This window comes from Ramlibacter sp., from assembly GCF_050250995.1.
Classification (GTDB): Bacteria; Pseudomonadota; Gammaproteobacteria; order Burkholderiales; family Burkholderiaceae_C; genus Ramlibacter.
Genome location: NZ_JBFWNP010000003.1, coordinates 221729 through 332502, shown reverse-complemented (window position 1 = coordinate 332502; position 110774 = coordinate 221729). Strand labels below are relative to the sequence as shown.

Annotated in this window: 112 protein-coding genes, 2 tRNA genes and 2 pseudogenes (2 of these 116 running past the window's edge); 58 read left to right on the top strand and 58 right to left on the bottom strand. The window is 68.8% G+C overall.

Annotated features, from left to right (window positions below):
* The 5 genes in view from AB7E83_RS05275 to AB7E83_RS05255 are tightly spaced (each overlapping or abutting the next) and all read right to left on the bottom strand, a layout consistent with a single transcriptional unit that may run on beyond the window.
* Positions 1-623, bottom strand: the 5' portion of a protein-coding gene (locus tag AB7E83_RS05275; protein ID WP_428566092.1) for an ABC transporter substrate-binding protein. The gene continues 517 nt to the left of window position 1, outside the view; the window shows 623 of its 1140 coding nt (coding positions 1-623); its start codon is at positions 621-623; the stop codon falls past the left edge of the window.
* Positions 620-1360, bottom strand: coding sequence for an ABC transporter ATP-binding protein (locus AB7E83_RS05270; protein ID WP_428566089.1), 741 nt, complete (start codon positions 1358-1360; stop codon positions 620-622). Before AB7E83_RS05270 ends, AB7E83_RS05275 begins: the two co-directional genes overlap by 4 nt.
* A complete protein-coding gene (locus AB7E83_RS05265) occupies positions 1354-2118 on the bottom strand; it encodes an ABC transporter ATP-binding protein (protein WP_428566086.1) in 765 nt (254 codons plus the stop codon). Before AB7E83_RS05265 ends, AB7E83_RS05270 begins: the two co-directional genes overlap by 7 nt.
* A complete protein-coding gene (locus AB7E83_RS05260; RefSeq protein ID WP_428566083.1) occupies positions 2111-2986 on the bottom strand; it encodes a branched-chain amino acid ABC transporter permease in 876 nt (291 codons plus the stop codon). Before AB7E83_RS05260 ends, AB7E83_RS05265 begins: the two co-directional genes overlap by 8 nt.
* Positions 2983-3876 carry a branched-chain amino acid ABC transporter permease gene (locus AB7E83_RS05255; protein WP_428566080.1) on the bottom strand — a complete coding sequence of 298 codons (894 nt, stop codon included), beginning with the start codon at positions 3874-3876 and terminating at the stop codon, positions 2983-2985. The genes AB7E83_RS05260 and AB7E83_RS05255 overlap by 4 nt, the downstream gene beginning before the upstream one ends.
* 164 nt (positions 3877-4040) lie before the next feature.
* Between AB7E83_RS05255 and AB7E83_RS05250 the strand changes: the two genes are divergently transcribed.
* Together AB7E83_RS05250 and AB7E83_RS05245 are read left to right on the top strand one after the other, a co-directional pair.
* Positions 4041-4835: an IclR family transcriptional regulator gene (locus AB7E83_RS05250; protein WP_428566077.1), complete on the top strand. Its 795-nt coding sequence runs from the start codon at positions 4041-4043 to the stop codon at positions 4833-4835.
* Between the two features lie 52 nt (positions 4836-4887).
* Positions 4888-6009 carry an NAD(P)H-dependent flavin oxidoreductase gene (locus AB7E83_RS05245; protein WP_428566075.1) on the top strand — a complete coding sequence of 374 codons (1122 nt, stop codon included), beginning with the start codon at positions 4888-4890 and terminating at the stop codon, positions 6007-6009.
* A gap of 12 nt (positions 6010-6021) precedes the next feature.
* Here AB7E83_RS05245 and AB7E83_RS05240 read toward each other — a convergent pair whose 3' ends face one another.
* Positions 6022-6429 (bottom strand): VOC family protein, encoded by a 408-nt coding sequence (locus tag AB7E83_RS05240; protein WP_428566072.1) that lies wholly within the window; start codon positions 6427-6429, stop codon positions 6022-6024.
* A gap of 101 nt (positions 6430-6530) precedes the next feature.
* Here AB7E83_RS05240 and AB7E83_RS05235 point away from each other — a divergent pair, with 101 nt between their 5' ends.
* The 3 genes from AB7E83_RS05235 to AB7E83_RS05225 all read left to right on the top strand — a co-directional run bounded on the left by AB7E83_RS05235 (position 6531) and on the right by AB7E83_RS05225 (position 11253).
* Positions 6531-8921 carry a PAS domain-containing protein gene (locus tag AB7E83_RS05235; protein ID WP_428566070.1) on the top strand — a complete coding sequence of 797 codons (2391 nt, stop codon included), beginning with the start codon at positions 6531-6533 and terminating at the stop codon, positions 8919-8921.
* Positions 8922-9047: 126 nt separating this feature from the next.
* Positions 9048-10463 carry an MmgE/PrpD family protein gene (locus AB7E83_RS05230; RefSeq protein WP_428566067.1) on the top strand — a complete coding sequence of 472 codons (1416 nt, stop codon included), beginning with the start codon at positions 9048-9050 and terminating at the stop codon, positions 10461-10463.
* A 31-nt stretch (positions 10464-10494) separates the two neighbouring features.
* Positions 10495-11253, top strand: coding sequence for a hypothetical protein (locus AB7E83_RS05225; RefSeq protein WP_428566064.1), 759 nt, complete (start codon positions 10495-10497; stop codon positions 11251-11253).
* Positions 11254-11344: 91 nt separating this feature from the next.
* Here AB7E83_RS05225 and AB7E83_RS05220 read toward each other — a convergent pair whose 3' ends face one another.
* The 8 genes from AB7E83_RS05220 to AB7E83_RS05185 form a co-directional block, all read right to left on the bottom strand.
* Positions 11345-12514: an extracellular catalytic domain type 1 short-chain-length polyhydroxyalkanoate depolymerase gene (locus AB7E83_RS05220; RefSeq protein WP_428566061.1), complete on the bottom strand. Its 1170-nt coding sequence runs from the start codon at positions 12512-12514 to the stop codon at positions 11345-11347.
* Positions 12515-12616: 102 nt separating this feature from the next.
* Positions 12617-13570, bottom strand: a complete 954-nt coding sequence (locus AB7E83_RS05215) for a LysR substrate-binding domain-containing protein (protein WP_428566058.1) — start codon at positions 13568-13570, stop codon at positions 12617-12619.
* 23 nt (positions 13571-13593) lie between these two features.
* On the bottom strand, positions 13594-14847 hold the full coding sequence (locus AB7E83_RS05210; protein WP_428566054.1) for an MFS transporter: 1254 nt from the start codon (positions 14845-14847) through the stop codon (positions 13594-13596).
* Positions 14844-16070 carry an aromatic ring-hydroxylating dioxygenase subunit alpha gene (locus AB7E83_RS05205; protein ID WP_428566051.1) on the bottom strand — a complete coding sequence of 409 codons (1227 nt, stop codon included), beginning with the start codon at positions 16068-16070 and terminating at the stop codon, positions 14844-14846. Before AB7E83_RS05205 ends, AB7E83_RS05210 begins: the two co-directional genes overlap by 4 nt.
* Positions 16071-16084: 14 nt before the next feature.
* Positions 16085-16582 (bottom strand): aromatic-ring-hydroxylating dioxygenase subunit beta, encoded by a 498-nt coding sequence (locus tag AB7E83_RS05200; RefSeq protein WP_428566170.1) that lies wholly within the window; start codon positions 16580-16582, stop codon positions 16085-16087.
* Between the two features lie 69 nt (positions 16583-16651).
* Positions 16652-17749: a cupin domain-containing protein gene (locus AB7E83_RS05195; RefSeq protein WP_428566048.1), complete on the bottom strand. Its 1098-nt coding sequence runs from the start codon at positions 17747-17749 to the stop codon at positions 16652-16654.
* Between the two features lie 29 nt (positions 17750-17778).
* The gene (locus tag AB7E83_RS05190) at positions 17779-18783 is read right to left on the bottom strand and encodes an ornithine cyclodeaminase family protein (RefSeq protein WP_428566045.1); all 1005 of its coding nucleotides are present in this window, start codon (positions 18781-18783) and stop codon (positions 17779-17781) included.
* Entirely contained in the window at positions 18780-19640 is an 861-nt protein-coding gene (locus tag AB7E83_RS05185; protein WP_428566043.1) for a fumarylacetoacetate hydrolase family protein, read from the bottom strand. The genes AB7E83_RS05190 and AB7E83_RS05185 overlap by 4 nt, the downstream gene beginning before the upstream one ends.
* Positions 19641-19819: 179 nt before the next feature.
* Between AB7E83_RS05185 and AB7E83_RS05180 the strand changes: the two genes are divergently transcribed.
* Genes AB7E83_RS05180 through AB7E83_RS05150 form a run of 7 tightly spaced genes read left to right on the top strand, consistent with a single transcriptional unit; the run spans position 19820 to position 26296 of the window.
* The gene (locus AB7E83_RS05180) at positions 19820-21040 is read left to right on the top strand and encodes an ABC transporter substrate-binding protein (RefSeq protein ID WP_428566041.1); all 1221 of its coding nucleotides are present in this window, start codon (positions 19820-19822) and stop codon (positions 21038-21040) included.
* 52 nt (positions 21041-21092) lie between these two features.
* Positions 21093-21956 (top strand): branched-chain amino acid ABC transporter permease, encoded by an 864-nt coding sequence (locus AB7E83_RS05175; RefSeq protein ID WP_428566038.1) that lies wholly within the window; start codon positions 21093-21095, stop codon positions 21954-21956.
* Positions 21953-22906, top strand: coding sequence for a branched-chain amino acid ABC transporter permease (locus AB7E83_RS05170; protein WP_428566036.1), 954 nt, complete (start codon positions 21953-21955; stop codon positions 22904-22906). Before AB7E83_RS05175 ends, AB7E83_RS05170 begins: the two co-directional genes overlap by 4 nt.
* Positions 22903-23649 (top strand): ABC transporter ATP-binding protein, encoded by a 747-nt coding sequence (locus tag AB7E83_RS05165; protein ID WP_428566168.1) that lies wholly within the window; start codon positions 22903-22905, stop codon positions 23647-23649. The genes AB7E83_RS05170 and AB7E83_RS05165 overlap by 4 nt, the downstream gene beginning before the upstream one ends.
* Complete coding sequence (locus AB7E83_RS05160) at positions 23649-24344, top strand: ABC transporter ATP-binding protein (RefSeq protein ID WP_428566033.1); 696 nt, start codon at positions 23649-23651, stop codon at positions 24342-24344. Before AB7E83_RS05165 ends, AB7E83_RS05160 begins: the two co-directional genes overlap by 1 nt.
* Before the next feature lie 24 nt (positions 24345-24368).
* Positions 24369-25133 carry an SDR family NAD(P)-dependent oxidoreductase gene (locus AB7E83_RS05155; protein ID WP_428566030.1) on the top strand — a complete coding sequence of 255 codons (765 nt, stop codon included), beginning with the start codon at positions 24369-24371 and terminating at the stop codon, positions 25131-25133.
* 17 nt (positions 25134-25150) lie between these two features.
* Positions 25151-26296 (top strand): zinc-binding dehydrogenase, encoded by a 1146-nt coding sequence (locus tag AB7E83_RS05150; protein WP_428566027.1) that lies wholly within the window; start codon positions 25151-25153, stop codon positions 26294-26296.
* Positions 26297-26324: 28 nt separating this feature from the next.
* Here the strand turns inward: AB7E83_RS05150 and AB7E83_RS05145 are convergent, their stop codons facing one another.
* Genes AB7E83_RS05145 through AB7E83_RS05125 form a run of 5 tightly spaced genes read right to left on the bottom strand, consistent with a single transcriptional unit; the run spans position 26325 to position 31005 of the window.
* Entirely contained in the window at positions 26325-27083 is a 759-nt protein-coding gene (locus AB7E83_RS05145) for an ABC transporter permease (protein WP_428566024.1), read from the bottom strand.
* Positions 27070-27879: an ABC transporter permease gene (locus AB7E83_RS05140; RefSeq protein ID WP_428566021.1), complete on the bottom strand. Its 810-nt coding sequence runs from the start codon at positions 27877-27879 to the stop codon at positions 27070-27072. The genes AB7E83_RS05145 and AB7E83_RS05140 overlap by 14 nt, the downstream gene beginning before the upstream one ends.
* Positions 27876-28649 (bottom strand): ABC transporter ATP-binding protein, encoded by a 774-nt coding sequence (locus tag AB7E83_RS05135; RefSeq protein ID WP_428566017.1) that lies wholly within the window; start codon positions 28647-28649, stop codon positions 27876-27878. The genes AB7E83_RS05140 and AB7E83_RS05135 overlap by 4 nt, the downstream gene beginning before the upstream one ends.
* A 29-nt stretch (positions 28650-28678) precedes the next feature.
* A complete protein-coding gene (locus tag AB7E83_RS05130) occupies positions 28679-29662 on the bottom strand; it encodes an ABC transporter substrate-binding protein (RefSeq protein ID WP_428566014.1) in 984 nt (327 codons plus the stop codon).
* A gap of 47 nt (positions 29663-29709) precedes the next feature.
* Positions 29710-31005: a hypothetical protein gene (locus AB7E83_RS05125; protein WP_428566011.1), complete on the bottom strand. Its 1296-nt coding sequence runs from the start codon at positions 31003-31005 to the stop codon at positions 29710-29712.
* A 155-nt stretch (positions 31006-31160) separates the two neighbouring features.
* Between AB7E83_RS05125 and AB7E83_RS05120 the strand changes: the two genes are divergently transcribed.
* Positions 31161-31928 carry a TetR/AcrR family transcriptional regulator gene (locus AB7E83_RS05120; protein ID WP_428566009.1) on the top strand — a complete coding sequence of 256 codons (768 nt, stop codon included), beginning with the start codon at positions 31161-31163 and terminating at the stop codon, positions 31926-31928.
* Between the two features lie 28 nt (positions 31929-31956).
* Here the strand turns inward: AB7E83_RS05120 and AB7E83_RS05115 are convergent, their stop codons facing one another.
* A complete protein-coding gene (locus tag AB7E83_RS05115) occupies positions 31957-33129 on the bottom strand; it encodes a CaiB/BaiF CoA transferase family protein (RefSeq protein WP_428566006.1) in 1173 nt (390 codons plus the stop codon).
* A gap of 106 nt (positions 33130-33235) precedes the next feature.
* Here AB7E83_RS05115 and AB7E83_RS05110 point away from each other — a divergent pair, with 106 nt between their 5' ends.
* Entirely contained in the window at positions 33236-34798 is a 1563-nt protein-coding gene (locus tag AB7E83_RS05110; RefSeq protein ID WP_428566003.1) for an acyl-CoA synthetase, read from the top strand.
* 487 nt (positions 34799-35285) lie between these two features.
* Here AB7E83_RS05110 and AB7E83_RS05105 read toward each other — a convergent pair whose 3' ends face one another.
* Positions 35286-36239 carry a LysR family transcriptional regulator gene (locus AB7E83_RS05105; RefSeq protein ID WP_428566001.1) on the bottom strand — a complete coding sequence of 318 codons (954 nt, stop codon included), beginning with the start codon at positions 36237-36239 and terminating at the stop codon, positions 35286-35288.
* 170 nt (positions 36240-36409) lie between these two features.
* On the opposite strand from AB7E83_RS05105, the gene AB7E83_RS05100 reads away from it, so the two are divergent.
* The 14 genes from AB7E83_RS05100 (at position 36410) to AB7E83_RS05035 (ending at position 50061) form a co-directional block, all read left to right on the top strand.
* Entirely contained in the window at positions 36410-37699 is a 1290-nt protein-coding gene (locus tag AB7E83_RS05100) for a flavin-containing monooxygenase (RefSeq protein ID WP_428565998.1), read from the top strand.
* A gap of 14 nt (positions 37700-37713) precedes the next feature.
* Positions 37714-38148, top strand: a complete 435-nt coding sequence (locus AB7E83_RS05095) for a RidA family protein (RefSeq protein WP_428565995.1) — start codon at positions 37714-37716, stop codon at positions 38146-38148.
* Positions 38145-38822 (top strand): DUF1028 domain-containing protein, encoded by a 678-nt coding sequence (locus AB7E83_RS05090; RefSeq protein ID WP_428565992.1) that lies wholly within the window; start codon positions 38145-38147, stop codon positions 38820-38822. Before AB7E83_RS05095 ends, AB7E83_RS05090 begins: the two co-directional genes overlap by 4 nt.
* The gene (argE, locus tag AB7E83_RS05085) at positions 38815-39996 is read left to right on the top strand and encodes an acetylornithine deacetylase (protein WP_428565990.1); all 1182 of its coding nucleotides are present in this window, start codon (positions 38815-38817) and stop codon (positions 39994-39996) included. Before AB7E83_RS05090 ends, argE begins: the two co-directional genes overlap by 8 nt.
* Positions 39997-40019: 23 nt before the next feature.
* Entirely contained in the window at positions 40020-40994 is a 975-nt protein-coding gene (locus tag AB7E83_RS05080; RefSeq protein WP_428565987.1) for a Bug family tripartite tricarboxylate transporter substrate binding protein, read from the top strand.
* Positions 40995-40996: 2 nt separating this feature from the next.
* Positions 40997-42421: a 3-isopropylmalate dehydratase large subunit gene (locus AB7E83_RS05075; protein ID WP_428565984.1), complete on the top strand. Its 1425-nt coding sequence runs from the start codon at positions 40997-40999 to the stop codon at positions 42419-42421.
* On the top strand, positions 42408-43025 hold the full coding sequence (gene leuD / locus AB7E83_RS05070; RefSeq protein WP_428565981.1) for a 3-isopropylmalate dehydratase small subunit: 618 nt from the start codon (positions 42408-42410) through the stop codon (positions 43023-43025). Before AB7E83_RS05075 ends, leuD begins: the two co-directional genes overlap by 14 nt.
* A gap of 17 nt (positions 43026-43042) precedes the next feature.
* Entirely contained in the window at positions 43043-44389 is a 1347-nt protein-coding gene (locus tag AB7E83_RS05065; RefSeq protein ID WP_428565978.1) for an MmgE/PrpD family protein, read from the top strand.
* 29 nt (positions 44390-44418) lie between these two features.
* Entirely contained in the window at positions 44419-45213 is a 795-nt protein-coding gene (locus AB7E83_RS05060) for a lyase family protein (protein WP_428565976.1), read from the top strand.
* Positions 45162-45938 (top strand): hypothetical protein, encoded by a 777-nt coding sequence (locus AB7E83_RS05055; protein WP_428565973.1) that lies wholly within the window; start codon positions 45162-45164, stop codon positions 45936-45938. Before AB7E83_RS05060 ends, AB7E83_RS05055 begins: the two co-directional genes overlap by 52 nt.
* 102 nt (positions 45939-46040) lie before the next feature.
* Positions 46041-47105, top strand: coding sequence for a TauD/TfdA family dioxygenase (locus AB7E83_RS05050; RefSeq protein ID WP_428565970.1), 1065 nt, complete (start codon positions 46041-46043; stop codon positions 47103-47105).
* Positions 47098-47979, top strand: a complete 882-nt coding sequence (locus AB7E83_RS05045) for a phytanoyl-CoA dioxygenase family protein (RefSeq protein WP_428565967.1) — start codon at positions 47098-47100, stop codon at positions 47977-47979. Before AB7E83_RS05050 ends, AB7E83_RS05045 begins: the two co-directional genes overlap by 8 nt.
* A 23-nt stretch (positions 47980-48002) precedes the next feature.
* Positions 48003-48971, top strand: coding sequence for a Bug family tripartite tricarboxylate transporter substrate binding protein (locus AB7E83_RS05040; RefSeq protein WP_428565965.1), 969 nt, complete (start codon positions 48003-48005; stop codon positions 48969-48971).
* A 127-nt stretch (positions 48972-49098) separates the two neighbouring features.
* Positions 49099-50061 carry a Bug family tripartite tricarboxylate transporter substrate binding protein gene (locus tag AB7E83_RS05035; protein ID WP_428565962.1) on the top strand — a complete coding sequence of 321 codons (963 nt, stop codon included), beginning with the start codon at positions 49099-49101 and terminating at the stop codon, positions 50059-50061.
* Positions 50062-50095: 34 nt separating this feature from the next.
* Here AB7E83_RS05035 and AB7E83_RS05030 read toward each other — a convergent pair whose 3' ends face one another.
* Positions 50096-50473: a response regulator gene (locus tag AB7E83_RS05030; RefSeq protein ID WP_428565960.1), complete on the bottom strand. Its 378-nt coding sequence runs from the start codon at positions 50471-50473 to the stop codon at positions 50096-50098.
* Positions 50474-50597: 124 nt separating this feature from the next.
* On the opposite strand from AB7E83_RS05030, the gene AB7E83_RS05025 reads away from it, so the two are divergent.
* Positions 50598-51734, top strand: a complete 1137-nt coding sequence (locus AB7E83_RS05025; protein ID WP_428565957.1) for a CaiB/BaiF CoA transferase family protein — start codon at positions 50598-50600, stop codon at positions 51732-51734.
* A gap of 22 nt (positions 51735-51756) precedes the next feature.
* On the opposite strand, the gene AB7E83_RS05020 is transcribed toward AB7E83_RS05025, so the two are convergent.
* The 3 genes from AB7E83_RS05020 to AB7E83_RS05010 are packed head-to-tail and all read right to left on the bottom strand — an operon-like array spanning position 51757 to position 55438.
* Positions 51757-52659 carry an HpcH/HpaI aldolase/citrate lyase family protein gene (locus AB7E83_RS05020; protein WP_428565955.1) on the bottom strand — a complete coding sequence of 301 codons (903 nt, stop codon included), beginning with the start codon at positions 52657-52659 and terminating at the stop codon, positions 51757-51759.
* Between the two features lie 21 nt (positions 52660-52680).
* Complete coding sequence (locus AB7E83_RS05015; RefSeq protein ID WP_428565953.1) at positions 52681-54384, bottom strand: thiamine pyrophosphate-dependent enzyme; 1704 nt, start codon at positions 54382-54384, stop codon at positions 52681-52683.
* Between the two features lie 55 nt (positions 54385-54439).
* A complete protein-coding gene (locus AB7E83_RS05010; RefSeq protein WP_428565950.1) occupies positions 54440-55438 on the bottom strand; it encodes a LysR family transcriptional regulator in 999 nt (332 codons plus the stop codon).
* 116 nt (positions 55439-55554) lie between these two features.
* Here AB7E83_RS05010 and AB7E83_RS05005 point away from each other — a divergent pair, with 116 nt between their 5' ends.
* From AB7E83_RS05005 to AB7E83_RS04970, 8 genes and pseudogenes are all read left to right on the top strand, one after another.
* Positions 55555-56523 carry a Bug family tripartite tricarboxylate transporter substrate binding protein gene (locus AB7E83_RS05005; protein ID WP_428565947.1) on the top strand — a complete coding sequence of 323 codons (969 nt, stop codon included), beginning with the start codon at positions 55555-55557 and terminating at the stop codon, positions 56521-56523.
* Between the two features lie 65 nt (positions 56524-56588).
* Positions 56589-57731: a metallophosphoesterase family protein gene (locus tag AB7E83_RS05000; RefSeq protein ID WP_428565946.1), complete on the top strand. Its 1143-nt coding sequence runs from the start codon at positions 56589-56591 to the stop codon at positions 57729-57731.
* A complete protein-coding gene (locus AB7E83_RS04995) occupies positions 57728-60355 on the top strand; it encodes an AAA family ATPase (protein ID WP_428565943.1) in 2628 nt (875 codons plus the stop codon). The genes AB7E83_RS05000 and AB7E83_RS04995 overlap by 4 nt, the downstream gene beginning before the upstream one ends.
* An 87-nt stretch (positions 60356-60442) precedes the next feature.
* A complete protein-coding gene (locus AB7E83_RS04990; RefSeq protein WP_428565940.1) occupies positions 60443-61681 on the top strand; it encodes a Fic family protein in 1239 nt (412 codons plus the stop codon).
* Between the two features lie 123 nt (positions 61682-61804).
* The gene (locus tag AB7E83_RS04985; protein WP_428565937.1) at positions 61805-62608 is read left to right on the top strand and encodes a GntR family transcriptional regulator; all 804 of its coding nucleotides are present in this window, start codon (positions 61805-61807) and stop codon (positions 62606-62608) included.
* A gap of 139 nt (positions 62609-62747) precedes the next feature.
* The gene (locus AB7E83_RS04980; RefSeq protein WP_428565935.1) at positions 62748-63527 is read left to right on the top strand and encodes an enoyl-CoA hydratase/isomerase family protein; all 780 of its coding nucleotides are present in this window, start codon (positions 62748-62750) and stop codon (positions 63525-63527) included.
* Positions 63528-63654: 127 nt separating this feature from the next.
* Positions 63655-64135, top strand: a pseudogene (locus AB7E83_RS04975) (CaiB/BaiF CoA transferase family protein); the annotation flags it as partial.
* 33 nt (positions 64136-64168) lie between these two features.
* Positions 64169-64471, top strand: coding sequence for an enoyl-CoA hydratase-related protein (locus AB7E83_RS04970; RefSeq protein WP_428566165.1), 303 nt, complete (start codon positions 64169-64171; stop codon positions 64469-64471).
* A 140-nt stretch (positions 64472-64611) separates the two neighbouring features.
* Here the strand turns inward: AB7E83_RS04970 and AB7E83_RS04965 are convergent, their stop codons facing one another.
* Positions 64612-65934, bottom strand: coding sequence for a HipA domain-containing protein (locus tag AB7E83_RS04965; RefSeq protein ID WP_428565932.1), 1323 nt, complete (start codon positions 65932-65934; stop codon positions 64612-64614).
* A 256-nt stretch (positions 65935-66190) separates the two neighbouring features.
* Between AB7E83_RS04965 and AB7E83_RS04960 the strand changes: the two genes are divergently transcribed.
* Together AB7E83_RS04960 and AB7E83_RS04955 are read left to right on the top strand one after the other, a co-directional pair.
* Entirely contained in the window at positions 66191-66640 is a 450-nt protein-coding gene (locus AB7E83_RS04960) for a type II toxin-antitoxin system Phd/YefM family antitoxin (RefSeq protein ID WP_428565930.1), read from the top strand.
* Complete coding sequence (locus tag AB7E83_RS04955; protein WP_428565927.1) at positions 66571-67182, top strand: DUF6036 family nucleotidyltransferase; 612 nt, start codon at positions 66571-66573, stop codon at positions 67180-67182. Before AB7E83_RS04960 ends, AB7E83_RS04955 begins: the two co-directional genes overlap by 70 nt.
* 27 nt (positions 67183-67209) lie before the next feature.
* Here AB7E83_RS04955 and AB7E83_RS04950 read toward each other — a convergent pair whose 3' ends face one another.
* Positions 67210-68100, bottom strand: a complete 891-nt coding sequence (locus tag AB7E83_RS04950; protein ID WP_428565924.1) for a transglutaminase-like domain-containing protein — start codon at positions 68098-68100, stop codon at positions 67210-67212.
* A gap of 205 nt (positions 68101-68305) precedes the next feature.
* Between AB7E83_RS04950 and AB7E83_RS04945 the strand changes: the two genes are divergently transcribed.
* The gene (locus AB7E83_RS04945) at positions 68306-68737 is read left to right on the top strand and encodes an RcnB family protein (protein ID WP_428565921.1); all 432 of its coding nucleotides are present in this window, start codon (positions 68306-68308) and stop codon (positions 68735-68737) included.
* On the opposite strand, the gene AB7E83_RS04940 is transcribed toward AB7E83_RS04945, so the two are convergent.
* Together AB7E83_RS04940 and AB7E83_RS04935 are read right to left on the bottom strand one after the other, a co-directional pair.
* Positions 68727-69557 (bottom strand): SDR family NAD(P)-dependent oxidoreductase, encoded by an 831-nt coding sequence (locus AB7E83_RS04940; protein WP_428565918.1) that lies wholly within the window; start codon positions 69555-69557, stop codon positions 68727-68729. The two genes, AB7E83_RS04945 and AB7E83_RS04940, sit on opposite strands and share 11 nt — an antisense overlap.
* Positions 69554-70207, bottom strand: coding sequence for an SDR family NAD(P)-dependent oxidoreductase (locus AB7E83_RS04935; protein ID WP_428565915.1), 654 nt, complete (start codon positions 70205-70207; stop codon positions 69554-69556). Before AB7E83_RS04935 ends, AB7E83_RS04940 begins: the two co-directional genes overlap by 4 nt.
* A 153-nt stretch (positions 70208-70360) precedes the next feature.
* Here AB7E83_RS04935 and AB7E83_RS04930 point away from each other — a divergent pair, with 153 nt between their 5' ends.
* Entirely contained in the window at positions 70361-71035 is a 675-nt protein-coding gene (locus tag AB7E83_RS04930; RefSeq protein WP_428565912.1) for a response regulator, read from the top strand.
* Complete coding sequence (locus tag AB7E83_RS04925; RefSeq protein ID WP_428565910.1) at positions 71032-72420, top strand: ATP-binding protein; 1389 nt, start codon at positions 71032-71034, stop codon at positions 72418-72420. The genes AB7E83_RS04930 and AB7E83_RS04925 overlap by 4 nt, the downstream gene beginning before the upstream one ends.
* Here the strand turns inward: AB7E83_RS04925 and AB7E83_RS04920 are convergent.
* The 7 genes and pseudogenes from AB7E83_RS04920 to AB7E83_RS04890 form a co-directional block, all read right to left on the bottom strand.
* Complete coding sequence (locus AB7E83_RS04920; RefSeq protein ID WP_428565907.1) at positions 72407-73069, bottom strand: hypothetical protein; 663 nt, start codon at positions 73067-73069, stop codon at positions 72407-72409. The genes AB7E83_RS04925 and AB7E83_RS04920 overlap by 14 nt on opposite strands.
* Positions 73059-73895 carry an SDR family oxidoreductase gene (locus AB7E83_RS04915; protein ID WP_428565905.1) on the bottom strand — a complete coding sequence of 279 codons (837 nt, stop codon included), beginning with the start codon at positions 73893-73895 and terminating at the stop codon, positions 73059-73061. Before AB7E83_RS04915 ends, AB7E83_RS04920 begins: the two co-directional genes overlap by 11 nt.
* The gene (locus tag AB7E83_RS04910; protein WP_428566164.1) at positions 73892-74575 is read right to left on the bottom strand and encodes a TenA family transcriptional regulator; all 684 of its coding nucleotides are present in this window, start codon (positions 74573-74575) and stop codon (positions 73892-73894) included. Before AB7E83_RS04910 ends, AB7E83_RS04915 begins: the two co-directional genes overlap by 4 nt.
* A 522-nt stretch (positions 74576-75097) precedes the next feature.
* Positions 75098-76060 (bottom strand): annotated as a pseudogene (locus AB7E83_RS04905) (AMP-binding protein); the annotation flags it as partial.
* Positions 76057-76674, bottom strand: coding sequence for a thermostable hemolysin (locus tag AB7E83_RS04900; RefSeq protein WP_428565903.1), 618 nt, complete (start codon positions 76672-76674; stop codon positions 76057-76059). The pseudogene AB7E83_RS04905 and the gene AB7E83_RS04900, both read right to left, overlap by 4 nt.
* Before the next feature lie 78 nt (positions 76675-76752).
* Entirely contained in the window at positions 76753-77634 is an 882-nt protein-coding gene (locus AB7E83_RS04895; RefSeq protein WP_428565902.1) for a ribose-phosphate diphosphokinase, read from the bottom strand.
* Entirely contained in the window at positions 77634-79124 is a 1491-nt protein-coding gene (locus AB7E83_RS04890; protein WP_428566161.1) for a thymidine phosphorylase family protein, read from the bottom strand. Before AB7E83_RS04890 ends, AB7E83_RS04895 begins: the two co-directional genes overlap by 1 nt.
* Before the next feature lie 306 nt (positions 79125-79430).
* Here AB7E83_RS04890 and AB7E83_RS04885 point away from each other — a divergent pair, with 306 nt between their 5' ends.
* Together AB7E83_RS04885 and AB7E83_RS04880 are read left to right on the top strand one after the other, a co-directional pair.
* The gene (locus AB7E83_RS04885; protein WP_428565901.1) at positions 79431-80759 is read left to right on the top strand and encodes an HAD-IC family P-type ATPase; all 1329 of its coding nucleotides are present in this window, start codon (positions 79431-79433) and stop codon (positions 80757-80759) included.
* Positions 80760-81899: an HAD-IC family P-type ATPase gene (locus tag AB7E83_RS04880; protein WP_428565899.1), complete on the top strand. Its 1140-nt coding sequence runs from the start codon at positions 80760-80762 to the stop codon at positions 81897-81899.
* Between the two features lie 22 nt (positions 81900-81921).
* Here the strand turns inward: AB7E83_RS04880 and AB7E83_RS04875 are convergent, their stop codons facing one another.
* Entirely contained in the window at positions 81922-82278 is a 357-nt protein-coding gene (locus tag AB7E83_RS04875; protein ID WP_428565897.1) for a TraR/DksA family transcriptional regulator, read from the bottom strand.
* Positions 82279-82287: 9 nt separating this feature from the next.
* Positions 82288-82728, bottom strand: a complete 441-nt coding sequence (locus AB7E83_RS04870; RefSeq protein ID WP_428565895.1) for a universal stress protein — start codon at positions 82726-82728, stop codon at positions 82288-82290.
* Positions 82729-82826: 98 nt separating this feature from the next.
* Between AB7E83_RS04870 and AB7E83_RS04865 the strand changes: the two genes are divergently transcribed.
* Complete coding sequence (locus AB7E83_RS04865) at positions 82827-83402, top strand: hypothetical protein (protein WP_428565893.1); 576 nt, start codon at positions 82827-82829, stop codon at positions 83400-83402.
* A gap of 16 nt (positions 83403-83418) precedes the next feature.
* On the opposite strand, the gene AB7E83_RS04860 is transcribed toward AB7E83_RS04865, so the two are convergent.
* Genes AB7E83_RS04860 through AB7E83_RS04850 form a run of 3 tightly spaced genes read right to left on the bottom strand, consistent with a single transcriptional unit; the run spans position 83419 to position 84339 of the window.
* Complete coding sequence (locus AB7E83_RS04860) at positions 83419-83643, bottom strand: hypothetical protein (RefSeq protein ID WP_428565892.1); 225 nt, start codon at positions 83641-83643, stop codon at positions 83419-83421.
* Positions 83640-84011: a phage holin family protein gene (locus tag AB7E83_RS04855; RefSeq protein ID WP_428565890.1), complete on the bottom strand. Its 372-nt coding sequence runs from the start codon at positions 84009-84011 to the stop codon at positions 83640-83642. The genes AB7E83_RS04860 and AB7E83_RS04855 overlap by 4 nt, the downstream gene beginning before the upstream one ends.
* A gap of 1 nt (position 84012) precedes the next feature.
* The gene (locus AB7E83_RS04850) at positions 84013-84339 is read right to left on the bottom strand and encodes a DUF883 family protein (protein ID WP_428565888.1); all 327 of its coding nucleotides are present in this window, start codon (positions 84337-84339) and stop codon (positions 84013-84015) included.
* 222 nt (positions 84340-84561) lie between these two features.
* Between AB7E83_RS04850 and AB7E83_RS04845 the strand changes: the two genes are divergently transcribed.
* The gene (locus tag AB7E83_RS04845) at positions 84562-84780 is read left to right on the top strand and encodes a helix-turn-helix domain-containing protein (RefSeq protein ID WP_428565886.1); all 219 of its coding nucleotides are present in this window, start codon (positions 84562-84564) and stop codon (positions 84778-84780) included.
* A gap of 101 nt (positions 84781-84881) precedes the next feature.
* Here the strand turns inward: AB7E83_RS04845 and AB7E83_RS04840 are convergent.
* Positions 84882-84957, bottom strand: a tRNA-Lys gene (locus AB7E83_RS04840).
* Between the two features lie 25 nt (positions 84958-84982).
* Positions 84983-85058 (bottom strand) — tRNA-Ala (locus AB7E83_RS04835).
* 124 nt (positions 85059-85182) lie between these two features.
* On the opposite strand from AB7E83_RS04835, the gene AB7E83_RS04830 reads away from it, so the two are divergent.
* On the top strand, positions 85183-86592 hold the full coding sequence (locus tag AB7E83_RS04830) for a S41 family peptidase (protein ID WP_428565884.1): 1410 nt from the start codon (positions 85183-85185) through the stop codon (positions 86590-86592).
* Positions 86593-86664: 72 nt separating this feature from the next.
* On the opposite strand, the gene AB7E83_RS04825 is transcribed toward AB7E83_RS04830, so the two are convergent.
* From AB7E83_RS04825 to AB7E83_RS04815, 3 genes are all read right to left on the bottom strand, one after another.
* Complete coding sequence (locus AB7E83_RS04825) at positions 86665-87642, bottom strand: GMP reductase (protein WP_428565883.1); 978 nt, start codon at positions 87640-87642, stop codon at positions 86665-86667.
* 158 nt (positions 87643-87800) lie between these two features.
* Positions 87801-88265, bottom strand: a complete 465-nt coding sequence (locus AB7E83_RS04820; protein WP_428565882.1) for a CesT family type III secretion system chaperone — start codon at positions 88263-88265, stop codon at positions 87801-87803.
* 110 nt (positions 88266-88375) lie between these two features.
* Positions 88376-89131 carry a hypothetical protein gene (locus AB7E83_RS04815; protein ID WP_428565880.1) on the bottom strand — a complete coding sequence of 252 codons (756 nt, stop codon included), beginning with the start codon at positions 89129-89131 and terminating at the stop codon, positions 88376-88378.
* 30 nt (positions 89132-89161) lie between these two features.
* Here AB7E83_RS04815 and AB7E83_RS04810 point away from each other — a divergent pair, with 30 nt between their 5' ends.
* Positions 89162-91558, top strand: coding sequence for a UvrD-helicase domain-containing protein (locus AB7E83_RS04810; RefSeq protein WP_428565879.1), 2397 nt, complete (start codon positions 89162-89164; stop codon positions 91556-91558).
* A gap of 146 nt (positions 91559-91704) precedes the next feature.
* Positions 91705-93243, top strand: coding sequence for a calcium-binding protein (locus AB7E83_RS04805; protein ID WP_428565877.1), 1539 nt, complete (start codon positions 91705-91707; stop codon positions 93241-93243).
* Positions 93244-93306: 63 nt separating this feature from the next.
* Here the strand turns inward: AB7E83_RS04805 and AB7E83_RS04800 are convergent, their stop codons facing one another.
* From AB7E83_RS04800 to AB7E83_RS04785, 4 genes are read right to left on the bottom strand one after another with little or no spacing between them, the layout of a single operon-like run.
* Complete coding sequence (locus tag AB7E83_RS04800; RefSeq protein ID WP_428565875.1) at positions 93307-94077, bottom strand: iron dicitrate transport regulator FecR; 771 nt, start codon at positions 94075-94077, stop codon at positions 93307-93309.
* Positions 94074-94895, bottom strand: coding sequence for a BPSS1780 family membrane protein (locus AB7E83_RS04795; RefSeq protein WP_428565873.1), 822 nt, complete (start codon positions 94893-94895; stop codon positions 94074-94076). The genes AB7E83_RS04800 and AB7E83_RS04795 overlap by 4 nt, the downstream gene beginning before the upstream one ends.
* Before the next feature lie 41 nt (positions 94896-94936).
* Positions 94937-95887, bottom strand: a complete 951-nt coding sequence (locus AB7E83_RS04790; protein WP_428565871.1) for a homoserine kinase — start codon at positions 95885-95887, stop codon at positions 94937-94939.
* Between the two features lie 5 nt (positions 95888-95892).
* Positions 95893-96174 carry a hypothetical protein gene (locus AB7E83_RS04785; RefSeq protein WP_428565869.1) on the bottom strand — a complete coding sequence of 94 codons (282 nt, stop codon included), beginning with the start codon at positions 96172-96174 and terminating at the stop codon, positions 95893-95895.
* A gap of 118 nt (positions 96175-96292) precedes the next feature.
* On the opposite strand from AB7E83_RS04785, the gene polA reads away from it, so the two are divergent.
* Complete coding sequence (gene polA / locus AB7E83_RS04780; RefSeq protein WP_428565868.1) at positions 96293-99109, top strand: DNA polymerase I; 2817 nt, start codon at positions 96293-96295, stop codon at positions 99107-99109.
* A 101-nt stretch (positions 99110-99210) separates the two neighbouring features.
* The gene (locus AB7E83_RS04775) at positions 99211-100908 is read left to right on the top strand and encodes a SulP family inorganic anion transporter (protein ID WP_428565866.1); all 1698 of its coding nucleotides are present in this window, start codon (positions 99211-99213) and stop codon (positions 100906-100908) included.
* A gap of 35 nt (positions 100909-100943) precedes the next feature.
* Here the strand turns inward: AB7E83_RS04775 and AB7E83_RS04770 are convergent, their stop codons facing one another.
* Positions 100944-101186: a 4-oxalocrotonate tautomerase gene (locus AB7E83_RS04770; RefSeq protein ID WP_428565864.1), complete on the bottom strand. Its 243-nt coding sequence runs from the start codon at positions 101184-101186 to the stop codon at positions 100944-100946.
* Positions 101187-101230: 44 nt separating this feature from the next.
* Here AB7E83_RS04770 and AB7E83_RS04765 point away from each other — a divergent pair, with 44 nt between their 5' ends.
* Entirely contained in the window at positions 101231-102088 is an 858-nt protein-coding gene (locus tag AB7E83_RS04765) for a ZIP family metal transporter (RefSeq protein WP_428565862.1), read from the top strand.
* 4 nt (positions 102089-102092) lie between these two features.
* Here the strand turns inward: AB7E83_RS04765 and AB7E83_RS04760 are convergent, their stop codons facing one another.
* The gene (locus tag AB7E83_RS04760; RefSeq protein ID WP_428565860.1) at positions 102093-102479 is read right to left on the bottom strand and encodes a thrombospondin type 3 repeat-containing protein; all 387 of its coding nucleotides are present in this window, start codon (positions 102477-102479) and stop codon (positions 102093-102095) included.
* A gap of 259 nt (positions 102480-102738) precedes the next feature.
* Between AB7E83_RS04760 and AB7E83_RS04755 the strand changes: the two genes are divergently transcribed.
* A complete protein-coding gene (locus tag AB7E83_RS04755) occupies positions 102739-103371 on the top strand; it encodes a DUF4142 domain-containing protein (protein WP_428565858.1) in 633 nt (210 codons plus the stop codon).
* A 34-nt stretch (positions 103372-103405) separates the two neighbouring features.
* Positions 103406-104029: a DUF4142 domain-containing protein gene (locus tag AB7E83_RS04750; protein WP_428565857.1), complete on the top strand. Its 624-nt coding sequence runs from the start codon at positions 103406-103408 to the stop codon at positions 104027-104029.
* Here the strand turns inward: AB7E83_RS04750 and AB7E83_RS04745 are convergent.
* Genes AB7E83_RS04745 through AB7E83_RS04735 form a run of 3 tightly spaced genes read right to left on the bottom strand, consistent with a single transcriptional unit; the run spans position 104007 to position 105075 of the window.
* A complete protein-coding gene (locus tag AB7E83_RS04745; RefSeq protein ID WP_428565856.1) occupies positions 104007-104447 on the bottom strand; it encodes a DUF4019 domain-containing protein in 441 nt (146 codons plus the stop codon). The two genes, AB7E83_RS04750 and AB7E83_RS04745, sit on opposite strands and share 23 nt — an antisense overlap.
* A 59-nt stretch (positions 104448-104506) precedes the next feature.
* Positions 104507-104782, bottom strand: coding sequence for a type II toxin-antitoxin system RelE/ParE family toxin (locus tag AB7E83_RS04740; protein WP_428565854.1), 276 nt, complete (start codon positions 104780-104782; stop codon positions 104507-104509).
* On the bottom strand, positions 104782-105075 hold the full coding sequence (locus AB7E83_RS04735) for a hypothetical protein (RefSeq protein WP_428565853.1): 294 nt from the start codon (positions 105073-105075) through the stop codon (positions 104782-104784). The genes AB7E83_RS04740 and AB7E83_RS04735 overlap by 1 nt, the downstream gene beginning before the upstream one ends.
* Before the next feature lie 63 nt (positions 105076-105138).
* On the opposite strand from AB7E83_RS04735, the gene AB7E83_RS04730 reads away from it, so the two are divergent.
* The 3 genes from AB7E83_RS04730 to AB7E83_RS04720 all read left to right on the top strand — a co-directional run bounded on the left by AB7E83_RS04730 (position 105139) and on the right by AB7E83_RS04720 (position 107511).
* Positions 105139-105867 carry a tyrosine-protein phosphatase gene (locus AB7E83_RS04730; protein WP_428565851.1) on the top strand — a complete coding sequence of 243 codons (729 nt, stop codon included), beginning with the start codon at positions 105139-105141 and terminating at the stop codon, positions 105865-105867.
* Positions 105868-106075: 208 nt separating this feature from the next.
* Positions 106076-106897, top strand: a complete 822-nt coding sequence (locus AB7E83_RS04725; RefSeq protein ID WP_428565850.1) for an alpha/beta hydrolase — start codon at positions 106076-106078, stop codon at positions 106895-106897.
* 176 nt (positions 106898-107073) lie between these two features.
* Positions 107074-107511: a hypothetical protein gene (locus AB7E83_RS04720; protein ID WP_428565848.1), complete on the top strand. Its 438-nt coding sequence runs from the start codon at positions 107074-107076 to the stop codon at positions 107509-107511.
* Positions 107512-107557: 46 nt separating this feature from the next.
* Here AB7E83_RS04720 and AB7E83_RS04715 read toward each other — a convergent pair whose 3' ends face one another.
* The 3 genes from AB7E83_RS04715 to AB7E83_RS04705 are packed head-to-tail and all read right to left on the bottom strand — an operon-like array spanning position 107558 to position 110531.
* Positions 107558-108463 carry a sulfurtransferase gene (locus AB7E83_RS04715; RefSeq protein ID WP_428565846.1) on the bottom strand — a complete coding sequence of 302 codons (906 nt, stop codon included), beginning with the start codon at positions 108461-108463 and terminating at the stop codon, positions 107558-107560.
* Between the two features lies 1 nt (position 108464).
* Positions 108465-109364 carry a DMT family transporter gene (locus AB7E83_RS04710; protein WP_428566159.1) on the bottom strand — a complete coding sequence of 300 codons (900 nt, stop codon included), beginning with the start codon at positions 109362-109364 and terminating at the stop codon, positions 108465-108467.
* A 9-nt stretch (positions 109365-109373) separates the two neighbouring features.
* The gene (locus tag AB7E83_RS04705; protein WP_428565845.1) at positions 109374-110531 is read right to left on the bottom strand and encodes an aromatic ring-hydroxylating oxygenase subunit alpha; all 1158 of its coding nucleotides are present in this window, start codon (positions 110529-110531) and stop codon (positions 109374-109376) included.
* A gap of 141 nt (positions 110532-110672) precedes the next feature.
* On the opposite strand from AB7E83_RS04705, the gene AB7E83_RS04700 reads away from it, so the two are divergent.
* A protein-coding gene (locus tag AB7E83_RS04700) for an exodeoxyribonuclease VII small subunit (RefSeq protein ID WP_428565843.1) crosses the window boundary here: on the top strand, positions 110673-110774 show its 5' portion. It continues 126 nt past the right edge of the window; the window shows 102 of its 228 coding nt (coding positions 1-102); its start codon is at positions 110673-110675; its stop codon lies off the right edge, out of view.

The following is a 110774-nucleotide window of genomic DNA, read 5'->3' as shown; positions in this document are numbered from 1 at the left end:
GATTCACTCGCCTGGATGCCTTCCTCGGCGACGATGGTGCCGCCCTCGGCGCGCACCGCATCGCGCGCGGCGTTCTTGATGGCGGTGTAGCCGTCGCTGCCCTGGTCGAACACGAAGGCGATGCGCTTGATGCCCATCTTGCCGACGGCATGCTTCGCCAGCACGGTCATCGATTCCTTCTGCTGCGGCAGCATCTTGAAGGTCCAGGGGCCGGCGGCGAGGATGTCGTTCGACAGGCCGGCCGCGAACATCGGCACCTTGAGCTCGTTGGCGAGCGCGACCGCGCCCAGCGCCTCGCCGCTCGACGTGGGGCCGAGCACCATCAGCACGCGGTCGCGCCGCGCGAACTGGTTCAGGAGGTTGAGGGACTGCGCCTTGTCGCCGGCGGTGTCGCCTTCGACGATCTTGATGCGCACCGCGCCGAGTTCGCGCTTCGCGTTCGCTTCCTCCAGCGCCATCTTCATCGCGTTCTGGTAGGGCACGCCGCCGAAGGCGTAGGTGCCGGTCAGCGCGTTCATCACGCCGATGGTGACTTCCTGCGCGGCGGCCGGCAGCGCGGCGGCGCTCGCGAGGCACACCGACGCCAATGCGCGGACGATGCCGCGCCGGGTGATCGTTTTCATGTCGAGACTCCTTGGAGGGATGAGGTGGAAGCGCCGCTTGCGCGGCCGAGATAAAGGTCGACGACCGTGGGGTCGGCGGCAAGGTCGGCGGAGGCGCCCGTGCGCACGATGCGGCCGCGTTCGAGCACGGCCGCCTGGCGCGAGGTGCGCAGCGCGAGGCGCGCGTTCTGCTCCACGAGCAGGATGCTCAGGCCGCCGCGATTGAGTTCGACGAGCGCGCGGAACACTTCCTGCACGACGACGGGCGCGAGGCCGAGACTCGGCTCGTCGAGCAGGAGCACGCGCGGGTTGCCCATGAGGGCGCGGCCGATGGCGAGCATCTGCTGCTGGCCGCCCGAGAGCGTGCCGGACAACTGCGCGGCGCGCTCCTTCAGCGTGGGAAAGAGTTCGTGGATGCGCTCGATGGCGCCGGGGCCGCGTGCGCCGGCGGCCTGCTTGCCGAGTTCGAGGTTCTCCGCCACGGTGAGCGGCGCGACGACGCGACGGCCTTCCGGGACCTGGATCAGGCCGGCGCGCGCGCGGGCATGCGCGGGCAGCGACGTGATGTCCTTTCCTTCGAGCAGGATGCGCCCGCTCGATGGCTTCACGAGCCCGCTCAGCGTGTTGAGCAGCGTCGACTTGCCCGCGCCGTTGGAGCCGACGAGCGCGAAGATGTCGCCCGCGCCGACTTCCAGGCTCACGCCGCGCAGCGCCTGGATGCCGTCGTAGGCGACGCTCAGGTCTTCGACTCTCAGCATGCCTCGGCTCCGAGATAGGCATTCACGACGTCCGGGTGGCTGCCGATTTCGGCCGGCGTGCCCTGCGCGATGAGCCGGCCGGAGGCCAGCACGTGGATGTGCTCGCACAGCGACATCACGAAGCGCATGTTGTGTTCGATGAGCAGGATCGCCACGCCCTGCGCCGCCACTTCGCGGAAGATCGCGTCGAGCTCCGAGGCCTCGGTGTCGTTCATGCCGGCCACGGGCTCGTCGAGCAGCAGCACCGAAGGCTGCGCGGCGAGCGCGCGCATCATCTCGATGCGCCGCTGGTGGCCGTACGACACGGTGCCCGCGGGCACCGCGGCGAAAGCGGCCATGCCGAAGCGCTCCAGCATCCCCATGGCCTTGTCGCGCAGGGCCGCCGTTTCGGCGCGCGCCGAGGGCAGGGCGAGGAAGTTCGACAACAGCGACGCGGTCTCGTGACGGTGGAAGCCGGCCATCACGTTCTCGAGCACCGTGCCCTCGGCCATCAGGCGGATGTTCTGGAAGGTCCGGGCCACACCGGCGCGCGCGACCTCGGGCGCTTCGGCCTCGCCGATGTCCACGCCGCCCAGGCGGATGCTGCCCGTCGTGAGCTTGAGGAATCCGGCGATCATGTTGACCACCGTCGTCTTGCCCGCGCCGTTGGGCCCGATCAGGCCCGTGATGCGGCCGGGCGGCACGGTCATGCTGAGGTCGGCCACGGCGGGCAGGCCGCCGAAGTTGCGCGAGACCCCGGAGAGGACGAGTTCAGGCACGCGAGGCCTCCGCGAGTTTCGTGGGGGCCGGCGGCCTGGCGGCGCGGCGGAAGCGCCAGCTATGCGTGACGCCGCGCGGCATGAACATGATGCAGATGCACAGCAGGACGCCCTGCACGACGGTGCGGTAGTCCGCGAACACGCGGAACATCTCGGGCAGCAGGGTGAGAATGGCCGCGCCGATCAGCGGTCCCCACACCGAGCCGGTGCCCCCCAGCACCACCATCGCGAGCACGTTCACGAGCATGTGGAAGCCGAAGAGGCTGGGCTGGATCGTGTAGGAGCTGAGCGCGATGGCGGCGCCCGCCAGCCCGCCGATGCAGCCCGAGAGCAGGAAGGCGATGCGGTGGTACTTCGCGACCTGCACGCCCAGGCTCGCGGCCACGGTCTCGTCCTGCAGGATCACGTTGAACGCGCGGCCGATGCCGTGCGAACAGATCGCATGCAGCAGCAGGATCACCGCGGCGACGAGCACGAGAAGCCAACCGGTGCCGAGCGAGCGCGGGATGCTGTTGATGCCGATCGCGCCATTGGTGAGGGGCGTGGCCGTGAGCGTGAAGGACATCACCACCTGCACGAGCGCGAGCGTGGCGAGCGCCTGGAACACGCCGCGCAGGCGCGACAGCGGCAGCGCGACGATGGCGGAGAGCAGGGTGCCGAGCGCCATGGCGGCGACGACCGCGAGGGCCGGATGCATGCCGGCGTTCTTGACCATCAGCGCCGCCGTGTACGCGCCCACCGCTGCGAACGCGGCCGGCGCGAGCGAGAACACGCCCGCCCGCAGCACGACGAACTGGCTCATGGCGAGCAGGCTGCCGATGAGGATGGCGTCGAGCACCGACGCATAGCTCAGGAGGTAGTCGATCATTGGCGTGCCACCCGCAGTGCGCCGGCGCCGTCGCCGAGCAGGCCCGTGGGGCGCACCACCAGCACGGCGAAGAGGGTCGCGAAGACGATGGCATCGGCGACGCCCGTCGAGACGTAGGCGACGCTCAGCGTCTGCACGATGCCGATCAGCATCGCCGCGACGAGCGTGCCCGAGATGCTGCCGAGGCCGCCGAGGATGATGACGACGAAGGCCCGCAGCAGCAGCGACTCGCCCATCATGAAGTGGACCGAGTTGAAGGCGAGGCCGACGAGCACGCCCGCGATGCCCGCGAGCGCGCCCGACACGAAGAACACCTGGAAATGCACGCCGTTGGGCGCGATGCCGAAGAGCTTGGACGTCTCGCCCGAAAACGCGACCGAGCGCACCTGCAGCCCGAACGAGGTGCGATACAGGTACAGCAGCAGCAGCGCGACGAGCACCAGGCTCGCCAGCACGATGAGCAACTGGAGCAGCTGGATGCGCAGGCCCATGACGGTGAAGATCACCACGGGAAACGTGTCCTGCGGGAAGCGCAGCACCTGCGTGTTGGACGCCTTCTGCGCGATCGACAGCAGGATGAGGTCGATCCCCATCGAGGCGACGATGGTCGTGAACTCCGCGTTGTGCTGCGCGCGCAGGCGGCGGAACACCAGGACGTCCATCAGCACCGACACGAGTCCGCCGACGACCGCGGCCGCGATCAGTGCCAGCGGCAGCGGCGCATCGAAGGCCGTCACGCAGAAGAGACCGGCGAACGCGCCGCAGGTCAGCACCGAGCCGTGCGCCATGTTCATGATGCGGTTCACGCCGAACACGAGCGTGAAGCCGAGCGCGAAGAGCGCGTAGACCGCGCCGACGACGACGCCGTTGAGAAGCTGCTGGGCGAGCATTGTTCGGATATAGGAATTTCTTGATTTGTTTGTTCCGATGAGGATAATGGGCCGATCCGGCGGCTTCGCTCAGGTCAATCCCTTAGCGCGCGCCGCTGGAAATGAGTCCATAGTTCGCGCTAAACCAAGGATGTTCGGATATGGGAACGAATGCGGAAAAAAGAGTGACGACGGTGAAAGACCGGATGGCGGACGATGCCGGCCCCATGTCGCCCGCGCGAACGCTGCGCGTGCTGGAGGTGATCGCGGGCGTGCCCGGCGGGCTGAGCCTCGCGGAGCTCGGCGCGCAGCTCGAGATACCGAAGACGAGCCTGTTCAACCTGTTGCGGCCGCTCGTGGCGCAGAACTACCTCGCGCAGACGGACCGCAAATATCTCGCCGGCCCCGCGCTGTTCCGCCTCGCGCTGGCCACGAGCAAGACCTCGATGTTCGCGAGCCTGCAGCCGCTCATGGCGCGCCTGGCCGGGGACGTGGGCGAGACCGTGTCGCTCAGCGTGCTGCATCCGCACGAGGGCGAACTCGAGTACGTCGAAGTCGTGGAGTCGACGCGCTCCGTGCGCTATGTCGTGCGGCCCGGCGTGCGTCGGCCGCTGTACTGCGTGTCCTCGGGCTTCGTGCTCATGGCGTGGCAGCCGCCGCAGTGGACGCAGGATTACCTGCGCGACGTGGAACTCACGCAATTCACCGCGTCCACGCTCACGGACCGCGCGAGCGTGCTCAAGCGCGTGGAAGAGGTTCGCGAACGCGGCTTCGTCGTGAGCAACGGCGAGTTTTCCGAAGAGGTGTACGGCTTCGCCGCGCCCGTCTTCTCGAGCCCCGGCCATGTCGTCGCATCGCTCGGCATCGGCGCGCCGTCCTCGCGCGCGTTCCAGAAGAAGGAGGCGTACCTCGCGGCGCTCGTCGCGGCCGCGGGGGAGATGTCGGACTTGTTCGGCGGACGTGGGCGCGGGCGCGGATGATGTCCTGGCTTGTTGTACTATCTATAGGCTTTCTTTAGTTCTGGAGCAGGAAATGATCGACAACGCGATGTGCCGCATGTTCGGCATCGACATCCCCGTCTTCGGGTTCTCGCACTGCCGCAACGTCGTGGCGGAGATCACGCGCGCGGGCGGCATGGGCTGCCTCGGCACCGCCTACTACACGCCCGAACAGCTGGAGGTCGAACTCTCCTGGATCGACGAGCAGGTGCAGGGCAAGCCCTATGGCGTGAACATGCTGCTGCCGCAGAAGTACGAGACCGTGGGCGAGCCGCTCGACCCCGCGAAGCTGCCCGAGGGCCACGTGCGGTGGCAGCGGCAGCTGCTCGACGACGCCGGCATCCCGCCGCTGCCGGCCGCCGAGCGCGAGCGCATGCTGCGCGAGGAAATCGAGTCGATGCACATCACGCCCGAGTTCGCGGACGAGATCGTCGAGGTCGCGCTGCGCCACCCGAACGTGAAGATGGTCGTGAGCGCGCTCGGCTCGCCGCCGAAGGACATCCTGAACCGCATCCAGGGCATGGGCATCAAGGTCGGCGCGATCCTCGGCAAGGTGGAGCATGCGCTGAAGCACAAGGCCGCCGGCCTCGACTTCGTCATCGCGCAGGGCACCGAGGCCGCGGGCCACACCGGCCAGGTGAGCTCGATGGTGCTGTGGCCCGAGGTGGTCGATGCGGTCGCGCCGATGCCGGTGCTCGCGGCGGGCGGCGTGGGGCGCGGCCGGCAGATGGCCGCCGCGTTCGCGCTGGGCGCCAAGGGCGTGTGGTGCGGCTCGATCTGGCACGGCACGCGCGAGAGCGACCTGACCGACGAGATGAAGCAACTGCTCTTCAAGGCGAAGTCGGACCAGGCGGTGCAGACGCGCTCCAAGACGGGCAAGCCGGGCCGCATGCTGCGCAGCAAGTACACCGAGGCGTGGGTGCAGCCGGGCGCGCCGGGCACGCTGCCAATGCCGTGGCAGAGCGTGCTGAACGCCGAGGCGCGGCTTCGCATCGACCGGGCGCGCGCGCTGGACTACATGACCTGCCCGGTGGGCCAGATCGTCGGCATCATCGACAACGAGAGTTCGGTGCGCCAGCGCATCCAGGACATGCTGGAGGAGTTCGTCGACACGGTGGGCGGGCTGCCGGCCGCGGCGGGTCTCGCCGAGGTGTGATCGGCGCGCAACTCAGCCGTAGACGATGAACTCGAGCAGGTTGCCGTCGGGGTCGCGCGTGTAGATGCTCGTGCCCGGCCCGCGCCCGCCCTCGCGCGGACAGGGGCCTTCGACGATCTCGGCGTTCGCTTTCGCGAGCGTCGCCTGAAGCTCGGCGACCGTGCCGTCCCACACGAAGCAGAAGTCGCCGCAGCCCGGCGTGGCGCTCGGACCCTTGAGCGTGAAGCTCTTGTCCTGCCACAGCCGTGGGGCGTGGAAGTTGATCTTGTTCGGGCCGAACCGGACCTCGAACTTGCGGTCGTTCGTGGCGAGCCATTGCTCCGCGTCGGGGACGCCGAAACCGAGCGCGCCGTAGAAGGCGATGAGCTCGCGGGGCTTGCCGGCGGGGACGGCGGCGTGGTCGAAGGCGGCGATGGCCATGGCGGAACCTCGTGGACGGATCCCGCATCGTAGCGCGCGGTCATCCGCGACCCCCAAAGCGCAGAGGACCCGGTTAGACTCGCAGCGCCCCCGGCGCGCCGATGTCCCACCCGCTCCCATTTCCCTCCGAATTTCCCTTCCTCCGCGGCGGCGGCGAGCTCGCCCGGCTCATTGCGGCCCATGACTGGAGCGCGACCGCGCTCGGCCCGCTGGAACGCTGGCCCGAACACATCAAGACCGCCACCGCGCTGATGCTGCGCGCGAAGGTTCCCATCGTCATGCTCTGGGGCCCGCTCGGCTACATGATCTACAACGACGCCTATTCGGTGTTCGCGGGCGGCCGCCATCCGCGGCTGCTCGGCTCGGAGGTGCGCAAGGGCTGGCCCGAGGTCGCGGAGTTCAACGACAACGTCATGAAGGTCGGCCTGGCCGGCGGCAACCTCAGCTACAAGGACCAGGAGCTGGTGCTGTACCGCAGCGGCGTCGGCGAGCCGGTGTGGATGGACCTCGACTATTCCCCGATGCTCGACGAGCGCGGCGAGCCCGCGGGCGTCATGGCGGTGGTCATCGAGACGACCGAGAAGGTTCGTGCGCGGCGCATCGTCCAGGGCGAGCGCGAGCGCCTGGCGCGCATGTTCGAGCAGGCGCCCAGCTTCATGGCGCTGCTCGAAGGCCCGTCGCACCGCGTGGTGCTGGCGAACCCGCGCTACGTGAAGCTGGTCGGGCGGGAAGTCCTGGACGAGGCGATCGCCGAGGCGCTCCCCGACGCGGTGGCCCAGGGCTACACGGCCCTGCTCGATCGCGTCTTTCTGACGGGCGAGCCGTACTCCGCCGTCGCCTCGCGCTACGAGATCCAGCCCGATCCCGGCGTGGCGCCCGTCGTTCGCTATGTCGATTTCGTCTTCCAGCCCATTCGCGACGAGGACGGGTCCGTGAGCGGCATCTTCGTGCAGGGCGTCGACGTGACCGACCGCGTCATGGCGGAACAGGCGCTGCGCGAGAGCGAGGCGCGATTCCGGACCATCGCGGACGCCCTGCCGCAGATGGTGTGGTCGACGCTGCCCGACGGCTTCCACGACTACTACAACCGCCAGTGGTACGACTACACCGGCGTGCCGCCGGGCACCACGGACGGCGAAGGCTGGAACGACATGTTCCATCCCGACGATCAGCAGCATGCGTGGGACGAGTGGCGCCACAGCCTGGCCACGGGCGACACCTACGAGATCGAATACCGGCTGCGCCATCGCTCCGGCGAATACCGCTGGGTGCTCGGCCGGGCGCTGCCGGTGCGCGACGCCGAGGGCCGCATCGTGCGCTGGATGGGCACCTGCACCGACGTCCACGAGCAGAAGATGGTGCGCGAGGAACTCCTTGCGAACAACCGCCGCAAGGACGAGTTCCTCGCCATGCTCGCGCACGAGCTGCGCAACCCGCTCGCCCCTATCAGCACGGCCGCGCACCTGCTGAAGGCCGCGCCCTCGGACGCGAAATACGTCGAGCGCTCGGCGGACATCATCGCGCGCCAGGTGCTGCACATGACGGAGCTGGTCGACGACCTGCTCGACGTGTCGCGCGTGACGCGCGGACTGGTCGAGCTCGAGCGCATACCCGTCGACCTGAAGGCGGTGATCGGCAACGCCATCGAACAGGTCCGTCCGCTGATCGACGCGCGCGGCCACCGGCTCGCGACGCAGATCGCGTCGGGCGACGTGTACGTGCTCGGCGATGCGACGCGGCTCGTACAGGTGATCTCGAACCTTCTCAACAACGCGGCGAAATACACGCCGCCCTCGGGCACGCTGACGCTCGCGCTGTCCGCGCCCGAGGGCGCGGAGTTCGTGGAGGTGCGCATCGCGGACAACGGCACGGGCATCGACGCGCAGTTGCTGCCGCACATCTTCGACCTGTTCACCCAGGGCGAACGCACGCCCGACCGCCAGCAGGGCGGGCTCGGCCTCGGCCTTTCGCTGGTGCGAAGCCTCGTCGAGCTGCACGGCGGCCGCGTCGCGGCCGAAAGCGAAGGGCGCGGCGAGGGCAGTGCGTTCACCGTCACACTGCCGCGCCTGCCCGCGCAGGCTCCGGTGCCCGCGGCCGCCGCGACGGCGAGCGGCGCGGCGGCCGCGCCCGGCGCGCTGCGCTTGATGGTGGTCGACGACAACCGCGACGGCGCCGAGACCCTGGGCGTGCTGCTCGAGACCCTGGGCCACGAGGTGCGGGTGGCGCACGACGCCGTGCAGGCGCTCGCGCTCGCGGAAAGCTTCGCGGCCGACGTCTTCATCCTCGACATCGGGCTGCCGGGCATGAACGGCTACGAACTCGCGCGTGCGCTGCGCGAGCAGCGACGCTCCCGCGACGCGATGTACATCGCGCTCACCGGCTATGGCGGCACGAAGGACCGGCAGCGTGCCGGGGAGGCGGGATTCGATCACCACCTGGTGAAGCCGGCCGACCTGGCCGAGCTGGCGCGACTTCTCGACCTGGCGAAGTAGAAGGGCGGGGCGCCCGCCCCGGATGTTTCGACATGTGGAACATCTCCGCGCGTGCCCCATTGCGGGCCGCCGCGGGCTCGCCCATGCTGGTGGCCGAACGTCGGCCGCGGGCCGCAGGAGACACGCTTGAGCATCGTCGAACAACTGGCTTCGTTTTCCACGGATGTCCGGTACGAGAACCTTCCCGCCCCTGTCGCGCAGGAGGCCAAGCGCCTGCTGCTCGATTCCCTCGGCTGCGCGCTGGCCGCCATCGACCATCCCAAGGGCAGGATCGGCATCGACTACGGCCGCATGCTCGGTGGCGCGACGACCGAGGCCACGACCATCGGCAGCGCGCAGCGCACGTCCGTGTTCGGCGCGGCCTTCGCCAACGGCGAGCTGATCAATGCGCTCGACATGGACGCGATCCTCGCGCCCGGCCACGTCACGCCCTACGTGCTGCCCGGCGCGCTGGCGTATGCCGAATCGCTGGCGCGCAGCGGCAAGGAGCTGCTGGCCGCCATCGCGGCCTCGCACGAAATGTCCTGGCGGATGAGCAAGGCGATGGATCCGCTGCGCGTGCCCACCGGCTCGGGCCTGTCGGCGCCGCCGGTGTACGGCTTCAGCAGCACGATCTTCGGCGCGACCGCGGCCATCGCGATGATCCAGCGGCAGGCGAAGAAGACGATCGCCGATTCGCTCGGCATCGCAGGCACCGTCGTGCCCGTGCAGGCGATGACCGCGTTCCACTCGCACTATCCGAACACGACCGTGAAATACCAGTTCGCGGGCGTGTTGGTGCAGACGGCGATGACCTCGGCCAACATGGCCGCGATGGGCCACCGCGGCGACCTGGTCGTGCTCGACGACGCCGAGCACGGCTTCGCGCGCATGATCGGCACGCAGCGCTGGGAGCCGTCGAGGATCACCGACGATCTCGGCACGAAGTGGAACTTCACGTCCGAGCAGATCTACAAGCCGTATCCGCACTGCCGCGTGCTGCACAGCTCGCTCGACTGCATCTACAAGCTGGTCGAAGAACACGACCTGAAGCCCGACGAGATCGAGGCGATGACGGTCTACATCGAGAGCTTCGCCACCGGGCCCGCCTGGCTCACGAAGGACATCCATCACGTCCACGATGCGCAGTTCAGCATGGCGCACGGCATCGCGGTCGGCGCGCATCGCGTTCCGCCGGGCCGCGCATGGCAGACGCCGGAGACGGTGTTCGATCCCTCGGTGATTTCGCTCATGAACCGCGTCACCACGCTGCCGTTCCCCGACGATGCGAAGAAGCTCGCGGAGCAGGGCGCGTCGCGGCCGGCGCGCGTGGAGATCAAGGCGCGCGGCCAGACCTTCGTCGAGGAGAAGCGCTACCCGAAGGGCAGCCCCTCGCCCGACCCGACGACCTACATGACCACCGACGAACTCGTCGCGAAGTTCCGCCACAACGCGGCGGAAGTGCTGTCGCCCAAGGCCATCGACGATGCGGTGGCCGCCGTGCTTGACCTAGAGTCGGCCAAGGATGTGTCGGTGCTGATGGAACTCATGCGTCCGCGTTGAGCGGAACAAGAGAACTCAAGGAGCGTTCGCCATGATCGCCTTCGGCCTCGAAAGCCATGCCTCCACGATGAAGAAGGAAGCCGTGGTGAACGGCTCGCTCTTTCGCCGGCGCAGCTTCATGGAGGGCGAGCGCGTCGACGACTTCGCGCCGACTTCCGTGCTCATCGAGCAGCCGCCCGGCGCGGTGCTGCCCGCGCACTTCCATCGCGAGAACCAGTTCCAGGTGTTCGTGCAGGGCAGCGGCAGCATCGGAAAGCAGCCGCTCGCGGGGTGCGTGGTGCATTACGCGGGCGCGTACACGGGCTACGGCCCCATCGCGGCGGGTCCCGAGGGCCTGAGTTACTTCACGCTGCGCGCGCAATACGACTTCGGTGCGGGCTTTCTTCCCGCGGCGCGTTCGGCGATGTTGGCAGGGCCGAAGGCGCATGCGACGTCGGAGGCGGTGGCAAGGGATGCGCAAGGTTCGCATGCGCTGCTGGGCGATGCGCAAGGTCCGTTGTACGCGGAGCAGTTGCGGTTGGCGGCGGGCGAGAAGACGACGCTCGCGGAGTGCGCCTGGGGCCAGTTCGTCGTGGTGCTGGAGGGAACGCTGACGGCCGCGGAACGCAAGCTGGAAGCGCCCGAGCAGCTGTTCTTCGCGAACGAAGCGCTCGCGCTCGAGGCAGGGGATGCGGGTTGCCACTTGCTGGTCCTGCGGATTCCGCCTTTGGATGAGGCGTACGCGAAGGCGCAGCGGCCGGGCGACGAGGCGTTCACGACGGTCTCCTTGCGGCCGCAGTCGGCGAGTTGAGCGCTTCCGGGCCGTGCGGCTCACCGCAAGTGCGGATTGCCCGCTCCTTGCGAGCTCGGTGAGGTGTCCCAGCGTACGCCGCCCGCCGGCGTCACGCAAACCGGGATCGGTGCGCCATGAAGAACTCCAGCATCGCCCTCGATGCGGAAGGCCCTTGCGGGTCCGTGTACGAGCCGCCGGCTTCCCCTCCCGACCACGCGTGCGGCCCGGCCGCGACGTCCCATTTCTCGAGCAGGACGTGGCCGTCGCGAGAGACGTAGCGTGTGCGCATCGCCTGGCGTTCCGTGCCGCCGATGGATTCCTGTTCGCGATCGAGGGTCACGCCTTCCTGGCGCCACGCATCCAGCGACTCGCGCACGACCTGTTCGGCGTTGGAGGGATGCACCGTCTTGTCGGCGCTGCCGTGGAAGACGATGGTCGGCACGGGGGGGTACGCAGCCGGCGCACTCGCCTTGCGCGAGCCGTTGCGCATCACGCGCAGGGCCGAGGCGACATCGTGGGCCGCGGCCGGTGGCAAGCCGGAATGCACGCCGACGGCGGCGAACACCTCGGGGTACAAACGCGCGACGAGCGCCGCCATGGCTCCCCCTGCGGAGAGGCCCGCCACGTAGATGCGGCGCGGGTCGCCCCCGTGCTCGGCCGCTACCTTGCTTGCGAGCGCCGCGATCATCGCCGGTTCACCGGCCCCGCGTCGCTGGTGCGCAGGATCGAACCAGTTCCAGCACCCCATGTTGTTCGCGCTGCGCAGTTGCTCCGGATAGACGACGATGCAGCCATGGGTGCGCGCCAGCTCGTTCATCGCGGTGCCGCGTGCAAAGTCCTCCGAATCCTGCTTGCAGCCGTGCAGCAGGACGAGCACGGGGCGATCGGCGGCGGGAGAACCCGGTACGAAAAGCCGGTAGCGGTACGCGTGCCGGCCGAAGGCGAAGCGGTGCGACGTGAACGTGCCCGGCGCGGGGTCTGCCGGCGCGGAGGGCTGCTCCGCGGGCTCCCGCCGGTCCGACGCCGCGCTCGGCTCGACGTCCGCAGGCAATTCGCGAAATGGAATGTCTTCGATGTCCGCCGGATGGCGGGCGAGGGCGCCTCGATCGTCGGCGCGATCGGCGGCGGCGGTGTCCCGGGCCGCGTCGACCGTGCCATCGTCGTGCTCTGCCGTCGGTGCGCTTCGCAGGGCGTGCTGGATCGCGGCGACGGCTTCGGTCAATCGACCTTCGCGCGTCAGCCGCGTGGCTTGCGCCATGGCATGGAGGGGGGGGTGCATCTCGATTCCCTGATATGCTGCGGTGCAGCAAAGATAACCCCATCTCGGGCCGCGTGCGCGGTCTGCAAGGCGAATCCCGGAAATTTTCGCGCGGACCGAAGCTCAGGCGAGATCCGCCAGCGTCGCCCGCAGGAACTCGACGAAGGCATTGACCTTCGACGGCATCGCCCCGCGCCGCGCGAGCACGGCCCAGATCCAGAGCTTGGGGCCGATGTATTCCTGCAGCACCTCGACCAGGCGCCCGTCCGCCAGCGCTTCCTGCACCCGCCACCGCGGCTGCATCGACAGACCGAGCCCCGCGATGGCGGCGTCGTAGATGGCGTCGCCGTGATTGACCACCATGCGGCCCTTGACCGGCACGGAGACCACGCCCTCCGGGCTGTTCAGCGTCCACGTCATCCCGCCGCTCGCGACAGGAACGACCAGGCAGTCGTGGGACTCGATGTCCTCCGGCGTGCGCGGCACGCCGCGCTCGGCCAGGTAGGAGGGCGCGGCGCAAAAGACGCGACGGTAGGGCGCGAGCCGCAGCGCCACCGCGCCATCGGGCAGGCGATCGGCGATGCGGACCGCCAGTTCGATGTCCTCGCCCAGCAAGTCCACCCGGGTCGGCGAAAGATCGATGCCCAGCGTGATCGCCGGATAGCGCTTGAGGAAGTCCGGCAGAGCCGGCGCGATCTTGCGCGCGCCCAGCGAAATGGGCAGCGACACCCGCAGGTGCCCCTTCGGCTCGCTGTCGATGGCGGCCAGCTCATCCCGGACATCCTGCAACTCGCCGATCACGCGGCGATAAGTCTGGTACAGGCGGGTGCCGGCGTCGGTGATCGACAGGCGCCGCGTCGTGCGGTTCACCAGCCGGGTGCCGAACTGCTCCTCGAGCGCCGAGATGTGCTTGCTGACCGTGGACGGCGTGATCCCCATGCGCCGGGCCGCCTCGGAGAAACTCTGCAGCTCGACCACCCGCGCGAAGATGCGCAGGGACGCGAGGTCCTCGAATCCCACGGGAAGCGCGGTGACCGCGAAGGTCGCCGGGTTCGCAGCGTTCGCAACACCAGTCATGGCGCGATCTTATGTCGCGTCGACTAAACCACGCGCGCCAGCGCCATCTCGCGGTCCTTGCCGGGGCGCACCAGCCACAGCAGGCCGAGGACCAGACCGGCCAGCACCACCGCGAAGGCCGCCTGGTAAGCCTGCGGCGGATACGTCCCCGCGCTGCTGCGAGGCCACAGGTCGATGATCGCGCCCATGGCGGACTGGAGCGCGAAGATCCCGACGAAGACCACGAGCGTGTTGGCCGTGCCGGCGCGTCCGGCGAAGGCGGCGCCGAAGTGGCGCGACATCGCGGGGTACACCATCGCCGTGACCTGCCCGCACAGGCCGAACACGATCCAGTGCCAGGTGCCGCTGGGATCGATGCCGGCGGTGATGAGGGCGAGGGCTGCGATCGACAGCGCGGTGCCCCATGCCATCGTGGTCAGGCTCGAAACGCCGCGCGTACGCAGTGCATCGGCCACGAGCCCGGTCAGCACGAAACCGGCCGTCATGGCGATGCTGAGGACGAGCAGGCGCGTCGCGACGGCGCCGCGATCGAGCCCCACGCCATCGGCAAGCCAGGGGCCGACCCACAATCCCTGGATCGCCAGCGTGCCGCCCATCCCCGCGAGCGAGACGGGGACGAGGCGCCAGAAAAGCGGGTCGCGCAGGATTCCGTGCAGCTCGCGAAGCTGAGTGCGCAGCGGGGGCGGATCGCTCACCGCATCGCCGCGCGGCACCAGCGAGAAGATCAACGCCGCCGACACCAGGCACAGTACCGACAAGCCGCCGAACACGCCGCGCCACGAGACCACGCCGAGGAGGGCTTCGACCGGCGCCGTCGCGGCAATGGCGCCCAGGCCGCCCACGGCCAGGTAGCAGCCGTTGACGAACGTCAGGCGCTGCGGCGGATACCACTTCACGATCGACTTGAAGGCCGCCATCAAGCCGCCCGCGCAGCCGATGCCGATGAGCGCGCGCGCCCACAGAAGGGACGCAAGCCCGTCGCCCGCAGCGAACGCCGCCGATCCCGCGGCGGCCAGGACGAGCAGCACGGCCTGCACCCGCGCCGCGCCCCAGCGATCGAGCATCACGCCCAGCGGCAGCTGCACCGCGGCGAAGCCGATGAAGAAGGCCGCGGTGAGCAGCCCCAGGCCCGAGGCGCCGAGCCCCACGTCGCGCGCCAGGTCCGGCGCGATCACTGCGTTGATGCTGCGGAACAGGAAGGAGAGAAAGTAGCCGGTGGAGAACGGCAGGAACACCACCAGGAACAGTGGACGCAGCGCGCGCGCGGGCGGCGTCAAAGCCCCATCGCTTCGCGGTAATACTTGTAGAAGGCCCGGATCAGCACCTCGGTGACCATGTGGTCCTGCGGCTCGACGTCCTTGCCGCCCATTTCGACGACCGCGCTGCGATGCCCGTACTCGGCCGCGCCGAGCTGCGCTTCCGACAGGACCTCGCCGTCTTCCATCGCGACGTAGCCCGCCGGGCCGTACAGGTTGGCGTGGCGCAGGCGAAGCCGCGTCAGTTCGGCGGGTTCGTCCGCGTATCCGTAGTACGTCCACGACAGCTCGAACGCGCCCGGCCCCTTGGGGATGATGTGGCGCATGCCGAGGGTGTTCGCCTGCTGGTGCATGACGACACTGGGGAAGATCGTGAGGCCGATCACCTTGCCGTCGTCGAATTCGCGGATCGGCGTCACCGTGTCCGCGTCCTCCAGTTCCAGCTGCGACTTGTTGCGCTGGATCTCGGCCGTTTCCGCCGATGCCTTCTTGCCCACGTTGCGCGACACCATGATGCCGTGCTTGCCGCCCGCCACCGGCACCGACTCCGATTGCGTGTCGGCCCGCCACAGGCCGAACGTGATCAGGAACGAGTGCAGGAGGGTTGCGTGATATGGATCCTTCAGGTTCTCGACGTACATCTTCCAGTTGCTGGGGATCAGCTGGCGGCTGTAGCCGAGGAGCTTGAGCGGGCGTCCCGGGAAGACGCGCCGGATCAGCGACAACATCTCGGGGCCGCAATAGTCCTCGAACGTGGGTCCGTCGGAGGCGAACGTCGCCCACACCGAGCCGCCTTCGACGTGTACGCGCAGCGAACACAGTCCGTGGTTCGCGTTCGAGAAGTCGCTGGGCATGCCTCCCTTGCCGGCCACGCCGCGCTTGAGCGGCACGCCCTGCAGCTTGCCGTCGAGCGCGAAGTTCCACTGGTGATACGGGCAGGTGAACGAGTCGACACGGCCCTTGTTCTGCCAGACCACGCGGGCGCCGCGGTGCGCGCAGCGGTTCTCCCAGACATGGATGCTGCGGTCCTTCGCCCGCACCACCACCACCTGGCGCTCGCCGATCCACGCGCGCTTGTAGTCGCCGGGGTTCGGAACCTCGCAGTCGAGCGCGACGTAGTTCCAGGCCTTGCCGTAGAAGAAGGTGTCCAGCTCGCGCTTGTACAGCGCGGGGTCGGTGTAGATCCAGTAGGGGACGCGGGTCCACCCTTCGGCGGGCCAGACGCGCGGCGTGTCCATGTCCATGGGGGGTCCTTCGGTCAGACGGGCACGATCAGCGATCGCACCACGCGGTAGTTGTCGTACACCGCGCTGCGCTCCCGGAAGTGGAGAACGCCGTCGCGACGAACGAGGCGGTCGTGGTAGTGGCCCACCAGCAGCACGGTCGGTTCCGCGTCGGACATGGCCTCGGTCACGAGGAAATTCGCCTGCGCGCGGATCTCGTCGCCATCCACCGAGACGACGCGCACGCCGCTGACGAAGTGGCGCCAATGACGCGGCTCGTACACCTGTGTCTGGCGCAAGGCGAGGACGCGGTCGCGCAGCATGGTGATGCCGTCGCAGAAGATCGTCGCCTGCGGGAGTCCCTGGTCGTGGTTCTCGCGCGAAATGACCTGGTAGAGGCAGTCGTCCGTGAAGTACGCGGGCAGGCGCTCGACCTGGTCGCGGTCGAGCAGGTCCGCGATTTCGTCGTACAGCTCGCGCAGTTCAATGGTGAGGGTGCGCAGCTCCGGGCCGAGCGGCGGCGGCCGCTCCAGCGAGCGCGCCAGCTCGTTGACCGTCTTGGTAGCAGCAGTGCCGGTGTCCACGAGGGCTCCTTCTGTCCTTCAGGCGGCGCGCAGCATCTCGCCGATGTTGGTCTGGAACCCGCGCTGCGACCCGAGCTTGACGATGGGCGACTTCAGCGTCTCCTGCCAGATCAGCGACTCCATGGCGATCTGCAGCGGATGGTCCTGGATGGTGAGGGCGCAGAAACCCTTCTCGCGCGAGCCGTGGTTGTGGACGGCCCAGCCCGGTGCGGAAAAGTGCAGGTCGCCCGCCTCCCACTCCATGCGCTGGCCTTCGACCGCGCTCTTGCCATGCCCCTCGAAGTAGTAGTTGATCGCCGCCGAGGTGTGCCGGTGCGGCTGGTCGACCTTGTCCGGCGGGTATTTGGCAATCGTCGCGAAGAAGCAGTGCGAGGTGCCCATGCGCCGCTCGGTCGCCGGGTTGTACAGCAGGTACAGGTGCCGACCCGTGTAGCTGCGGTCGCGGTTGTACACGTTGGCCATGTGCTTCTCGACCTCGGCCCAGGGCCACAGCAGGGGGCGCGAGGGCACCACGTCGATGTCGACCAGGTACTCGTAGCCGAGAAGCTTCGCGCCTTCGTTGCCGATGTCGATCGACTCGGCCTGGTCGCGCGCGCGCGGCCCGCCTTCGGCCACGGCCGACTCGTTGGAGGCCACGGGCTTCGGGCTCGACTCGGTCACATGGACTTCGAGCTTCTCGAGCAGCGGCGCGTTCGAGTACGACATGCGCACGAAGAGGTCCTGGCCGGTGTTGCGGTAGGACACCGGGTCCATCGACGGCGTGTTCCACACGTCGAATCGCTCGACGCCGAACTCGCGCGGGCCGATCGAGGCGACGCCCGAGCCGCGGATGCACATGTCCACGGCCGTCGCGCTGCGCGCCATCGGCGGGGTGGACTCGCCGGGCTTCACCACGTGGATCGTGACGTCGATTCCGGGGGCGAAGGCGGGCACCTCGTGCGTGTTGCGCGGGTGCGAGATGGCCGAGGCGCGCCGGCCCGTGGCCGGCAGCGGGATGCTCGCGAGCCGCTCGATCTCGGCCTCGATGGCCGAACGCGGAACGATGATGGACGGCCACTGCTGCTGCACGCGCGGCGCGCTGCCGCCGACTTCGACGAACTGGAAGGTATCGCTCATGTCTGTCTCCTGTTTTTTCGGGATGCCGCTCAGGCCTTGGGAGGCGACCGGTCGCCCTTCCACGTGAGGGCTGCGCGCTTCGCGGCGGGAATCTCGCGGCCCAGGCCCCGCTCGCGTGCACGTTCGTACGCCATCATGGCCACGGCGAGGTCCGACAGGCCCATGCCCATCGCCTTGAAGAGCGTCAGGTCGCAGCCTTCGGCGCGGGCGCTTCGGCCCGAGCGCACGACCTCGCCGACCGAACGCACCGAACTCCAGCCGCGCTCGCCGCCGTAGTGGTCGATGAACTCGCGCGACGCCTTCTGCGCATTGGGCACGTCGTCCACCATCACGGCGCCGACCCGTTCGAAGACGTCGGGGTGGAATTCCGCATTGGCCGGCAGGATCGCGCCCACCGCGTTCAGGTGCGCGCCGCGTGCGAGCGCCGACCCATGCAGGAAGGGATCGCGTGCGCGCGTGACCAGGGTCACGATGGGCGCGCCGTCGACCGCCTCGTCGAGGCTCTGCGCCTCGACGATCTCCGCGCCGAAGCGCTCGCGCAGCTTCGCCACGAAGGCCTGGCGCTTCTCCGGCGTGGGGCTGAAGACGCGCACGCGCCGCAACGGCCGAACGGCGTTGATCGCGGCGACCTGCGCCATCGATTGCAGGCCGGTGCCGACCAGCCCGAGTTCATCGGCGCCTTCGGGCGCCATCCAGCGCGTGCCGAGGCCCGTCATGGCCGCGGTGCGCAACTGCCCGAGCGCCCCGGCCTCGATCACCGCCCTGACGCTCCCGTCGCGGCTGTCGAACAACTCGTAGAGGGCCGTGGCGCCGCGCTTGGTATGCAGCCAGGTCTTGAATCCCGCGTAATCGAGGGCAGGCGCCGCCGACGCGAGTGCGTGCATCGTGCCGCCGTCGCCATACGTGGCGAGCGCCTTGGGCACGTTGAACGCGTCTTCGGCCGACACGGCGCGTTCCAGCGCGGCAATCGCATCGTCGAGGGTGACGAGCGAGACGACGTCCTGCTCGGTCAGCCAGAGGACAGGTGTGCTCATCGCGGCGACTCCGCTTCGGCGACGACCGGATTGCGCAGCAGTCCGACGCCGGGAATGTCGACTTCGAAGACGTCGCCCGGCTTCAGCCAGCGAGGCGGCTTGCGGGCCACCCCGACCCCTGCGGGCGTACCGGTCACGATCACGTCGCCCGGGAGCAGTCTCGCGAACGACGAGGCGTAGGCGACGATCTGCGCGATGGAGAAGATGAGGTTGGACACCGGCTCGTCCTGCATCACCTCGCCGTTGAGGCGGCCGATCACCTGCAGCCGCGTCGGGTCGGCGACTTCGTCGGCCGTCGTCATCCAGGGACCGAAGGCGCCGCTCGCCTCGAAATTCTTGCCGGGCGTCGCCTGCGCCGCATGCTTCTGGAAGTCGCGCACCGAGTTCTCGGCGAAGCAGGCGTAGCCGGCGATGGCGCTCATGGCCTCGGACTCCCGCAGGTGCCGCCCGCCGCGGCCGACGATCACCGCGAGTTCGGCTTCGTAGTCGTACTGCTCGGACGCGGACGGTGCGACGGTCGGCGTCTCGTGCCCGACCTGCGCGCCCGGGAAGCGGACGAACATCGACGGATGCTTCGGGATCGCCATGCCCGCTTCTTCCGCATGCCGCCGGTAGTTGAGGCCGACGCAGAGGATCTTGTCCGGCTGCAGGATGGGAGGCAGCCACTTGAACTGCCCCGGCTCGATCGTGGCCTTCGCGCCGGCCGCGCGCTCGCGCAGGCCGGACTCGCCCCACGTCGCCAGGGCGTCGCGCAGCGTCGGAACCTCGGGCGTATCGAGCGCCGCGATCGCCCCGTTGTTCTGCACCGCACCAAATCCGCGACGTCCCTGCGCGGTCTCGAAACTGGCCAGCCTCATGCGAGCGTCTCCTCGTTGTTCGCCCGAGAGTTTGCGCGCTCCGCAGCGCCGCGGCAACACGACGGCGGAACAGGATTTGTTCCGTCCGCGAACAAGCGGACGGCAGAGGTGCGCCATAGAATGGCCGCGTCGAACCAATACGACCAACCGGCCCGACCGGGCCAGGAAGAGGAGACACGATGATTCGCAGCATCCCCACGCCCGGTGCGGCCGTTCCGCGCCGCCGCTTCCTCCAGGCAGGCGCCGCCGGCTCCGCACTCGTTCTCGGCGGCTATGCGCCCGCGCTCCTCGCGCAGTCGAAGGCGCCGCTGAAGATCGGCGTACTCAATTCGTTCTCCAAGGTGTTCGCGGCGCTTGCGGCGCACAACCTGAACGGCATGAATCTCTACTTCGACGGCATCGGCAACACGATCGCCGGGCGCAAGATCGAGCTGATCCGCGAAGACGACGAGATCAACCCGCAGGTCGGCCTGACCAAGATGAAAAAGCTGGTCGAGTCCGACCGCGTCGACCTGGTGACCGGCGTGCAGGCCTCGAACGTGGCGCTGGCCCTCATCGACTACGTCCGCCAGTCGAAGACCTTTTTCCTCTGCTCCGGCGCCGGCGTGGGCGCGCTGTCGTACGTGAACGTGCCCACGTTCTTCCGCTGCTCGTTCAACGGCTGGCAGGCGCACAGCGCCCTGGGCACCTGGATGTTCCAGAACGTCGCTCGCGAGTGCATCACGCTCGCGTCCGATTTCGCGGGCGGCCGCGACACGGTGCTCGAATTCAAGCTGGGCTTCCAGCGGGCCGGCGGGCGCATCATCAAGGAAATCTACCCGCCGCTCGGAACGAACGACTTCAGCGCCTACCTGGCCGACGTGCGCAGCGCCAAGCCGCCCGCGACTTTCTCGTTCTTCGCCGGCTCCGATGCCACCCGCTATGTGAAGCAGTATGCAGAGTACGGGCTCAAGGGCGCGATGAAGAGCGTGGCGTCCGGCTTCCTGGTCGAAAGCGACGTGCTGCCCGCGCAGGGCCGCGACGCGCTCGGCATCGTGAGCGCGCTGCACTACACCGACACGCTCGACAACCCCGAGAACCGCAAGTTCGTCACGGACTATCGCGCCAAGTACAAGGAATACCCGAGCGTGTATTCCGAATACGGCTACGTGGCCGCGCGCTGCATCCACCACTCGCTGATGGCGATCGACGGGAACACGCAGGACAAGGACCGGATGCGCGCGGCCATGCTCGCGATGCGCTTCAACGCGCCCCGCGGGCCGTTCCGCTTCAACCCCGCCACGCAGAACCCGATCCACAACATCTACGTTCGCGAGGTCGCCGAGGTGCAGGGCCGGATCGCCAACAAGGTCATCGCCACGATCCCGGAAGTGCGCGAGCCCGACAACAAGCCCACCTGACCCACCACAACAGCGGCCTCCGCTCGCGGTGGCCGCGTACCCGCGCCCGCCCGTGCAACTCGCCGTCACACAGATCGTCAATGGCCTCGTGCTGGGCATGCTGCTGTTCCTCATGTCGGCGGGCCTCTCGCTGATCTTCGGCCTGATGAACGTCGTCAACCTCGCGCACGGCTCGTTCTTCATGCTGGGGGCGTTCTTCGCGCTCTCCATCGTCAACTGGACGGGCAGCTTCTTCGCCGGCCTCGCGCTCGGCTGGATACCCGCGGTGGTGCTCGGCTTCGCCATGGAGCGGCTGTTCATCCGCTACCTCTATTCGCGAACCCATCTCGACCAGGTGCTCCTCACCTTCGGATTCACGTTCGTGATCTCGGACCTGGTGCGCATGGCATGGGGTCCGGAGATCCGCAACATCGCCGTGCCGCAGATGCTCGAGGGGGCGTTCGAGATCTTCGGCGTGATCGTGCCCAAGTACCGGCTCTTCCTCATCGCGTTCGGCGGGGCGATCGCCGTATTGCTGTGGCTGTTCCTGGAGCGCAGCCGCGTGGGCGCCATGGTGCGCGCGGGCGTGGACGATGCGGCCGTGGCGTCGGGCCTGGGCGTCAACGTGCAGTTGCTCTTCGGCGCGATCTTCGCGCTCGGCGTCGGGCTTGCGGCCCTGGGCGGCGCGGCGGCGGGACCGGTGCTCGGCGTCTACACCGGCATCGACTTCGAGATCCTGATCCCGGCCTTCATCGTGGTGGTGATCGGCGGCATGGGCAGCCTGCGCGGCGCCTTCGTGTCCAGCATGTTCGTCGGCGTCGTCGACACCCTGGGCAAGGCCTACTTCCCCGACCTGGCGCTGTTCGCGGTCTATTTCCTGATGGTGGTGGTGCTGCTCACCCGGCCGCAGGGTCTGTTCGGGGTGAGCAAGGCATGAAGGACGACGGGCGGGGGCTGCGCACGGCTTTGCTCGCGGCGGCGGGACTCGCGCTGGCGCTCGTGCCGCTGGCCGGCGACTACGCGAGCAGCCTGGTCGCCGAAGTGCTGGTGTTCGCCATCTTCGCGATGAGCCTCGACCTGCTGGTCGGCTACACCGGCCTCATGTCCTTCGGCCATGCCGCGTTCTTCGGCCTCTCGGCGTACGCGGTCGTGACCCTCGGCGTACACCTGGGCGTGGGCGGCTGGTGGGGGATGCTGGCCGGCATCGCGCTGTCGACGGTCGCCGCCCTCGCGATCGGCTTCTTCTGCATCCGGGTGAGCGGCATTCCGTTCCTGATGCTCACCATGGCGTTCTCGCAGCTGCTGTTCTCGGTGGCGGTGAAGTGGCGCTCGGTGACCGGCGGCACCGACGGCCTGCCGGGGTTCAAGCGGCCCTCGTTCTTCGGCTGGAGCCTGGACGACCGCTCCACGCAGTACTGGGTGATCGCGGTGGGCTTCGTGCTCGTGTGGTGGGGCTTGCGCAGGCTGATCGCCTCGCCGCTCGGCTCCGCGATGATCGGCGTGCGCGAGAACGAGCAGCGCATGCGCGCCATCGGCTACCCGGTGCAGCGCATCAAGCTGATCGCCTTCACCATCGCCGGCGCGGTGGCGGGCTTCGGGGGCGCGCTCTACGCGTTCTTCAACGCCTTCGTCTCCAGCGACATCCTGCACTGGGTGCTGTCCGGCGACGGGGTGCTGATGGTGATCCTCGGCGGGGCGGGAACGATCACGGGTCCCATCATCGGGACCGCGCTGTTCCTCATGCTCAAGCACGTCGTCAGCTCGCACACGCAGTACTGGATGCTTTGGGTGGGCGTCGTGTTCATCGCATGCGTGATGTTCATGCGCCAGGGCATCTGGGACCTGGTGCTCCAGCAGTGGCCGCGCTGGACCGGGCGGCGGCGATGAACGCCCTGTTGCGCACCGAGAAGCTGAACCGCGCGTTCGGCAGCCTCGTGGTCACGAGCGACGTCGACCTCGAGATCCTGCCGGGCGAGCGCCATGCGCTGATCGGCCCCAACGGCGCCGGCAAGACCAGCTTCGTCAATCAGCTGGGCGGCCAGCTGCAGCCGAGCTCGGGCCGCATCCTCTTCAAGGGCGAGGACATCGCCGGGCTCGCGCCGGAGGCGATCTGCCGTCGCGGCATCGCCCGCACCTTCCAGAAGAACAACCTGTTCCGCGGCCTGAGCGTGCGCGAGAACGTGCGCCTGGCGGTGCAGGCGCATCGCGGCAACATCTACCAGGCGCTGCGCTCCATCCAGGCCGATCGCGGCTTGTGGGAGCGCGCGGACGAACTGCTGGCGAGCGTCGGCCTGCACGGCGATGCGGAACGCAAGGTCTCGGAACTCTCGTACGGCGAGCAGCGCCAGCTCGAGATCGCGATCGCGCTCGCTTCGGAGCCGGAACTGCTGCTGCTCGACGAGCCCACCTCCGGCATGTCGCCGAGCGAGACCGACGGCATGATCGCGCTCGTGCGCGGGCTGCCGAAATCGCTGGCGCTGCTGATGATCGAGCACGACATGAAAGTGGTGTTCTCGCTGGCCGACCGCATCACCGTCCTCTACTACGGCGCCGTGCTCGCCAGCGGCACGCCGACGGAGATCCAGGCGTCGGCGCGGGTGCGCGAGGTCTACCTCGGGGAGGCGCACTGATGCTGTCCCTGGCCGGCGTGCATGCGTATTACGGCGACAGCCACATCCTGCATGGCGTGTCGCTCGAGCTCGCGCAGGGCGAGGTGGTGTGCCTGCTCGGGCGCAACGGCGCCGGCAAGACGACCACCGCGCTCACCATCATGGGCTATCTCGCGCCGCGTCCCGGCAAGGTGACGTTCGAGGGCAAGGACATCTCCGGCTGGGCGCCGCACAAGGTGTCGCGCGCCGGCATCGGCTTCGTGCCGCAGGAGCGCGGCATATTCCCGAGCCTCACGGTGAAGGAGAACCTCACGACCATGGCGCGGCACGGCGACAAGGGGCGTTGGACGCTGGACGCCGTCTACCAGCTCTTTCCCCGCTTGCAGGAGCGCGAGCGAAACCTCGGCTTCCAGCTCTCCGGCGGCGAGCAGCAGATGCTCTCGATCGCGCGCGCGCTCATGCTCAACCCGACGCTGCTGCTGCTCGACGAGCCCTCCGAAGGCCTCGCGCCGCTGATCGTGCGCGAGATCATGGAAGTGCTGCGCACGCTCAAGCGCGAAGGCCTCGCCGTGCTGCTGATCGAGCAGAACCTGCGCGCGGCGCTGGACCTCGGCGACCGGCACTACGTGCTGTCGAAGGGCGAGGTGTGCTTCAAGGGCACGAGCAGCGACCTGGAAGGCAACGAGCAGGTGCTGCGGGACTACCTCAGCGTCTGATTTCATTTCGAGGGAGACGAGCGCATGGCCACAGCTCTTCGGGACGATCGCGGCGTCATGCTGGTGACCGGCGGCACGCGCGGCATCGGCGCAGCGACCTCCCGTCTCGCCGCCGCGCGCGGTTGGGCCGTGATGATGGTCTACCGCGACCGGGAGGCCGACGCGCGCTCGTTGGTCGACGCGATACGCGCCGACGGCGGCCGGGCCGAAGCCTGCGCAGCCGACATCGCCGACGAGGCTGCCATCGTGCGCGCGTTCGAGGCCGCCGACCGGCTCGGCCCGCTCACGGCGCTGGTCAACAACGCGGGCATGAGCGGCGGCATGTCGCGCGTCGACTCGGTGACCGCGGAGCAGCTCGATCGCGTGTTCCGCATCAACGTGCGCGCGCCGTTCCTGTGCGCACGGGAGGCCGTGCGCCGCATGTCGACCCGCCACGGCGGGCGCGGCGGCGCGATCGTCAACGTCGGCTCGGGCGCGTCGCAGCTCGGCTCCCCCGGCGTGTGGGTGCACTACGCCGCGAGCAAGGGCGCGCTGGACACGATGACGGTGGGCCTCGCGAAGGAAGTCGCCGCGGAGGGCATCCGGGTCAATTGCGTTCGCGCGGGCATCGTCGACACCGAGATCCATGCCGAGAGGCCGCCGGGCCAGCTCGCGCAGATGGTCAAGATGGTGCCGATGGGCCGCATCGCCCAGGCCGACGAAATCGCGCGTTCGATCGTCTGGCTCGCGGACGGCCGCGACTCGTCGTACGTGGCGGGCGCGTTGCTGGACGTGCGCGGCGCGTTCTGAACCCGTATCCTTCCCCGATGGACGCTCACACCACGCTCGCCCTGCGCTCGCTCGTCACGGCGGACGGGCATCTCGAACTCTCGCTGGCGAGTGAAGCAGTGCCGGCGCCCGGGACCGGCGATGTGTTGATCCGTGTCGAAGCGGCGCCGATCAATCCGTCGGACATCGGCCTCCTGCTGGGCCCCGCGGACATGGGTGGCATTCGCTCCGTGCCGGGCGAGCACGGTTCGCGCGTGATCGCGCCCATTCCCGCCGCGGCGATGGCGAGCCAGGCCGCACGCGTCGGCATCCCCATGGCCGTGGGCAACGAGGGCGCGGGCATCGTGGTGGCCGCCGGCAGCTCCCCCGAGGCGCAGCGGCTGCTCGGTCGCACCGTCGCGGTCATGGGCGGCGGCATGTACTCGCAGTACCGCTGCGTCCGCGCGGCGGACTGCCTCGTGCTGCCGGAGGGGACGACCCCCGCGCAGGGCGCGTCGTGTTTCGTGAATCCCCTGACCGCGCTGGGCTTCGTGGAGACCCTGCGCGACGAAGGGCACGGCGCGATCGTGCAGATCGCCGCCGCCTCGAATCTCGGCCAGATGCTGTTGCGCATCTGCCTGAAGGACGGCATCCCGCTCGTCAACATCGTCCGATCCGCGGCGCAGGCGCAGTTGCTGCGGGCGCAGGGCGCCCGCCACGTGTGCGACTCCACATCGCCGGTGTTCCGCGAGGAGCTGACGGAGGCCATCGCCACGACGGGCGCGACGCTGGCGTTCGACCCGACCGGCGGCGGTCCGCTCGGGGGGCAGGTCCTCAGCTGCATGGAGTCGGCCTTGCGCCGGCGCCCGGGCGAAAAGTTCAGCCGCTACGGCTCGAAAACCTTCAAGCAGCTGTATGTCTACGGCGGGCTCGACCCGCGGCCGCTGGAACTCCCGCGCGACATCGGCATGGCGTGGGGGGCGGGCGGCTGGCTGCTGTTCCACTTCCTGGAGAAGGCCCCGGCCGAGACGGTGCGAAGCTTGAAGGCGCGCGTGGCCGATGAACTCACGAGCACCTTCGCCAGTCACTACACGCGCAGCGTGTCGCTGTCCGAAGCGCTGCAGCCCGAGGTGATCGAGGCGTTCTCGCGGCGCAGCACGGGCGAGAAATTCCTGCTGGAGCCGTGGAAGGATCTGGTTCGCTGATCGCCGACGCGTAGGCTCGCCCGAGGGGTCAAGCCTGCCCGAACCTCCGCGCCAGCGGATCGATCAGCAGCTTCTCCCCCACGATGAAGATCAGCACGATGGTGAGGCAGGTCGCGAACACGGTGTCCGACTGCCCGTTGTACTGCGCGCGCACCATGAGAAAGCCCAGCCCTTCCTCCGCGCCGAAGAGCTCGGCGACCAGCGCGATCTTCCAGCCGATGCCGTAGGACATGCGCAGCGTCGCCACGATGTAGGGCATGAGCAGTGGCAGGTAGATGCGCGTGAGCGCGCGCCAGCGGCTGCGGGTGAAGCTGCGGCCCATCTCGACGATCTCCGAGTCGATCTCCTGCAGGCCCGCCGCGAGGTTGATCAGCGCGAACGGCAGCAGGATCGCGACCTCGACGAACACGACGCCCGTCGTCGAGACGCCGAACCAGAGCACGGCCAGCACGGCCCAGCCCATCGACGGAAACGAGTTGAGGAAGGGCAGGATGCGCCGCATCACCACCCACTCGAGGAAGCCGAAGCTGCGCGCCAACTGCGCGAGCGCGCCGCCGAGCATCATGGCGAGCGCGATGGCGAACATCAGGCGCAGCACGCTCGCGGCCACGTGCTTGTTGAAGTCCGGGTTGACGAAGAGGGAGAGCATCGCGCGGCCCACGTCGCCGGGGGAAGGCAGCACGAAGGCCGGCATGCGCAGCGACGCGGCCCACCAGAGGACGAGCACGAACAGCACGCTGCCTTCGGCCAGCACGCGGGGCACGAGCGGATGCTCAGGCGTTTTCATAGTGGCGCGCCAGTCGTTTCTGGATCGGGCTGAAGATGAGGCGGTCGGTGATGTAGACCACCGCGATGATCAGCAGGATGACCGCCATGATCGTCTTGCAGTCGTAGGCCAGGCGCGCCTGGTTGACCATGAAGCCCAGGCCCTGGTTCGTGCCGAACAGCTCGGCCAGCAGCGTCGACTTCCATGCGACGCCCGCGCAGATGCGCAGCGCGGCGAAAAGGAAGGGCAGCAGCGATGGGAAGACGATATGCAGGAAGCTGCGCCATGACCTGCGCGTGAAGCTGCGGCTCATCTCCAGCAGCTCGGCGTCGAGCGCGAGCAGGCCCTCGGTGACGTTGATGAAGACGAAGGGCACCATCACCGTCGTCATCGCGAAGATGACCGTGACGTGACTGGGGCCGAACCACAGCATGGCGATGATGGCCCAGCCGATGCCGGAGAACGAATTGAAGAACGGATACCAGCGGTGGCGGATCATGAGCCGCGCGGCCGGCACGTAGTACGCCATGAGCGCGAGCGCGAAGCCGATGGTGCAGGCGAGCACGACGGCCGACACCACGTGGAACAGCGAAACCATCAGGTTCATGAAGTCGAACTTGTTGGTGAAGAACTGGGCGGCGCGCACGACGACATCGACCGGCCCCGCGATGAGATACGGCGGCAGCACGAGCGATGCGCCCCACCAGGCGAGCAGGCAGGCGAGGGTGAAGCCGTGCGCCCACAGCGCCTTCGACGATGTGGCTGCGCGCTCGCCGGGCCAGGGCGCGGCAGCGGTCGATGCGGAAGCCTGCGTCACGCGGGCGCCGCTTCCTCGGCCGTGGACGACGACTCGAACAGCCGCAGCAATTCCGCGCGCTGGTCGCGCAGGAGCGGGTCCGACTGCACGTCGCGCGGACGCGCTGCGGCCGGCCGGATGTCCGCCACGATGCGCGCGGGCTTGTTGGAGAACACGAGGATCCGGTCGGCCAGGATGAGCGCCTCGTCGACGTCGTGCGTGACGAATACGATGGTCTTCTTCATCGTGTCGCGGATGGAGACGATCTCCTCGCGCAAGCGGTGCCGCGTGGTCGGATCGAGCGCGGAGAAGGGCTCATCCATCAGCAGGATGCGCGGCTGCACCGCCAGCGCGCGTGCGATGGCCACGCGCTGGCGCTCGCCGCCCGACAACATGCGCGGAAACTTGTGGCCGTCGTTGGAGAGTCCCACCTTGGCGAGCAGCTCGCGCGCCATCGTGCGGTCGGCGTCGTCGATGCGGCCCTTGCGAAGCTGCACGCCGAGCAGCACGTTCTCGACCGCGTCGCGCCAGCCCGCGAGCCGCGGCGACTGGAAGACGAAGGCCATTTCCTCCCAGCCGTCGGCCGGCGTCTTGCCGTCGATCCCGATCGTGCCTGCGGACGCGGGCAGCAGGCCGCCCAGCAGGCGCAGCGCCGTCGACTTGCCGCATCCGCTCGGCCCGAGCAGGCAGACGAATTCCTCCGGGTGGACCGAGAACGAAATTTCGTCGTAGAGCGGCGAGCCGCCCAGGACCGTGTTGACGCGGTCGAAGACGATGAGGGGTTGCGCCATGCCGGTCACTCGAAACGTTCGCTCTTCGTTCATTCGCGCAGCGCGCGGTCCCAGATCACCGAGTTGACGTCGGGGTACTTCGTGAGGAGCTTCAGCTCGCGCGAGAACTCCCAGAGCTTGCCGATGGCAGTGACGTCGCCCTTGGTGATCGTGACCGGGAAGTCGAAGTATTCCTTGATGCAGGTCTCGAAGAACTCGGGGTCGATGTTCTCGGCCTTGCCCACGGCCTTGAACACCTCCTCCTTGTTCGCGAGCGCGTAGTTGCGCGAGGCGCGCAGCAGCTCGATGGCGGCGCGGTAGGCCTCGGGGTTCTTCGACAGCTTCTCCGGGTAGCCGACGATCACGGCCGTGACCGGCGGCACGCCGAACACGTTGAAGTTCGTCTTGTTGGCGTTGAAGATCGAGCGGAACTCGCCCGACTTCTTCGCTCGGTAGCCATAGCTGAGCGCGAGCATGGCCGCGTCGATGCGGCCCGTGCTCAGCGTGCCGGCGAGCGCGGGGCTGGGCGTTTCCTGGTACTTGAAGTCGCCGCCGTTCACGTCGATGTTGAGGCCCGCGCCCTTCCACAGCGCGATGCGCGCGAGCGTCACGCTCGTGGAGCTGATCGCGGGAAAGCCGACGAGCTTGCCCTTGATGTCCCTGATGTCCTTGATCGGGCTGTTGTTCTTCACCCAGATGTCGGTGCCCTGGCCGTCCTGCGCGCGCAGCGCGGTCGCGACGATCTTCAGCTCGAGCCCCTGGTCGATGGCGCGCGGCAGCGAGGTGGCGGCCGTCTCGACGAGGTCGAATCGCTTCGACACCGTGCCCTGCAGCAAGGCGGCGAGGTCGACCGCCTTGGCGTCGACGTGGACCTTGTCCGACGTGACCTTGCCGGTCTTCAGTGCGTACAGCATGGCCTCGTGCAGCGGATCGATCACGTAGGCGAAGACGATGGTGTCCTTCGCAGCGGCGGGGAAGCTCAGCGCCAGTGTCGCCGCGGCTGCGGCGAGCATGTGCTTCATCAGTCGTTTCATGCCTTTGTCTCCTTCGTGGGTCTGCGTTCGGTGTCGGCGGTCGGCGTTCAGCGGGGAAAGCGTTTCGCGAGCCAGTCGACCACGACGTCCATCGCGGCGTCGAGTGCGCGGGTGTCCGCGCCGGGTTCGTCGGGCTCGAAGTAGTGGCGGGCGCCCGCGACGATGTCGAGGCGCTTGTCCTGCGATGCGAGCGCGCCGAGAATCGCTCGCGCGTCGGCCTGCTCGAAGACGTCCTGGTCGCGCTCCGCATGCACGACCAGCGCGGGCGCCGTGATCGACGGTCCGGTCTTCACAAGGTCCGCGTTCGTGCTCAGTCCCGACCACGTCGACAGCCAGGCCTGCGGCGTGGTGACGCGGCCGAAGCCGATCAGGTTGAAGTTCATCACGTCCGGCCGCGGGCTCATCAGCGAGCCGTACTCGCGCGCCGACGGATCGAGCCGCGCGTCGGCGTAGCACAGGTTCGCCTGCGTGCGGTAGACGGTCATGATCGGCTGGAACACCTGGCTGCGCAGGATGTCGCGGCGCTCGTCCTGCGGCATCGCCGCATGATTCGGCTCCTTCGCGCGCTGCGACATCTGCTGCGTCTGCGCGATCAGGGCGCGCGCCATGCGGTCGATGCGCGCGACGCGCTCCAGTTGCCCGCGGCGGTAGCGCTCGATGAAGCCTGCGTCGTACTCGCTCCACGCGGGCGGCTCGCGAAAGCCGTTGTGCTGCGCGTACATGTCGAGCGAGGCGTCGGTGAGCCACGGGTTCGCCTCGTCCACCACCGAGGGGTCGATCACGCTGTTCATCACGCTGCCTTCACCGCGGTGCGCGGCCAGGAACATGATCCCGTCCGCCGGAGGCAAGTCGGTCTCGGACAGCTTGAGCGGCTTTCCGCCGGGCGTGCGCTTCAGGCGCTGCGCGGGCGGCAGTTGCGCCTGCGCCTGGTAGAGCGCCATCAGGGAGCCGCCGCCGGAGTTGCCGACCAGCACCACCTGCTCGATGCCCGGCTGCTTCTTCAGGAACGCGACGTGCGCCTGCACGTCGAGAATGATCTGCTCGTGGACCGTGGCGGAGTCGTTGTTGGGGCTGCGCGTGTTCGCGCCCAGGCATGCGAAGCCTGCATCGAGCAGGCGCGGAATCGCGTAGTGGCGCGTGAAGTCCACGTTCGGATGCATGAAGAGCAGCGCGGTCTTCGGCCGCGGATGCTTCGCGTGCGTCCAGTACAGGCCCTGCGAGCGTGCGCCGTCGACCGCATGGACGCTCACCGGTTCGGCGCGGAAATCGTCCGACGCCGTGCGGAAGACGACCGGGATGCCGTTTCGATACTGCTTCGCGACTAGCGTCACCATCGTCGCCATGGAATTGCGCGCTCCGGGTTGGATTGAAGGGCCGGCGGATTCGAACGCGATGATGGGCGCGCCGCCGCGCGGTGTCAAGCCCTGCCAAGCGCTTGCTTGGTAAGTGCTTTCCTCCAAAGGCGCGGGGATGCGCAGGCGCTATGATTCCGCTCGACATGGCGACGAAATCCACGACGACGGCGAAAACGGCAGTGAAGGCGGCGGCGAAGTCGGCCGTGAAGTCTGTTGCGAAGGCGGCGATGAAGCCTCCGGCGAAGCCGCCGGCCCGCTCGCGCGCGGCGGCCCCCAGGCGTGCATCCGCGGCCGGCCCCGCCCCGGCGGCGCTCCCTGCGGCCAATGCGAACCGCCGGGAGGACATCCTCGTGGCCGCCGCGCAGCTCTTCAGCGAGAAAGGCTTCGAAGGCGCGACCATGCGCGACATCGCGTCCGCGGTGAACATGCTGTCGGGCTCGCTCTTCTATCACTTCAGCTCGAAGGAAGAACTCTTCTTCGCGGTGTACGAAGCAGGCATCACTCAGATGACGCGTGCGGTGCAGTCGGCGCTCGAGAAGGAGACCGACCCGTGGAAGCGCCTGGAGGCCGCGGCCGTGGCGCATCTGCAGACGCTGCTCAAGAGCCCTTTCTCCGCTGCCATCGCGCCCGGCCTGTCGCTCGTGGCGGCCCGTCTGCGCCCGAGCCTCATCGCGTCGCGCAACGAATACGACGACCTGTTCAAGTCGCTCCTCGAGGCGCTGCCGCTGCCCTCGGGCGTGAACCGCCGCCTCATGCGGCTGCAGATCCTCGGCGCGCTCAACTGGACGCCTTACTGGTACCAGGAAGATCGCACGCACAGCCCCGCGCAGATCGCGCGGCATCTGGTGGCGATGCTTCGCCAGCAGATCGGGCCGTCGCTGCTCGACGAGCGCAAGCGAACGCGATCCTGACACCCTCTCCGAAGGGGGAAGGGAGCCGCTAAGCTGCAGGCGCCTGGTACACCTTCCCGCTCGCGACCAGCTCGTCCGCCTGCTTCTGCCAGAAGCCGCTCGCCGCCAGCACCTGCTGCGTGTGCTCGCCGGGATACGGCGGCGGCAGTCCGAGCGACCCCGGCGTCCGGCTGAACCGTGGCGCGGGCGCGGCCTGCTCCACGCCGCCCGCGCGCACGACCGTGCCGCGGTCCGACACGTGCGGACCGTCGGCGGTCTCCGCGATCGACAGGACGGGCGTGACGCAGGCATCGAGCCCGCCGAAGATCGACTCCCATTCGAGGCGCGTCCGCGTGCGGAACACCGAGGCGAAGCGCTCGCGCAGTCCGTCCCAGTTCCTGCGGTCGTTCACGTCGGGCAGTGCTTCGTCCTCCATCCCGAGCCCTTCGAGAAACGATTCGTAGAACTTCGGCTCGAGCGCGCCCACCGCCATGTACTTGCCGTCGCTCGTCTCGTAGGCCGCGTAGTGCGGGGCCGCGCCGTCGAGGCGGTTGGCGCCGCGCTGGTCCTTCCAGAACCCGTTCTGGGTGAGGCCGTAGAACAGGGTCGTGAGCGACGCCGCGCCGTCGACCATCGCGGCGTCGACCACCTGGCCCTTGCCGGATGCTCGAGCCTCCAGCACCGCGCACACGATGCCGAACGCCAGCAGCATCCCGCCGCCGCCGAAGTCGCCGATGAGGTTGAGCGGCGGCACCGGCGGCGCGTCCTTCGCGCCCAGCGCGTGCAGCGTCCCGGCGAGCCCGATGAAGTTGATGTCGTGGCCCGCACGCATCGCCCACGGACCGTCCTGGCCCCAGCCCGTCATGCGGGCATAGACGAGCTTCGGGTTGGCCGACAGCAATTCCTTCGGGCCGAGTCCCAGCCGCTCCATCACGCCGGGGCGGAACGCCTCGACGAACACGTCGGCGTCCTTCACCAGCGAGCGCACGATGGCCGCGCCTTCCTCGGACTTCATGTCGAGCGCGATGGAGCGCCGCCCGCGGTTGAGCACGTCGCCGCGCGGGTCGCGCGCGTGCTTCTCGCCGGCGGGCAGCCGGTCCACGCGCACGACGTCCGCGCCCATGTCGGCGAGCATCATCACGCCGAAAGGCGCGGCCGCGATGCCCGCGACCTCCACGACCTTCACGCCCGCCAGCGGGCCCCGTCTCTTCGTCTCCGGCATTGCCTGTCCTCCTTCGCGCAGCGAATCCAGACCCGCATCGTACTCACCAAGCAAGCGATTGGTAAGTGGCTTGACGATGGCAGGCGCGGCGCATAGACTGGCGCGCATGAACGCACCGACGGCGCAGCGCGGCTCGCGCGAGGAGACCGGCATTCGCAGCGGCGACACGCTGGTCTCCAGGGAAGAACTGGCGCAGCGCGCGGCGCGCGTGGCCTCCGGCTTCGCCGCGATGGGCGTGAAGGCCGGCGACACCGTCGCGCTGCTGCTGCGCAACGAGCTGAGCTTTCTCGTGGGCCTGATGGCCGCCGCGCGGCTGGGCGCGTACAGCGTGCCGGTGAACTGGCACCTGAAGAGCGACGAGGTCGCGTACCTCATGCAGGACTGCGAGGCGAAGGTGCTCGTCGCGCATGCCGACCTGCTCGCGCCGGTGCGCGACGCGATTCCGGCCGACGTGAAGATCCTCGTGGCGACGCCGCCTCCCGAAGTGCGCGCAGCCTATGGCATCGCGCAGGACACCTGGCCCTTGCCCCCCGGCACGATCGACTGGGATTCGTGGCGCGCGCAACAGCCCGAGTGGACGGCGCCGCGCGTGCGCTTCCCCGACAGCATGGTCTACACCTCGGGCACGACCGGCAAGCCCAAGGGCGTGCGGCGCGGCACGCCCGATGCCGAGCAGGCCGCGGGCATGGACGTCCTGCGCCGGCTGCTGTTCGGGCTCACGCCCGATTCGCGTTCGCTCGTCACCGGGCCGATGTACCACTCCGCGCCCAACAACTTCTGCGTGCAGGCCGCGACGTACAGCGAACTCACGGTCATCATGCCGCGCTTCGATGCCGAGGAAATGCTTCAGCTCGTCGAGCGGCATCGCATCACCACGATGTTCATGGTGCCGACGATGTTCGTGCGCCTGCTCGCGCTGCCGAAGGAGGTGCGGGAGCGCTACGACTTGTCCTCGCTGCGTTTCATCGTGCATTCCGCCGCGCCGTGCTCGCCCGAGGTCAAGAAGGCGATGATCGCCTGGTGGGGGCCGATCCTCTACGAGTTCTACGGCGCCTCGGAGACGGGCCCGATCTCCTTCACCGACAGCAAGGACTGGCTCGCCCATCCCGGCACCGTCGGCCGCATCGTCGACGGCGCGACCGTGGCGGTGCTCGACGACGAGGGCCGGGAACTGCCGCTCGGCCAACCCGGCGAGCTCTACGTGAAGCAGGTCTACACCGCCGATTTCCTGTACCACAAGCTGCCGGAAAAACGTGCCGAGGTCGAACGCAACGGACTCGTCTCGTGCGGCGACGTCGGCTACCTCGACGCGGAGAATTTCCTCTACCTGTGCGACCGCAAGCGCGACATGGTGATCGCGGGCGGCGTGAACATCTACCCGGCCGAGATCGAGGCGACGCTCATCACCTGCCCCGGCGTGAAGGACTGCGCCGTGTTCGGTATTCCCGACCCCGACCTCGGCGAGTCGCTGATGGCGGTGATCGAGCGCGCGGAGGGCGCGACGCTCGAAGCGAAGGACGTCATCGCCTTCCTCAAGGCCCGCATCGCGGGTTTCAAGGTGCCGCGCCAGGTGACGTTTGCCGACAGCCTGCCGCGCGAGGACTCGGGCAAGATCTTCAAGCGCAAGCTGCGCGAGCCGTACTGGGCCGACGCGGGCCGCGCGATCTAGAGGCGATTAGCGTTCTTGTTCGAGTGCCCCGCGCCGACACGCGCGACCCGGGGTGCCCGGTCGGCCGGCGACCGGGGTGGGTCGTTCTCCGGGGACCTCGCGGAGAGACTCCCGAGCGAACCACCGGAAGAAACGTCAACACCGCCTCTTCGGCTGTGAGGACCGGGCAACCGCGAATGCCCCTGCGCCCGACCCACCCCGATCACCAGCCTCGATGCCGATCGCGACGCTCCACGTACGGGCAGGCCCGCGTGGGCTGTCCTCGGTGCATGTTCCCGCGTATGCGGAGGTTGGTGGTCGGGGGTGGGTCAGGCGCAGGGGCATTCGCGGTTGCCCGGACCTGCGCCTGAAGAAGCGGTGTTGACGTTACTCAAGGTCGCGCACCTGGGTGCTTGACCGCGAGGTCCCCGGAGAATGACCCACCCCCGGCCGCCGACCGACCGGCCACAAGACGTCGAACGCGAAACAGCCTGCGACAACCACAAATTCAGGTCTTGTCGGGATGCGACCCCGGCGCCGTCATCCCCGGGATGTACTCGTTGGAGATGAACGAGCGGCAGCGGTGCATGAAGGCCTCGACCACGTGCCGCGGCTTCTCCTGCTTCAGCCACGCCAGGCCCAGCTGCATGGGCCGGTGCTTGCCCTTCAGTTGCACGTTGACGATGCGCTTGCCGTCCAGCGAGTGCGCCGCGCGCGGCCGCACGTTCGCGAGCGAATAACCGACGCCGTTCGCGACCAGCGAGCGCACCACGTCGGGGCTGCCCGAGCGCGCGCCCACGAGCGGGGCGACGCCGGCCTCGCGGAACATCGAGAGAAAGTACTCGCGGCTGAGCGGCAGGTCGAGCAGCACCATCGGCCGTGCCGCGAGCTCCTTGATCGTCGTCGTGGCCTGCTGCGCGAGCGGATCGCTTTCGCTCACGATCGCGAAAGGCGGCAGCGAGGCGAGCGGCTCGAACGAGATGTCGGGTTCGGCCGTGTTGAGGTCGTAGGTGATCGCGACGTCGATCTGCGCGTGGCGCAGCCGCTCGACGAGGCCCTCGTGGTGGTCCTCGACCTGCGTCACGTCGACGCCGGGGTGGGCCCGGGCGAAGCCCTGGCACAGCTCGGGCGCGACCATCGCCGCGAGGGTGGTGAAGCAGCCGACGCGCAACGGACCGCGCACCGAATTCTGAGAGCTCTTCGCGATGTCGTAGAGGCTGGCGGCGTGGTCGAGGAGGGAGCGGATTTCCTTCAGCACGTCCACGCCCACCGGCGTGAGCGACAGGCCCTGGCCGTGGTGCCGCACGAACAGCGCCGCCGAGAGCTCCGACTCCACCTGCGTGATGGCCGCGGAGATCGACGAGGCCGAGACGTGGATGCGCTCGGCCGCCTCCGCGATGCTGCCGAACTCCCCGGCGGCCACGCAGTACTCCAGCTGGCGGAAAGTGAGGCGGGTCAGCATGCTTTTCAGTTTAGCGGACGCCTCCCGCCCGGCGCCGGTCCGGGGGCCGGGCGGCTGATTCGCCTTTTCCGATGCACCGGCTCGGCAAAGCCGACGCACTCGATGCGCGTTCTTGGCTGTAATCGGCGCGTGAGTCGGCCAATCGGGCCGCATCGACAGGAATCGAAGACATGAACGCAGACAAGACCGTGACGGACACCCTCGTCATCGGCGCCGGGCAGGCGGGCATCGCGATGAGCGAGCATCTCAGCAGGCTGGGCGTGCCGCACATCGTGCTTGAGCGCGACCGCATCGCGGAGAAGTGGCGCACGGGGCGGTGGGACTCGCTGGTGGCCAACGGCCCGGCATGGCACGACCGCTTCCCCGGCATGGCGTTCGACGACATCGGGCCGGACGAGTTCGCGACCAAGGACCGCGTGGCCGACTACTTCGAGGCGTACGCGAGGAAGTTCGAGGCGCCGGTGCGCACCGGCGTCGATGTGAAGCAGGTCCAGCGCAACACGCGCCGCCCGGGCTTCGCCATCGAGACCTCCGCCGGCCCGTTCGAGGCGCGCCGCGTCGTCGTCGCGACGGGCGCTTTCCAGCAGCCGGTGATTCCCCCGGTGGCGCCCAAGGACGACGGGCTTTTCCAGATCCATTCCGCCGACTATCGCAACCCGCGGCAGCTGCCCGCGGGCGCGGTGCTCGTGGTCGGCGCGGGCTCCTCGGGCGTGCAGATCGCCGACGAACTGCAGCGCGCGGGCCGCCAGGTCTATCTCTCGGTCGGCCCGCACGACCGGCCGCCGCGAGGGTATCGCGGCCTCGACTATTGCTGGTGGCTCGGCGTGCTCGGCGAATGGGACCAGGAGATCGCCCGACCGGGCCGCGAGCACGTGACCATCGCGGTCAGCGGCGCGCGCGGCGGCCAGACCATCAACTTCCGCGAGCTCGCGCACCAGGGCATCACGCTCGTGGGCATGGCGAAGTCCTTCGAGGGCGGCGTCGCGGCCTTCGAGCCGGACCTGGCGACGAACCTCGATCGCGGCGACGCGAATTACCTCGCGGTGCTCGACGCGGCCGATGCCTATGCCGAGCGCAACGGGCTCGACCTGCCGCTCGAACCCGAGGCGCGCAGGGCGTTCCCCGAGCCCGACTGCGTGAAGAACCCGATCCTGCGGCTCGACCTGCGCGAGGCCGGCGTCACCTCGATCATCTGGGCGACGGGCTATTCCAACGACTACAGCTGGCTGAAGGTCGACACCTTCGACGCCAAGGGCAAGCCGATCCACCAGCGTGGCGTGGGCAAGGAGCCGGGCATCTATTTCCTCGGCCTGCCGTGGCTGTCGCGGCGCGGTTCGTCCTTCATCTGGGGCGTGTGGCACGACGCGCGCCACGTCGCCGACCACATCCTGATCCAGCGTCGCTACCTCGCGTATCACGACGCGGCGATGTCGAAGTCCGTCGAAGCGGCGCACGCCTGAGGAGGAACGAAGCCATGCCCACGCACACGCGCATCCGCATGTTCAACACCAAGGACACCTACCCCAACCAGTCCTTGAACAACGATCTTTGCCAGGCGGTCCGCGCCGGCAACACCGTCTACGTACGCGGCCAGGTCGGCACCGATTTCGACGGCAATCTCGTCGGTCTCGGCGACCCCGCGGCGCAGGCGGAGCAGGCCATGAAGAACCTGAAGGTGTTGCTGGAGGAGGCCGGCAGCGACCTCTCGCACATCGTGAAGACGACCACGTACATCATCGACCCCCGCTACCGCGAGCCGGTGTACCAGGTGGTCGGCAAGTGGCTGAAGGGCGTGTTCCCCATCTCCACCGGGCTCGTGGTGAGCGCGCTCGGCCAGCCGCAGTGGCTGATGGAGATCGACGTGATCGCCGTCATTCCCGACGGCTGGACCCCGGAGGCGAAATCATGACTTTTTCCATCGTCGGCCGCTGCGCCGAAACGGGACAGCTCGGCGTGGCCATCAGCTCGTCGAGCATCGCGGTGGCCGCGCGCTGCCCCTGGGTGCGCGCCGGCGTGGGCGCGGTGGCGACGCAGAACGTGACGCTGCCGGCCCTGGGCCTGCGCGTGCTCGATTCGCTCGGGTCCGGCTCCGCCGATGCGGAGGAATCGCTTCACCGGGCGATTCACAGCGACGACTGGAACGACTATCGGCAGGTGACGGTGGTCGATGCGCGCGGGGGCACGGCATTCTTCACCGGCAAGCAGGCGCTCGGGATTCACCACGCGGTGGCCGGCAAGGGGTGCGTGGCGGCGGGCAATCTCCTGTCGTCCCTGCAGGTCATCGAAGCGATGACGCGCGCGTTCGAGGACACGACGGGCCATCTCGCCGACCGGCTGATGGCCGCGATGCGCGCGGCCATGACGGCGGGCGGCGAGGCCGGCCCGGTGCGCTCCGCGGGCCTCAAGATCGCGGGCGAGGTCGAGTGGCCCATCGTCGACCTGCGCGTCGACTGGACGGAAGGCGACCCCATCGCCGAACTCGATGCGCTGTGGAAGGCGTACCGACCGCAGATGCAGGACTACCTCACGCGCGCGCTGAATCCCACCGCCGCGCCGAGCTACGGGGTGCCGGGCGATGAGTGAAGGCAAGGGGACGGCGACGGCGACGCGCAGCGTGCTCGAGAAGCTGATCGCCTTTCCGACGGTCAGCCGCAACTCGAACCTCGAACTGATCGTATTCATCCGCGACCTGCTGCACGCATCGGGCGTCGACAGCGAGCTGTTCTACAACCCCGAGCGCACCAAGGCGAGCCTGTTCGCGACGATCGGGCCGCGAGTGGACGGCGGCATCGCCCTGTCCGGTCACACGGACGTCGTCCCCGTCGACGGCCAGGCGTGGACCGTGGACCCGTTCCAGCTGACGGAGAAGGACGGCCGCCTCTACGGACGCGGCACGGCGGACATGAAGGGCTACATCGCGTCGGTGCTCGCCGCGGTGCCCGCGCTGCTCGCGCAGCCGCTGAAGCAGCCGGTCCACCTCGCGTTCTCGTACGACGAGGAGATCGGCTGCGTCGGCGTGCGGCCGATGCTGGCCGAGCTCGCGAAACGGCCGCATCGCCCGAGCGTGTGCGTGATCGGCGAGCCCACGGCCATGAAGCCGGTGCTGGGCCACAAGGGCAAGCTCGCGATGCGTTGCGTGGTGAAGGGCGCCGCCTGCCATTCCGCTTACTCGCCCTCCGGCGTGAACGCGATCGAGTACGCGGCGAAGCTGATCTCGCGCCTCGGCGAGATCGGCGGCGAGCTCGCGCAGCCGTCGAATCGCGATGCGCGCTTCGACCCGCCGTTTTCCACAGTGCAGACCGGCGTCATCAAGGGCGGCCGGGCGCTCAACATCGTGCCGGCCGAATGCGAGTTCGACTTCGAGGTGCGCGCGATCCCGGGCTTCGATGCCGAGCAGGTGCCCAAGCGGCTGCGGGATTTTGCAGAAACGGAGCTCGTGCCGAAGATGCGCGCGGTGCAGCCCGACACCGGCATCGAACTCGCGCCGCTGAATTCCTACCCGGGCCTCGCGACGCCGCACGAGAGCGACGCCGCGCGCCTGCTCGCCGTGCTCTCCGGGTCGAACGAGTTCGGCACCGTCGCCTTCGGCTCCGAAGGCGGATTGTTCCAGCGCGCGGGCATCCCGTCCGTGATCTGCGGCCCCGGCAGCATGGACCAGGGCCACAAGCCCGACGAATACGTGTCGCTCGCGCAGCTTGCGCAGTGCGACGCCATGCTCGCCCGCCTCGTCGATCACGTGCGCGGCACGGCCCCTTGAATTTTCCCCATCAGGAGTACCCCATGAACATCGTCCGCTCTTCCTGGCTCAAGCTCGCGCTCGCGGCCGTCGTCTTTGCCTCCGGCGCCGCGCACGCGCAGTATCCCGAGCGCCCCATCCGCATCCTCAACGGCTTCGCGGCCGGCGGCGCGTTCGACCTGGTGGCGCGGATCATCGCGCAGAAGATCACCGAGAAAGACCCGCGCTGGAACTTCATCGTGGAGAACAAGCCCGGCGCCGACGGCCGCATCGCCACCGGCGAATGCGCGAAGGCGGCGCCCGACGGCTACACGATCTGCATCGGTGCGTCGTCGTCGAACGCGATCCACGCGGGCGTGTTCCGCCAGTTGCCCTACGACCTGGTGAACGACTTCCTGCCGCTCTTCTTCGTGGGCGGTTCGGCCAACGTGATCGTCGCGCAGGCGAACGCGCCTTTCAACACGGTGGCCGAGCTGGTGAAGTACGCCAAGGCCAACCCGAAGTCGATTTCCTACGCCTCGTCCGGCAACGGCACGTCGGCGCACATCGGGGGCGAGCTGTTCAACCAGATGGCCGACGTCGGCTTCCTGCACGTGCCCTACAAGGGTGGCGCGCCCGCGGTGACGGCGGCCATCGGCGGGCAGACGACCATCCTGGTCTCGACGATGAGCAACGTCGAGGCGCACATCAACCAGGGCAAGCTGAAGGCGCTGGCCGTCACCTCGCTGCAGCGCGACCCGGTGCTGCCGAACGTGCCCACGGTGGCGGAGACGATTCCCGGCTACTCCATCGGCAACTGGTATGCCTTCTTCGCGCCCGCCAAGCTGCCGCCGGCCATCGCGAACGAACTTTATTCGCGCATGAAGGCCGCGGCCGAACTGCCGGAGGTGAAGTCCTTCCTCGAGAAGCGCGGGATCATGACCACGATCATGACGCAGGCCGAATTCCGCAACTTCCACAAGGCGGAGATCGACAAATACAAGGCCGTCGCGAACAAGGCGAACATCGACCTGCAGTGACCGTGGCGCGCACCTGCTTCGACAAGGCCTGGGACGCGCACGTCATCGCGAGCGCCGACGGCGAGGACGTGCTGCAGATCGACCGGCTGCTGATCCACGAGAGCATGGGCGCGGGCGTGCTGCGCGACCTGGTCGCGCAGGGCCGCACGGTGGCGGCGCCGGCGCAGGTGTTCAGCTTCGTCGACCATGCGGTGGACACGCATCCGCGGGCGTCGCCCGGTTCGCCGCGCAAGGGCTGGTACGAAGTGGGGACGCAGCTGATCGCGGAGTCGGCGGCGACCGCGCGCGAATTCGGGCTGCACTACATCGGCGCGGAGGATGCGCGCCAGGGCATCGTGCATGTGGCCGCGCCCGAACTCGGGATCGCACTGCCGGGGCTCACGATCGTGTGTCCCGACAGCCATACCTGCACGCTCGGCGGGCTCGGCGCGCTGGCGTGGGGCATCGGCGCCAGCGAGTGCCTGCATGCGGTGGCGACGCAGACGCTGGTGATGCCGCGGCCGCGGACGATGCGGGTGGTGCTCGATGGCGCACTGCGCCCCGGCGTCACGGCGAAGGATGTCGTTCTCTTTCTCGCGGGCGCGTTGGGCGCGGACGGATGCACCGGCTTCGCCGTGGAGTTCGCGGGCTCCGTCGTTCGCGGCTTCGACGTCGAAGCGCGCATGACCTTGTGCAACATGGCCATCGAGATGGCGGCGCGGTATGGATTCGTGGCGGCGGACGAGAAGACGTTCGCGTATCTGCACGGCCGCGAGTACGCCCCCGAGGGCACGTCGTGGGACGAGGCGGAGGCCGCCTGGCGTTCTCTCGCGACGGATGACGATGCGGTGTTCGACCGCGAGGTGACGTTCGACTGCTCCGCCGTGACGCCGCAGGTCACGTGGGGAATCAGTCCGCAGCATGTGATGCCGCTTTCGGGCGAGGTGCCGGCATGCGAAGGCATCGCCGACGACGCCCAGCGCGAGTGGGCGTCGCGTGCCTTGTCCTATCAGCAGATCACTGCGGGAACGTCGGCATCGAGCATTGCGGTAGACGCTGCGTACATCGGCAGCTGCACCAATGCGCGCATCTCGGACCTGCGCGAAGCGGCGCGCGTGCTCGCGGGCCGCAAGGTCGCGAGCGGCGTCGCGGCGATTTGCGTGCCCGGCAGTTCCTCGGTGAAGCGGCAGGCGGAAGCGGAGGGGCTCGACCGCATCTTCATCGACGCGGGATTCGAATGGCACGACGCGGGCTGCGGCTTCTGCGCGAACGGCCGCAACCGGTTCAAGGGCGAGCGCATCGTGAGCACGACCAACCGCAACTTCGAGAACCGGCAGGGCAAGGGTACGCGCACGCATCTCGCGAGCCCCGCGACCGTGGCGGCCTCCGCCGTCGCGGGTCATCTGTGCGACGCGGCCTCGTTGATGGAACGCCATGGAAAAGTTTGAGCGCGTTCGCGGCATCGCCGCGCCGCTGTTGCAGGCGAACGTGGACACGGACCAGATCCTGCCTTCGCGCTTCATGCCGCGCGTGCTGATTCCGGGCGGGCTGAGGGAAGGGCTCTTCGCCGAGTGGCGCCTGATGCCCGATGGCAGCCCGCGTGCCGACTTCGTGCTGAACCTGCCGGCGTATGCCGATGCGCCCATCCTGCTGACCGGCCCGAACTTCGGCTCCGGGTCGTCGCGCGAGCAGGCGGCGAAGGCGCTGCGGCAGTGGGGCATCCGCGCGGTGATCGCGCCGAGCTTCGGCGAGATCTTCTACGGCAACTGCTTTCGCAACGGGATCGCGCCGGTGGTGTTGCCGCAGGCGGTGGTGGAGTCCTTGGCGGGAACGACGGTCGAGGTCGATTTGCAGGAGAACGTGGTGGTCTCATCGACGGGCGAACGGCACGGTTTCACGAGCCCGCCTCGCCTGCGCCGCATGCTGCTGGCAGGGCAGGACGAGATCGATCTGACGCTGGCACTGCGCGAGCGGATCGACGCCTACCGCATGCGCGACCGGCAGACGCGGCCGTGGGCCTACGGGAACGACGGGCGAAGGGAGGGGCGTTGATCGTGGAATCGAATTCCTTGAGCGAACAGCTGGCCAACTACTGGAGCACCGCCCGCTACGAAGACCTGCCGCCGGAAATCGTCGAACTCTGCAAGCGCTCCCTGCTCGACACGCTCGTCGTCGGCTACCGCGGCGGCCTGTGCCCCGAGCCGCGAATGGTTGCGGACGCGGGGGGACGCTTCATGAAGGACACATCGGGCCCGTCCACCGTGTGGGGCACGTCGCAGCAGACCGTCCCCGCCCTCGCAGCCCGCATCAACGGCACGGCAAGCCACGCCCTCGAACTCGACGACTTCGGCGGCTGCGGCCACTCCGGCGCCTGCGTCGTCCCCGCGGTGGCCGCGCTCGCGGACGCGACGAATGCCGACGGCCGCACCGTGATCCGCGCGGTGGCCGCAGGCTACGACGTCGCGGCCCGTGTGCTCGAGGGCGCCGGTGGCTACCGTCCGCACAACGAACGCGGCTGGCACTCCACCGGCACCTGCGGAACCTTCGGCGCAGCAGCCGCCGCCGCCGTCATGCTGGAGCTGGATGCCGAGCGGACGACCTGGGCGCTCGGCATCGCCGGCTCCTACGCGAGCGGCACCTGGGCTTTCCTGAGCGACGGCGCCGCGACGAAACGCTTCCACCCCGGCATGTCGGCCTCGCACGGTGTCGAGGCCGCGTGCCTGGCCGATTCCGGCATGAGCGGGCCGCGCGACATCCTGGAAGATGGCAACGGCGGATTCTTCAAGCTCTTCTCCGGCCCCGAAGCCACGCCGCAGGCGACCGTGCAACGCCTGGGCAGCGACTTCCGCATCGCCGGTACCGGCGTGAAGATCTACGCGGCCTGCCGCGGCGTCCACAGTCCGGTCGAAGCATTGATGGAGTTGCTGCGCGACAGGGAAGTGCGCACCGAGGACATCGCGCGCATCGTCGTCCACGGCGCGGCGCGCACCGTGCGCCAGTTCTCCAACCGCCGCATCGCCAACATGCTCGACGCGCAGTTCAGCCTGCCGTACTCGATGGCCGTCGCCGCGCTCTACCGCGAAGCGACGCTGGCGCAGTTCAACCCGCCGCAGCACGGCGACGACGTGCGCGCCCTGATGGACCGCGTGGAAGTGCGCGGCGACACCGACATGGGGCCGTACGACGAACCCGAGGTCGAAGTCGTGCTCGCCAGCGGCGAGTCGATCCGGCGCCACGTTCCCATCGCGCGCGGCAGCTACCTGCGCCCCGTGACGCCGCAGGAACTGCAAAGAAAGCACGACACGGTCGCGGGCCGGGCGATGGGCGACAGGCTCGACAGGCTGCGCGACGCGATCGGGCGACTCGACACGCTCGAAAGCTTCGAGGAAATCTCCCGCCTGCTGCGCGCCGAATAACGAACAACGAATAAAGAAGGACGACAGGAATGCTGAAACAGGACTCCACCCAATACCGCGGCTACCGCAACGCCGGCATCCGCCTAAGCGAGGACATGCTGCCCCACCTCGGCAAGTTGTACTCCGGCCGCACGCAGATCATGCTGCCCTCGGTGCATGCGTTCGACGAGGCGCACACCGTCATGCTGGTGGAGCAGGGCGAGCTGTCGCGCGAGATGGGCGCGGCCATCCTCAAGGGCCTGCGCGACATGGCCGAGGGCGAAGGCGTCGTGGAGGCGCGGCTTCGCGTGGGCGGTGGCATGCACTCCGGCGAGCACTACCTCATTCGCTTGCTCGGCGAGGACGTCGGCGGCCGCTTCCACGTCGCACGCAGCTCCGGCGACCTCGGCTCCGTGGCGATCAACACGCTGCAGCGCGAGAAGCTGCTCGCGACCATGGGCGCGATGAACCGGCTGCGCCGCACGCTCATCCAGCTCGCGCGGCAGCACACCGACACCATCCTGCCCGGCTACAGCTTCGGACAGCACGCGCAGCCGATGACGCTCGCGCACTTCTACCTGTCGTGGGTCGCGACGCTGGAGCGCGACTTCGACCGGCACCACGGCGCGTACAAGCGCGTGAACACGAGCCCGGCGGGCGCGGCCATCATGGTCGGCTCGGACTTCAGGGTGGATCGACAGCGCACGGCCGAACTGCTCGGCTTCGATGCCGTCCACGAGAACTGCGCGGCGCGATCCTCGAGCTCAACGCCGACGACAACATCGACACCGCGATGGTGCTCGCGACGCTCTACCACTCCATGGCGAAGTGGGCGGACGACCTGATCCAGTGGAGCACGAGCGAGTTCGACTTCTTCGACGTGCCGGACCGCTACTGCGGCACCTCGTCGATCATGATGCAGAAGAAGAACGTGATCGGCCCCGCCGAGGTGAAGGGCGCGTCGGCCGAGGCGCTGGGCTGCGTCGTCACGTCCTACCACGCGCTCAAGGGCACCACGGGCTCGCCGATCACCGAGCGCTACTACGCGCTCGACATGCTCTGGCGCGTGGCCGACAACAGCGTGCGGCACCTCGACTGGTTCGCCGAACTGCTGCCCGAGCTGATCGTCAACAAGGAACACATGCGCGAGCAGGCATGGCGGCACTGGGCGACCACGACCGACGTCGCGAGCGCGCTCATCCGCAAGCACGACTGGTCGTGGCGCACGGCGCACCAGGTGGTCGGCATCCTCGTCCGCCTCGCAGAGTCGCGCGGCATCGCGCCCGCGCAGGTGACGCCCGCGCTGCTCGACGAAGCGTCGATGGCGTATCACGAGATTCCGGCGAACCTCACGCAGGCCGAGATTGCAACGGCGCTCGATCCCGGCAACTTCATCGCGAACCGCACCCTGCAGGGTGGCCCCGCGCCGAAGGAGTCGCTGCGGCAGGCCGACCTGTTCGAGGGGCTGCTGGCGCGCGACGAGGCGGTGGTCGCCGGCATCGAGGGACGGCTCGCCAAGGCGGCAAAGGACCTGCGCGCCGCCGCCGACGCGATCATCGAAGGCAAATGACGGCTCGTCGCTGAATCGGTTTTCCCGAAGCAGCGCATCGGCAAATCACATTTGCCCGGCGTTCCGATTGCAAGCATGCTTGCGCACCGAAGGAAGAAGACCATGAGAGACATCCGACCCATCACCGGCCCGTTCGTCTGGCACGGCAAGGACATGGAGAAGCGCAGCGAGGCATGGACGTTCACCGTCACGCCCGCGGAGGTCGAGGAGCTCGATCGCGCGATCCGGGGCGTGCTCGCGCGTGGACTGGAACTGCACCAGACGCGCCCCTCGGACTTCCCCCTTCCCATGCTCGGGCCGCGCCTGAAAAAGGTCGCCCACGAACTCGAGCACGGCCGCGGCTTCGTGCTGCTGCGCGGCATCGAGGGCGAGCGCTATTCGGACGAGTGGGCGCGCTATGCCGTGTGGGGTGTCGGCGCGCACCTCGGCATTCCGGTGTCGCAAAGCAAGAACGGCGAGCTGCTCGGCGAGGTCACGGACGTCGGCGTGAAGCTGCACACGCCCACGTCGCGCGGCTACCGCACCAAGGAGCATCTGCGCTTTCATACCGACCACGCCGATCTGGTGCTGCTGTACTGCGCCCGCAAGGCGCGCACCGGCGGCCTGAGCCGCGTGATCAGCTCCGTGGACATCCACAACGAAATGCTGAAGCGCCGGCCCGACCTGCTGCCGCTGCTCTTCGAGGACTACTACTTCAGCCGCCAGGGCGAGGAAGGGCCGGGGCAGGGTCCGTGGTATGCGAAGCCCGTGTTCAGCATTCGAGACGGCTTTTTCTCCAACCAGTATTCGCGCTCCTTCGTGGAGTCCGCGCAGCGCTTTCCCGAGGTGCCGCGCATCACGCCGGCGCAGGACGAAGCGCTGGACCTGCTCGCGCAGATCGCCGACGAGCGCTGCCTCGAGATGGAGATGCAGCCCGGCGACATCCAGATCCTCAACAACCACGTGACGCTGCATTCGCGCACGAGCTACGAGGACCACGAGGAGCCGGGCAAGAAGCGCCTGCTGTATCGCCTGTGGCTTTCCACGCCCGACAACCGCCCGCTCGACGAGCGCGAGCGCGTGCTGTGGGGCGAGGTCGAGGCCGGCACGCTGCGCGGTGGCGTGATTCCTGCATCGGGCCAGCGCTATGCGTTCACGCCCGCCGAATCGGAGACCCAGGATGCCTGAGGTCATCAGCTCCGAACAGGTGAAGTTCTTCGACGAGCAGGGTTACCTGCCGCCGGTGCAGGTGCTCGCGCCGGAGGAAGTGGCGAAGTACGCGGCAAGCCTTGCGCAGTGCCGAAGCGACTTCCCCGAACACGCGAAGAAGCTCAAGACCAAGGCGCACCTGCTGTGCCCCTGGATCGACGAGATCGCGCGGCATTCGCGCATCCTCGACCTCTATGCCGACATCCTCGGCGACGACATCCTGTGCTACAGCATGGCGATGCGCATCAAGCCGTCGGACGGCAAGGTGCAGGCCGGCTGGCACCAGGACACGGCGTACGGCGGCATCGAGCCGATCATGATCATCGGCGCGCTCGCGCTGTCCGAATGCACGGTGAAGCACGGCTGCCTGCAGGTGATCCCGGGCAGCCACAAGCTCGGCACGCTGCCGCACGTCGAATCGGACGACCCCACGAGCATCCTCGCGCGCGGACAGTTCATCTCGGCGGAGTTCGACAAGTCGAGCGCGGTCGACCTCGTGCTGAAGCCGGGCGAGATCGGGCTGTTCAACGCCGCCACCATCCACGGCTCGGGCGTCAACACCTCGGGCGAGGACCGCGTGATCCTGCTGGTGGAGCTCATGCCCACGTGCGTGAAGCAGCGCAAGCACCGTGAGTCCGCCATGCTCGTGCGCGGCACGGACACGCATGGCAACTACGACGCCGAGACCGGCGCGCGCACGCTCTTCGGCGAGGCCGAGCTCGCGCACTGGAGCGACAAGGTGTTCAGCCGCGCGAAGAATGTGTTCGCCGACAGCAAGCTGCCGGTGAGCGAGTCGTACGGCGGCGGCACGCGCACGGACGCGCCGGCGGCCGCGACGGCCGCGGCCAAGTGATTCCTTCAAGAGAAAGAGCCATCATGACCCTCCAACGACGCGACCTGCTGGCCCTGGGCCTGCTTTCCCCCGTGGCCGGCCTGGCCCAGACCTCGGACTATCCGAAGCGCGGGCCGGTGCGCATCGTCGTGCCCTTCGCGCCCGGCGGATCGGTCGACATCATCGCGCGCTACATGGCGCAGCAGATGGCCGGCCCGCTCGGGCAGAGCGTGATCGTGGAGAACCGCGCGGGCGGCGGCGGCGCGGTGGGCACGGAGTTCGTCGCGAAGGCGGCGCCCGACGGCTACACGCTGCTGCTCGGCTCGACCGGCCCGATGTCGGTGGGTCCCAACCTCCAGAAGGTGGGCTTCGAGCTCAAGGATTTCACCGCGCTCACCAACGTGGCGTCGATCCCGCACGTGCTCGTGGTGCGCGCGAACCTGCCGGTGTCGAACCTGCGCGAGTTCATCGCGTACGCGAAGGCGAACCCCACGAAGGTCAACTACGGCTCGGGCGGCCTCGGCACCACGCACCACCTCACGGGCGTCATGCTGAACCAGCTCGCGGGCATCCGCATGGTCGACATTCCGTACAAGGGCACGGGCCCGGCGCTCGTCGACCTCGTTGCGGGCCAGGTCGACGTGATGTCGGTCGACATGCCGCCGGCGCTGCCCTTCATCCACTCCGGCCGCATCAAGGTGCTGGCCATCGCGACGGACACGCGCAGCCCGCTCGAGCCGACGATTCCGACCTCGACCGAGGCCGGCCTGCCGGGCTATCTCGTCACCGCGTGGTATGGCATCGTCGGCCCGGCCGGCATGCCCGCCGACGTGTCCGCGAGGCTCGCGAAGGTGATGGGCGACGTCATCGCGCAGCCGGCGACGCGCGAAAAGTTCGCGCAGCTCGGCGCCGCGCCCGAGGGCCTGTCGCTCGCCGCATTCGGCGACTACATCCGCAAGGACAACGCGAAGTGGGGCAGCGTCATCAAGGCGGGCAACCTGAAGATCGAGTAGACCTCATCGGTTCGCGGCGCGCCCCCCTGCGCCGCTGTTCCGACATGCAGAACATCCGGCGCGCGCCGCCTTGCGCGTGGCGCGGGCGTCGACGATGCTGTGCCTCCCAACCCTCGGAGACACATACATGCGGTTCACCCGCCGGCTTCTCGTTGCTTCCGCCTTGCTGTTCGCAGGCCTCTCGTCCGCACAGGCCCAGGGCTACCCGGACCAGCCCATCAAGATGATCATCGGCTTCGCGGCCGGCGGCCCGACCGACATGGGCGGCCGCATCCTCGCGAAGGAACTGTCGGCCGCGCTCGGCCAGAACGTCGTCGTCGACAACAAGCCGGGCGCGAGCGGCCTCATCGGCCTGGACGCGCTCTCGTCGGCCAAGCCCGACGGCTACACGATCCTGCTGATGCCCAACGCGACGAGCGTCGCGCTGCTCGCGCAGAACAAGCCCCTCGACATCGACAAGCGCATGACCGTGATCGGCGGCACCATCGTGCAGCCGATGGTGGTGGTCGTGAACCCGAAGGTCGTCGACGTGAAGAACCTGAAGGAGCTGGAGGCGTACTTCAAGGCGCATCCCGGCACGCCATACACGACGTCGGGCCATGGCGGCCCGAGCCATGTGGTGATGACGGTGCTGGCAAAGCGCCGCGGCCTCAACATCGTGCATATCCCGCACAAGGGCATCCAGCCCGCGCTGCTCGACACCGTGGCGGGCCGCATCGGCGTGCTGCTGACCGACGCCGCGCAGTCCGGCCCGCACGTCAAGTCGGGCGTGCTGCGCCCGATCGCCTCCGGCGGCACCGTGCGCTCGCCCGCGTACCCGGACGTTGCGATGGCGGCGGAGCAGGGCGTCGACGATTTCGAATACGACAGCACCAACGCGCTCGCCGCGCCTCCCGGCACGCCGCCGGCCGTGATGCAGAAGCTGCGCGCCGCGCTGAAGAAGGCGGTGGAGAGCGAGGCCTACACGCGCTTCGCGTCGGACGGCGGCAACAAGGCCGTGTTCACCGACGGCCCGGAATTCCGCAACGTGCTGGAGAAGGACTACAACCGCTGGGCGCGGCTGATGAAGGAAGCGGGCGAGCTGAAGTAGTGCCTGCGACGCGAAAGGCCTGTCGCCGAACGCGTCAGGCCTTGCCCGCGACCAGGCCGTCCAGCAGGGCGGCGAGCTGCTCGCCCTCGAAGGGGGGCGTGAGGTAGCCGTCGGCCCCCGCCGAGAGCCCGGCGCCACGGTGCAGTTCGTCGAGGTACACGGCGGACATGAGGATGACGGGAACGTGCTTCGTCTCGGGCGCATTCTTGATCGTCTGGCAGACCTGCACGCCGTTGACGTCGGGCAGGTTCACGTCGATCAGCACGGCCGATGCCCGCCCGGCCAGGCGCAGGGCGTCCGTGCCGCTGGCGGCCTCGAGGGTCCTGAAACCGGCGCTCTGCAAAAGGCGGGAGGCGGCGTAGAGGGCCGCGGGATGGTCGTCGACCACCAGGATCGTATGTTCGGAGCGCACGGCTCGAGTGTAGCGGGAACGTGCGATTCAGCTCATCAGAACATGCAAAGCCGGTGTGCATGTTGATCCAGCATGCGGAACCTTGGGGTGCCGGCGCGCCGCGCCGCAGCGGATACTCGACGCCATGACCGCTCCCCTTCAAGGCTTCCGCATCCTCGACCTCACCGCGGTGCTCATGGGCCCGTTCTGCACGCATTTCCTCGCGGAGCAGGGGGCCGACGTCATCAAGATCGAGGCGCCCGAGGGCGACATCACGCGCCACCTGGGCCGCGCGCCCGAGCCCGCGATGTCGCCGGTGTTCCAGCACGTCAACCGCAACAAGCGCAGCGTGGTGCTGGACCTGAAGGCGAAGGACGATCTCGCGGTGCTGCACGGGCTGCTGAAGGATGCGGACGCCGTCGTGTTCAACATCCGCCCCGAGGCGATGGCGCGGCTCGGGCTGGGCTACGAGGCCGTGCGCGCGATCAATCCGCGCATCGTGTACTGCGCCTTCACCGGCTTCGGCAGCGGCGGCGCGTATGCGGGCAGGCCGGCCTACGACGACCTGATCCAGGGCCTGTCCGGCGTGGCGGACCTCAACCTGCGCGCGGGCGCGGGCGCGCGCTATGCGCCGATGGCGCTGGCGGATCGCGTGGTGGGCCTGTACGGCCTGAGCGCGCTGGTCATGGCGCTGCTCGCGCGCGAGCGCAGCGGCGAAGGCTGCGCGCTCGAGATCCCGATGTTCGAGAGCATGGCGCACTTCGTGATGGTGGAGCACATGTTCCTGAAGTCCTTCGTGCCCGCGCTGGGCGAGTCGGGCGCGACGCGCACGCTCGACCGCAACCGGCGGCCGTTCAAGACCGCCGACGGCTACCTCTGCATGCTCGGCTACTCTGACCGGCACTGGGCGCGCATCTTCCACGTGATCGAGCGCACGGAGCTGATGCAGGACCCGCGCTTCGCGAGCCCCGGGCTGCGGCTGGAGAACATCGAGCCGCTGAACGCGGCGCTGGCCGAAGGCCTGCTGGCGAAGACGACGGCGCAGTGGCTCGAGATCTTCGAGCGCGAGGACGTGCCGGCGGCACCCATGAATTCGATCGAGGACATGTTCGACGACCCGCACCTGCGCGACGTCGGATTCTTCCGCGAAGTCGACGAATTCGACCGGCACAAGTTCATTCACATGCGGCATCCGATCCGCTGGTCGAACTGGGAGAGCGACCTGCCGGACCGGACGGCGCGCCTGGGCGAGCACACCGGCGAGGCTTCCTGGCGGCCCTGAGCCGCCACTTCCGCTGCCTTCGCTACTCGATGCTCGCCTGCCGCTGCATGATCGTGCGCGCCTGCAGGATGTGCGGCGCGTCGATCATCTCGCCGTCGACGATGAACACGGCGGCGCCGCTGTCCTTGTTCTCTTCGACGGCCCGAAGGATCGCCTTGGCCCACGCGAGTTCCTTCTCGGTCGGCGCGAAGGCGCGGTGGACGCCCTCGGCCTGCGCGGGGGAAATGATCTGCTTGCCATGGAAGCCCAGGCGCGCGGAGAAACGCGCGTCGATTTCCGAGGCTTCGAGATCGCGGTACTTCAGGTACGGATAGTCCACCGCCGTGATGCCGGCCAGGCGCGCGGCCAGCACGACGCGGCTGCGCACGTACAGCGTCTCCAGCGCATCGGCGGGCATGCGCGTGAGGCGGTAGCCGTACTCGTTGGAGAGGTCGTCGAGCCCGCAGCACATCATGCTCATGCGCGGCGAACAGGCGGCGAGGTCCTCCACCTTGTGGACGGCGCGGATGCGCTCGATCACGCAGCCCATCTTCACCGTCCCCACGGGAATGCCGTGGCGCCGTTCGGCGGCGGCGATCATCTTGTCGAGGTGCAGCATGTCGTCGAGCCCCTGGCACTTGCCCATGACGATGACGTTGGGCTGGCCCTGCACGAGGGTGTCGATGTCGGCCTCGGCGTAACCGTAGTCGAAGTGCGTGATGCGCACCCACACCTCCTTGTCGCCCCAGTCGATTTCCCGCAGGCCGCGCAGCGCCCAGCCGCGCGCCTCGTTCTTGCGCTCCGGCACGACGCCATCCTCGAGTTCGAGCCGCACGATGTCCGTCTTCGATCGCGCCGCCTTGTTCATCAGGTCCCAGGCGTTGTCGCAGGGGGTGATGAGCTGCGTGCGGCGCAGGTTCGTCTTGCGTGAGATGAGTGTCGTCATGGGGTCGGTCCGGGGTGGAGGTTACGCTTCGCGCGACGCCTGCGGATCCTGCGTCGCACGGGAGGCGGGCAGGCGCGTCTTCACGTGCAGGAAGTAGGGCGTGGCGGACCGCAGGCCGCGCGCGACGGCGGCGTCCACGTCGTCCGCGCGTTCGACCGTTTCCGAGGGCATGCCGAATGCGGCGGCGATCCGCGCGAAGTCCGGGCTCGCGAGCGTCGTGCCGACGTGGCGGCCGGGATAGTGGCGGTCCTGGTGCAGCCAGATCGAGCCGTAGGCGCAGTTGTCGACGACGATGAAGAGAATGGGCAGGCGCCGCTCGACGGCCGCGATCATCTCGTTGCCCGTCATCATGAAGCCGCCGTCGCCGACGAGGCACACGACCTTGGCGTCCGGGCGGCGCATGGCGGCCGCCACCGCGGCTGGCGTGCCGTAGCCCATCGCGCCGGCAATGGGCGCCAGCATGCGTTCGCCGGGACGGAAGTTGAAGTGCCGGTACACCGGCGCGGCGAAGGTGCCGGCGTCGAGGCAGACGAGGGTGGATCCCTCGCGTTGGCGGGCGAGGGCGCGCACCACGTCCACGCCGTCCGACGGGGCGGGCCAGGCGGAAATGCGACGTTCGATCGCGCGCAGGCGCTCGCGCCATGCGTTCGATGTGTTCGATGTGTTCGATGTGTTCGATGCGTTCGATGCGTTCGATGCGTTCGATGCGTTCGATGCGTTCGACGTGTGCGGCAGCGCTTCGTCGGCCAGCGCCTGCGCGAGCGCCGTCGGGTCGCACACGATGCCGATGCGCGGCGCGAAGTTCAACCCGACCTGATGCGCATCCGCATGGCAATGGACCACGGCCTGCGCGGGCTGCGGCATCGCGGGAAACGTGTAGCCCTGGCTCGTGATGTCGCCCATGCGCGTGCCGAGCGCCAGGATCAGGTCGCTCGAATGAAAAGCCTCCATCTGCTCTCGGTCGTTCGCGAGGCCCAGGTCGCCCGCGTACAGCGGATGCGCGTTGGGAAAGATGTCGTGCCGGCGGAACGATACGACGACGGGGACCTGCCAGGATTCGGCGAGGCGCAGCAGGGCGGCGCGGCCCGGTTCGTTCTCGAAGCTGCTGCCGGCCACGATCAGGGGCCGCTGCGCCGCGCGCAGCATGTCCGCGAGTTCGCGCACCACCTGCGGCGCGGGCTGCGTCGGGGCGGGCGGGTGCGCGCGCCAGTCCTGCGCGGGCAAGGCCTGGTCCTGCACGTCCTCGGGCACCACGAGCACCACCGGCCCCGGCGTGCCGGACGTCGACATCCGCAGCGCCTTGAAGGCAAGCTCGGGAAGCTGCTCCGGCGCGTGCGCACTGCCGACCCATTTGGCGATGCCGCCGAACATCCGCGGGTAGTCGATTTCCTGGAACGCTTCGCGGCCCACGTGGTCCTTGGGAACCTGGCCGATCACCAGCACGAGCGGCACCGCATCCTGCTGGGCGGTGTGAAGCGCGATCGCGGCGTTGGATGCGCCCGGTCCGCGGCTGACCATCACCAGCGCGGGGCGTCCCGTGAGACGCGCGTCGGCGCAGGCCATGAAGCCGGCCCCCGCCTCGTGCCGGCAGGTCACCGCCTCGATGGCCGGCACCTCGTTCAGCGCGTCGAGGAGGCCGAGGTAGCTCTCGCCGGGCACCAGGAATGCGCGGTCGATGCCATGGGCTGCGAAGACTTCGAGGAACGAGTGGGAGGCGGTCGGCACGCCGCATGGTCCGACGGATCGGGCCACCGCAGCAAGGGCATGGAATTTATATCAGCTATGCCCGGAAGGTTTGGCCGGCCTTGGGGCGTTTCGCCGCTCGCGCCGGCTTGGGCGCCTCCTCGGCCGCCACCGTCAGGTACAGCGGGAAGCGCTTGGCGGCCAGCTTGACCTGGTTGCGGATCTCTGCCTCCACGAACTGGATCGCGCGGCTGGGCGGCCGGTTCGCCGCTCGGCCCATCATCAGGCGGATCTCGACCTCGGGCGCGCCGAGCCGGCGCGAGATGAGCTCGCCGCGCCGCTCGAGCGCCTCGACCGCGGTGTACGGCAGGACGGTGTGCGCGAGGCCGTCGCGCACCACGTCGAGCGCGAGCGAGATGGTGTCGATCTCGTACTGCACGTCGAGGTGGACGCCCGCGCGGCTGGCCGCGTAGTCGAGCGCGCGGCGCAGCCCGTGGTTGCGCGTGGGCAGCACCAGCGGCACGCCGGCCAGTTTCTTCAGCGCCACGGCGGCCGACGGCGCCTGCACCAGCGGCTTCGTGCCCGGCGGCGACACGAGGGAGAGGCGCGCCGCGCCGAGCGGCTCCACCAGGATGTGCTGCGACCGCCGCGCGTCGTGCAGGATCGCGAGGTCGACGCGCCCATTCGTCAGCCACTCGTGGACGTAGCCGCTGTAGGCCTCGACGATGTTGACGCGCAGCTTCGGAAAGCGCAGCCGCAGCGTCTTGAGCAGGGCCAGGCCGAAAAGCGATCCGGCCGTGGGCGTCAGCCCCAGCGTGATCGGTCCGCTCGCGGCCGCCGACTCCTCGTGCAGGTCGAGCGCCGCGTGCTGCAGCTGGTGGACGAGGGGCCGTACGCGCTCGAGCAGCGTCTCGCCCTCGGGCGTCAGCGCGACGCCGCGGCCGTGACGGTACAGCAGGCGCACGCCGCATTCCGCCTCGAGCTTCTGCACCTGCCGCCCGAGCGCCGGCTGCGCGATGCCGATCACGGCCGCGGCCTTGGTGAAGCTGCCGTACTCCGCCACGTGCAGGAGGTATTCGAGTTTCTTCAGGTCCATGCGGCATTGTCGCGCGGCAAACCTTTCGGGCATAGCTGATATGCGGTCGATGCCATTGCTGGAGGCCGGCCCTTGGAGGAGCATGCGTCGAACAAGCGACCCAGGAGACAGACATCATGACCATGCATCGCAGGCAGTTCGTCGCGGCCGCATTCGCGGGCGGCTTGCTTCCGTGGCAGCTCGCGCGGGCGCAGGCCTACCCCAGCAGGTCGATCCGCATCGTCCTTCCCGCGCCGCCCGGCAACACCTCGGACGCCGCGGTTCGCCTGATGGCGCAGAAGCTCGCCGAGAAGCTCGGCCAGGCCGTGGTGGTCGACAACCGCGCCGGGGGCAGCGGCGTGATCGGCATGCAGGCCGGGCTGCGCTCGCCGGCGGACGGCTACACGCTGACGATGATCTCGTCAACGAGCACGGTGGCCGCCGTCCACCTGATCAAGCAGCTGCCCTACCAGCTCACGGACATGGCGCCGATCTCGTCGTTCTTCTCGGTACCGTCGGTACTCGTGGGATCGAAGGCGTTCGCGCCGAACACGTTCAAGGAGGTGATGGATCTCGCGAAGGCCAAGCCCGGCACGCTGAACATCGCCTATTCCAACGCGACGGGCGCGGTGGCCGCCGCCAGCCTGAAGCAGATCGCCCGCATCGACGTCACCGCCGTGGCCTACAAGGCGGGCGCGCAAGCGGTCACCGATCTGCTCGGCGGCCAGGTGCCGCTGATGATCAACGACGTGGCGCTCACGCTGCCGCACATCAAGGCGGGCTCGGTGAAACCTTATGCGGTGACATCGGCGAAGCGGTCGTCGGTGCTGCCGGACGTGCCTACCCTGAGCGAGCTCCTGCCGGAACCGCTGGAGTTCTTCGGCTGGACGGGCTTCGCCGCGCCGGTGGGCACCCCCCAGCCGGTCATCGCGCGGCTGAACACCGCCATCAACGAGATCCTGCGCAGCGACGACATGCTGGCTTTCCTGCGCAACATGGGCGCCGATCCGGTGGTGCATGCGCCCGAGCAGCTGAGCGCCTACATCCGCAGCGAAGAGCCGCGGTGGGGCCGGGCCCTGAAGGCCGCGGGCATCCAGCCCGAGTGACCCGCGCGCCCCGGCGCCTTCCGATCGGGAACGCGCCGCCATAATCCCCTTGCAAGGGGGAACGCATGAAGTTGCTGCATACGGCCGACTGGCAGATCGGCCGCGTCTATTCGCAGTTCGACAGCGGCGACGGCGCGCAATTGAGCGCCGCGCGCGTCGACGCGGTGGCGCGCATCGCCGAGCTTGCGGTTCGGCATGAGGTCGATGCGGTCGTCGTCGCCGGCGACGTGTTCGACTCGCAGGCCCCGCGCGAGAAAGCCGTGGTGCGGCTGTTCGAGGCCATGCGAGGTTTCGCGGGTCCGTGGGTGCTGCTGCCCGGCAACCACGACGCGGCCCTGGCCGAATCGGTGTGGACCCTGGCGCGCCGCCTGAATGCCGTGCCGGCGAACGTCCACCTTGGATTGACGCCCGAAACGCTGCATGTCGCCGGTGCCGCGGGCGCGAAGATCGCCGTGCTGCCCGCGCCGCTGACGCAGCGGCACACGCACCTGGACCTGACGGCGTGGTTCGACGACGCGCAGACCGATGCCGATGCATTCCGCATCGGTGTCGCGCACGGCAGCGTCGAAGGCTGGCTGCCCGAAGCGGCGGATGCGCAGAACCCGATCGCGGCGGACCGTGCGCAGCGCGCGCGCCTGGACTACCTGGCCCTCGGCGACTGGCACGGCAAGCTGCAGGTGAACGAGCGCACCTGGTACAGCGGCACGCCGGAGCCGGAGCGCTTTCGTGCGAACGATCCGGGATTTGCCCTGCTGGTGGAGATCGCGAGTCCCGGCGCGACGCCGAACGTGACGCCGGTTTCGGTGGGCCGCTATCGCTGGGTGACGCTTTCGCTGGACGTGGGGGACGCGAGGGATGCGCAGCGCGCGGTCGATGCGCTCGCGGGTGTCGATTCGTCGACCGTCGCCGAGGTTCACCTCACAGGCTCGTGCGATCTTGCGTGGCAGGAACGGTTGCAGTCGGCCCTGGCCGCGGCGGAGAACAAGGCGGCGGCGCTGGCCGTGCGCGTCAACGACCTGCGCCTCGCGCCGACCGAGGCCGACCTGCGTTCGCTGCAGGCCGATGGCTTTCTCGGCGAGGTGCTGGACACGCTCAAGGTGCAGCTGGCGTCGACCGGCGACGAAGCCGAGACAGCACGCGATGCACTGCTGCATCTCGCACGCATCCAGCGCGAACTCGGCGCCGTGCCGTCGGAGACGGCGCCGTGAAGATCAGCACCATCCGCGTCGAATCGCTGCGGAAGTTCCGCGAGCCGTACACGCTGGCCGCGCTGGACGAAGGCATCAACCTCGTCGTCGCGCCCAATGGCGGCGGCAAGTCCACGCTGGCCGAGGCGGTGCGCGCCGCGTTCCTGGAGCGGTACAAGTCGGCCAAGCCCGCGGAGTCGCTCGCGCCGCACAGCCAGCCGGGCGCGAGCCCTTCGGTGCAGGTGGAGTTCTCGCACGAGGGCAAGTCGTGGCGCGTCACCAAGACCTTCGGGCCGAAGAAGTCCTGCACGCTCGAATCGGACGGCGCATCGGAGTCCGGCGAGGAGGCGGAGAACCGCCTGGCGCAGATGTTCTCGTTCGGCTTCGCGGGACGCGGCGCCAGCCAGCCGGACGTGCAGGGCATTCCCGGCCTGCTGTGGGTGAAGCAGGGCCAGTCGGGCGACATCGACGATCGCGTGGAGCATGCCCACGAACACCTGAGCCGCGCGCTGGGCGATGCGGTGGGCGAACTCGCGGCGACGGCAGGCGACCGCGTGATCGAGCGCGTGGAGGCGGAGCTGGCCGCGCTGCAGACCAAGACCGGCAAGCCGACGGGCGAGTACGGCCGCGTGTTGGCGCAACTGGAAGCCGCCGTCGGCGAGCGCGATGCCGTTCTCGCGAAGGTGCAGCAGTACGAAGCGATGGTGGACCGTTTCGGCGCGCGCCGGCAGGCGCTCGCGGACGTCGAACGGCGGCGGCCGTGGGAGGCGCTCAAGCACCAGCTCGCGAGCGCGCAGGCGAAGCTCGACGAAGCCTCGGGGCTCGTGGGCCAGCGCGAGCAGGCGGCAATGCGTTTGCAGATGGCGAAGGCGGATGTCGAGCGATGCCTGCGCGAGCTGGGCGTGCTGGCGGACGAAGAGCAGGCCGTCGAAGTTCGCCAGGCGGCGCTGGACCGTGCGCTTGCGCGGGACGCGGAGACGCTGGCCGCGGTTCGGCATGCGTCCGAGTCGCTCCTTGCCGCCCAGGAGGCGGACACGGCGGCGCGTGCGCGGTCGGTCCACGCGCGCAAGGCGGCATCGCGTAGCCAGCATGTATCGGCCGCGGCTTCCTTGCTCGATCGCCTGGAGAAGATCCAGCGCGTGCAGGCGTCGGTGGACGTCGTCCACGCGGACATCGAGACGCGCGAGCGCGAGCGGGGCCAGCTCGTGCGGTTCGCGGGCGCCGGCAAACGCCTCGCGAAGCAGCGCGACGATCTCATGCAGGCCCGGGCGCGGCTCGATGCGGTGGCCACGCGGATCGAATACCAGTTGCTCGGCGACGGTGTCGCCATCGAAGGTGCGCCGGTGTCCGGCGACGGGTCGCGCACCGTCGTCGAGCCGGTCACGCTGTCGATCGCCGGCGTCGGTACCTTGCGCATCGTGCCCGGCGGCGAAGATCTTTCCGTGCTGCGCGCGGATGCGCAGCGCAAGGAGGCCGCCTTGGCCGGCACGCTCGGCGACTACGGCGCGAACACGGTCGAGGAAGCCATCGAGTCCGAGCATCGGTTGGTGGCCATCGAGGTCGAACTGAAGCAGTTGAGGAGCAACCTGAAGGCGCTGGCGCCCGACGGCGTCGATGCCCTGCGTGCGGAGCGCATGCGTGTCGAGAGTGAACGTGCGGGTCATCTGCAGGCGCTCGAGGGCATGGCCGAACTTGCGGCCGATGCGCCCCTCGGCGTGGTGGAGGCCGAGGCCGCCGAGGCGGCGACGAAGGCATCGCTCGACGCTGCCCAGGCCCGTGCGGACAAGGCGCGCCAAGAGGCGGCGCAGGCGATCGCGCAGCGCGAAAGCGCGCAACGCGAATGCGACCAGGCGCGCGGCAAGCTCGAAGCGCCGGGGCGCGAGGCGCGCAAGCTCGCCGCGCAGAACGGCTGGGTGACGGCGCGCGCGCAGGAGAGCGTGGAGAAGCAGGCGCTGGACGAGATCGAGGCGCGCCTGCGCGCGGCGAACCTCGAGCAGTTGAAGCAGGACGTGGAGCGCTTCGGGCGCAGCGCTGCCGCACAGGAAGAGGAATATCGCAACCTGCGCATCGAGGTGCATGGCCTCGAAGGCGAGCTGAAGGCGATGGGCGCGCTGGGCCTGGGCGACGACGCGGCGGAGAAGCAGGACGCGGTGGCGCGGCTGCAGCGCGATTCGGAACTGCATTCGCGCAAGGCGCATGCGCTCGCGCACCTGCTCGGGCTCCTGCAGGAAAAACGCGCGGCGCTGGCACGGCGGATTCGCGCGCCGCTGCAGGTCCGGTTGAATCACTACCTGCAGATCCAGTATCCGGGCGTGCAGATCGAGCTGGACGAGATGCTGCGGCCGTCACGCATCACGCGACAGGGCCCGCATGGTTTCGAGACGGCGAAGTTCGGCGAGCTGAGCGGGGGCGAGCGCGAGCAACTGGGCATCATCGCGCGCCTGGCCTACGCGGATCTGCTGCGGGAAAAGGGCAAGCCGACGCTGCTGATGCTGGACGATGCGCTGGTGAACACGGACCGCGAGCGGCTGGCGCAGATGAAGCGGGTGCTGTACGACGCGGCGCAGAGGCACCAGGTGATCGTGTTCACCTGCCATGAGGAGAACTGGGGGGATATGGGGGTGGTGGCCCGGCGCCTGGCGTGAGCCGACGGGGTCGCAGTCAATCTCGCAGAAATTGTCGCGAAAATCGGCAATTTCCAGAGGGAAATAGGCCCGCGTACAATCTCGCAGATGAGCCCGCAGATCATCGCGCATTACGACGCGCCGCATCAGTTCGAGCCGCTGCTGCCCGACGAGCTGCGGCTGCGCCCGCTCCTGGAGCAGGCGAGCGACGTGATGCGCGCGGCCACGGCGCTGGGTTCGGCCACCACGGCGCAGCAGGAGCTGAAGTCGCTGCTGCGCGCGATGAATTCGTACTACACCAACAAGCTCGAAGGCGAGCACACGCGGCCCATCGAGATCGAAAGGGCGCTGCAACAGGATTTTTCGGCCAACGCCGACATCGCGCGCCGGCAAAGGCTGGCCGTGGCGCACATCAAGACCGAGCAGCAGTGCGAAGACGACCTCGACGCGCAGGCGGCCAAAGGCACGGACGCCTTTCGTGCCCTGTATTCCATCGAGTGCGTGAAGTGGCTGCATCGCGAGCTTTTCTCCGGCCTGGCCGATGCCGACTTGCGCGTGGCCGATGGGACGTCCCTCGTGGCGGGCGAATTCAGGGCGCGGCAAGTGGCGGTGGGGCGGCACGAGCCACCGTTGTCGAAGTCCTTGCCAGCTTTCCTCAATCGATGGTCCGAGGTGTATGGCGGGGTGCGGCGCGGCGAGATGTCGCTGGTGGCTGCGGTTGCGTCGCATCATCGGCTTGCGTGGGTGCATCCGTTTCTCGATGGCAATGGCCGGGTCGCGCGATTGCACACGCACTTGGTGCTGCATGCGATGGGCCTGACGAATGGATTGTGGTCACCGCTGCGTGGCTTTGCACGCAGCGAGTCGAAGTACAAGGCCTTGCTGCAAGCGGCGGACGAACACCGGCAGGGTGACCTGGATGGGCGGGGGAACCTCACGCAGAAGGGCTTCGTCGAGTGGATCGCGTATGCGCTGGACGTGTGCCGGGACCAGATCGAGTTCATGACGGGGCAACTGGAGGTACGCGGGATGCAGGGGCGGATCGAAGCGTCGTTGATCCACGATGCAGCGACGGGGCGCAACGGCATTCGGACCGAGGCGCTGCGGCCGCTGCACTATCTGTTCGCTGCGCAGGTCGAGTTGACGCGGGGCGAGTTCAAGACGATGTCGGGGCTGGGGGACCGGCTCGCGACCGATCTCGTGTCTGCGCTTCTGAAAAGCGGCTATGTGGCGAGCGACTCGCCTTACGGCAAGCTGCGGTTCGCGATTCCGAGGCATGCGCTGCGGCACTACTTTCCCAACTTGTGGCCGGAGGCGGAGGCGGATCGGGAGATGTCGAAGTCGTAGCGGGGCATGCTCGAATCACTTGAGGTGCGGTTGAAGCATGGCACCCGGTGCGGCGCAGTGCAGTTTTCGAAGGAATGGATATATCAAAGTGGGCGACAATCGGGCCTCATGGAACCTAGCCCAGTGACAACGCCGGACCTCGGCGACCCGGATCGCAAGCTCAGCGCAGCCGAAAGTGTCCGCGTGGAACTCCAGCGGGAGATCAGCGAAGGGTTGTTGGTCCCGGGGGATCCTCTGGATGAGGAGGCCATTGCAGCCCGGTTCGGGATCTCCCGCACACCGGTGCGCGAGGCACTGCTCCACCTCTCCGTGCGCGGGCTGGTGACGATCGCCCCCCGAGCGGGCATCTACGTTGCGCGCCTGTCCATTCCCGAACTTCTCGGGCTGCTCGAACTTCTCGCCGAACTCGAGGCCGTCTGCGCCAAATTCGCAGCGAGGCGGCACTCGGCGGAGGAGGCGCAGGCGCTGAAGCGTGTCCACGAGAACAGCCTGGCGTTCGAGAAGCAGGCCGACGCAGCGGGCTATGCGGCGGCGAACGCGGAGTTCCACGAAATCCTCTACCGAGCTTGCCGCAACGAGCCCCTCGCGCGGGAGATCGCCCATCTGCGCATGCGCACCCAGGTCTACAGGCAGTCGGTCTTCCAGAACCAGCTTCGCATCCGTCGTTCGCGCGAAGACCACGAGCGGGTCGTCCGCGCGATCCTCATGGGCGATCCGGACGGAGCCTATGCCGCCATGTTGGACCACATCGCCATCGGCGGACGTGACTTCGCGGACCTGCTTTCGCGCGTGCCCACGACGATGCTGGCCGGCGAGCCCGAGTATCCGGGAAGGTCACGCATCGAGCCGCAACGCGCCGTCGCGCGAAAGGTTCTGGCCGAGGGCGGACCCAAGTCGCGCCGGGCCAAGGCGGTCAAACGCAGGTGAGCAGATGCACTCCGACTCCCCCGGGAGTCGAGAACGTGAACGGCAACGCGCCAGGGTTCTGCACCGGAAAGCCGGGTAATATATCAATAATTGAAATTGAGATATCAAAGTGCCATAATCCGGGGAACCTGGAGGTGCCGTGTCTCAATCTTTTCCGCCGCTCCTCGAGCGCCATGGAAACATCGCGGTGGTGACGCTACGCCGACCTGCGCAAGCGAACAAGCTGCAGCAAGAGGATGTGGAACTCCTTCACGATTTCTGGCGCGCGATTCGGCAGGACGAGTCGGTCCGAGCCGTCGTGCTCACCGCACAGGGGCGTCACTTCAGCGCGGGCTACGACCTCGGGGCCATCCTCCGCACCGATCGCGTCCCTGAGGCGGACAACGGCGAGAACGCCTTCGGCAGCATGGTCGACGCCCTCGAGCAGTTGCCGCAGGTCACGGTCTGCGCGTTGAACGGCGGGGTCTACGGCGGGGCAACGGACCTTGCCCTGGCGTGTGACTTCCGCATCGCGGTGCGGTCCTGCGAAATGTTCATGCCGGCTGCCCGACTTGGGCTGCACTACCACCTCGGCGGACTGCGCCGCTTCGTGTCGCGGCTTGGGCTCGACACGGCCAAGCGTCTGTTCCTGCTGGCGGACAAACTGCCGGCTCCGGAAATGCACGCCATCGGGTACCTGCAGAGGATCGTCGAGCCGGACGATCTGCTTCCGCAGGCGATGGATATCGCGTGGAAGGCCGCTGCCATGGCGCCACTGGCGTCCCGGGGCATGAAGGCAACGCTCAACGCCATCGCGGCGGACAACGTGGACCTCGCGGAAGTGCGACGCAGCGAGGTGCGGGCGATGCACTCGAAGGACCTGCAGGAGGGCGTCACGGCCTGGCACGAGAAGCGGGTCCCGGTCTTCCACGGCAACTGAGTAGCCGGCCCCGCAGCCATACCGAGCCGACGCCACACCGCCGACACCAGAACCCCATGAGCGAATCAACACCCCAGCACCCGCCCGGCGCACTTGCGGGCTACACGGTCCTCGACCTCAGCCAAGAGCCGACGTCGTGCTGGAAAATTTCCGGCCCGACGTCAAGGATCGACTTGGGTTCGACTACGAGTCTCTCGCGGCAGTCAACCCCCGCATCGTTCTGGTGAGCATCTCCGGCTTCGGCCAGGACGGGCCTTACCGCTCCCGGCCAGGCTTCGATCAGGTCCTGCAGGGGATGTGCGGCCTCATGAGCACGACAGGAGAGCCCGGGGGGCCCGCCGTTGCGCGCCGGCGCTGCAGTGATCGACGTGATCTCGGGCGTGTATGCCGCCGTGGGCGCCATGACCGCGCTGCTCGAGCGCCAAGCGAGCGGCAAAGGTCAGTGGGTCCAGATTTCGCTCCTGCACGCCGGGTTCGGGCTTCTGGATTTCCAGGCCGCGCGCTACCTGCACGACCAAACGGTGCCTGGCCGCTATGGCAACGATCACCCCACCAGCATGCCGACTTCGGCTTACCGAACGCAGGACGGATATATCAATATCGGCGCGCCGCGCGCACTCCCGCGCAACCTCGCACTCGAGATGATCATGACCGGCCAGCCCATTGGCGCCGAACGGGCCCATGCACTTGGGATGGTGAACAGGCTGGCGGAGGGCGGGACGCTGCTCGATGAAGCGCTTGCGCTCGCGGAATCGATTACTCGTGGCTCGCCGATCGCGGTGCGCGAAAGTCTGCTCATCGCTCGCTCCGCGGAAGATCTCCCCGAAGACGAGTTGCGCGCGTTGACGCTCGAATGCGTCCAGCGCAACCGCGCTACGGAAGACATCAAGGAAGGGCCGCGCGCCTTTCTGCAGAAGCGAACGCCCGTGTGGCAAGGGCGATGACCGCGAGCGGCTGGCGCAAATGAGGCGGGTGCTGTACGACGCGGCGCACAGGCACCAGGTAATCGCGTTCACCTGCCATGAGGAGAACTGGGGGGATATGGGGGTGGTGGCGAGGCGATTGGGGTGAGCCCGCGGCCCGGTCAACGCAGGGTCGACCCGGGGCGGAGACGCGCCGCCATCTCTGACGCGACATCGCGCAACTCGCGAGTCACTGATTTGCTCTGCGAGAGCGTCGTCCAGAAGGCCTCGGCGACGGGCGCGGCGCGGGAGGCCAGCGCACCATCGTCGGGGGCAAAGGGCGCATAGGGCTGCACTCCACCCAGTGCGGGATCCGGCCGCCACCGCATCGGCAACATGTCGTAGACGGGCGTCAACTCGAAGCGTCCGCGGAGGATGCCGTCCAGGCCGACGAACAATCCCAGGTTGCCGCTGTGCATGTCGGTGTTCCCGATCAGGCGGCCGAAGTCGAAAACCGTCCGCGCGGCACCCGCTTCCTGCAACGACAGGCAACCGCGGCTGACCAGGGCAGCGCAGCTCTCGGGCCAGTTGCGGTAAGTGCCCTGCACGAACGCTTCATGCGCCTTGCCGATCGAGACGACATGGCGGCGACCGGTTGGCCCGACCCGGTCGAAACGTTGCGAAATCAGATAGGCGCGCCGCCTCGTTCGCTCGAAATGCGAAGTGGCCGCGCTGAACCCGTGTTGCTTCAGCGTCTCGCATGCCAGGTGTTCGGCCAGGAGAAGGTCCGACCAGCGCGTCCCGCCGGGACTCTCCAGCGGCGGCGAAAACTTGACGATGACGTGCGCCCCGGTGGGAAGGATCGCGAGGAATTTGGGCTGTTCGCCTCCGGCCGACGAGCCCGCCGGGAGTGTCGTCGCGATGTTGTCGGCCACGGTGTCCAGCGACTGGTGAAGCATCTCGAGCGAGAGCGCCAGCGGCGGGATGGCATCGTCTTGCACGCCTAAAGTCATCGCGCCGGGCGCGTCATGGATTTGCAGTGCGGCATACAGCACCGTCTCGAGGAGCCACCGCGCCGGATCTGCGTCGGCTCCGAACGACGCCATGCCGGCTGCTGCAGCTGTCATGCGACCCAGGAAACCTTCGGGCCGCAGCGGCGAGAGATACCAGGGCAGCGCGGAGCCGCTGAAGTCGCCGAGCATGCGCGACTGCACGAAAATCGTGTCGTTGGCCAGATGGCTAAGCGTCCCGAGCTCGCGGCGGCCTCCCTGCGCGTCGGTCCACCAGATCGTATGTTGGGCGGGGCGACCATGAATGGATTTTCCCAACCCGTAGCGGGTGGCGCGGCCCCGCCCCAATGGCAAGACCTTCGGACCCAGGTCCTTGATCAGCCGCGAAACGGTAGGCTGGCTCTTCCCAATGGAGGATTGAAGTTCCGCCGACGTAACGGCCCCCTTCGTGGCCAGCACGCCGAGAATCAGCTGGTGTTCCGGATTGAGCTGCACCGGTCGATCATAAATGAATAGATAATGAATAGATACTGTCCATCTCGGCAGGCATTGCGAGCAACTCCAGACCGCCTTCCAGGTTCCTGATGGTCCGTGACCGAACGAGGGTGCCGTCGAGAACCAAGGCCATTCACATGAGGGAGCGGATGGCTGCTGCGTTCAACCGTCTAGCGGGATCCCTACGGCAACCCGCTTTGCCGAGGGCTCGGTCCGCTGGTTTGAACGACCCCCGGAATTTGTCTAAAATTTGAAAATGGACAAAGTCACGGCCTCCTTTGCAAAGCAGACGCTAGGTGAATGCCTTCAACGGGCCGCCGTCGCGCCAGTGGCGATCGAAAGGCACGGCAAGGTCGTTGCCGCACTGGTCCCACCGGATTGGCTCGAACGTGCTCCGCTCCTGGATGAAAGAAGACTCGCGCGGGAACAGCAGCGTCGCGTCGAGGAACGTCGGCTGCTGAAGCATCATCGGATCGCGCTCGACCTCCTGAGCGACGCAACGCGACGGAAGCACCTTCTGGCGACCGCGAGGAACGAGGTGCGCCGCTGGTCGGAGAACCAGCTGTGCAGTCAGGACTACATCGACCGTTGGACGCAGTGGCTCGCGCTTCCTGTTGCCACATTGGCGCGGACCATGTGCTCGGACGCCGACGGCTGGGGCAATGCAATGAGGCAGAACTCGCCGTTCGGCGTGATCCCCGGATGAATGCAGACGCGCTCTTTGCGCTTCTTGCCGAAGCGCGAAGACACTGCGGCCATACGCAGTACGTTGTCGTCGGCAGCCTCTCGGTCCTCGGGGTGTCGGAGGTGTCGGCGATTCCCGCCGACATGGTCCTGTCGATCGATGCAGACTGCTACACGTTGACGGACCCCGGGCGGGCGCTGGATCTGCAGGATGCGCTCGGTGAGGGCAGCGTCTTCCACATCGCGAACGGCATCTATCTCGATCCCGTGAACCCCAAGCTGCCCACGCTCCCCGACCGATGGGAGACGCGGCTGATCAAGTTGCAGCGTGGCGATGTCGTTGCGCTGTTTCTCGAGCCGCACGATGCAGCCGTGTCGAAGCTCACGCGCGGCGAGGACCGCGACTTTCGCTGGATCCTGGCGGGTGCGCGCGCGAACATCCTCTCGCTGTCCACGATTGCGATTCGCATGAAGGCCACGAGCTTTCTCGATGACGACGAACACGCAGCGGCTGAAGAACTGTTGGCGAAGGTGAAGTCCGCGCTGAGCCGGGGCAAACGCTGAGGCACGCGGTCCCCACGACGAGAGCAGTCAAAGAAGTCGCGCCCCACCCACCCCCGGCCCCGCCACCGTCGACAGCGCCTCCGCGCAATGCTCCGGCATCCACAGGCCCGGTCCCGCAAGCGCGACCGTCCTGATCATCGGCGCCATCGCGTTCACCCCGCCGAAGATCGTCGCGAACGCAACGTCGGCCGCGTCGCGGCCCGTGCCGAAGCGCAGGAAGCCCATCGGAATGCCGGTGCCCGACGCGTCGAAGATGTACCAGCGGTCGCCCAGGTACACCTCCACGTAGGCGTGGAAGTCCGGCGGGCCGAGCGCGGGGTCCGCGCCGAAGTCGGTGCCGGTCGCGATGCGCGCGGGAATGTTCAGCGCACGGCACAGCGCGATCATGAGGTGCGTGAAATCGCGGCACACGCCCACCTGCTCGACCAGCGTGTCGATGGCCGACGTGTTGGAGTTGCTCGTGTTCGACGCGAAGGTCACGTGCTGCTGTACCCAGTTCTGGATCGCCATCACGCGGCTGTGCCCCTGCGGCAGGTGGCCGAAGTTGCGGAACGCGGTGCGCAGCAGCCGGTCGGACTGGCAGTACCGGCTCGGGTACACATAAGGCAGGACGTCGAGCGGCAGGGAGCGCACCGGAACCTCGCGCAGCGTCGCCGGGTCGGCGCGGTGGTGGTCGATGCGCACGGTGGCGGTGTAAGTTAATTGCAAGGGGCCGGGGCCGGCGCGCAGGCGCATGAAGCGGGTGGCCGTGGCCTCGTCGGTCGCGACGTCGGTGGCGACCCGCTGGTTGATCACCAGCCGCTCCTGCTCGACGGTCTGCTGCGGCGTGCGGGCCGCGTGGATGTTGAAGACGAAATCGGCGCCGGCAGGGTCGGTGATGTCGTAGGCCAGGTCGACCTGCAATTCGAGACGGATCATGGACCGTACGTTACACCTTGCCGTGACTCGACGTTGTAGGCGCCGCCCGCGCGTCGGATTCCCCGCCGTCGCGGCGCCCCGCCGAACCGACAGCCGGCGGTCGCCGACCCAAACGTAACAGCGGCTTTGCAACTCTATACGGGAGCTTCGCCTGCGCCTCACATGGGGCGCTCAGCATCGAGTCATCGAAGCAAAGGAGTCCATCATGAACAAAGCACGAACCCTCGTCTGCGGCCTCGCCATCGCGTCGCTCGGCATCTCGTCCATCGCCGTGGCGCAGCCCGCGCGCGAAGCGCGCCAGGACGTCCGGGAGGCCCAGCGCGACCTGCGCCGTGCCGACACCCCGCGCGAAACCCGCGAGGCGCGGCAGGACCTGCGCGAGGCGCAGCGCGACCTGCGCGAGGCGCGCCAGGACCGCCGCGAAGCGCGCCGCTACTACAACGCGCGCACCAACGAGTTCCGCCGGGGCGGCCGCCTGCCGTCCGAACTGCGGCACAACCAGTACGTGGTGAACAACTGGCGCAGCCATCGCCTGTCCGCCCCGCCGCGCGGCTACCACTGGGTTCAGGTTGGCCCCGACTACGTGCTGGCCGCCATCGCCACGGGCCTGATCGCGAACCTGATCCTCAACCAGTAGGCGGGTCGTCCACGTCCCGAAAAAGCGCCTGCGAATGCCCGCCGTCGCAGTTGAACGCCTGCGCCGTGATGTACGACGCGGCGGGCGACGCGAGGAACACGATGAGGTCCGCCATCTCCCGAGGCGTGCCGAGTCGGCCGAGCGGAATGTCGCGGGCGCGTCGTTCGCGCACTGCCTCGGGCAGCGTGGCACGCGCGAGCGGCGTGAGGATGGTGCCGGGGTTGACGGCGTTCACGCGCACGCCGTACTCGGCCCATTCCAGCGCCATCTGCCGCGTGAGCGTGGTGAGCGCGCCCTTGCTCGGCGCATAGGGGCCGCTGTTCGGCCGGCCCCAGATCCAGCCGAGCGTGGACACGTTGACGATGGATGCGGCCGGACTGTTGCGCAGGTGCGGCAGGCAGGCGCGCGCGAGCAGCAGCGCACCGAGGACGTTGACGTCGAAGCTGCGGCGCCAGTCCTGCGGCGTGCAGTCCTCGAGCTTCGCGGCGAACACGATGGCCGCGCAGTCGACCACGATGTCGAGCCGGCCGAAGGAGGCAACGGTCTTCGCAACGCCGGCGGCGATGTCGTCCGGGTTCGAAATGTCGAGGGGCAGGGCGATGGCGTGTTCGCTGCTGCCCTTGCCGCCGTTGTCGTCGTTGATGGACGAAGCCACCTGCTGCGCATTCGCGAACGCGATGTCGCCGATGGCGACCGACGCACCGTTCGCGGCCAGGGTGCGGCACACCGCCTCGCCGATTCCGCTGCCGCCGCCGACGACGAGCGCCGCGAGGCCTTGCAACGGCGAGTTGCGCATCCAGTCGAGCGGGGCGCGCATCATGCCGGGCCTCCTGCCGGTCGCGTCATCGGCGCGGCATAGAGGCTTTGCGACAGGCCGCCGTCGCAGTTCAACACCTGCGCGGTGAGAAAGGACGCGGCGGGAGAGGCGAGGAAGACGACGAGGCTGGCGACTTCCTCCGGCGTGCCGGGCCGCCGCATCGGAATCATGTTGGCGAGTCGAGGCGGCGCTTTGGACGCACTCGTCAATAGGCCGGGGCTCACCGCGTTCACGCGAATGCCGTCGCCCGACACTTCGAGCGCCATGCTGCGCATGAGCTCGATGAGCGCGCCTTGCGCCGGGCTGCCGGCCAGCGGAACGAGGTCCACGATGGCCGGGGAGGGGCTGCGGCGCAGGTGCGGGATGCAGGCGGATGCGAGGGCGCGACGTGCGTCGACGATCTCGCCGGGATTCGCGTCGCCCTCTACCTCCTGGGCCGTCACGAGCACATCGAGGCGTCCCGACCGCATTACCGCCTCGTCGATCGCCGCTGGCATGTTCATCTGTGCCTCCATCGCGATCGCCACGCCGCCATTGGCCCGCCACATGCGCATCACGGCTTCCCCCACCGGCGTGCGCGGCGCGACGACCAGGGCGACGAGGCCCTCGATGCGGGAGCGGTGCATCCAGTCGGAGTGGAAATCGGCGGACACGTCCGCGAGCTTCGCATGTGCCGCGCAGGGACGCGAGAGGGGTTTTCGCGAGGCTGCCCGAAATCACCGGCCGCAGGGCGCGGTTCTGCGCCAGATCGGAGCGCGGCTAAGATCGAGAATCGCGGCCACCGGCCGACGCGTTGCCCCGCCCCCATGCGCATCCTCATCGTCGAAGACGATCCCCTCCTCGGCCCGGCCCTCGCCACGGGCCTTCGTCAACTCGGACAGGTCGCCGACCTGTTCACGCAGGGCTCCGACGCCGATGGCGCGCTGATCGCGACGCCTTACGACGCGGTCGTGCTCGACCTCGGCCTGCCCGGCGGCGACGGCATGACGTGGCTGCGCCGCTGGCGCGACCGGGGCGAGAAGGTGCCGGTGCTGATCCTCACGGCCCGCGACGGCGTCGACCAGCGCATCGCCGGGCTCGATGCCGGCGCCGACGACTATCTCCTGAAGCCGCTCACCATCGACGAGCTCGCCGCGCGTCTGCGCGCGCTGATGCGGCGGTCCACCGGGCGCGCGCAGCCGGTGTGGCAGCACGGTGCCCTCGAATTCGAGCCGGCCGCCCGGCGGGTGCGCTGGAAAGGCCAGCCGGTGGAACTGACGCAGCGCGAGCTCGCCTTGCTCGAGGCGCTGCTACGCGAGCCGCAGCGCGTGCTGTCGCGCGGCATTCTGCGCGACAAGCTCTACGACTGGAGCGACACCGAGCCAGAGGGCAACTCGCTCGAGGTCCACATCCATCACCTGCGCCGCAAGATCTCGCCGGGCATCGTGCGCACCGTGCGCGGCGTGGGCTACGCGCTCGGGCCGCCCGAGGCCTCGCCATGAGCCTGCGCCGCCGGCTGATGATCTACCTGCTCGTCTGCGCGCCCCTCGTGTGGGCGGCGGCGCTCGCCGTGTCCGTGCAGCGTTCTCGCTACCAGGTCAACGAGCTGTACGACACCGAGCTCATCCGCCTCGCCCGCCAGGTGCTGGCGACGATGCGCACGCCGCTGCATGAGGCGCCCGTCGCGCCGCAGCTGCCGCCGCCGCCTTCGCCGGGGGCGGCCGACAGCGGCGAAAGCGACGTCCGCGACCTCGCGATCGCCGTGTGGGACCGCGAAGGGCGCCTGCTCGTCTCGGACCGCGAAGGCGTGAGCCTGCCCTATCGCCGCAACGCGGTGGGCTTCGTGGACCAGACGGTCGAGGGCCGCGCCTGGCGCCTCTACTACCTGCAGGCGCCCACCGGGGAACTCGTCGCCTCGGGCCAGGCCGCCTACGAGCGCGACGAACTGGTCGTCTCGCTCGTGGGCAGCCAGGCGATTCCGTGGCTGCTGCTGCTGCCCGTGCTGCTGCTCGCGATGGGCTGGGCCGTGCGGCAGGCGCTGGCGCCGATCCATCGGCTGACCGACGACCTACAGCGGCGCGGCGGCGACGACCTCGCGCCCGTGCCCGACGCCGAAGCGCCCGCCGAACTGCGCCCGCTCGTGGCCGCAATGAACAGCCTCTTCGCGCGCATCGACAGCCTGCTCGTGCGCGAGCGACGGTTCACCGCCGATGCCGCGCACGAACTGCGCACGCCGCTGGCCGTGCTGCGCGCGCAGTGGGACGTGGTGAAGCGCTCCCGCAGCGACGACGAGCGCGCGAAGGCGCAGTCGGCCATGGACGCGGGCCTCTCGCGCCTCGACCGGCTCGTCACGCAGATGCTCGCGCTGTCGCGCGCGGAAAGCACGATGCTGGGCCCCGATACGGGGGACGTCGACTGGACGGCCGTCGTCGAGCAGACGATGGCCGACTGCCTGCCGCTGGCCGACCGCCGCCGCATCGAGCTCGCATGCCAGTGGCCGCCCGAGGGCCGCGCGGCGCTGCCGCTGGTGGGCGACGACCACCTGATGACCGTGCTGCTGCGCAACCTCGTGGACAACGCGGCGCGCTATGCGCCGGCCGGAAGCACGGTCACCGTGCGGATGATGGAAGACCGCATCGAGGTCGAGAACGAAGGCGGGCCGCTCTCGCCCGAGCAGTCGCGCAGCCTCGGGCAGCGCTTCCACCGCCCGCCGGGGCAGGAGGAGCCCGGCAGCGGACTGGGCGTGTCGATCGTGCAGCGCATCGCCGCACTGCACGGGCTCGAGCTCGCCTACGACGCGGGCGAAGCTTCGGGCCGGAGTGCGGGCGAGCCGGCGCCCGGCGTCATTCGCGCCGTGCTGCGCTTCGCGCCGCCTACTTCGACTTGATGCGGTCGAGCAGCATGCGCGCTTCCTCGCGCCGCCCGGTGTCGGCCACCTGCCGGCCCGGCCGGTCGGTGGCCTGCATCGCGCGTTCGAGGTAGGGGACCGCCTGCTCCGGGTGCTTCGTCTCGACGAGGTATTCGCCGTAAAAGTAGTTCGCGTCGATGCCCTTGGGGTTCACGGCGAGCGCCTTGCGCAGCAGCTCGCCCGCCTTCTCCTTGTCGCCGAACGCGACGGGCCAGCCCGGCACCTTGTAGTAGAGGACGCCGAGGCTGTTGTACGCGGAGCCGTCGAGCGCGTTGCCGTCGATCTGGATCGCGCGTTCGTACAGCGTCTTCGCCTGCTTCACGAGCCCGAGCGCGCCCAGGCCGCCTTTCTCGCCGGCGAGCGAGCTGACCACGATGCCTTCCCACACCAGCGGCTCGCTGCGCGCGGGGTAGGTCTCGCTCACCTTGTGCGCGCGGGCGGCCAGCGCTTCGAAGCGCTTCTCGCGCTCCGCCGCGGGCGTCTGGTAGCGGATCACTTCCCAGTCGCGCTGCAGTTCGGCCACGGCGTCGTCCACGGGCGCCGCGCGCGCGACGCAGGGCACGAGCACGACGGCGGCCAGCAGCATCGCGCCGGCCGCGCGCAGGAACAGGCTTCGGTCAATGGGCATTCTTCATCTCCTTGTCGTCATGGATCGGGTGGTGCGCCGCGTGGCCGCCCAGGCTGCGGCGGTGTTTGGCGAAGGCGCCATCGAGCGCCACGGGCGCCAGGCCGTTGAGCCGGGCCGCGATCTTCTCGGGGAAGCCGAGGAAGGTCTCGGCACTCTCGTTTTCCATCATCCGCACCAGCGCCCGCGCGACGTGCTCGGGCGAATCCATCGCGGTTCCGGTCGCGCGGTTGTAGGCCTCGACGGCCGCATCGTTGAACGCGGTGCGCGTGCTGCGCGGCGCGAGGTACTGCACGCGAACGCCGGTATCGGCCAGCTCGCGGCGCAGCGCCTGGGCGAAGCCGCGCAGGCCGAACTTGCCCGCGCAGTAGACGCTGAAGCCCGGCAGGCCGATGGCCCCGAGCGCGGAGCCGAGAAAGATCACCTGCGCGCGCGGCAGGCCGCGCATGTGCGGCAGCAGCGCGCGCGTCAGGGCCATCGGCGCGAGCAGGTTGGTTTGCAGCACGTTCGTCATCGTGTCGATGCCGCAGTCGCCGAGCGGGCCGAACTGCGGCGTGCCGGCGCAATGGATCACCACGTTGCACTCCTGCGCTTCGGCGCGCGCCGACAGCGCGTGGATGTCGATCTCCTTGCGCAGGTCACCGGCGTGCCATTCGATTTGCGCGGCCGGATGGCGCTGGCGCAGGGCGCGCGCCTGCGCCGCGAGCTGACCGGCCGAGCGACCGGCCAGCAGCAAGGCGCTGCCCGCGGCAGCGAGCGCATTCGCGGCGGCGGTGCCGATGCCGCCGCCCGCGCCCGTGAGCAGCACGCGCGTCTGCGCGGCCTTCATGCCGCCACCTCGGCGGCCGCGGCCTGCCGCTGCGGCAGCGGCAAGGCGCGGAACACGTCGCCGTAGAGGCGGAAGAACACGCGGGCCGCATAAATGATGTCCGCCTGGTCGCGCGGGTCGTCGACGCGGTCCATGAGCAGCTGGAAGTGCTGCACGTGCTCCTGGTCGAGCGTGCCGTGCGAGCGCAGGTAGCTGAACGCGGCATCGGGCAGGCCGAGCGGCGCCTGGATGCGGTCGGCGGCGAGCAGGGCGAGCGAGACGCTCGTGCCTTCCAGCACGTGGACCATGCCGAAGAACTCGAGCGGGTTGCGCCGCAGGACGGCGTCGTAGGCATAAGCCACCATGACTTCGGTGGCCACGCCGGGACGCCCGTCGCGCACGGCCTCGGCGTCGCCGCCGCAGGCGCGGATGTCGTCGAGGATCCACGCGTCGTGGCCGCGTTCCTCCTCGATGTACTCGTCGAGCGCGGGGGCGAGCCATTCGCGGCCGGCGGGAATGCGTTGCCGGAAAGCTTCCATCAATGGCACGGTGTGGCGCACGTGATGGTAGGCCTCGCGCAGGAAGGCGAGGTAGCTGGGCAGCGATACCTCGCCGCGCAGGCACCCCTGGATGATGGGCGCGGACAGGAGCGAGGCGCGGTCGCTCTCGGTCTCCTGCAGCAGTCGGGCGTGGAAGCTCATGGACTCTCCGTCGTTTCGTTCTGAAAGGGAAGGCGCGGCCGCGGCCGACGCCAGGTGTTTCGAGTGCGCCGCGAGGATGGCGTCGCGCCGGGGCCGCCCGTTGGCGGTCGCCATGCCGGACGCACTGTCGAAGGGGTGCAGCGCGCGGACCCAGTCGCGCACGCGCGCGTAGTCGGGCAGGGTCTCGTTCGCGGCGTCCACCGCGGCTTGCAGTGCCGCGTCGGGGACGTCGGCGCGGGCGGGCCACAGCACGGCGCTCAGCGCGGGTTGCGCGTCGCCGAACACGGCGGCCAGGCCGATGCCGGCGTCGTGCAACGCGCCCTCCACCCATTCGGGCGACACGTTGCGGCCGAAGGAGGTGATGAGGACGTTCTTGCTGCGGCCTTCCACGTGCAGGAAGCCCTGCGCATCGATCGTGCCGAGGTCGCCTGTGGGCCACCACGTGGGGGGCGGCTGCACGTCGCCGAGGTAGCCGGCGAACAGGCTTCCCGCGACCTCGATCTCGCCGCGTTGCGTCACGCGAAGGCGCGCATGCGGCAAGGCGCGGCCGGCGCTGCCGGGCCGGTCGGCGCCGGGCAGGTTGAGCGTCTGCACCGACCCGCCTTCGGAGAGTCCGTAGCCCTCGTAGGCCGGAATGCCGAGGGTCCGCGCGGCGGCGATGAGCCGCGCGCCCACCGCCGCACCGCCGACGGCGACGAGCCGCAGGGAGGCCGGGGCGCGCTGGCGCGTCGCGGCCAGGTGCGCGACCCACAGCCGCAGCATCTGCGGCAGCACGATGAGACTGTGCGGCTCGGCGCGCGCCACGGCCGCATGGAAGGCGGCCGCGTCGAAGCCGGACGAACCGGTCCAGCCGAGTTGCGCCAGCGGCTCGACGAGGCAGGTTGCCCCGTTCGTCAATGCCGCCGACAGGCCGGCGACGTCCTCCAGCAGCACGGCGAAGGGCAGCACGCACAGGTGCCGCTGGATGCCGAGCGGGGCCAACGCATCGACGATGCCGTGCGACACCTTGCGCATCGCTGCGGCTTCGAGGCACACGCCCTTGGGGGTGCCGGTCGTGCCCGAGGTGAACGTGATCTTGGACGTGCCCGGCGGCAGGTCGACGCGCGCACCGGGCAGGCGCAGCAGCACCAGCGCATCGCCGCCGAGTCCGCAGGCCTGCGCCGGCGCCTGGGGCCAGCGACGGGCCACGGCCTCGCTCGCGAGCAGCGCATCGGCGCCCGACGAACGCAAGGCGTGCCCGATCTGTTCGGGCGTGAAGAAGGCCGGCAAGGGGACGTGGACGATTTGCGCGCGCCGTGCTGCGTGGTCCGCGATCACCCAGGCCACGGAGTTGTCGATCAGGGTGGCCAGCACGCGGACCCGTTCGCGTTGCAGCGTGGTCGCGAACTCGGCGACGGCGGTCTCCAGGTCGTCCGCCGCCCAGGCCTGCCGGCCGTCCCGCACCACCGCACCGGGTGCGATCGGGTTCCGGCTCGCGTCGTTCATTGCGCGGCTCCGCGTCCGCGCGCGGCCAGGCGGCGCAGCGCCTGCGGCAGGTGCCCCGCGAGGACGAGCGGCCGATGCTCGTAGTACGAGCCCCAGTCCGCGGCCTCGTCACCGAGCGCGGCGGGATCGGCCACGCCGAGGGTGAGGGGCGTCACGCCGATGCGCAGGAAGAGGCTTCGCAGCTCCTGCGTGAGGGTGCTCACCACCCACTGGAAGCGTTGTTGCGCGAGGTGCGGCCCCAGGGCGAGGATCAGGCGGCGGCCTTCACCCGCGCGCGACGCGGCGAGGTGCCCGACCTCGACGATGGACTCGCGCGCCGGCACGCCGTGCTGCTCGGACGCCAGCAGCGTCTCGACGGGCGTGCGCAGATAGCGTTCCAGGAAAAGCGGGGAAGCGCCGGCCGACCGCCAGCCGGCCGCGGCCACGATCCCGCCGGCATCCTGCAGCGACACCAGCATGGGCATGAACGTCCGCACGCGTGCGCCATAGCGCCTGAAGTAGATCTCGCGGATGAAGTCCTCGACGGCGTCGCGCCCGGCGTCGTCGGGCCGGTGGAGGGCGAACGCCGGAGGCTCGGCGGCGCCGTCCGCGCTTTGCGCTCGAGAGGGGGCCATGGCAAGGCATGACGAGGCCGGTGGCATGCAAGCTCCTTTGAGAAGCCGCGATCTTGCGCACCGTAGATTGACGCAAGCTTAAGGAGAGTCGTTCAGCTCGCGGACCGCCTCGGCCAGGACCGGCGCGAGGGAGATGACGTTGGACGCGTGCGGCACGCTGTCGCAGCTGGCGATGCGGATCCCCGCGGCGTCGAGCACGCGCAGCGCGTCCGCGTCCATCAGCGCATGGACGCAGACGCAGGTGTGGGCCGCCAGGCCCGACGCGCGGAGCAACTGCGCCGCCGCGACGATCGTGCGTCCGGTGGAAACGATGTCGTCCACCAGGACGGGCGTGCCGCCCTCCACCGCCGGCTCGGGCGCGCTGACCGCGACGTCGCGATCTCCCGCGCGTACCTTGCGCATCACCGCGTAGGGTGCATCGAGCAGGGCCGCGATGCGGCGGACCCATTGCAGGCTCTCTTCGTCGGGCCCGACGATGACGGGGTCCGGGACGTTGTTCCGGATCCACTGCGCCATCGGCGCCGCTGCGCTCACGGCGCGCGCCGGGACGTCGAAGACCTCGCGCAGCTCGTGCAGGCGATGCAGGTGGGGCTCCGCGGTCGCCAGGAAGTCGAAGCTTCGCGACAACAGGCGCGCGAAACTGCGCGCGCTGATGGCCTCGCCCGGCCGGAACCGGGTGTCCTGCCGCATGAAAGGCAGGTAAGGGGCCACCAGCCCGACGCGCGTTGCACCCAGCTCGCGGGCGAGATCCGCCGCGAACAGCAGGGGCAGCACCTTCGCATCGGGCCGGTCGAGGGCGGCGGCGAACACGACGGGCTGGCCGGCGAGGTCGGCGTCGATGCGCACCCGCTGTTCCCCGTCCGGGAAGCGGTGAATGTCGATCGTCGCGAAACCGGCTTCGAGATGCGCCGCGATCCGCGAGCCCGTCGCCGCGGCATCGGGAAGTGCGAGCACGAGCATCAGGCGTCCTCCCGGACATGCACGGTGTCGGACTGCGCGGCGGCATAGGAACGCGCGTAGTCCAGCTCGCCGGGCGACTCGGCGTGGATCGTGAAGAGGGGCTGCCCCCGCTCCGCGAAATCCCCGTTGCGCACGTGCAGGTCGATGCCGGCGCAGGGTGACTGCGGCGCGCCCGCGAGCTTGGCCACCCGTGCGAGCCGGCGATTGTCGATGGCGATCACGCAGCCGCTGCGGGCCGAAACGAAATCGTGGCGGTAGTGCGCAAGGCGCGGCTCGCGCAGCCCGCCCTGCGCTTCGCAGATCTCGCGGAACTTGGCCCATGCGCGGCCGTCCGCCAGCACGGCGGACGCCATCGCCAGGCCGGCGCCCGGCGCTGCCACGCCGCCGGACTCGAGCACGTGGCCGGCGAGCAGGAGCGAGCGGGACTTCAGGTCGTCCGGCGCCGCCGGTTCGTTGCGCAGGACGGCGAGGACATCGCGAGCTTCGAGCGTGGGACCGATTCCGCGTCCCACCGGCGCCTGGCCGTCGGTCTGCAGGACGCGCAGGGTCAATCCCATCGCGGCGCCAACGTGTTCGAGCTGCCGCTGGAGACCGTCCGCCGCCGCCGCCGTGCGCACTTTGGCGGTTGGACCCACGGGCATGTCGATCAGCACGTCGGTCGCGCCCGCCGCCACCTTCTTCGACAGGATGGACGCCACGAGCTGGCCCTGGCTGTCGAGGTCGAGAGGCCGCTCGACGCGGATCAGCACGTCGTCGGCCGGGCTCAGGCGAACGGCGCCGCCCCACACGATGCAGCCGCCGGTGGCGTCGACCACGCGGCGGATCGACGCGATGTCCAGGGCCACGGGCGCCAGGACTTCCATCGTGTCCGCGGTGCCGGCGGGCGAGGTGATCGCGCGCGACGAGGTCTTGGGCATCCGCAGGCCGCACGCGGCCACGATCGGAACGACGATCATCGACGTGCGATTACCGGGCAGGCCGCCCACGCAATGCTTGTCCATGACGCGCCCTGCGCCCCAGGCGAGGCGGTCCCCCGCATCGACCATCGCGCGCGTCAGCGCGATGGTCTCGTCGAGGTCGAGGTGGTCGCCCGCGCATGCGGTGACGAAGGCCGCGAGCTGCAGGTCCGAATAGCGGCCGGCCGCGACGTCACCGATCACGGCACGGAAGGCGTCGACCGAGAGTCGGCGTCCGTACACCTTCGCCCGAACGTGGCCCAGGGACTCGAGCGGTGCGGGATGGCGAAACGTGGCTTCGTCGGACTCGCGTGCCCCCAGCAGCCGCCATGCGGCCTCGGACAGGCCCGCATGGTCCGGCGACAGGAAATCGCCGTCGACCACGTTGAGCGTCGCGACGATCGAGCGTTCCTGGAGCACCACCTCCACGCGCGACTGCGCCTCGAAGCCTTCGCTGCGGCAGACGGCGCAGTCGCGCCGCATGTAGACCACGGGCTCCTGGTAGGTGTCGATGCCGAGCCGCAGCAGTCGCATCGTCCTCAAGCCCGGCGGTCGATCGGGTTGCCGTTGCGGCGTCTCGAATCGCAGTTCATCGTTTCCCTTCCCCTGCAAGAACATCGTGGTCGTTCCGATCTTGGCGGGCGGCGGCCGCCGCAGGTTGATCTTTCGCAAGTCTCGGCCGTTTGCGTCAAAGGGTCGGCGCCCCGCATGATGCAGACTGCCGGCCATGCGCGAATACCTGGAGCTTGCCATGAACCTCGAATCGCACCGCCGCCGCGGCGCCGCCCGCAAGGCCAAGGAGCGCGCGTCGTTCACCGTCGCGGCGCGGTGAGTCGCCCGATGGAGGGTCTCTCGTCCGCGCAGGCGCGCGAGCGCCTCGCGCGCGACGGCCCCAACGACATCGAGGCCGTGCGGCGCAGCTCGCTGGCCGCCCTGCTGGCAGGCGTCGCGCGCGAGCCGATGTTCCTGTTGCTGATCGCGGCCGCGGCGCTGTATCTGCTGATCGGCGATCCGGCCGAGGGGCTGCTGCTCGCCGGATTTGCCTGCGTGACCGTGGGCCTCGTCATCTTCCAGCAAAGGCGCAGCGACCGGGCGCTGGAAGCCTTGCGCGCGCTGGCCGCGCCGCACGTGCGCGTGCTGCGCGACGGCGCGCCCGCCCGCGTGCCGAGCACGGAGGTCGTGCAAGGCGACTGGCTGCTCGTCGCCGAGGGCGAGCGGGTCGCCGCCGACGCGAAGCTGCTGGAGGCCGCGGCGTTCGAATGCGACGAATCGCTGCTGACCGGCGAATCGGTGAGCGTGGCCAAGCGCGCCGGGGACATGGCTTTCGCCGGCACGCTGGCGGTCGCCGGCCATGCCGTGGCCGAAGTGCAGGCCACGGGGGTGCGCACGCGCATGGGCGCGATCGGCGCGTCGCTGGACCGCATCGATCTCGCGCCCACGCCGCTGCAGCAGACGCTGGCCCGCGTCACCCGCAAGCTTGCATTCGTCGCGATCGCGATGAGCGTCGTCCTGGCGGTGGGAATGGGGTTCGGAACCGGCGACTGGCTGCAGGGCGGGCTGGCCGGAATCGCCTTCGGCATGTCGATGCTGCCCGAGGAAATTCCGCTGGTGCTCACCGTGTTCCTCGCGCTCGGCGCATGGCGTCTCGCGTCGGTGAAGGTGCTTGCGCGCCGGCCGGCGGTCGTCGAGGCGCTGGGTGCGGCGACCGTGCTGTGCGTCGACAAGACGGGGACGCTGACCGAGAACCGGATGCACCTGCTCGGCATCGTTCTGCCGGGCAGCGATGTCCAGCATCGCCCGGTGGAGGAGATACCTGCCGTGCGCGACGTGCTGCGGCACGCGAGCCTGGCGTCGCGGCGCGGCGCGGTCGACCCGATGGACCGCGCGGTGATCGCGACCGCCGACCAGGCGGCGGCGGTCGAGCCGCATGCGGGCGGGTCGCTCGCCCGCGAATATCCGATCACCCCCCGGTTGCTCGCGATGGCGCAGGCGTGGACGCGGCCCGATGGCTTGATCGAAGTCGCGGCGAAAGGCGCGCCGGAAGCGATCGCGACGCTTTGCAAGCTCGATGCCGATGCCCGCGAAAAGCTGCAGCGGCAGGTGGGCCTGCTGGCCGCGCGCGGGCTGCGCGTGCTGGCGGTGGCGAAGGGCGCGCAGCCGGAAGCCTAGGTGCGGGCCAACGTCGACGACTATGGGTTCGCGTTGCTGGGTTTGCTGGCCTTCGAGGATCCGCTGCGCGCCGACGTTCCCGCTGCCGTGGCCGTCGCGCGCGAAGCGGGAATCGCGGTGGTCATGATCACCGGCGACCATGCCGCCACGGCGCTGGAGATCGCGCGACAGGCCGGCATCGACACCGCGGGCGGCGTGATGACGGGCGAGGCGCTGGCGCAGCTCGACGATGCAGCGCTCGCTGACGTGGTCCGGCGCGTTCGCGTCTTCGCGCGCGTGGCGCCGCTGCAGAAACTGCGTCTGGTGCGGGCGCTCCAGGCGTGCGGCGAAACGGTGGCGATGACGGGCGACGGCGTCAACGACGCGCCGGCCCTGAAGGCGGCGCACATCGGGATCGCGATGGGTGCGCGCGGCACGGACGTCGCGCGCGAATCGGCCGGGCTGGTTCTGCTGGACGAGAACTTCGCGCGCATCGTCGACGCCGTGCGCCTGGGCCGTCGGATCGACGACAACCTGCGGCGAGCGATCTTCTACATCGTCGCGATCCACGTTCCGATCGCGGGCCTCGCCTTCGTCCCCCTGCTGCTCGGCATGCCGCCGCTCCTGCTGCCGGTCCACGTGGTGCTGACGGAAATGGTGATCGATCCGCTGTGCTCGTTCGCCTTCGAAGGCGTCCCGGAAGCCCGCGGGGCGATGCAGCGGCGTCCGCGGCCGCGCAACGACCATGCGTTCCGGTGGTCGCGCATCCGGGGCGCCCTGGTGGCGGGCGTGGTCCTGCTGGGGGTGGTGCTGCTCGTGTGGTCGACGTCGCTCGGTGCAGGGGACTCGGACGACACGGCGCGCGCGCTGGCCATGAGCGCCCTCACCGCCGGCAACATCGCGCTCGTGTGGATGCTTGCGCGGCCGCAAGGAGCGCCGGGTTTGCACGCCTCCCGCGCGCTGGTGGCCGTGAGCTTGGCGACCTTGCTGGCCGGCGCGGTCGGCCTCGCGCTGCCGGCCGCTCGCGAGCTGCTGCGCTTCGCGCCGGTGTCGCTGCCGGCCTTGCTTGCGGCGCTGGGTGCGGGCGCGGCGGCGGCAGTCGCGGGCGGCTGGCTGGGCTCGCGCGATGGAACGGTGCGAATCGAATCGGGCCGGCCGTGAAGCCGTCGGCGTCGGTGTCCGTCTACTCGGCGTCGGCCTGGCAGCGCGTACACAGTGGCGCCGCCGGCACGGCGAGCAGGCGCTGCTCGCCGATCGCCTCGCCGCAGGACAGGCAGGTGCCGTAGCTGCCGTCCGCGATGCGGCGCCGGGCGGCGGCGATGGCTTCGAGCTCGCTCGCCGCGCGCGTCGTGAGCGCTTCGTCGACGATCGCCTGCGTGTCTTCCTCGGCGAAGTCCTTCCTGTCCTGGACTTCGGTCCGGTCGTGCTCGTGCGAGGACGCATGCAGGTCCGTGGCGATCGCGCGGCGCAGGTCGGCTTCGCGGCGATCGAGCAGCGCCTGGAAGCGCGCATGGAGAAGTGTCGGGTCGGGTCGGGTCATGGGGCGCTTTCAACGAACGATGAGCACGGAAACGGGCGAGAGCGCCGCTAGCTTCGCGGCGACGCTGCCGAGCAGGAGGTTGTCGAGGCCGGTGCGGCCGTGCGAGCCCGCGACGATGACGTCGGCGCCGGCTTCCTTCGCCGCGGCGAGGATGCCCTTGGCGGCGGTCACGTCTTCCAGCAGGCGCAGGCGCACGTCCAGCTTCTTGCCGGACTGTTCCGCGAGCTGGAGTACGCGCGCGTGCGCCTCCGCCGCGTGGTCCCGGGCCGCGCCGAGGTACGCGTGCAGGCCGAGCGGGTTGGTGTCGCCGATGCCCAGGTAAGGGTAGGGGTCGACGACATACACGGCGGTCAGGACGGCGGACTGCTCGCGTGCAAGGTCCACGGCGGCCCTGGCGGCGCGCTCGGAGGCGGCGCTGCCGTCGGTGGCGAGCAGGATGTGCTTGAACATGTGGGTTCCTTGGAGGTCGCCTCATCTTCACGCGCCTGCCGCGATGACTGCTTGACCTTTCTCAACGCGAGGCACTGCGGCTGCGCCGAGGATGACGCGTGACCACCGCAAGACTTTCCACCCTGCTCGCCGCAGCCGCGCTGCTCGCCGGATGCTCGTCGATGCTTCCGCGCGGGACGACCGACATGCCGTCGCCGTTTCGTTCGTTCGCGGAGGCGCAGGCCGCCGCCGAGCGCATCGCGCCCTTTCGCACGCGAGTCGACGACCTTCAGTCCCTCGGGTTCGACCCGAAGGAAGGCAGGAACGTCACGCAGATCCCCTATCCGGACATCGTCGCGCGCCTTGCGCCGTACCCGGGGGTGTCGCTCGATGCGCTCGACCCCGGCATCCGCGCCTGCATCGTCGCGCGTTCGGGATGCCGCGCCTACGTCTTCCGCTTCGAGCGCATCGACCGCAAGCGCGAAGGCGGCTTCTGGGCGGACTTCCTCAACGTGCGGCGCGTCACGAACACCACGGGGTGGTGGTTCGAGACGCTCGTGGTCGTGAGCGATGACGTCGTGCTGTTCCGCAACCATTCCGGCGAGCCGCGCATCGAGAAGGTCGAGCGGCAGACCAACCCGCTGGGTCCGTTCCAGCCGGCGGGCGAGGGCGCCGGTGCGGCGCTGCTCCGCTGAGGCCGGACGGGTTGCGTCAGGAATTCAACGCGCGCAGGGCTGCGACGAGGGTGGCCCCTGCGCCTAGGATCGCGCGCAGCGGCACGCGAGCCATCAGCACGCGTGCGGCGGCAAGCCCAATCGCGCCGGCCGTCGCCGCCGTGCCGAGATCCGTGAGATCGCGCGCCAGGCGTGCGCGCGTCGCCGCCGCATCGCATCGAAGCGCCAGCTTGCGCATCCGCAGTTGGTGCCCGATCCTCATGGCCGTGCCTCCGGACGCAGTGCGTCGCGGTCGCGCTCGAGTTCCTCCAGCGTGGCGTGGAGGAATGGAGGCTTTGTGCGGAAGCTCACCGCCAGCCGCCAGGCGACGAAGCCGGCGGCCGACGCGAAGAAGGTCGCGACGCCGAGGCTCGCCGCGACCCGCGCGTCTTCCCACCAGTAGGCGATGACGGCGAGGCCCAGTGCGGCGAGTGCGAGTGCGGCCAGGGTCGTGAAGGCCAGCAGGGCGGCGATCGCGCAGCCCGCGAACAGGAGTTCCTGTTCAACGTCGAGCGCGGCCAGTGCCACGCGCTGCCGAAGCACCTGGACACCGGAGGCGGCGACACGCCGCAGCAGGCCGCGCTCGAACATGTCAGCGGCGGCCGACGAGCAGCCCGACGAGCAGGCCGATACCGGCGCCGATGCCGATCGCTTGCCACGGATGCTCGCGCACTGCGCGGTCCGCCGCGCGCCCGGCTTCTTCCACTTTCGCGAAGGCCGCGCGCTGGGTGGCCACGAGTTCGGCCTTGGCGGAGGCGAGGCTTTTCTCCAGGCGCGCGCGTGCGTCGCCGTAGCCCGCGCCGACGTCGCCCGCCGCGTGGCGCAACAGCGCTTCCGCATCGTCGACCACCGCGCGCAGGTCGCGCGCGAGCCGCTCGCGGTCGTCCGCCAGGTGCGGTGCGATGTCGTTCATGTTCATGGCGTTTCCTTTCTGGGTTGGCGGGTCCAGTCTGGATGAGATGGGGGGTGGGGGGGTTGACGAGGGTCAAGTGCGCGGGGGGAGGCGGGCGGCCGTGCGCAGTGGCGTGATGTCGCAGGAGAAGGTGCGTGCCCGGGCTATTGCAATTGCCAAGGCCGAGTACAAACCCAAGCCCGGCGAGAGCCCAAGATCTGGTTCAACTCGATGCGCTCGGTAGCGGAGGTGCTGAGCGACTCCAACCGCGCATTGCTCAAGGCTATCGAGGAGACCTCTCCGCATTCGATGGCCGAACTTGCAGAAGCGACCGGCCGCCGGCCGGGTAATTTGTCCCGCACGTTGAAGACCATGGAGCGGTACGGGCTCGTAACGCTGCGCCGCGAGAGGAATCAGGTCCGACCCGTTGCGAACGCCACGGAATTCAAGATTCTGGCCTCGGCATGATCACGGTTCGAATGGTCCGAGGGAGAACTTCTGCTCCTGCGCAGGCGGGTCGGCTGCTGCAGAAATGAGAGCGCCAGCACGAAGGCTGGCGCACTTGAAAGTGGTGGGTCCTGTAGGATTCGAACCTACGACCTACGGATTAAGAGTCCGCTGCTCTACCAACTGAGCTAAGAACCCACTTCGAGAAAAAGAGGAGGTGTTGTGGTGGAGAGGAGGAGGATCGAACTCCCGACCTTCGCATTGCGAACGCGACGCTCTCCCAGCTGAGCTACCCCCCCACAACGAAGTCGATTCTATCAAACTCTCGCGCCGCTTTCAGTGCGCGGCGTAAAGCAGGCCGCCCGGCCCGCGCGATGCGATGCGCCGCCTAGAATCTGCGCGAGGATCACCCTCGGCAAATCGATGCGACTGAACACGTCCTTGTGGCTCGCGGCAGCGGCCCTGGCGGCCGGCTGCGGCGGCGGTGGGGGCGGCAGCGATGCAGTCGTCGTCGCGCCGCCCGCACCCGCACCCGCACCCGCGCCTGCACCCGTCACCCCACCTCCCGCCCCCGCACCCGTCGACACCGTCTCGCCGGCTCCCGCGCCGACGCCCGCGCCGACGCCGGCACCCGTCGAGCCCGGCTGCACGCAGGCCGAGCAGCAGCAAAGCCTGCTCGCCTACATGCGGCAGCAGTATTTCTGGGCCGACCGGATGGCCGCGGGCAATCCGTCCGCGCTCACCATCGACGCGTACTTCCAGTCGCTGCTCTTCAAGCCGCTCGACCGCTACAGCTACACCGAGCCCACGGCCGCATTCAACCAGCGCTTCACCGAGGGGCGCCGCATCGGCTACGGCTATTCGCTCGCCTGGGACGAAGCCGCGGGCACGCTGCAGGTGCGCTACGTCGAGCCGCTGAGTCCCGTCGCGCGCGCGGGCCTGAAGCGCGGCGATTTCGTGATCTCCATCGACGGCTTCACGCCCTCGCAAGTCATGGCGGGGCAGGTCGCGACCGTCACCACGGTCGGCGTGCCGCGCGTCATCGTCGTGCGCGACGCTTCGGGCGCGCAGCGCGGCATCCAGGTCGCGTCGGAGGATTTCGCGCTGACGCCGGTCGCCGCGCAGGCCACGCACACGGTGGCGCGCAGCGACGGCTCGACGGTGCGGGTGGGCTATCTCGCGTATCACCAGTTCGTCACCTACAGCGCGAACGATCTCGCCAATGCGTTCTCCGTGTTCCGCGCGGAGGGCGCGACCGAGGTCGTGCTCGACCTGCGCTACAACTCCGGCGGCGCGGTGAACACGGCGCGCGACGTGGCCAGCCACATCGGCGGCACGACCACGATGAACCGGATCTTCGCGTCGCTGCGCTTCAACGCGCAGATGCAGGGCGCGAACCAGGACTACCTGTTCGCCCCCTCCATCGCAACGGCCATGCGGCGCGTCGTCGTGATCACGTCGACCGAGACAGCGTCGGCGAGCGAGCTCCTCATCAACGGCCTGAAGCCGCACGTTCCCGTGGTGCTCGTGGGGCAGACGACGTTCGGCAAGCCCTTCGGCTTCATCCCGCGCGCGAGCTGCGGAACCACATTCAACGCGGTGCTGTTCGAGACGGTGAATTCGCAGAACGTCGGCGGTTTCACGAGCGGCTTCGCGCCCGACTGCGCGGTGGCCGACGACCTGACGCGCGCGCTGGGCGATCCGCAGGAACGGCGACTGCGCGCCGCGCTCAATTACATCGGCACGGGACAGTGCGGCGCGCTTGCCGCGCCGGTGAAGGGGCGCGTCGTGCCGGCGGGCGAAGTGAATCCGGTGGGGATGTTCGTGAGGTAGTGCCGCGCTTTGCCCTCACCCCGGCCCTATCCCAGGGGGAGAGGGAGAGAGACCACCGGGAGAGAATGGCAACTACATCAGCAGGTGCTCGCCCGCGTTGTCGCCGCCGAGGATGACGTAGTTCACCTTTCGCACGTCGGCGAGCTTCGTGCCGCCCGCGTAGCTGATCGAGCTCTGCAGGTCTTCCTCCATCTCGCGCAGCGTGTCGACCAGGCGGCCGCGCACGGGCTCGAGGATGCGCTTGCCTTCGACGTGCTTGTACTCGCCCTTGTTGAAGTCCGACGCGCTGCCGTAGTACTCCTTGAACAGCTTGCCGTCGACTTCGACGGTCTTGCCCGGCGATTCCTCGTGGCCGGCGAGCATCGAGCCGACCATGACCATCGACGCGCCGAAGCGAATGCTCTTGGCGATGTCGCCGTTCTCGCGGATGCCGCCGTCGGCGATGATGGGCTTGCTCGCCACGCGCGCGCACCACTTGAGCGCCGAGAGTTGCCACCCGCCCGTGCCGAAGCCGGTCTTCATGCGCGTGATGCACACCTTGCCCGGGCCGATGCCGACCTTCGTGGCGTCGGCGCCCCAGTTCTCGAGGTCGATCACGGCCTCGGGCGTGCCCACGTTGCCCGCGATCACGAAGGCATCGGGCAGCTTCTTCTTCAGGTGGTGGATCATGTCGCGCACCGTGTCGGCATGGCCATGCGCGATGTCGATCGTCACATACTCGGGGACGAGCCCCTCGGCCGCGAGGCGGTCGACGATTTCGTAGTCGGCGGGCTTCACGCCGAGCGAGATGGATGCGTAGGTGCCCGCGGCCCGCATCGCGCGGACGAACGCGACGTTGTCCAGGTCGAAGCGGTGCATGACGTAGAAGTAGCCGTTCTGCGCCATCCAGAGGCAGATCGACTCGTCGACGACCGTCTTCATGTTGGCCGGCACGACCGGCAGGCGAAAGCGGCGTCCGCCGAATTCGATGCCCGGATCGCATTCCGAGCGGCTCTGCACGCGGCACTTGCGCGGCAGCAGAAGAACTTTGTCGTAGTCGAAGATTTCCATCGCAAGCCTCTCGAATGCTGTTGTGAAACAGTGAGCGCTTGGACTGGGCCCGGTACAAAAAAACCGGGTCCCAATGGCTTGGGCCCGGTGTCCGATTCTAGTCGCGCCGCGGCAGTGGCGCTCTCACGGGGAAACTCGGCCCCCGGATCGCCTCGCGCTCACGACGTGGCGGCTTCGGCCTGCCGCTCGGCCGCGTCCAGTGCCTCGAGGAAGAAGCCCTTGCGCCAGCGCAGGGCGAGCGCGACGCCGTCCTCGATGAGCTGCGTGAACTTCCCGGCGCTCGTGTCGGCCAGCGGACACACGCATTGCAGCACGGCGTCGCCGCTCAACGGGTGGCAGGCGAACGACGGTCGCTCGCCCTGCAGCGACAGGAAATTGGCGCGCAGCAGCGCGCGCATGATGTCCGGCGCCGCGTGCTCGTGGTCCCTCATGGGGCCGAGCTCGAACAGGATGAAGGCGCCTTCGGTCGACATCTCGGGATAGAACATCGCATCGATGCTCACGCCGCGGCGCTCGAGGTGGAAGGCGACGAGGCCGTCGTCGTCGGGCACGAGGTCGGGGCAAGCAACCCCCAACCCCTCGCAATAGGCGGCGCATAGCGCCCTGAAGTTCGCAGTGTTCATGACCATCCCTTTCGTTCGTAGTGAGGCCCAATGTATTCAAATGAGTCCATTCGGCACCTAGACAAAGGTCTTGAAGCACGGCGAGACGAAGGACGCGACCCTCTCGACGCTCAGCGTCCGTCGCAGCGCGTCTCCGCAGCGTCCAGCAGCCGCCCGTTGGCGTCCTGCAGCAGCGCCACGACGCGCAGCCGTGAGGGCCGCACGCCCTCGTGGATCTGCATGGCGCGCGTCTCGGAGAACGAGACGGCGGCCGGGTCCCACGACTGGGTAAACACATTGCGGACGAGCTTGCGGGCGACCGGGCTGCCTTCGGTGCCGCGCGGCAGCGACTCGACGAGCAGCAGCCACAGCTGGAACGGTCCGCCGCGCGGCGGCGTGCGGCCGGGTGCGAGATCGACCGACACCGCGATGTAGTCATTCACGCTCGCCCCTTGCGCGATGCGAAGGCGAGCAGCGCGCGGCTGCGCTGGCAGCGGAAGGCGAACGGCATCGCTCGCGAGCGGTGGCTTGCGTTCAAGCGCCTGCACGCGCTCCAGCGCTTCCGGACGCGCCGCCACCGCGAGCGCCGCGTCGTCGCCCTTGCCGCCGGGCAGGACCCAGTCGATCGCGAGTTCGCCCCGGCGCGGCGCTGGCGTGGCCCGGTCCTGCCAACAGGTTTCGCAGTCGGCATTGACGAAGCGCTCGAGCACCGCGACCGGCCGCGGCACGCCGTCGCTGGAGCACGACGCCTGCGCCGCCACCGGCAACGCAGCAGACAGAAGCAGCAGGGACAGTAGGGACAGCAGAGTCACCCGTGGCAGCCGTCGCGAGCGCAGCAGACGCACCGGGGGAATACGGTCGGCGATGGAGCGGGGGCACAGCAACATGCGAGGGGAGGGGGTTCCTACAATGACGCCATGTTCCCAGAAGTCGACAGCGCCTCGCCGCTCCTGCAGCACCTGAACCCCGAGCAGCGCGCCGCGGTCACCCTGCCCAACGAGCATTCGCTCATTCTCGCCGGCGCCGGCTCGGGCAAGACGCGCGTGCTCACGACGCGCATCGCCTGGCTGCTCGCCAACGGCCAGATCGGCCCCGGCGGCGTGATGGCCGTGACCTTCACCAACAAGGCCGCGAAGGAGATGATGACGCGCCTCGGCGCGATGCTGCCGGTCAACGTGCGCGGCATGTGGATCGGCACGTTCCACGGCCTGTGCAACCGCTTCCTGCGCGCGCACTGGAAGCTCGCCAACCTGCCCAGCACCTTCCAGATCCTCGACACGCAGGACCAGCTGTCGGCGATCAAGCGGGTGATGAAGCAGAACAACGTCGACGAGGAGCGTTTTCCGCCGAAGGAAATGCAGTGGTTCATCTCCGGCTGCAAGGAAGACGGCCTGCGCCCGAACATGGTGGAGACGCGCGGCGACGAGGACCGGCGCAAGGTCGAGATCTACCAGCTCTACGAAGACCAGTGCCAGCGCGAAGGCGTGGTGGATTTCGGCGAGCTCATGCTGCGCAGCTACGAGCTGATGCGCGACAACGACCCGATCCGAGAACACTACCGGCGGCGCTTCCGGCACATCCTGATCGACGAGTTCCAGGACACCAACAAACTGCAGTACGCGTGGATCAAGACCTTCGCCGGACCGGAGAACTCGGTGTTCGCGGTGGGCGACGACGACCAGAGCATCTACGCCTTCCGCGGCGCGCGCGTGGGCAACATGGCGGACTTCGTGCGCGAGTTCGGCGTGCGCCACCAGATCAAGCTGGAGCAGAACTACCGCAGCTACAGCAACATCCTCGACTCCGCCAACCAGCTCATAGGCCACAACAAGGGCCGACTGGGCAAGAACCTGCGCACGGACCAGGGGCCGGGCGAGCCGGTGCGCGTGTACGAAGCGCCGACCGACATGGCCGAGGCGCAGTGGATGGTCGAGGAGATCCGCAACCTCGCGCGCGACGGCGTGCCGCGCCACGAGATCGCGGTGCTCTATCGCAGCAACGCGCAGAGCCGCGTGATCGAGACCTCGCTGTTCAATGCGGCCGTGCCGTATCGCGTGTACGGCGGATTGCGCTTCTTCGAGCGCGCCGAAATCAAGCACGCGCTCGCCTACCTGCGCCTGCTCGAGAACCCGAACGACGACACGAGCTTCCTGCGCGTGGTGAATTTCCCGCCGCGCGGCATCGGCGCGCGCAGCGTCGAGCAGCTCGTGGATGCCGCGCGCGCGGCGAACACGTCGCTGCACGATTCGGTGGCCGCGACGACCGGCAAGGCCGGCGCGAACCTCGCGGCCTTCGTCGCGAAGATCGATGCGATGCGCCAGCAGACGCAGGGCACGACGCTGCGCGACATCATCGAGGTCATGCTGCAGCAAAGCGGCCTGGTCGAACATTACAAGGCGGAGCGCGACGGCGGCGACCGCGTCGAGAACCTCGAGGAACTCGTCAACGCGGCCGAGAGCTTCGTCACGCAGGAGGGCTTCGGGCGCGACGCCGTCGCGTTGCCGATCGACGAGCACGGCGAGACGCTGCTGCGTCAGTCGCCCGCGAGCCAGGGGCTCGACCCGAGCCTGCCCGAGATCAACGAGCCGGCGCCCGACTACGTGCCGCCTGATGCGGAGACGGGCGAGACGCTGTCGCCGCTCGCCGCGTTCCTCACGCACGCCGCGCTCGAGTCCGGCGACAACCAGGCGCAGGCCGGCGTCGAGGCGGTGCAGCTGATGACGGTGCATTCGGCCAAGGGGCTGGAGTTCGATTGCGTGTTCGTGACGGGGCTGGAAGAGGGGCTGTTCCCGAGTGAGCGTTCCCTGGCGGACCACGACGGGCTGGAAGAGGAGCGGCGGCTGATGTACGTCGCGATCACGCGCGCCCGCAAGCGCCTGTACCTCTCGCATTCGCAGACGCGCCTGCTGCACGGCCAGACCCGCTACAACGTCAAGAGCCGGTTCTTCGAGGAGCTGCCGGAGCATGCGCTGAAGTGGCTGACGCCGAAGAACCAGGCCTTCGGCGGCTCGGCCTTCGGCTACGGAATGGGGTATCCGACTTCGCGCGGTTCGTCGTCATACGGCGGCGGGTCGTACGGCGGCGCGGGTTCGCGCGGGAGCGAGACCTTCGCCAGCCCGCCGGTGCCGCAGCAGAAGGCCGCGCCCGCGCACGGGCTGCGCTCGGGCATGCAGGTGTTCCACGCGAAGTTCGGCGAAGGAACAGTGCTGCTGCTCGAAGGGACGGGCGACGACGCGCGCGCGCAGATCAAGTTCACGCGGCATGGCGTGAAATGGCTCGCGCTTTCCGTCGCGAAGCTCACGCCCGTGACTTAGTTCCGCAGTCGAGACGGAGGTCTTCAAGCCATCGAAACGATCGCGCAGAGCGCAGTTGGCATACCTTCGTCTTGAGTCTGAGCCGGGGATTTTTCACATCATCGCTCCAGGGCATTTCGCCCTCGATAAATAAACTGGAGCGATCAGTGACATTCGACGTTTTTCCCAAGCTTCCCTCTGGCCTCACGATTGCCGGCGGTTGGCTGACCACCACCGAAGCAAGCGGCGCCAATCACGCGAAAGCCTTCAGGGCGGTTTTGACGAGTCGGCCGAAGGAAGACGTGTTCGTCACGATCCACAATCCCGACCCCACCGAAGGCAGTGTCCAGTCGATGCTCACCTTCACGTCGGAGAACTGGAACGTTGCGCAGACCGTCACCGTGACCGGTGTCGACGATGACCTGGAGGATGGCGACATCTCCTATACGCTGACTGCGACGACCAGCGGCGACGCCGACTATGCGGGGGCGAATGCCAGAACCGGGACCGTTGCCGTCCGGAATATCAGTGACGATGTGGCGGGCCTGACGATCACGGAGGGCTCGCTCACGACCACCGAGGCCGGCGGGCGGGACCATTCGACGGCGTTTACCGCGGTACTCACCTGCCAGCCCACGTCGAACGTCGTCGTCACGGTGACGAATCCTGACACGACCGAAGGCAGCGTCCCGCAGAAGCTCACCTTCACGTGGGCGAACTGGAACGTTGCGCAGACCGTCACCGTGACCGGCGTCGACGACGACCTGGACGATGGAAACGTCACGTACACGCTGACGGCAACGACAAGCGGCGACGCCGCGTACGCGGGCACGAACTCGAAGTTCGACACGGTCGTCGTCACGAATATCGACGACGACGTGAACAGCTTCCAGAGCTACACGCTGGCGGACGGCGAACGCACCCTTGTTCTTCTGGGTGATGCTTCGATCAACGGTGCCGGCAATGCCTGGGACAACCGCATCACCGGAAATTCGACGGCGAACATCCTGGACGGAAAGCTCGGCAAGGACACGCTCATCGGCGGCAAGGGGCACGACACCTACTTCGTCGATAACGTGCGGGATGTCGTCGTGGAGTTGGCAGGCGAGGGCACCGACACCGTGTTCGCTTCCGTCGATGGATACGCGCTGGGATTCGAGGTTGAAAACCTGGTCCTCCAAGGCGCCGCCGTCTTCGGCAAGGGTAACGGCGGCAATAACGTGATCTCCGGCAACGGGTTGGCGAACGATCTGTCGGGCGGTCTCGGGGCGGACACGCTCAGCGGCGGCGCCGGTGCCGACACTCTGACCGGCGGCGATGGCGCGGATGTCCTCTTCGGCGGCGATGGAAACGACGCAATGCGTGGCGGTGCCGGCCGTGACGTCCTGACCGGAGGCGCCGGCGGCGACACCTTCATTTTCGGGCAGCTCGACAGCGTTGCAGGAGCTCCGCGCGACCGGATCGCCGACTTCAGCTGGGGAGACCTCATCCGCTTTGAAAATTTCGACGCCAACGCGCTTGTTGCGGGGCGGCAGAAGTTCAGCTTCGTTGGAGCACAGCAGTTTTCCGGAAATGCCGGAGAGCTGCGGTTCGCGAACGGCCTGCTGGCGGGGGACGTGAACGGCGACCGGGTTGCCGACTTCGAAGTCGAGATCGTCGGCATGCAGGTCGTTGTCGGTGGGATGCTCGGCTACATCGACGCCTAGAAAGCAGGCTCCGACCCGCATCCCGCCGGCACGGGGTTCACTGGAATCGCGGCGGTTCCTGCTTCACCGCGCGGGCGCCGGCGCCGGCGGCCCCACCGGATGCATGTACTCCGGCTGCGGCTCCATGTAGCCGCGGCCGTCCTTCTCGCCACGGCGGCCCATCGCCACCCAGTTGGGTTGCTGGTTCACCAGCTTCGCGACGTATTCGACTTCCTCGTCGGTGTGATTGATCGCCCGCGCGGGAGTCAGCAGTCGACCCCCCTTCGGCTGCGGCTCGCCCCAGAACGACTGGTGATAGTCCGCTCGCGAGGTCGCGCGGTCGCCGCCCGAGGCGAGTTCCACCACGCCGTAGCAGTTGCAGAAGTAAGTGCGGTAGGCCTCGGCCGAGAAGATCTCGGTGTACACGCCCGTGCCGCGAATGCCGGCTGTCAATGTCGGCGTCGTGATCTGCCGCGAAGAGCCCTTGCCCCACACGCTGACCACGGCGCCCGTCAGCATGCGCAGCACGCTGATGGAGTTCAGCGTCGCGCCGCGTTCGACCACCAGGCGCGAGTTCTGCCGCACGTGGAATGCCGAACTGCCCACGACGAACACCACGGTGGAGTTCGGCCCCGTGGCGAGCTGGTCGCCCGACTGGATGAAGGCGCCGGGCCGCAGCCGCTCGCCGTTGACGATGGCGTCGCCCTGCAAATCCACCACGTTGCTGCGCTGTTGCGCCCAGGCCGCGGCGAAGCCGCCCATCGACGTCCATGCGGCCGCGGCCTGCAGGAAGCCGCGGCGGCGGAACCAAAGCACTTCTTCTTCGGTGCGGCCGCGCAGGATGTGATCGCTCATGGTGGGGGTCCTCCAGGAAGTTCCAGGGGAGAGGCGGGTTCGTCGGTCACGAAGCTGTCGCGGAAGGTGAAGTACATCGACGCGCACATCGCCGCCATGACGAGCAGCGCGACCGGCGACACCGCCTGCAGCGACGGCGCGGAGCCGAAGATCGCGAAGAAAAGGCTGAGCACGGCGCCCACGGCGAACAGGGCCAGGAGCCAGCCGAGGCCGAACAGCACGAAGGCCCCGAAGTTGCGCAGGAACGCGACCGCGCTGAAGAACAGCGCCTTCATCGGGCTCAGGCCGTGCCAGTACACGAGCGCCGGCGCATGGGAGAAGAGCACGAGAAAAGGCAGTTGCAGCAGCATGCCGAGCAGGAGGCCCGGCTGCGCCATCGGGTTCGCCATGGCGGCCGAAGCGGCGGCCGAAGCCGCGGACGCGGCGGGCGCGGCCGGCGACGTGCCCTCCATCTGCGTGCCGAAGGGAAGCGTGACGAGGTGGATGAGGAGCAGCACGGCCGCGTAGATCGCGCCGAGCAGCAGCATGTCGCGGGTCTTCTGCCGGCCGGCGCGGAAGGCCGTGAGCAGCACGGAGGGCATCGGGAACTTGCCTTGCGACGCGGTCCGGGTGGCGGCCATCATGCCGAGCGTGCCGGCGGGCATGAGCACGGCGGACGCCAGCGCGCCCACGAACGGGATGAGCAGCAGCAGGGTGAGCGTCATCGCGAACAGCATGAAGAACAGGCCCGAGAGCGCGAGCGGCTGGCGCAGGAAGGTGACGACCCCGAGCCGGACCCATTGGATGCCGGCGCGTGCCGGAACGATGTTGAGTTTCACGGGGCGGATGCGCGGCGGGCGTGGGTTCGGGGTGGACGGAGCTACAGGATATCCGCGTGCAGCAGACGTTCGCGCAGCACGCGTTCGAAATGGGCGGGGTCGTGGGGTTTCAGCAGCGACGCCTCGCGCGGCAGGTGGAAGTCCCACAGCCGCGAGATCCAGAAGCGCAGCGCGCCGGCCCGGAGCATGGCGGGCAGCAGGCGGCGCTCGGCGCTGGCCAGGGGCCGCACGCCCGCGTACGCGTCGAGGAAGGCCTTGGCGCGTTCCGGCACGCCGCGGCCGGTCGGCAGGTCGATGCACCAGTCGTTCAGGCACACCGAGATGTCGAACAGCCAGGTGTCGACGCCGGCGAAGTAGAAATCGAAGAAGCCCGAGAGCCGGCCGTCGTCGAACATCGCGTTGTCGCGGAACAGGTCCGCGTGGACCGGTCCGCGCGGCAAGGCCATGTAGGCCGATCCCTGGGCCACGTGGTTCTGGTAGGCCAGTTCGCTCTTCAGCAGGTCGGCCTGCGCGGATTCGAGGTACGGCAGCACGACCGGCACCGTCTCGTTCCACCACGGCAGCCCCCGCAGGTTGGGCTGCGTGCGGTTGTAGTCGCGCGCCGCGAGGTGCATGCGGGCGAGCATCTCGCCCACGCTCGCGCAGTGCGCGGCGGTGGGCGCGAGCTCGCTGTGGCCCGGCAGCCGGTTCACGACCGCCGCCGGCTTGCCGCAGACCTGGTGCAGGATCTCGCCGTACTTGTCGGCGGCGGGGTCGGGCACCGGAATGCCGCGCTGCGCCAGATGCTTCATCAGGTGCAGGTAGAAGGGCAGCTGCTCGGCGGAGAGTCGCTCGAACACGGTCAGGACGTACTCGCCCACGCTCGTGGTCGCGAAGTAGTTGGTGTTCTCGATGCCGCCCTGGATGCCGCGCAGCTCGCGCAGTTCGCCGAGCCCAAGGGCGTGCAGGAGCGTGCGCGCCTCGTCGTCGGAGACTTCGGTGAAGACCGCCATGGGCTTTAGAAAGCCAGCACGTTCCAGACGCGCTGGCGGTCGCCGCGGCGAATTTCGTACGCGGGCAGGCGCGAGCCCTTGGGCTGCACGGTGATGCTCTGCGTCTCGCCGCCCACCCGAAGCTCGTCGATGCGGTTGCCCTCGTCCTCGATGCGGATGCGCTCGATCTTCTGGTTCTTGCGCGGATCGAGGGACTCGCGGGTTTCGGCCGCGGCGGCTGGCGCCTGGGCGAAGGCCGCGAGCGGCGCGAAAGCGGCCGCCAGGAGAAGGGCAGGGAGGAAGCGCATGGCCCCGGATTGTAGGCCGGGCACAATCCGGGATATGACCCCCACGCTTGTCACTTCGTGTACTGCGCTGCCCCCCGAGGGGGCCTCAGCCTCCTTGAGGCGGCTCGGCGGAGGCTGAATGAGCGAAGAAGAACAAGGCAGGAAGGTCCTGCTGCTGGTCGACGGGTCCAGCTACCTCTACCGTGCCTTCCACGCCATGCCCGACCTGCGGGCCGTGCCGGGCGATCCCGCGAGCGCGGCCACGGGCGCGATCCGCGGCATGATCAACATGATGCAGAAGCTCAGGCGCGACGTGCGCGCCGATTACGCCTGCTGCGTCTTCGACGCGCCGGGCAAGACCTTCCGCGACGACCTCTACCCCGACTACAAGGCGACCCGCTCGCCGATGCCCCCGGACCTGCGCGCGCAGATCGAGCCGATCCACGAGGTCGTGCGCCTGCTCGGCTGGAAGGTGCTGAACGTCCCCGGCGTCGAGGCCGACGACGTGATCGGCACGCTGTCGTGCATGGCTACGCAAAAAGGCATCCACACCGTCATTTCCAGCGGCGACAAGGACCTGTCGCAGCTCGTGAACGACCATGTGATCGTCATCGACACGATGAACGACCGCCGACGCGACGCCGCGGGGGTCGAAGCCGAGTTCGGCGTGCCGCCGCGCCTGATGGTCGATTACCAGACGCTCGTGGGCGACGCCGTGGACAACGTGCCCGGCGTCGACAAGGTCGGCCCCAAGACGGCCGTGAAGCTGCTCGCCGAGTACGGCTCGCTCGACAACCTGGTCGCGAATGCCGACAAGGTGAAGGGGGCCGTCGGCGAGAACCTGCGCCGCGCGCTCGACTGGCTGCCCAAGGGACGCGAGCTGCTGACGATCCGCGTCGATTGCGACCTGAAGGACCACATCCCCGGCTTCCCCGAGCTCGACGACATCGTGATCGGCGGGCAGGACAGCGAGGCGCTCAAGGCGTTCTACGAGAAGTACGGCTTCAAGGGCCTGGTCAAGCAGCTCGAGACCCACGACGTGCCGCCGGAGCTGATCGAGGAGCATCGCGGCGCGAAGCGCGCGGGCCCGCCAGCGCAGGGACACGCCGACCTGTTCGACGAGCCCGACCTGTCCGGTATCTCGCAGGTCGCCAACCTGCAATACGACACGATCTTCACCTGGGAGGCGTTCGCGCCGTGGCTCGCGCGCATCGAGTCGGCGGACCTCGTCGCGCTGGATACCGAGACCGATTCGCTCGACGAGATGAAGGCGTCCATCGTCGGCCTGTCGTTCTCCACGGAGCCGGGCGCCGCGTGCTACATCCCGCTCACGCACGACTACCAGGGCGCGCCGCAGCAACTGCCGCGCGACGAGGTGCTGGCGAAGCTGAAGCCGTGGCTGGAGAACGGCGAGCGGAAGAAGCTCGGCCAGCACGTGAAGTACGACCGCCACGTGTTCGCGAACCACGGCATCGAGGTGCGCGGCTACGTCCACGACACGATGCTGCAGAGCTACGTGCTCGAAGTCCACAAGCCCCACGGACTCGCGAGCCTGGCCGAACGGCATCTCGGGCGCAGCGGCATCGACTACGAGACCATCGCCGGCAAGGGCGCGCACCAGATCGGCTTCAACCAGGTGCCCATCGAGAAGGCGGCCGAATACTCCTGCGAGGACTCCGACCAGACGCTGGACGTGCACCTGGCGCTGTGGCCCAAGCTCGAACGCGAATCGAAGCTGCGCTTCATCTACGAGCTCGAGATCGAGTCGAGCGAGGTGCTGTTTCGCATCGAGCGAAACGGCGTGTTGATCGACACCGAGGAGCTCGGGCGGCAGGGCCACGAACTCGGCCAGCGCATCATGCAGCTCGAAAAGGAAGCGCACGAGCTCGCGGGCCAGCCCTTCAACCTGGGCAGCCCCAAGCAGATCGGCGAGATCTTCTTCGTGAAGCAGGGCCTGCCGGTCGTGAAGAAGACCGCGAGCGGCGCGCCCTCGACCGACGAGGAGGTGCTGGAGAAGCTGGCCGAGGATTACCCGCTGCCCGCCAAGTTGCTGGAGCATCGCAGCCTGTCGAAACTCAAGGGCACCTACATCGACAAGCTGCCGCTCATGGTGCATCCGAAGACGGGCCGCGTGCATACGCACTACGCGCAGGCCGTGGCGGTGACGGGGCGGCTTTCGTCCAACGATCCGAACCTGCAGAACATCCCGATCCGCACGGCGGAGGGCCGGCGCATCCGCGAGGCCTTCATCGCGGCGCCGGGCCACTGCATCGCGAGCGCGGACTACAGCCAGATCGAACTGCGCATCATGGCGCACATCAGCGAGGACGAGGCGCTGCTGCGCGCGTTCCGCGAGAACCTCGACGTCCACCGCGCCACGGCCGCCGAAGTCTTCGGCGTCGCCCCGGGCGAGGTGTCGAGCGAGCAGCGGCGCTATGCGAAGGTCATCAACTTCGGGCTGATCTACGGCATGAGCAGCTTCGGCCTCGCGCGCAACCTGGGCATCGAGAACTCGGCCGCGAAGAACTACATCGACCGCTATTTCCAGCGCTATCCCGGCGTGAAGGCGTACATGGACGAGACGCGGCTTTCGGCGAAGAGCCGCGGCTATGTCGAGACCGTGTTCGGCCGCCGGCTCTACCTGCCCGAGATCAACTCACCCAACGGCCCGCGCCGCGGCGGCGCCGAACGCGCGGCGATCAACGCGCCGATGCAGGGCACGGCGGCGGACCTGATCAAGCTGTCGATGGTCGAGGTGCAGAAGACGCTCGATTCGCAAGGGCGCCGCACGCGCATGATCATGCAGGTCCACGACGAACTCGTGTTCGAGGTGCCCGAGGACGAGGTCGACTGGCTGAAGACGGAGATTCCGCGGCTGATGGCCGGCGTGGCGGAACTGCGCGTGCCGCTGCTCGCGGAGATCGGCATCGGGCCGAACTGGGACAAGGCGCACTGAGCGTCGTTGGGGGTTCGGCGCCGCGCACGAACTTGCCCTGCCTTGACGATCAATATATCAAACGATAGAATATCGTGAAATAGATCGAAAGAGGAGCGAGCATGACGAAACCGTGGCTGCCGAGGTGGTTCGCGGGCTACGACCGGGGCAGGGCCGTCCAGGACCTGGTCGCGGGCATCGTGGTCACGATCCTGCTGGTGCCGCAAAGCCTCGCGTACGCGATGCTTGCGGGACTGCCGCCGCACGTGGGCATGTACGCCAGCATCCTGCCCCTGGTCGCCTACGCGGTGCTCGGCTCCAGCATGACCCTGTCGGTCGGGCCGGTGGCCGTGGCGTCGCTCATGACCGCTTCCGCAGTGGCGCCCCTTGCCGCCGCCGGCAGCGCGGAGTACGTGCTGCTGTCGATGCTGCTGGCGCTCCTGGGTGGCGTCGTGCTGCTGGTGCTCGGCCTGCTGCGTATGGGGTTCGTGGCGAATCTCCTGAGCCACCCCGTCATCTCCGGCTTCGTGACGGGCTCGGCCGTGCTCATCGCACTGGGTCAGCTGAAGCCGCTGCTGGGCATACCCGCCAAGGGTGGGACGGCTCTGGAACTGCTCGTTTCGCTGATCTCGCGCGCGAATCAGCTCCATCTGCCCACCGCCATGCTGGGACTGTTTTCCGTGCTGGCATTGTGGGCGTCGCGCCGATTCCTCGCGGACGGACTGCGTCGCGCGGGCATGGGGGCCAAGGGCGCGGAAATCCTCGCGAAGCTGGCCCCCATGGTGGTGGTGCTGCTCGCCATCACGGCCGTGTGGGCGTTGAAGCTGGACGTCGGCGCGGGCGTCGCGGTCGTGGGGACCATCCCGGCAGGACTGCCGGCTCTGGGGTTCACGCTGCCATCCATCGGCCAGGTGCAAGCCCTTGCGATTCCCGCCGTGATGATCGCGCTGATCGGCTTCGTGGAGAGCGTCTCGGTGGCGCAATCGCTCGCGATCAAGCGGGGGGAGCGGATCGACCTCGATGCGGAACTCCGCGGCCTGGGCGCTGCCAACCTGGCGAGCGCCTTCTCCGGCGGCTTCCCCGTCACCGGCGGCTTTGCACGCAGCGTGGTGAACTTCGCGGCTGGCGCCCGGACGCCTGTCGCCGACGTCATTGCCGCCGCTCTCATGGCAGTGGTGCTGCTCGGCCTCACCGGACTCTTCGAGAGGCTGCCGCTCGCGGTGCTCGCGGCGACCATCATCGTTGCAGTGATCGGTCTGGTGGACCTCGCGACGCTGCGGCACGCCTGGCACTACGACCGGGCCGATGCCATCGCCTGGCTGGTGACGGCGCTGGGGGTTCTTGCGCTCGGGGTCGAGTCCGGCGTCGGGCTCGGTGTCGCAATGTCGATCGGCACCGTTCTCTGGCGTGCCAGCCGGCCGCACATTGCCGTTGTGGGACGGGTGGGGGACAGCGAGCACTTCCGCAACGAGCAACGCTTTGCCGTGAAGACCTATCCCGGCCTGCTGCTGATGCGGGTCGACGAAAGCCTCTTCTTCGCCAATGTGCCGGCGGTCCTCAACCGCATCGAGGAGGAGATCGAGCGGCGAGGGGACGTCCGGCATCTCGTCCTGGACTTGTCCTCGGTCAATCGCATCGACCTCACGGCCGTCGAGGCTCTCCAGCGCCTCCAACCCGACCTGCGTGAGCGCGGTATCGAACTGCACTTCGCGGAGGTCCGCGGTCCCGTGATGGACAGGCTCGCGCAGACAGACTTGCCGCAGAAACTCGCCCACAAGCCCTTCCTGAGCCTGCACGAAGCCGCCGGCACGCTTGTGTAGGCGCCTCGGGGGTCCTCGTTGCTGACCACCCCCTCCTAGCCGGCCTTCTTCTTCTTGAGCTCCGACCACATCTCGCCGCCCGTGGCCCAGTCGGTGGGTTTGATGTCGTACAGGATCACGTCGACGTTCGCCGGCGTGCTGCCGATGGTGTCGACGCAGGCTTGCGTGAGCGCCTTGACGAGGGCGCGCTTCTGCTCGTCGGTGCGGCCTTCGAAAAGATCGACGCGGATGGTGGGCATGATGGTGCTCCTGTGAATTCGACAGCGGCGATTGTGCAAGACTCCATGGTTCCGCGTTTGCGACCGCCCATCCGTTTCCCGCCTTGACGACGCTCATTCCCATCCTTCTCGCCACCTTCGCGGCCGGCATCGGCAGCGTGTGGCTCGCGGCCGGCCTCCTGCGCCTGGGCTGGTCGCCGGGCGAGGCGCCGCAGGCGCGCGGAAATGCGACGCAGCACCTGCTGAGCGTGGCGGCAGGCGCGCTGCTGGCGACCGCCTTCATGCACCTGCTGCCCGAAGCGATGGAGAGCCAGGCGGGCGCGAAGGAACTGTTCGCGACCCTGCTCGTGGGCATCGTGTTCTTCTTCCTGCTGGACAAGGCGGAGCTGTGGCACCACGGGCATGAGCACCACCACCATCACGATCACGGGGATGTCCACGGCCACGGGCATCCCCATGCGCACGAGGCGCATCGCCCCGCCCATCACCACGCGCCGCCGCCGCGCAACACGGCCGGCGGCTGGGCGATCCTCACCGGGGACAGCGTCCACTGCTTCGGCGACGGGGTTCTCATCGCCTCGGCCTTCGTCGCGGACCTGCGCCTGGGCATCGTGGCCGCGCTCGCCGTGCTGGCGCACGAGATACCGCACCACATCGGCGATCTGGTCGTGCTGCGCCAGAACAGCGGCAACCGCCGGGCGGCGCTCATCAAGGTGTCGCTGGCGGGGGCGGTGACGCCGCTGGGCGGCTTGCTGGGCTGGTGGCTCGTCGACCGGCTGCAGGCGCTTCTACCCTACTTCCTCGTGGTCGCGAGCAGCAGCTTCATCTACGTGGCGCTGGCGGACCTGATTCCGCAATTGCAGAAGCGCCTGGGCGCGCGCGAGACGGTCGCCCAGGTCGCCTGGCTGCTGGTTGGCATCGGGATGGTGACCGTGGCCGGCAGCTTCGCCCACGCCCATTGACCGATCAGCGGCGCCAGCCGTTGTTGGGGCTGCGGTCGCGGCGGTTTGGCACGCCGTCGCCGTCACGGTCGCGGTCGAAGCGGTTCGGGATGCCATCGCGGTCGAGATCGCGGCCGCGGCGATGGCCATGGCCATACGCACGCTGGGGCGCGTAGTAGTACGAGGCACCGAATACCGGGGCGGGCGCGTAGTTGTAATACGTGCCGTAGACCGGGGCGGGCTGGTAGTACACCGGCGCGGGCGGGTAGTAGTACGGCGTCGAATAGGCGGGCACGCCGATCTGCACGCTCCAGGAGGTGCCGGCCTCCGCCTTCGGCGCGGCGAGCGCGGCGGCGACTGCCGCGGTGGCGATGGCGGCGTAGGCGACCCACGGTTTCCGGATGGCGATCATGTTGGTTCTCCTTCTGCGCTCGTGGCGCGATGTGGCGCGATGCATCGATGCTGCGCCGCGTTTGTGAAGCCGGGCGGGCTGCATTGCAAAGGAAATGTGAACCTCGCAACCGCCTGCACGGCACCGGGCGCGTCCGTCCTACAACTCATCGGCGGTTTTCCCACATGCGGCGGTGTGCGGGCGGCCTATCGTTTGTAGGTCGATGCCGGGTCACCTCTGCATTCAATTCACACATGTTCGAACGAACGGGAGTCAGGAAATGAACAGATCCATGTTGGTCGCACCGGCGGTGCTGGCGCTCGCGCTCTCCACCGCCTTCGCCCAGTCCACCACATCCACCCCCGGCGCCGGCAGCTCCGTCACGGGCGGCGGCGCGGCGCCCGCCGCGCAGGCCGGCGCGGGTACCCGCAACGCGCCCACGAAGCAGGACGACAAGCTCGCCCGCGGCGACCGCAAGTTCATCGAGACGGCGGGCGAGAACGGGATGTTCGAAGTCCAGATCGCGCAGCTGGCCGCAAGCAAGGCCACCGACGCGCAGGTCAAGAGCTTCGCCAGCATGCTCGTCGACCATCACACGGCCGCGAACAACGAGCTCGTGAAGATCGCGAATGCGCGCGCGGTCGAGTTGCCCGCGGCCCCGCCGCGCGGACTTCGCAAGGACATCGAGAAGCTCGGCAAGAAGACGGGCGCCGAGTTCGACAAGGACTTCGTGAGGGAAGTCGGCATCAAGGACCACGAGAAGAACATCAAGCTGTTCGAGAAGGCGAGCAAGGACGTGAAGGACGCCGAGCTCAAGGCCTTCGTCGACAAGACGCTGCCGGTGCTGCGCCAGCACCTGGCGGCGGCGAAGGCCCTGCCGCAGGCGGGCGGCAAGGGCGCCGGCAAGGGCTGAACGAGTTCACGGCGGCGACGCCGGAGGGAGGACGATGAAGATGGTGTGCGCGGCCGCGGCCGCGGCGATGGTTTTGGCACTGGGCACGACGGCCCGGGCGCAGTCCCACGCGGCCTACCGGCCGGCGTTCGCGCCCGCCGGCAACGGCGCTGCGGCCGTGCAAAAGCTCACGCCCGAGCAGCGCCAGGAACGGCGTTTCCTGCAGGAGGTCGCGGGCAACCTGCGCTTCCAGGCCGAGGCGTCGCGGCTCGCGCTGGCCCGCTCCGCCGACCCGCGCGTGCGGCAGGTGGCCGCGGCGCTCGTCAATCATGCGGCGGCCACGCAACCGGAAGTGCTGCACCTGCTGCACCAGCGCGGCATGGCGCTGCCGCTGCGGGGCAACGACGAAGTGCGCGTGATTCGCGCCCTGGCTGCTGCGTCGGGTCCGAAGTTCGACCGCGTGTATCTCGACGAGGTCGCCCTGAAGACGAACACGAACGATGCCGCGCGCTTCGAGCGCGTCCTTGCCGTGTCGCGCGATCCGCAGTTGCAGGCCTGGGCGCAGCGGCACCTGTCCACGGTGCGCTACCACGTCGTGCTGGCCGGCGGACGGCCGGCGTCGACGGCCACGATGGGCGCGCCGCGCGCCGTGATGCTCAGCGGACCTGGTAGCCCGTGACGCGCCAGCGCGCGTCGGGCTCGCGCATCACGGTCAGCGTTTCCTCGACTTCCTTGTTCTCGAACTTGCTGCGGAAGGTGGCGGTCACGTAGTCGCCCTTGCCGGGATGCCCCGGCAGCGAGTCCTTGTACCCGGTGCCCACCACGCTGCGCTCGACGAGGTTGCCGAGCGGCTGCCGGACCTGCGGAATGGCGTCCATCCATTTGCCCAGCGGCACGTTGCGGCGGAAGAGGGCGCTGGTGGACTCCCAGGCAGTGCCCCAGTCGCGCCGATCGAGCACCAGCAGGAAGCCCTGCGCGGTGATGCGCCCGGCGTTTTCCTTTTCCTTTTCGGGGTCGGGTGCGGCGTCCTGTGCCCAGGCGGCGAGGGGAGCCGCGAGCGCGGCGAAGAGGGCGGCGCGGCGTGAAATCGGAATCATGATGGTCGCAGTCTAGCCGCAGGGGCCGGCCCATCGGCTGGCGGCGGAAACATCTTTGCTCAATACACCTCGTCGTGGCTCCCCACCTGGATCGGCACGATCGTCGTCTCGCGGATCACGAACTCGATGGTGATGCGGTACGAAAGGGTGATCGACACCGAATGCAGCCCCTCCCGCCGACCGGCCAGCGCGTGAAGGCGCAGCGATGGATGATGGGGATTCGCCTCGAGCAGCGCCAGCGCCTTGCCGTATTGCGTCTTCAGGTCGGGATGCCGCCGCAGGAACTTGAGTTCGTTCTTGAGGTACGACTCGGTGAACCGCAGGCGCCAGGCCATCAGCCGCGCTTCTTGCGTGCAGGCGCCGCGTCGGCGGCGAGCAGGGCCTCCAGCCGTTGCATGTGTTGTGCCGCGGTCTCGACGATGACGCGACCCGCCGCTTCGTCGGCCCGGCTCTGCGCCAGGGCGGCGTCGAGCTCGCATTCGCGGAGGTAGCGGTACTGCGCCATGTCCATCACGACGAACCGCTCCTTGCCGCGCACGGAGATGCTTGCCTCCGGCTGGGCAGAGAGCTTCTCCTCGATGGCGGCAACGCCGCGCGTCTTGAGGTCGTTCGCGGTCAGGCTGTTCATGGTGTGATTCTAAGCACGATTCGGCGTACGATGAATCGTGCGATCAATGGTACCATCGTCGGCATGACGCCTCTCCCCACGCGCCCCGCCAACTTCCGCGACCTCGCGCTGCACGTGCCGGTGGACCTGCGGCTGCGGCCGCGCACGCTGTATCGCAGCGACCACCTCGGCGCGCTCGACGAAAACGATTCCCGCCAGATCCACGCGCTCGGCATCGCCCGCGTGATCGACTTCCGCGGCGTGACCGAGCGCGAGTCGGCCGCATGTCGCGTGCCCGGCGTCGCGGTGCATTCGCTCGCCATCGAGCCGACCATCGTGCAGAAGCTGCACACGCTGCTCGATGCGGGCGCGGAGCTGTCGGCGGACGACGTCGTCGAACTGATGCGCGACACCTATCGCGGCTTCGTGCGCACGAATTCCGACCGCTTCAGGGAGTTCTTCGGCCACCTGCTGGAGAAGAACGAGCCTACCGTATTCCACTGCACCGCGGGCAAGGACCGCACGGGCTTCGCCGCGGCCCTCGTGCTCGGCGCGCTCGACGTGCCGCACGAACATGTGCTGGCCGACTACCTCGCGACCAACGACCACCTGAACCCCGACGGCCCACAGGGCTGGACCTTGCCGCCGCAGGTGGCGCACGTGATGTACCGCGTGCAGCCGGAGTTCCTGCAGGCCGCTTTCGATGCGGTGGACGAGGATTACGGCGGGCTCGAAGGCTATCTGCGCGACGGCCTGGGCCTGCGCGAGCCCGAGCGCGCGCGCCTGCGCGAGCTGTACCTCGTTCCTGCATAACGAACGGTCGGCGTCCTACGTGCCCCAACGCGGGGTGCCGACAGGTCGCGCGCACCACGCTGGACCACACTTGCTTCAACGGTCGGCAACCGCCGGCCTACAAGATCGAAGCGAGAAGAAGGGAGTGGAGCGATGGCCAACGCGATTCGTCCGCAGCAAGGCAACGCCAATGGCAAGCGCAGCCGCTAGCACTGGCCGGGGAGGCTCCATGGTCTACGCCCTCTTCTCCGCCACCGTCCTCGCCGCCGTTGGCGCCGTCTACGCAGCTGCCATCGGCTACCTGTGGCTGCGCCAGGAGCGGCTGCTGTTTGAGCCCGAGGCCTTGCCGCACGACGAACCCATCGCGAAGGACGCCGATACGCACGAACTGTTCGTCGACGTGCCGGGCGCGCGGCTGTCGGTCGCCCACCTCAAGCGGGAGAATCCGCGCGGCGTGTTCTTCTTCCTGCACGGCAACTCGGGCAACCTCAAGAAGTGGTTCGTGGAGCTGGACGCGTTTCGCCAGGCCAACTTCGACGTCGTGATGTTCGACTACCGCGGATTCGGCAAATCGAGCGGCTGCATCGCGAGCGAAGAGCAGCTGCGCGCCGACGTGTCCGCCGTGTGGGAGCATTTCGCGCCGCAGTACGAAGGCAAGCGGGTCGTGATTTCGGGGCAGTCGTTGGGAACGGGGCTGGCCGCGGGCCTCGCCGCGCAGTTGTGCGCGGCGGGCCGCGCGCCAGACCTCACATTGCTCGTGTCGCCCTACAGCAGCATGCGCAACCTCGCGTCCGAGCTTTATCCCTGGGTGCCCGTCGAGCGGGTGTTGCGCTACCCGCTGCACACGCTCGACCATGCGGCCAAGCTGCTCGGCCCGGTGATGCTGATCCACGGCGAGAAGGACGAGCTCATCCCGATCAGCCACAGCGAGAAGCTGTGCAGCGTGGTGCGCGGAGCGCAACTCCTGCGCGTGACCGGCGCCGGGCACAGCGACGTGCATCAGTTCCCCGATGTGCGCAAGGCGCTCGCCTCGGCGCTCGGCAGGCTTTGAGCGCTGCGTAGCTCTTCTCTTCTCCGCCCTGCTGTCCTACAAGCTTCGGCAGTCGCGGATGACACAGCCGCAGCGGGGCGTGTCTAGAGTGACCGCAGGACCCGACCCGGGCGCCCTTTCCACCCAACCACCCACCCGATCTCCTGCGAGATCGATAGAGACTCAAGGAGCTACCCATGAACAACCCCACACTCACCCGTTGCGCCACTGCCCTGGCCGTCGTGGCCGCCCTGTCGCTGGGCGCCTGCGGCAAGAAGGTGGACGACACGACCGCCACCAGCTCGACGCCCACCACCACGACCCCGATGCCGTCCTCGACGGACAGCGCCAGCTCGACGTCGAGTAGCACCCCGAGCACGACGGATTCCAGCACCTCCGGCATGACCGCGGGCAGCGGCTCCACGGGCACCTCCAGCACGGACACGGCCTCGACGGCGGGCTCCGGCACGTCGATGGGCGCTTCGGGCACCGCCGGCACGACCACGGGCACCTCGGGCATGGCCGGCACGCCGGGCATGAGCAGCACGGACGCGTCCACATCCGCCGGCGGCGGCAGCATGGGCTCGACGGGCGCGATGAGCAGCACGCCCAGCACCACGACCACGACGCGCTGACGATGACGGGGCTCGCGCCCCGCCAGACCCGGGCGACCGGGTCTCCTCAGCCCCCAGCGGCCGGTCCTTTTGCGACCGGCCGTTTCGCGTCGCCGCACCACTCGCTCCAGCTCCCGGCATAGAGCGCCGGGCGCCCCAGTCCGGCGACTTCCATGGCGATCACGTTCGGCAGCGCGCTCACGCCGCTGCCGCAGTGATGCACGACGCTCGCGGCGTCGCGGCCGGCGAGCAACTCCTCGAACTCCGAGCGCAACTGCGCCGCGGACTTGAAGCGCCCGTCGGCGCCCATGTTCTGCGTGAAGGGGCGATTGAGCGCGCCGGGAATGTGGCCGGCCACCGGATCGAGCGGCTCCACTTCGCCGCGATAGCGCTGCGGCGCACGCGCATCGATGATCGTGTGCTTCGGCGTGCCCAGGGCGCTTTCGATCTGCGTGGTCGTGACCAGCGTCGCGCGCGGCTCGCCGAGTTCGAAGTTCGACTGGAAATGCGATGGCTCCGCGCCGCTCGCGACCTTCCCGCCGGCCGCCTGCCAGGCCTGCAATCCGCCATCGAGCACCTGCACGGCCTCGTGGCCGGCCCACCTCAGCATCCACCACAGGCGGCCGCAGTAATTGGCCCCGTTGCGGTCGTAGACCACGGCGCGCATGTCGTTGGCGAAGCCCACGCTGGAGAGCCAGATCGCAAACTTCTCGCGGCCGGGCAGGGGATGGCGGCCGCCCGATGCGGCGTCGGGATGGGGCTGGTACTTGCCGCTCGCGTCGGGCGTGCCCTTGTCGCTCAGGTCATGGTCGAGGTGCGCATACACCGCGCCGGGAATGTGCGCCTGCCGGTACTGCTCCTCGCCGGCCGCGGGGTTCATGAGGTCGAAGCTGCAGTCGAACACCATGTGCCGCGCGCCGCTCGCGCGCAGGGCGAGGAGTTCCTCGGCGGAAATAAGGGGGCTGTTCGTCATGTCAATGTTCCTCCGCGGGCGAGTCGGGCGCTGCGCGCGCACGCAGCACGGTGGCCGCGATGCCGCTCGCGACGATCAGCGCCATGCCGGCCCAGCCGAGGAGCGGAATGCGATCGCCGAAGAGCAGCAGGCTGTACAGCGCGCCGAACACGATGCCCGAGTATTGCAGGTTGGCCACGACCAGGGTGGACGTCTCCGCATATGCGCGCGTCATGCAGAACTGCCCCAGCGCCGCGAGCAGGCCGATGGGCAGCAGCCAGCCGGCGCGCGACCAGTGCCAGTCGGACGCGGTCCCGACGGCCGTGCCGGTCGCCAACATGCCCACGAGGCCGCCGATCGCCGAGCCCAGCGCGAAATAGAACACCGTGCGCGTCTCCGGCTCGCCCAGCCGGCCGAGCGCCATGACCTGCAGGTACGCGATCGCGGCCGTGAGACCCGACAGCAGGCCGATGACGGCCGCGAACAACTGGTCCTGTTCGAGCGTGGGGCGCAGCATGAGGACGACGCCCGCGAATCCCGCCGCAACGGTGGCCGCGAGCGGTCCCTGCCGCAGCGGGGCGGCCAGACCGTCGCGCGGATTCCACGCGAACAGCGCGCCGCCGATGAGGAAGACGGCGATCCACACGCTGCTCATGTAGTTGAGCGTCATCGCGGTGGCGACCGGCAGGTACGCGATGCTGTAGAACCACGCGCCGAGCGAGATCACGCCCACGACGCTGCGCCACAGGTGCATCGAGCCGTAGGCGGTGGCGAGCGTCTCGCCGCGCGAGCGCGCCCACAGCCACATCAGGAGCATGCCGATCGCGCCGCGGTAGAACAGGATCTCGGCCGTGCCGAACCATTCGGAGGCGATCTTCACGCAGACCGCCATCGTCGCGAAGAAGAACGACGATAGAAGGATCCAGGCCACTCAGGCGGCCGGCACGTGCGCGCCCATCATCTCGCGGTACCACTCGTGGAAGTGCTGCATGCCGTCTTCCATCGGGCTCTGGTAGGGGCCGACCTCGTTGTCGCCGCGTTCGTGGAGCGCCTTGCGGCCGGCGTCCATGCGCAGCGCGATCTCGTCGTCCTCCACGCAGGTTTCCATGTACGCCGCGCGCTGCGCCTCGACGAACTCGCGTTCGAAGGCGGCGATCTCCTCGGGGTAGAAGAACTCCACCACGTTGACCGTCTTCTGCGGCCCCTTGGGCAGCAGCGTGGAGACGACCAGCACGTTGGGATAGAACTCCACCATCACGTTCGGATGAAGGGTGAGCCACACCGCCCCGTGCTTCAGCGGCTTGTCGCCCTGGCAGCGCAGCACCTCGTCGTGCCACTTGCCGTAGACGTCCGAGCCGGCCTTGCCCAGCGCGTTGGCGACGCCGACGGTCTGCACCGACCAGTGCTTGCCGAAGTCCCAGCGCAGGTCGTCGCAGGTCACGAAGTTGCCCAGGCCGGGGTGGAACGGGCCGACGTGATAGTCCTCGAGGTAGACCTCGATGAAGGTCTTCCAGTTGTAGTCGACCTCGTGGAGTTCGACGTGGTCCAGCACGTAACCGGAGAAGTCGAAATGCTCGGGCGTCGGGCCGAGGCGGCGCATCGCGGCATTCACGTCGAAGCCGTTGGCCTCGAACAGCAGCCCGTTCCAGCTCTGCAGCGGATAACGCTTGAGGCTCAGGCAGGGGTCGTCCGCGAAGCGCGGCGCGCCCAGCAGCGTGCCCACGGGGCTGCCGTTGCCGCCGCTGTAGGTCCAGCGGTGCAGGGGGCAGACGATGTTGCCGCCGGAGCCGGAGGCGCCGTGTCCGGGCGCGATGGAGCCGCGCCCGCGCAGCATCACGGCCTGCCGATGGCGGCAGACGTTGGAGATGAGCTCGATGCCGGCGGGCGTGCGCACGAGGGCGCGCCCCTCGCCCTCCTGCGGGAGGGCCAGGTAGTCGCCGACCTCGGGCACTGCCAGTTCATGGCCCACGTAGCGTGGGCCGGGCTGCAAGATGGTCTCCATCTCGCGCGTGAACAGCGCCTCGTCGAAATAGCTGGAAACCGGAAGTTGACTTACGGCCTGCTTGAATTGAAGACTTAAATCAGACACGGGAACCTGACCTAGAGACTCCCCCTATGAAGGGGCAGGGCCGCGACTGCGCGCGGGGGTACGACCAAGGAGGGGCGATTCTACCCCGGGGGGTCAGTTGGGGGCGGCCCGCCTAAAATCCATGATCGACTCAAAGATCTCATGACCCGAGCCTCCAACACGCCACCGGCCAGCTACGAAGCGGCACTCTCCGAGCTGGAGCAGCTCGTGGGACAGATCGAATCCGGCCAGCTCCCCCTGGAG

What these genes read in the sequence shown, in the direction of transcription:
- AB7E83_RS04890 (WP_428566161.1), bottom strand. Translation starts at nt 79,124, where the DNA reads ATGCGACTGCTGCGGCTCGGCATCGACACCTACCAGGAGCCCGTGGTC.
- AB7E83_RS04920 (WP_428565907.1), bottom strand. Translation starts at nt 73,069, where the DNA reads ATGCCCATTGACCGAAGCCTGTTCCTGCGCGCGGCCGGCGCGATGCTG.
- AB7E83_RS04945 (WP_428565921.1), top strand. Translation starts at nt 68,306, where the DNA reads ATGAACAAAGCACGAACCCTCGTCTGCGGCCTCGCCATCGCGTCGCTC.
- AB7E83_RS05260 (WP_428566083.1), bottom strand. Translation starts at nt 2,986, where the DNA reads ATGATCGACTACCTCCTGAGCTATGCGTCGGTGCTCGACGCCATCCTC.
- AB7E83_RS04860 (WP_428565892.1), bottom strand. Translation starts at nt 83,643, where the DNA reads ATGAGGATCGGGCACCAACTGCGGATGCGCAAGCTGGCGCTTCGATGC.
- AB7E83_RS05160 (WP_428566033.1), top strand. Translation starts at nt 23,649, where the DNA reads ATGCTGTCCCTGGCCGGCGTGCATGCGTATTACGGCGACAGCCACATC.
- AB7E83_RS05245 (WP_428566075.1), top strand. Translation starts at nt 4,888, where the DNA reads ATGATCGACAACGCGATGTGCCGCATGTTCGGCATCGACATCCCCGTC.
- AB7E83_RS05240 (WP_428566072.1), bottom strand. Translation starts at nt 6,429, where the DNA reads ATGGCCATCGCCGCCTTCGACCACGCCGCCGTCCCCGCCGGCAAGCCC.
- AB7E83_RS04760 (WP_428565860.1), bottom strand. Translation starts at nt 102,479, where the DNA reads ATGATCGCCATCCGGAAACCGTGGGTCGCCTACGCCGCCATCGCCACC.
- AB7E83_RS05155 (WP_428566030.1), top strand. Translation starts at nt 24,369, where the DNA reads ATGGCCACAGCTCTTCGGGACGATCGCGGCGTCATGCTGGTGACCGGC.
- AB7E83_RS05090 (WP_428565992.1), top strand. Translation starts at nt 38,145, where the DNA reads ATGACTTTTTCCATCGTCGGCCGCTGCGCCGAAACGGGACAGCTCGGC.
- AB7E83_RS04950 (WP_428565924.1), bottom strand. Translation starts at nt 68,100, where the DNA reads ATGATCCGTCTCGAATTGCAGGTCGACCTGGCCTACGACATCACCGAC.
- AB7E83_RS04810 (WP_428565879.1), top strand. Translation starts at nt 89,162, where the DNA reads ATGTTCCCAGAAGTCGACAGCGCCTCGCCGCTCCTGCAGCACCTGAAC.
- leuD (WP_428565981.1), top strand. Translation starts at nt 42,408, where the DNA reads ATGGAAAAGTTTGAGCGCGTTCGCGGCATCGCCGCGCCGCTGTTGCAG.
- AB7E83_RS05035 (WP_428565962.1), top strand. Translation starts at nt 49,099, where the DNA reads ATGCGGTTCACCCGCCGGCTTCTCGTTGCTTCCGCCTTGCTGTTCGCA.
- AB7E83_RS04925 (WP_428565910.1), top strand. Translation starts at nt 71,032, where the DNA reads ATGAGCCTGCGCCGCCGGCTGATGATCTACCTGCTCGTCTGCGCGCCC.
- AB7E83_RS05120 (WP_428566009.1), top strand. Translation starts at nt 31,161, where the DNA reads ATGGCGACGAAATCCACGACGACGGCGAAAACGGCAGTGAAGGCGGCG.
- AB7E83_RS05195 (WP_428566048.1), bottom strand. Translation starts at nt 17,749, where the DNA reads ATGAGCGATACCTTCCAGTTCGTCGAAGTCGGCGGCAGCGCGCCGCGC.
- AB7E83_RS04910 (WP_428566164.1), bottom strand. Translation starts at nt 74,575, where the DNA reads ATGAGCTTCCACGCCCGACTGCTGCAGGAGACCGAGAGCGACCGCGCC.
- AB7E83_RS04915 (WP_428565905.1), bottom strand. Translation starts at nt 73,895, where the DNA reads ATGAAGGCCGCGCAGACGCGCGTGCTGCTCACGGGCGCGGGCGGCGGC.
- AB7E83_RS04990 (WP_428565940.1), top strand. Translation starts at nt 60,443, where the DNA reads ATGAGCCCGCAGATCATCGCGCATTACGACGCGCCGCATCAGTTCGAG.
- AB7E83_RS05080 (WP_428565987.1), top strand. Translation starts at nt 40,020, where the DNA reads ATGAACATCGTCCGCTCTTCCTGGCTCAAGCTCGCGCTCGCGGCCGTC.
- AB7E83_RS05270 (WP_428566089.1), bottom strand. Translation starts at nt 1,360, where the DNA reads ATGCTGAGAGTCGAAGACCTGAGCGTCGCCTACGACGGCATCCAGGCG.
- AB7E83_RS05050 (WP_428565970.1), top strand. Translation starts at nt 46,041, where the DNA reads ATGAGAGACATCCGACCCATCACCGGCCCGTTCGTCTGGCACGGCAAG.
- AB7E83_RS04850 (WP_428565888.1), bottom strand. Translation starts at nt 84,339, where the DNA reads ATGAACATGAACGACATCGCACCGCACCTGGCGGACGACCGCGAGCGG.
- AB7E83_RS05225 (WP_428566064.1), top strand. Translation starts at nt 10,495, where the DNA reads ATGATCGCCTTCGGCCTCGAAAGCCATGCCTCCACGATGAAGAAGGAA.
- AB7E83_RS04715 (WP_428565846.1), bottom strand. Translation starts at nt 108,463, where the DNA reads ATGACGAACAGCCCCCTTATTTCCGCCGAGGAACTCCTCGCCCTGCGC.
- AB7E83_RS04930 (WP_428565912.1), top strand. Translation starts at nt 70,361, where the DNA reads ATGCGCATCCTCATCGTCGAAGACGATCCCCTCCTCGGCCCGGCCCTC.
- AB7E83_RS04800 (WP_428565875.1), bottom strand. Translation starts at nt 94,077, where the DNA reads ATGAGCGATCACATCCTGCGCGGCCGCACCGAAGAAGAAGTGCTTTGG.
- AB7E83_RS05130 (WP_428566014.1), bottom strand. Translation starts at nt 29,662, where the DNA reads ATGAAACGACTGATGAAGCACATGCTCGCCGCAGCCGCGGCGACACTG.
- AB7E83_RS04970 (WP_428566165.1), top strand. Translation starts at nt 64,169, where the DNA reads ATGATCATGACCGGCCAGCCCATTGGCGCCGAACGGGCCCATGCACTT.
- AB7E83_RS04725 (WP_428565850.1), top strand. Translation starts at nt 106,076, where the DNA reads ATGGTCTACGCCCTCTTCTCCGCCACCGTCCTCGCCGCCGTTGGCGCC.
- AB7E83_RS05255 (WP_428566080.1), bottom strand. Translation starts at nt 3,876, where the DNA reads ATGCTCGCCCAGCAGCTTCTCAACGGCGTCGTCGTCGGCGCGGTCTAC.
- polA (WP_428565868.1), top strand. Translation starts at nt 96,293, where the DNA reads ATGAGCGAAGAAGAACAAGGCAGGAAGGTCCTGCTGCTGGTCGACGGG.
- AB7E83_RS05185 (WP_428566043.1), bottom strand. Translation starts at nt 19,640, where the DNA reads ATGAGGCTGGCCAGTTTCGAGACCGCGCAGGGACGTCGCGGATTTGGT.
- argE (WP_428565990.1), top strand. Translation starts at nt 38,815, where the DNA reads ATGAGTGAAGGCAAGGGGACGGCGACGGCGACGCGCAGCGTGCTCGAG.
- AB7E83_RS04740 (WP_428565854.1), bottom strand. Translation starts at nt 104,782, where the DNA reads ATGGCCTGGCGCCTGCGGTTCACCGAGTCGTACCTCAAGAACGAACTC.
- AB7E83_RS05135 (WP_428566017.1), bottom strand. Translation starts at nt 28,649, where the DNA reads ATGGCGCAACCCCTCATCGTCTTCGACCGCGTCAACACGGTCCTGGGC.
- AB7E83_RS05235 (WP_428566070.1), top strand. Translation starts at nt 6,531, where the DNA reads ATGTCCCACCCGCTCCCATTTCCCTCCGAATTTCCCTTCCTCCGCGGC.
- AB7E83_RS05095 (WP_428565995.1), top strand. Translation starts at nt 37,714, where the DNA reads ATGCCCACGCACACGCGCATCCGCATGTTCAACACCAAGGACACCTAC.
- AB7E83_RS04900 (WP_428565903.1), bottom strand. Translation starts at nt 76,674, where the DNA reads ATGGCCCCCTCTCGAGCGCAAAGCGCGGACGGCGCCGCCGAGCCTCCG.
- AB7E83_RS05055 (WP_428565973.1), top strand. Translation starts at nt 45,162, where the DNA reads ATGGTGCTCGCGACGCTCTACCACTCCATGGCGAAGTGGGCGGACGAC.
- AB7E83_RS05110 (WP_428566003.1), top strand. Translation starts at nt 33,236, where the DNA reads ATGAACGCACCGACGGCGCAGCGCGGCTCGCGCGAGGAGACCGGCATT.
- AB7E83_RS04830 (WP_428565884.1), top strand. Translation starts at nt 85,183, where the DNA reads ATGCGACTGAACACGTCCTTGTGGCTCGCGGCAGCGGCCCTGGCGGCC.
- AB7E83_RS04750 (WP_428565857.1), top strand. Translation starts at nt 103,406, where the DNA reads ATGAAGATGGTGTGCGCGGCCGCGGCCGCGGCGATGGTTTTGGCACTG.
- AB7E83_RS05215 (WP_428566058.1), bottom strand. Translation starts at nt 13,570, where the DNA reads ATGACTGGTGTTGCGAACGCTGCGAACCCGGCGACCTTCGCGGTCACC.
- AB7E83_RS05115 (WP_428566006.1), bottom strand. Translation starts at nt 33,129, where the DNA reads ATGCCGGAGACGAAGAGACGGGGCCCGCTGGCGGGCGTGAAGGTCGTG.
- AB7E83_RS05100 (WP_428565998.1), top strand. Translation starts at nt 36,410, where the DNA reads ATGAACGCAGACAAGACCGTGACGGACACCCTCGTCATCGGCGCCGGG.
- AB7E83_RS05170 (WP_428566036.1), top strand. Translation starts at nt 21,953, where the DNA reads ATGAAGGACGACGGGCGGGGGCTGCGCACGGCTTTGCTCGCGGCGGCG.
- AB7E83_RS05220 (WP_428566061.1), bottom strand. Translation starts at nt 12,514, where the DNA reads ATGCACCCCCCCCTCCATGCCATGGCGCAAGCCACGCGGCTGACGCGC.
- AB7E83_RS05125 (WP_428566011.1), bottom strand. Translation starts at nt 31,005, where the DNA reads ATGGCGACGATGGTGACGCTAGTCGCGAAGCAGTATCGAAACGGCATC.
- AB7E83_RS05025 (WP_428565957.1), top strand. Translation starts at nt 50,598, where the DNA reads ATGACCGCTCCCCTTCAAGGCTTCCGCATCCTCGACCTCACCGCGGTG.
- AB7E83_RS05045 (WP_428565967.1), top strand. Translation starts at nt 47,098, where the DNA reads ATGCCTGAGGTCATCAGCTCCGAACAGGTGAAGTTCTTCGACGAGCAG.
- AB7E83_RS04790 (WP_428565871.1), bottom strand. Translation starts at nt 95,887, where the DNA reads ATGGCGGTCTTCACCGAAGTCTCCGACGACGAGGCGCGCACGCTCCTG.
- AB7E83_RS04895 (WP_428565902.1), bottom strand. Translation starts at nt 77,634, where the DNA reads ATGCTCGTGCTCGCACTTCCCGATGCCGCGGCGACGGGCTCGCGGATC.
- AB7E83_RS05180 (WP_428566041.1), top strand. Translation starts at nt 19,820, where the DNA reads ATGATTCGCAGCATCCCCACGCCCGGTGCGGCCGTTCCGCGCCGCCGC.
- AB7E83_RS05150 (WP_428566027.1), top strand. Translation starts at nt 25,151, where the DNA reads ATGGACGCTCACACCACGCTCGCCCTGCGCTCGCTCGTCACGGCGGAC.
- AB7E83_RS04960 (WP_428565930.1), top strand. Translation starts at nt 66,191, where the DNA reads ATGGACAAAGTCACGGCCTCCTTTGCAAAGCAGACGCTAGGTGAATGC.
- AB7E83_RS05060 (WP_428565976.1), top strand. Translation starts at nt 44,419, where the DNA reads ATGCTGAAACAGGACTCCACCCAATACCGCGGCTACCGCAACGCCGGC.
- AB7E83_RS04870 (WP_428565895.1), bottom strand. Translation starts at nt 82,728, where the DNA reads ATGTTCAAGCACATCCTGCTCGCCACCGACGGCAGCGCCGCCTCCGAG.
- AB7E83_RS04735 (WP_428565853.1), bottom strand. Translation starts at nt 105,075, where the DNA reads ATGAACAGCCTGACCGCGAACGACCTCAAGACGCGCGGCGTTGCCGCC.
- AB7E83_RS05010 (WP_428565950.1), bottom strand. Translation starts at nt 55,438, where the DNA reads ATGGACCTGAAGAAACTCGAATACCTCCTGCACGTGGCGGAGTACGGC.
- AB7E83_RS04730 (WP_428565851.1), top strand. Translation starts at nt 105,139, where the DNA reads ATGACGCCTCTCCCCACGCGCCCCGCCAACTTCCGCGACCTCGCGCTG.
- AB7E83_RS04785 (WP_428565869.1), bottom strand. Translation starts at nt 96,174, where the DNA reads ATGCGCTTCCTCCCTGCCCTTCTCCTGGCGGCCGCTTTCGCGCCGCTC.
- AB7E83_RS04745 (WP_428565856.1), bottom strand. Translation starts at nt 104,447, where the DNA reads ATGATTCCGATTTCACGCCGCGCCGCCCTCTTCGCCGCGCTCGCGGCT.
- AB7E83_RS04885 (WP_428565901.1), top strand. Translation starts at nt 79,431, where the DNA reads ATGGAGGGTCTCTCGTCCGCGCAGGCGCGCGAGCGCCTCGCGCGCGAC.
- AB7E83_RS04875 (WP_428565897.1), bottom strand. Translation starts at nt 82,278, where the DNA reads ATGACCCGACCCGACCCGACACTTCTCCATGCGCGCTTCCAGGCGCTG.
- AB7E83_RS04820 (WP_428565882.1), bottom strand. Translation starts at nt 88,265, where the DNA reads ATGAACACTGCGAACTTCAGGGCGCTATGCGCCGCCTATTGCGAGGGG.
- AB7E83_RS04755 (WP_428565858.1), top strand. Translation starts at nt 102,739, where the DNA reads ATGAACAGATCCATGTTGGTCGCACCGGCGGTGCTGGCGCTCGCGCTC.
- AB7E83_RS05145 (WP_428566024.1), bottom strand. Translation starts at nt 27,083, where the DNA reads ATGAAAACGCCTGAGCATCCGCTCGTGCCCCGCGTGCTGGCCGAAGGC.
- AB7E83_RS05040 (WP_428565965.1), top strand. Translation starts at nt 48,003, where the DNA reads ATGACCCTCCAACGACGCGACCTGCTGGCCCTGGGCCTGCTTTCCCCC.
- AB7E83_RS05105 (WP_428566001.1), bottom strand. Translation starts at nt 36,239, where the DNA reads ATGCTGACCCGCCTCACTTTCCGCCAGCTGGAGTACTGCGTGGCCGCC.
- AB7E83_RS04940 (WP_428565918.1), bottom strand. Translation starts at nt 69,557, where the DNA reads ATGATGCGCGCCCCGCTCGACTGGATGCGCAACTCGCCGTTGCAAGGC.
- AB7E83_RS05165 (WP_428566168.1), top strand. Translation starts at nt 22,903, where the DNA reads ATGAACGCCCTGTTGCGCACCGAGAAGCTGAACCGCGCGTTCGGCAGC.
- AB7E83_RS05020 (WP_428565955.1), bottom strand. Translation starts at nt 52,659, where the DNA reads ATGACGACACTCATCTCACGCAAGACGAACCTGCGCCGCACGCAGCTC.
- AB7E83_RS04775 (WP_428565866.1), top strand. Translation starts at nt 99,211, where the DNA reads ATGACGAAACCGTGGCTGCCGAGGTGGTTCGCGGGCTACGACCGGGGC.
- AB7E83_RS05205 (WP_428566051.1), bottom strand. Translation starts at nt 16,070, where the DNA reads ATGGACATGGACACGCCGCGCGTCTGGCCCGCCGAAGGGTGGACCCGC.
- AB7E83_RS04825 (WP_428565883.1), bottom strand. Translation starts at nt 87,642, where the DNA reads ATGGAAATCTTCGACTACGACAAAGTTCTTCTGCTGCCGCGCAAGTGC.
- AB7E83_RS04815 (WP_428565880.1), bottom strand. Translation starts at nt 89,131, where the DNA reads ATGTTGCTGTGCCCCCGCTCCATCGCCGACCGTATTCCCCCGGTGCGT.
- AB7E83_RS05000 (WP_428565946.1), top strand. Translation starts at nt 56,589, where the DNA reads ATGAAGTTGCTGCATACGGCCGACTGGCAGATCGGCCGCGTCTATTCG.
- AB7E83_RS05190 (WP_428566045.1), bottom strand. Translation starts at nt 18,783, where the DNA reads ATGAGCACACCTGTCCTCTGGCTGACCGAGCAGGACGTCGTCTCGCTC.
- AB7E83_RS04855 (WP_428565890.1), bottom strand. Translation starts at nt 84,011, where the DNA reads ATGTTCGAGCGCGGCCTGCTGCGGCGTGTCGCCGCCTCCGGTGTCCAG.
- AB7E83_RS04720 (WP_428565848.1), top strand. Translation starts at nt 107,074, where the DNA reads ATGAACAACCCCACACTCACCCGTTGCGCCACTGCCCTGGCCGTCGTG.
- AB7E83_RS05005 (WP_428565947.1), top strand. Translation starts at nt 55,555, where the DNA reads ATGACCATGCATCGCAGGCAGTTCGTCGCGGCCGCATTCGCGGGCGGC.